We start from the raw sequence: 115,343 nt of genomic DNA on the forward strand, positions 1-115,343 counted from the left end.
GAAGCACTTTTGAGCCATTCTCTTCTAGATTGATTCATAGGATTTGATATTTTTTCAAAATCTAGCAACAATATGATTTTTATCCTAATGCTTTATGATCAGGAGGAGTATTTTGTCAATAATGACCTCTATAAAGTAATAATTGCCAAAATGGAAAATAGATAGAAAAAAACAAGGGATATATTATTAAAAACAAAATATTATTCCTAAATTTTAAGGAAACAGTATTGAGAACCATTAAATCCCTAAAAATAACCGATATGAAAAAGTTACTCATCGCCTCAATTTTATGCTTTTGGACTTTGATCCAGGTACAAGCACAGCAAGAACGGTTTATGGTCTTTGAATTCATGAAGGTAGAGTCTAACCAAACTTACGACTTTATGGAGTTTAAGGAATTTATGCAAAAAGTCTATCAAGCTGCGATCAATGACAAAAGGATTGTGGGTTGGGACCTTTGGTCACTTCAATCAGGAGCCGATGCGGGTGAGTTTCAGTATATCACCATTACCTATTACAAAGACCCGGTGACTATGATGAATGGACTGGAAGAAGAAGATATGATCAAATATGCCATGATCGCACATCCGCATTTAAATGAAAGTCAAGCTAGGAAAAGGTTTCAAGACGCCAGCTCAAACAGGGATCTTGCACAAAGGGTTTACATGAAGGAAATAGCCTCTACTAAAGATTCTTTTCAGTTTAAAAAAGGAACACTTGCTTCATTTGACATGATGAAAGCAGTAGAAGGAAGGTTTGAAGAATACGAAAAAGCAGAAAAAGAAGTCTTTATGCCTATTCACCAAAGTAGAATTGAAAAGGGTTTAATGGGGTCTTGGAGTCTATTACGAACTGCCCTTCCTTTTGGTAGTGAAGCCAAAACCACTCACTTGACCATCAATGTTTACAAAGATTATGTGCAGTTTTTTAATGCTCAGGAGTATGAGGATATGGAATCTACCCAAGAGCAAAGAGCTGCAGTGGAAAAGGGTCTAAAATCAAGAGACCAGAAATGGGTTTACTTGGCTACTTTAGAAAATGCAGTCAGGTAACCATACAAGTGCATTAATTTGGAGTCTAAATAGCCTCACCTTGACAGATTTAGGTCATATTTAAAAAAAAGCCCGGAATTTTCCGGGCTTTTTGATTACCAAGCTATTCCGTAATCCTCGCCATGGTTGCTGGAGCCTCCCCAAAAGCTATTATGCTTCCAATCAAACCAAATAGCATTTAAGGGGCCTGAAGTTCTTTCTAGAAAATTCATTTTGTAGCCTTTTTTGGCTAACTCTCTTCTGGTCCAAGTAGGAATCTCAGCGTTGAGGGTGATTGATCCAGGTTTAGACTCATGAGCACCAAATGAAGACTGCATGTGATAATTGTGGATATTGGAAGCCTCTGCTGCTTCTTGAACAGTCATATCAAACTCCACAATATTGAGAAACATCTGGAGCAAATCCTGATCTTGCGTATCACCTCCTTGCACAGCAAAAGAAAGAAATGGCTTACCATCTTTCAAAGCCATACTTGGGGTAAGTGTCACCCTTGGCCTTTTATTGGGTTCTACCAGGTTGTATGGGTTCAGGTTTTCATCCAATACAAAGCTCTGCATGCGCTGACTTAATCCCACTCCCGTGTTTCCCGCTATGACAGCCGGAATCCACCCTCCAGAAGGAGTAATAGAAACTACCCAGCCATCTTTGTCAGCTGCTTGTATAGATGTAGTACCGGATTGAAAACTTTGTAGGAAAGGATCTTCGGGTCCTTGGACAGGTAAATCAGGATTGTTGAAGGCCAAGGCATCTTTTCTTTTTTTCAATAAATTCATGTAAGGATTTGTTTCACCTTGAAAAGGATAGGGATCACCAGGGCCTATTTCAGGATCATTCTTTTCTTTGATTAATTTGGCCCTTTCTTTCGCATATTCTTTTGATAAAAGGCCTTTCATTGGGCTCTGGGGTTCAAAAGCCGGATCACCATAGTAAAAATCCCGGTCGGTAAATGCCAAGCTCATCGCTTGATAGAGAGTGTGGATATACCGTGAAGAATTATATCCCATGGATCGAATATCAAAATTCTCAAGAATATTCAAAGCCTGGAGTAGGGCAGGGCCCTGAGTCCATTCCTGAAGCTTATAAACTTCAATTCCCTTGTAATCAACACTCAGTGGCTTTTCTATTTTTACTTTCCAATTTTCCAGATCTTCTTTGGTAAATAAGCCGCCTTGCTCTCGGGTACCACGAACAATCTCCTCTGCTATATCTCCCTTGTAAAACCTGTCATAAGCTGCATAGATAGCTTCTTTTCTAGATTTACCATCTTCCAGTGCTTTTTCTTCAGTTTCTACCAGTTTTTGAAGGGTATTGTACAAATCTTCCTGTACAAATATCTCCCCGGCATGCGGGGCTTCCCTTTCTTCTCCCAAATGAGGAAGAAAAACTTTTTTGCTATAGGGCCATTCTTTGATCAAGTCCTTCCTGTTTTCTATCATATTGGCTGTTTGAGCCTCAATGGGATAGCCCTTAGCCATTTCCATGGCAGGTTTTAGCACCTCTTTTAAACTCAAGGTACCATATTCAGCTAGCAAGGTCATCAAGCCTCCTGGAGTGCCTGGAGTGGTGGCCGCCAATGCACCAAATTCAGGTGGGTATTCCATACCTTTTTCTTTAAAAAAATCCACAGTAGCACCGCTTGGGGCATATCCTAATGCATTGATGGCAATGACTTCTTTTGTATTTGGATTATAGATCAAAGCCTGGGTTTCTCCACCCCAGCTCAAAACGTCCCACATGGTACAGACACTTGCCAACATGGCACAGGAGGCATCAATTGCGTTTCCTCCTTGAGAAAAGATCATTGCGCCTGCTGTTGCTCCAAGTGGTTTGCCTGTGATAGCCATCCAATGCTTTCCATGCAGGGGTGGTTTTTGGGTACTTTGGGAAAAACCTGCCTGGCAGAGAATTCCCAAAAGAGTAATCAATAGGGTTTTTTTCATAGTTTAATCATCTAACAATTTGGGGATTAAAGGTTCATAACCTTCAAATTTGCTGTTGTATTGGGTGAAAAGAACAAACAAACCTGAAGGAGTTTTAAAGTTTACTTCATTGTCTTTGGCGAATTCTTCCATTTCTTCTGACATATCACCGAAAATATTGAAAAACTTTCTTTTGCCTTTAGGTACTTGAATGATGTTTTTATCGCTGATATAGTAATAAGTGTTTCTTTTTTTAATTTGATCGTTCCTTTCACCGACCATCAGTGCCTCATTGTAATTTGAAGCGCGTATTGAAGCTATGGTGCGCCTCACCAGAGGCAATTGCCCTTCAACCAATACCTCAAAAAATCCTGAGATTGGAGCTCCATCTTCTTTAAAATCCATTCCATTGACGAAATAACGAGGTACTTTGGCACCTGCATCTACCCAAACAATATTTTGAACCCGTAAACCCGGTAGCGTAGTAATCATATCTTCCTCATCAACTCTGAGTTCAAAAGAATTGGTACTGATATTATACCTGGCAAAATAACCCTCTATGACTTCATTGTCTCTGTAAAGAATGATAGACGCTTTGTTCCAGCTTGGATCCAGATAAAAATTTCCCTCTAAGCGCTTAGGCTCAGGGGGAATTCCAAATACTTGATTTCCTCCTATAAAATTGGGTCTATTAACAAACAATTCGGATATGTTTGTTGCTCTAATTGTCTTTTGAAGAGCATTTTCTTCTACATTTTGATAACCCACAGGAAACAATGTAATAACCCCTAGATTAACATCCTCTTTAAGATTTACTACAGATTGGTAAGATTGATATCCTGTTGCGTTGATGTTCAAAATGAACCTGTTTTGATAAACATTTTCAAGCAAAAAATTTCCTCCATTTGCAGAAACAGAGGCAAAGGACGTTTCCTTTAAGGTGATAACGGCACCGTTTATTCTACCTTCTGTAACCCCATCTTTCAGCTGGCCCTTGACTGTAAACCTTTCATCTCCAGCCTGTGCGAGAACCTGGGCACTCAAAATCCAGTGCAGAGAAAAAATCAAACCTACTGTGATAATTTTCAAATTAATTTCCATAAACTTCCATTATAAAATTATAAGCCTGGGAAATTAAAATTGTTATTCTAAATCCCCTTACTTTAGTCGTAATATAAAAATTGATTTCTAAATAATTGAAAAAAAGCATATGTACTTACTTTTTCTTTACTTGATGAGTGGCTTTTATATTTTTGCCGGAGTGATGCATTTTTTCAAACCTCGAATGTATATCAAAATAATTCCACCATATTTGCCTAAGCCTGAATTATTAAATGCTTTGGCAGGTATCTTTGAAATCATTTTCGGTTTGGGATTGTTGTTCGAAACAACCAGGTCTCTGTCCGCATATGGAATAATAATTCTTTTATTGGCTGTATTTCCTGCCAATATTTATATGTATCAAAAAGGAAACAGGGCAATTCCCAAGTGGATTTTATTAGTCAGATTGCCTTTGCAATTTGTACTTATTGCCTGGGCTTATCTTTACACTTAATTTAAAAAATTTTGGATTTTAATCAATTTAATTTTGAATCCAGTCTACAAGAGGGGCTGGATGCAATGGGTTTTGAAAAACCCACCCCTATACAAGTGCAGGCTATTCCTGCTATTCTGGAAGGAAAAGACTTAATTGCCTGTGCCCAAACCGGCACTGGAAAAACAGCTGCATTTATATTACCAATCCTTAACAAAATCGCCAAATCCGGCGAATCAGGATTGGATACCCTGATCCTGGCGCCTACAAGAGAACTTGCTATACAGATAGACCAGCAGATTCAAGGTTTCGCTTATTTTTTGGGTATCAGTTCCATCCCTGTTTATGGAGGAGGGGACGGTATAGTCTGGGAACAACAAAAAAGAGCCTTGGAATCCGGAGCTGAAATCATTGTTGCCACGCCGGGTAGGCTGATTGCATTACTGGCTGGAGGAAAAATCAAATTGGACAAACTGCAGCATCTTATTCTGGATGAGGCTGATAGGATGATGGATATGGGTTTTTCTGATGACATCATGACTATTGTCAATTACCTTCCTAAGGAAAGACAAACGGTGATGTTCTCTGCGACCATGCCACCCAAAATCAGGCAGTTTTCAAAAAGCCTTCTTAAAAACCCAGAGGAAATAAGCCTGGCATTAGGGAAAACAGCTGAGGGAGTAACCCAAAGTGCTTATTTGGTGTATGACACCCAAAAGGAGGAACTGGTCAAACATATTCTCCAGCAAAAAGATTACGAGGCAGTAATCATCTTCGCAAGTACCAAAGAAAAAGTAAAAAGCCTCTATAAAGTTCTGAAAAAGCATTTTGAAGTTGAAGCATTTCACTCTGATTTAGAACAGGTTGAGAGAGAAAAGATAATGTCTAACTTTAAGAATAGAAGTCTTAAGATTCTTATTGGTACAGACATCATTTCCAGGGGAATAGATGTAGTAGGGATAGAGTTGGTCGTCAACTTTGATACGCCAAATGATCCTGAGGATTATGTACATAGGGTAGGGCGTACGGCTCGTGCCGACAGCAAAGGAGAAGCCATCACTTTTGTCAATGACAAAGATCAATACAAATTTAAGCGCATAGAAAGTTTAATAGGATTGGATATCCAAAAACTTCCTCTACCTGAAGGTTTTGAAAAAGGTCCTGGCTACAAAGAAGGAAAAGAAGGTAAGTTTACCAGTAAAAAGAAAGGAAACTTCAAATCCAACTCCAATAAAAACTTTAAAAACAAACCCAAAAAATCTGATAATCCGGTTACAAAAGATTCATCCAAGGAATCAAAGCCTAACACACCCCAAGTCAAACCGAAATCCAATAAGCCATCTAAATATAGCAGTAGAAGGAATGTAGTGGATAAACCTTCGGGTGAATAAGTCAATCAAATACTGCACATCAATAATTAATTAAGCCTATCAATCAATTGGCGAGATTCATAGGCTTAATTTTTAATCAACTATTACCATAAAAAGGGATTTGAATAATCAGTTTCTGGGGTTAGGAAGACTCTCAAGAACCAGCTTCACCAAATCGGATTTTTTCTCATTTTTGATCCAACGGGCTACGATGACCAAATCATTTTCCTCATCTACATAGACCATATTGGTTCCAGCTCCTAAATGGAAAAATGCAGATTCAGGGGCTGCAGGAATTTCTTTTTTGTCTGTGTTCAGGAAGTAATTCATAAAACCGTAGTTGGGTTGTACTGAGGTTGGGGTTCTGGATTTCCTTATCCAATCTTCAGAAATGATCTGCTTCCCATTCCAATTTCCTTTTCTCAAGGTCAGGTATCCAAATCTTGCTTGGTCATACGTAGAAATAAACAGTCCTCCGCCCCAATGTGAACCTCCGCTTACTGATTGGACTATCTGTCCATCCAATACTATAAAGGAATTTTCATAACCTGTCCATCTCCATGTAGGGCTGGCACCTATAGGATCCATTACATGCTCTTTTAATACCTGTGGAAGGGGTTTTCTCCAAACATTTAAAGCAGCTAAAGCCAAGACATTTACTCTTGTATCATTGTATTTGTAGACTGTTCCAGGCTCATTTCTTTCACGAGTAAGCCATTCAGAAGAATTTCCCTGAGGCCTATCAGCCCAATCAGGTTTGCCCCATAATGTACCTTCCCAATCTGAAGTTTGCCTTAAGAGATGCTCCCAAGTGATTTTTCTATTGTGAGTAGTCCCAAAAAGATCAAATATATCTTCTTCTTCCAAATGATCTGATTTGTTCATCATTGCCTTTTGCGGATCATAGGGAATAATTGGACCTAAATATTTATAGGCATAATCTTTCTCACTTTTAATCAAACCTTTATCTACAGCGATTCCAACAGTGGTAGAAAGAATACTTTTGGCAACGCTGAAAGTAAGATCAACCCTTTCTGGGTCTCCCCATTTACCTATGACGTAGCCTTTGTATATGATAAGGCCCGCAGCTTCGCCCCGGTCTTTCATGGGGCCGACCGGAAATCCCAGCGGTTCACGACCAAAAGCACTTAGATAATGGGCTTTTTTGAGATTCTTGTCAGCATCGCTTTCTTCTTGAATAGCAAAATCTATGGCTGCTTTTAATTTTTCCTCTTTTACGCTCATTTCAATAGGACTTTTCTCTTCCCATTCTCCAAATTCAGGAAAGTAAACATCCTGGGCTGTGGATTGCAGGCAAAGAGCTAATGAGAGAACTAGAAGGGTGATTTTCTCTATTTTCAACATATCTGTAATATTATAAGACTGAAAGTTAATCAATCGAGGTAGCAAACTGAACAAAATTTATAAGACTATTCCATAGATAATTTAATCGGTAGGTAAATAAGCCTTAAATTGAAAAGAAAACAATTTCGCTTTTTATTGGTCTAATCTTTATACCACTTATTATGAAGAACGATTCAAACATTTACATTATCGGTGCAGGAATCTCAGGACTCATTGCTGCATATGAATTGGAAAAATCCGGTTACGCTCCCATTATTTTGGAAGCTTCTGATGGAGTAGGAGGAAGGGTAAGAACAGATGAAGTGGATGGGTTTTTATTGGACAGGGGCTTCCAGGTATTATTGACAGCCTATCCTGAAGCGCAGCGTTATCTTGACTATGATGCTCTGAAATTGAAGTATTTTGATCCAGGAGCTCTTATATTAAAGCCGGGAAATTCTTTTGCTGTGCATGATCCACTTCGCAATCCATCCAAAGCCCTAAGTATGGCATTCTCCAGTGTAGGCACCCTGAAGGATAAATTGAAAATGTATCAGCTTACCAAGACTCTTAAATCAAGGTCAGATTCAGAAATCTTCACCTCTCCCAATACCAGCACATTGTCTTTTCTGAGAGCTTTTGGTTTCTCAGAAAAAATAATTGATAACTTCTTCAAGCCATTTTTTAAAGGAATATTTCTTGAAAACAATCTGGATACATCTGCAAGAATGTTTCAGTTTGTGTTCAAGATGTTTGCACTAGGCCATGCTGCAGTTCCTGAAAATGGAATGCAGGCAATTCCAGACTATCTTAGATCTAAGTTGTTGAAAACAGAAATTCGTTTCAACCAGAACGTAAAATCCTTGAACGGAAAAAACATTGAACTTGAGTCAGGTGAAATCTTAACTTCTGATGGGCTGATTGTAGCTTGTAGACCTGATAGAATTCTACCCCAGCTATCCGGTCAGGTCAAACCCTTCAGAAAAGTTGTCAACATTTATTATTCTTTGGCGAAGTCCTTCATAGCCCAGCCCTTGATTGCACTTTTGACAGATGATCATTTTCTGACCAATAATCTTGTCTTTATGACTGATGTCAGCAAGGCTTACTCAAAAAATGACCGTGCTCTCTTATCAGTATCCATTACCAAGCCGGTTGAAGTGAATGAAAAATTGGAGAAACTAGTTGCCATAGAGTTATCAGCAGTTACAAATATCAATGCTGAATATTTTGAGCATGTCAAAACCTATGAAATATTTGACGCTCTACCAGACGTGGAAGATATGCAGGTGACTATCCCTGCTACAAACAGCAAAGCTTACGACAATGTATTTTTAGCAGGAGATTATATGCTCTATGGCAGTTTAAATGCTGCCATGACCTCAGGAAGAAAAGCAGCAGAGGCATTGATATTATCACAACAACCCGTATACTGAATTGAAAAAAACGATAGCCATAGCAGGCGCAGGAGGATATGTAGGTAGATGGTTTATCCATCATTTTAAGGATAAATACAATATTATAGCTTTAAGCCGGAGGGAAGCTGTAGATAACCATGCTCCAGAGGTGGAATGGAGAAAAGTTGAGCTTTTTTCCATCACTTCCACTACAGAGGCATTGGAAGGGACTGATTATGCCATTTATCTCATTCACTCTATGAGTTCTTCTACCAGGCTCAACCAGGGCACTTTTGAAGATACAGACCTTCTATTGGCTGATAATTTTGCCAGGGCAGCTGCAAGCAATGGAATTAAACAGATACTCTACATGGGCGGCATACTGCCCAAAGAAGTGGCGCAGGAAAAAATGTCAATTCACTTGAAAAGCAGGCTGGAAGTAGAAAAGACATTGGGCTCCTACGGAGTTCCTGTCACTGCATTAAGAGCTGGAATCATAGTAGGTCCAGGAGGCTCATCATTTGATATGATTTACAATTTGGTCAGGAAACTTCCTGCCTTAATGTGTCCTAAATGGACACTATCCAATACACAGGCTATTTCTCTCAGAGATGCACTGACAATCATGGATTCTTGTTTGGGAAATGAAGATGTATTTGACAGAGCCTATGAAATAGGTTCTCCGGAAATTCTTACTTACAAAGAAATGTTGGAAAAAACCGCGGAGGTAATGGGAAAAAGAAGATGGATATTTTCTGTTCCCATATTTTCGGTTGGTTTGTCAAAGCTGTGGGTTAGCTTTTTTGGAGAAACTCCCTATAAATTGGTTTCTCCATTGGTTCACAGTCTGAAGCATACCTTGACAGTTGCGGATGAACTCAAATTTGATCTGGTTGAAATTGATTACCTATCTTATGAAGATGCAGTCAAAGTTGCTCTTGACCCTGATGTGGACAAGCCCAAATTGCCAAAATTCAAAAAATCAACAGTAGTAAGAAACACCGTTAGAAGTATCCAAAGATTGCCCAGCACTAGGCACCAAAGTGCCATTTGGGTAGCCAACCGGTACAAAGTGTGGCTTCCTACATTTTTTAGTTTTCTGATCAATGCCAAAGAAACCAACAGGGGAGAGGTCAGCTTCTATTTGCTCAAAAGTAAGAAACCTATGTTGCAATTGACATGGATACCGGATAGAAGCGATGTGAAAAGGCAGCTTTTTTACATTTCAGGAGGCTGGCTGGTTAAAAGGTTTGATTACGGTTGGCTTGAATTCAGGGAAGTAATGGATGGAAAGCATATCATATCAGCTATTCATGAATTTGTGCCCAGATTACCTTGGTATGTCTATATTAACACGCAAGCTAGGCTTCATTTATGGGTGATGAACAGATTTAAGAAATACCTGAAAAAATTTACCTATGAAGTATGATCCCTTGAGGATATCGAAAAATATATTGATTAGTTTTATATAGACTTTAACATTATCAGCTACAGAAAATGAAATACATTACATTTAAAAATGGAGACCAGATGCCTATCGTAGGCTTAGGTACTTGGAAATCAAAGCCAGGAGAAGTCTATCAGGCAGTTTTGTGGGCTTTGGAAGCCGGATACCGGCATATTGACTGTGCTGCGATCTATGACAATGAAAAAGAGGTAGGGAGAGCCTTTGAAGAAGCTTTTAGCTCAGGCTTGGTCAAGAGGGAAGAGGTTTTTGTCACCTCAAAGCTTTGGAATAATTCTCATAGATTCGAAGATGTAATTCCCGCTCTCAAAAAAACGCTGGAAGATTTAAGGCTCGATTATTTAAACCTATATTTGGTTCATTGGCCTATAGCCTTTAAACAAGGGGTTGGTTTTGCGAGAACAAGAGAAGAGTTTTATACCTATCAGGATGTGCCCTTGGCCCAAACCTGGGCTGGTATGGAGGAAGCAAAGGCTCAAGATCTTTGCAAGCATATCGGTATGTCAAATTTCAATATTTCAAAACTTGAAGAGATTTTTAAAACTGCCAAGGAAGAACCGGAAATGAACCAAATAGAGCTTCATCCTTATTTACCGCAGGAGAAATTAGTGAACTTCTGCCAATCCAAAGGAATGTTGGTTACCGCATATTCTCCTTTAGGTTCGGGAGATAGGGCTACTTCCATCAAAAAAGACGATGAACCCAATTTACTTGAAGCAGAAAAAATCAAAGAAATTGCTTCCAAATATCAATGTACACCTGCTCAGGTTTTAATTGCTTTTTCTATTGCCAGAAACATTGCTGTAATCCCAAAATCTGTCAATCAAGGACGTATTTCTGAAAACCTAAAAGCAGCTAAAATTCAGCTTGATGGCTCAGACATGCAGGAACTATTGAATATGGATACGCATTACAGGTATATTGATGGTTCTTTTTTCACCAACCCTTATAGCCCATATAGCCTAGAAGATCTTTGGGAAAAATAAATTTAACTATGATTCAAAAAATTAAAGAATTAACCTTTTTTCAAATCTTAATAGACAGTGTCAAAGACTTTACTTCAGGTGAATCAACTGGTTTAGCTGCAGGAACTGCCTTTTACACTATTTTCAGCTTGCCGGCACTTTTGATTATTCTTTTAAATATAGGCATGACGTTCTTTTCAGAATCAGAAATTCAGGATGAAATTTTAGTTCAAGTCGAAGAGCTTGCAGGGATGGAGAGCAGGGATACGCTAGCAGAAATTCTGGAAAATTTCAGTGCTAATCAGGAGTCCGGAATACCCAATTTTGTAGCATTTTTGATCTTGGCATTCAGTGCTACTACAGTTTTTGTGAGTTTACAAAATGCTATCAATCATATTTGGCATATCAAACCAAAACCTGAAAAGGGAATAATCAAGTTTGCCATTAATCGGCTACTGAGTTTTTCTCTGGTAGCTTCCATAGGTTTTATCATGCTGATATCATTGCTATTGGATGCGATCCTTGTGGTAGCCAACAATTTTCTTCAAGATCACCTTGTGGATCTACCCATTAATCTAGTATCGATTGCTAATTTCCTTTTGGCACAAATTATCGTTGTAGTGGTATTTGCCCTTATGTATAAAATATTACCGGATGCAAGGGTAAGGTGGAGAGATACTTGGTTGGGCGCTTTTGTAACGATGGTTCTTTTTGGAGTTGGCAAATACATGATCGGGATTTATCTTGGAAATAGTGATCTTGGATCCACTTATGGAGCTGCGGGATCACTTGTAATACTTTTGATCTGGGTTTATTATTCAGTAGTGATTTTCCTTTTTGGAGCGCAGATCACCTATTACATCGCAGAAAAAGTAGGGGGAAGTATTATTCCTAAAGCACAGGCCGTAAAAGTTGAACTGAGGGAAATAGAGGACTGATTTGATAAGGTTTGCCTACCAGAAAAATAAAAAAAACCTGACAAAACTCGTTGTCAGGTTTTTTATTTCGCTATTAATGTTTAGATAGAAACTGCTATCATTTTTTTTGTAATCAATGTCCACTCTTCGTCCAAAGAAATACCAGGTCTGCTTTTATCAGCCTTTTTGTACCAATAATCTGCATTGGAAAGATCGCCTTCTTTTCTGTGCAGGTAAGCATGTATCCAGTGGGAGCTGGGATCTGTTGGCCCATCCACATAGCTATGTGCTTTATCCCAATTCCCATTGGCGTCATACCAAAGGGCCAAAAGTTGAGTTGACAATTCTTTAGGTGGTGTTTCGTTTTTCAATGAATCAAGAAATTCCTCGTACGTCTTCATAATTTAAATTAAAATGGATATCCAATACCTATATTAAATACTGTCTGACCTCTTTCTCCTAAAAATCTATTGAAGAAATTGCCAAGAATAAACCGCTCACCTTGTGGCCTTGCTGGATCAAGTGCTTTCACACCCATATCCAATCTTAGAACCAAAAACTCAAAATCCATTCTTAAGCCGAGGCCAGTACCAACCGCAATTTCATTAAAAAATCTGTTGAATTCAAAATTTGCTCCAGGTCTTGTCGGATCTTCTGCAAAGGTCCAGCTATTCCCCAGGTCAACAAAAAAGGCTCCATCAAAATAGCCATAGATCTTTGACCTTAATTCAAACATACCTTCAAATAAGATTTCACCTGGCTGCTCAAACCGGTAATCAAAGCTACCATCTTCCAACCTATCAGGCGTAAATGAACCTGGCCCAAGTCTTCTGGGCTGCCAAGCTCTGATACCAGTACTTCCACCCGCAAAGAAGTATTTTTCATAGGGAAGTACTCCATTGGAAACCCCATAGGGTCTGGCCATTCCAAGATTTAGTCTGTAGGCAAATGTATGCTCTCTGGATATCGGGATATACCTTCGAAAATCTGCCTGAAACTTCAAAAACTGAAAGTAAGCCAGGTTACGATCTTCTACAAAATCCCTCTTGACAAGATTTAGAGTAGTACCGCCACTTTCCAAAAACAATCTGAGTAATGAAGCCTTATTTCTCTGAAAAGCACCGTATTGATTGAAATTGACAATGACCTGACCTGATATACTGCTGACATAAGAAGGCAGAAAAGAATTGATCAAATTGTTACCTTGGTTTTGAAGATCTTCCAGCAACTCCCTAAAATCATTGCTCAGATTGGATCTGATAAAATTGGCATCTAAAGCATTGAAGGTGTATTGTTGCCGCAAGTTTCTCGTATTCCAGTTATAGGATAAAATTCCATTGACACTTTCCCGGATATATTCGGGTCTATCTACATAATTATAACCAATAAGTGTTCTGGTCCGAGGATTGTACCTCCCGAATGTTTGCAGGAATTTGCCTGTATAGGGTATCAAAAACTGAGGGAAAATAACAGAAGCAGATGTATTCAGCTCCCTACTTCGGAATACACCACCTTCTCCAGTTGCTGAAACAACACCTTCTAGGCCCGCTCTGAAGAAAAATTCAAAAATCTCAGCTCCTCTGAAGAGGTTTCTGTTTCTCAGGGAATGGCTAAAAAACGGACCTGGTACCTGTTCAGTAATACTGGCACCCAATTGATTGGTCACTTGATACTTTTGATTAGGTTGGGTAAATATCCTGGGCCGCAAGGTATTTCCAATCGTATCAAAAGCGATGTTTACAAACCTAAATAAATCCAGATTTGCCAGTTGTCTTTGCGTCTCGATCACATCATTTCTGCTGTAGAGGTCACCTTTGTTCAGAAAGATTCTTGAAGCAATGATCTTCTCTGAGTACCTATCATCATATAGCTCGTAATTGATATCTCTAAACCTGGTTTTAATACCCTGATCAATAAATTCATTGGAAGGAGGGTCCACGCTGAAATAGACTGAATCCAGTGTATACACTTGATGAAAATCGGCATAGACAGGTTTCCTGATGAGTTGTTCTATCTGTACTGATTTATCCACTGTGTCCTTATAGACATTGTATTCAATATAAGAGCGGGTAAAAGTGTAATACCCATTTTCCTTGAGCAGGTCTTCTACACGTTGTCTTTCTCTGGTAATTGCTCCTTGTTCGTATCTCTTGCCAGGTTGAACCAAACCGCCTTTTTCATGCTTAAGCAATAAAGCATATATTTTATCATCATCAGAACGGGTATAGAAACTATCGATTCGGTAAGGTTCATTTTCTGTAACAAAATAAGTTACTCTGGATTTCTGCTTAGATTTCTTGACTTCAAAATCTGTTTCAGCCTCAAAAAAGCCATTGTTGAATAAATAAAAGGTCAATTGTCTGGCCGACTCTTCAGATTTTGCACTATCATAAATCACCCTTGGATTGCCGGTTCGCATAAAAAAATTACCAAATTCTAACTTTTTCTCAATGCTGGAAAGGTTATCGACTATTTTGGAAAGCCGTCTTCCCTGCTTGCGGCTAATCGTTCCTGTATCCTGCAATGCCAAAAGTGTATCTCTTTCCAGAAGCAATCGCTCTTGCCTCCTGATATGCTTGGTACTATCAAAAGTCCATTCTCCAAATCTATAAATCGCTACGCCTAATGAAGCATTTAGTAGTGGAATACGTGTATTTGGAGTTTGCCTGATGAGATTTTGGAGTTCTGCCTTGTCACTTTTTTCCACACCCTCTATATCCACATCAAAAAGTAAATATTGCCCATCTTTCAGCCCTTTGGTCAAAGAACAGGAGGAAAATAAAAACAGCAGAAAAAGAAAGTTTATATATTTGGCTTTATTCACTATTTGGCAATTACCGAATGTTAAGCAAAAATACGCTTAAGTTTATTAAATCCTTACAACAGAAAAAATTCCGTAGGCTGGAGGGTTCTTTTTTTGTTGAAGGGACTAAAAATGTAACGGAACTTCTACTATCCGATTTTGTAAGTACACATTTACTGTACACCGAAAAGTTTTATTCCCAACATCAGGCTTTGGTGGACAATTTTCGAGGTGAATCATTCGCAGTAACTCAAAAGGTACTGGAATCAGCTGGGGCTTTCAAAAGCAATGACAGTGCTTTGGCTGTAGCCAAATTGAAAGATAACAAGGCCTTTGCTATCCATGACTCTGATTGGGTGATTGCTTTGGATGATGTAAGGGATCCTGGTAACCTGGGCACCATCATCCGCATTGCCGACTGGTATGGAATCGAGAAACTTGTACTTTCTGAGGAATCGGCTGAATTTTACAATCCCAAAGTACTTCAGGCCAGCATGGGAAGCTTTTCCAGAATTCAATGTTTTTATACAGATTTGAAACTTTTTCTTTGTGAGAGCAAGATTCCTATTTATGGGGCTTTTTTGGATGGTACTTCTATCTACCATACAAAATTTGAAAAAGGGGGCATATTATTGATGGGAAATGAATCCAATGGTATTTCGCCGGAAATTGAACAGATGGTAAACCAGAAAGTAACCATTCCAAGGTTTGGTCATGCTGAATCTCTCAATGTAGCAGTAGCTACTGCAATTTTTTGTGACAATATTAAAAGAAGCAAATAGGGAGAATATCCATGGGAAAACTGAAGCAAACCCTTAAAAAAGCAGGATTGAATACGTTTTTTTTGCTTTTGATATCCACGATTTTTATTGCAAAATTCTTTCCTGAATTAGGCTCTGAAAATGGTCCACTTCCTCTAAAGCAATTGACAGGAATCGGAATCTCAATCATATTCTTTTTTTATGGCGTAAAGCTTAGTCCTCAGAAATTAAAAGAAGGCTTATCCAATTGGAAATTACATATCCTGATCCAGGCATCCACATTTTTGATTTTCCCTATGGTGATTTTATCTCTCTATGGAATTTGGGGAGAAGAAGGGAGTTACCTTTGGCTAGGCACTTTCTATTTAGCTGCTTTGCCTTCTACGGTATCTTCTTCCGTGGTAATGGTATCAATTGCGGGCGGGAACCTACCTGCGGCCATTTTTAACGCCAGCATTTCTAGCATTGTCGGGATTTTTATAACACCTATCTGGATGGAAGTTTTACTACCCGAAACAGCAGTCAGCTTTGATCTTACTGAGACATTTATAAAACTCAGCTTGCAGGTGCTCTTTCCTGTAATACTCGGATTGTTTTTTCATCAATACTTAATTGGCTTTGTCAATAGGTTCCAGAATAGTTTAAAGAATTTCGACCAGACAATCATTTTATTGATAGTATTCACAGCCTTTGCAGAGTCTTTTGCAGAAAAAATGTTTGAGGGCTATAGCCTCTTGGAATTAGGCCGCTTAAGCCTATTGATGCTCCTTTTCTTTTTTGTCATGATGGGAGTCATGTACGGTTTGTCCAAAATGCTTCATTTCAGCAGACCTGATACAATAGCTTTAGTTTTTTGTGGAAGTAAAAAATCCCTCGTTCAGGGTGCTGTGATGGGGAGAGTGATGTTTCCTGATCCCACTGTTTTTGGAATTATTCTACTCCCTTTGATGATCTACCATGCACTTCAGCTTATGGCAGGTTCAGCGATTGCGCAGCGCTTGGGCGATCAGGATTTAAAAGCATGAGTTTTTTACATCAAGAAACCATTTTCCACCGGATAAGGCTTTGGAATATCTTCATGTTCCAGCATCTCCAATAAATCAATTTCAATAGCACGCGTGATGGAGGCAATAGGTACATCATTGTATGAAGCTTCAAAAGGATTTTCAGAGTAATCACCAATTCTATCCATTAGAAAAAATACCCAAATGATCAAACCTGAAAAAGGAATAGTCAACCAGACATGTAGTACTGGGGAAGCTTCAAAAATGCTGAGAAGTCCAAATGGAATCAAAGCACAAAACACATAATTCATCCAAAGTGCTGTTGATGCATATTGCCTGGGCAAGGGGAAGTTTTTGATTCTTTCGCACATGCCCTGGCTATCATAAAATTTACCGATCAATTGATGAAACCAGACTAATTTGTAATCAGAAATCAGGGCTTTATCTTCCAGTTTTTTGATTTGGGCCGTTTGGTTATTGAGCAAATGGGTGGATAGATTTGTTTTGACCTTTAGTTTTTTCAGTTCTTCTTGAGCCAGGTACTTTTGGATCTCTTGCTCATATCCATTTTTAAACTCTTCAACAAAGGCAGGTGCAAATTTTAACTTGTAAGGGTCTTCATCATGTTCCCAGGATCTTTTGGCCCTTAGACCATATTTCAGACTGATCAGCCAAGCCAGATGGCGGAAAATCAAATCCCTTTTAATCATTGCCAGTTCTTCCAATTCATTATTTTCCATAAGCCCCATCACCGCCGAAGCAAAGGTTCTGCTGTCATTGACTATTGCTCCCCATATTTTTCTGGCCTCCCAGGTCCTGTCATAGGAGCTGTTGTTTTTAAAACCAAGATAAAAAGCCACTGCAATCCCTATAACCGAAATCGGTTCCCAGGGAAGGGTAAACTGGATTTCGGTAAGTTCATAGATGACGATGATAAAAGCTGAATAAAGTAAACCAAGATAAAGTGATTTTCTTGACCATCTTAGGGTCATGAATAGGCTATAGTAGCGTTTTACATACATAGGTAAAAGAGTGAATTTTATACAATGTACAAATTCTGACCGCAAAAGCTTTAAGTATCTCTTTACAAAATATTTAAAATCAATCAATAATACATATATAGACCTAATTTGATTTAGGCTGTATATAAAGCCTTCCAAACTTCATGACATGAAAAGGCTAAATAATACTTAGGAAAGCCCCAAAATCTATCAGGTTTTAAAAGCTTACCTACAATTGACAGAGAAAGGTTGGTTAGAAACCTTTATTTTTTCAAAACTTTAAGAGATTGGTTGATATTATTGCCTTTGAGATGAACGATAATGACTCCTTTTGGAAAATTTTTGATCATTTCACTCAAGTCAATTTCTTCTTCTTTTATGATAAAATCAACATTTCTACTCATGTTTGCCGTATAGAGGCTGATGGATAATTTTTCACCTAAGTGATATCCAAATCCTTTCATGGATAAGGTCAGTTCATTCCCAATAGTAGGATTGGGGAATACAGACCAATTGACCTTAGATTCTGAAATAGGTAGGTCTACAAAAACCAGCTCTGTATAAATATCCACTTCATTATTAACCTGATATTTGACGCGGTAATATATTCTACCTCCTGTAATTGGAAGCTTATCGTCCCGATATTTGTAAAAAACAGGCTTGTCGGAATAGCCAGTGCTCTCTATTTGACTCAAGACTTTAAACTCCAGATTTATATTTTCTGCTCTTTCTACTACGAAAATCCCCGGATCTCCTTCAGTTTCTGTATTCCACTCCAATCCTACAGCCCTTTGATCACTAAATAAAGTAGCTTTAATATCTCCCATTCTATTAAATAAAATGGTGGCGATGTCAATAAAGGTGGTCACATAGCCCGGACAGCCTTGGGAATCCGTTACAAATACTTCATAGTTCCCAAATGGAAGGTTTTCTATGAGATAGCTAGTACTTATACCTGAGACAGATTCTAAATCGCCGACAGGATCGGTCCTCCTCCAGCTTACAGTATAAGGAGCCGTTCCTCCATTTGGCTGTACAAGAATAGAACCTGTGCTTTCATTGTTACGGGTAGGGGTGACTTCTATCTGGATATCAATGGCAGGGATGGTAATGGGTTTGGTCAGGGTGTTGGTAATACCATCTGCATCTGTCGCAGACAATGACACGTTGTAGGTATCTATCCCTGGAAAGGTAAAAGTTGGATTTTCTTCATTTGAAGTACCTAGTAAAGTTCCCCCATCATAGAATTCCCACAGATAAGTATAAGGTGGCTTACCTCCAAATGTCTGATTGATAAAATTAACTGTAGGATCGCAGGTTTCGGCATCAAAGTCTAAGCTGGGTTGTACAGGAATTTCGGCTATAATAGGTTCTGGTTCCGAAAAGCACTGTGCAGATTTATTTGTATCTTCAGTTATCTGACTACATGTATTTGAGCTATTACTATTTGTAAACCACCTTACCAAAAGGCCGTTTAATTGAACCAAGTCACCCCAGTTCCAAGTTAAGTTGGCTGCAAAAATAGCAGTTCCGAATGTAGGGTTTACAAGTTCTGAAAGGCAAACACTTCTTCTACCGCCAATTTGACTTCCATTAATCAAAATATTAAAAAAAGCCTTAGTGGAGTATGCGTTACCTGAATTACTTCCTCCTAATACAACATAAAGAGTTCCAGTTACTTCTTCTCCCAATTCGTAATCATCTGCAGAGCTAAAAGGGTTTCCATTAACATCTCTTAATTCAAACCTTTCAACTAAGACATTATTCTGACTACAGTTTTGAGCCACAACTGAACTAATACTCAGGAAAAATCCAAAAGCAAATAGGGTGAGACAATATAGGCATGAGATACTTTTCATCACGCTACTAGGGCTAAATCAGATCGGGAATTTGGGTGATCTTGTTTCTTATTTTAAATGTACGTAAAAATAGTAATAATGATAAAATAAATAATACAATTTAAAAGATAAATTTTCCCTCATATTTTTATCTAATACACGATATTTTATAAAATACTTTTTTGAAGGATGCTACTACAAAAATCTGGCTTTGAAAGGGTAAAAAAGCTAAAAAGCAAATTGGTGAAAAATTAAACTTATAATAGAAATAATCTGGATATCAGGTAAAAATTTCATAACATATTCTGTATAAGTCATTGAATCCCTTGATATTTTATAAACTAATCTCTAATTTTATTTAAAGTTCTAAATTTTAGTTGACATGAAGCATCTTATTTTAGTAACCCTTTTGTTTGTCAAATTTCAAACGGTTTCAGCTCAAAGTCCAATAGAGGAGTTTTTACAAAAAATAGAACCTTTAATTGTTAAGGAAGGATTCTATCATCCTGACTGGGAAATTTCAAATTACTATAAGTTCCCCAATAAGACTTCTTACACCATGCAATACACCAAAGGTCATGTTGCAATTCATCCTATTTCAGGTCTAATGACAGATTACTCTGAGGGGAAAATCTTCGACCCTGAACTGAACATAGGAATTAATGCCAAAACCGGAGTCATGGTGAATTTGACCAATGGAAAGGAATATCAGCTCAAGGATTTTATAAAAAAGGGAGATGGATTTGGCCCGAAGTTTATATTGCCATAAAGGGTGCTTCAATTTTTTGAGATAACCTGAAAAGTTATATTATGAATCAATAGTTACTGATTATCGATGCTCAGCATTAAAAGTTCATGTTTACTTTTATTTACTTATATGGCACAAAGAAAATCATTTAAGAAGCAGTAAAAAATATCATTCATTCCAATCCCAAAGTACAATACTCCACTCTTCCGGCAGTTCATCCACAAACTGATGAATGTCTTTAAAACCTATTCTCTCATGAGCTTTGATGGACCTTCTATTTCTAAGAGCGATTTCTGTGATGGCAAATTGAAAATTAGGACTATGGACCTCCTTGTAGAATGTGTAAGCTTTATCCAATAAACCCATGCCTCTATAATCTTTGTCTACACAAACTTGACCTATTACAATATACTGATATTCTGACACTTTTATTCCTTTATATAGAATTTGGTTAAATTGCTCAAACATAGGTTTCAAGACAGGAATATCCTCTTTACTTTCCGTAGTCATTGCCAAAATATAAGCAATAACTTTACTTCCATCTTTTACAATGATATGGGGAGCTATCCTATTCATTTTTTCCAAATCAGCCATGCGGTGACCTACAGTAACAAAACCGTCTTCAATGGATTGGAGGGACAGTTCGTGATTGGCTCTTTGGAGCTGTAAGATGCCCAGTAACTCTTCTGGAGTTTCTGCTGCTTTAATTATATAGTTATTTTCCATTTATTAAAAATATTATCCAAACCTAAGTGTAAAAATTGTTTTATCACCAAGTTTTGACTCCACTTCCAAACTTCCCTTGTGAAGATTCATAATTTGTCTTGAAATCGCTAAACCAATACCACTTCCTGTTTTTTTGGTCGTGAAAAAAGGTACAAAAACCCGCTCCATAGCTTCAGGAACAATTCCTTCACCATGATCAATGACATGGATAAATGGAATGGATTGACTGTCCGTTCCAGCTTCCAGAATTATTTCATTTTTAGTTGATTTGTCCATTGCTTCCTTTGCATTTTTTACCAGATTGATCAAGATCATTTGGATCAAATCATGATCAGCTAAAAGTTCCAAATCTATTGGATTAACTGATGCGATCAATTTGATATTTGATTTTTGCATTTCCTCCTTCATCAGCACACAAATATTCTCCAAAAGATCTTTGGCCAAAAACCTTTTCAGAACAGGTGCTGGGATATTGGTGTAATCACGGTAAGCATTCACAAAATCTACCAAACCTGCACTTCTTTTCGAAATTGTTTCCAAACCTTCGGACAAATCCAAAAAACTGTCCTTTTCAAGATGTAGCCTCCCATCTTCCGATTCCTCAGTATCTTCTTCCAAAATAATGCCCAATGAATTGGCCAAGCTGGCAATTGGAGTCATGGAATTCATGATTTCATGCCGTAGCACCTTTGTTAGGTTTTGCCATGCTTCCAATTCATTTTTTTGCAGTTCCGATTTGATATTTTGAAAAGAAAGTAAAGTCCAGCTATTTCCTTCCATTTTGAAAGCAGCAGATTGCACATTTAAGTGCAGCTCTGAGTTAATCCTAATAGAAAACGAGCCTCCTGGCTTCAGTGCAAGCACTCTTTTTAAAAGGTCCACAGAAAGCTTTCCCAAATCGTGAATGTCTTTGAATTGAGGAATCTGAAGTAGCTGCTTAGCCACCCCATTGATCACACCGATTTTCCCACTGCTATCAAAAGAAATTATACCGGTATTGATATGCTGAATCATAATCTGCAAAAACAGCATTTGCTCTTCTTTTTCAGCCCTTGTCTTTTTGAAAGCCTCTATAACCTCATTGAAAGACATATTCATTTCCTTAAACGAGTTGCCCAGTTTGCTATCTTGTGTAAAAGTGGAAGAAAAATCTGAATAGCGGATTGATTCTAAAAATCTTGTGATTTTTCTATTGGTGGTAGTAGCATAGGAAATCAGGTTTACGGTCAATAGGAGGATCACCCATACAAAGACTAAAATCTGTATGATAGGCAATTCCTGAAAGTAAAAATAAGCACCCAAACAGGTAAAGAATAGAATCAAAGCTACCCTTATGATTACTCCAATGGTAAAATTTCTAAAGCCCATATCTTTCCAACCTTCTGTATAAAGAGGAGCGGGTAAGTCCCAGTTCTTCTGCTGCCCGGGTAATATGTCCATTGTGCTTTTGCAATGCTTTCCTGATCAGAATTTTTTCTACATCCTCAATATTCAGGTGATCCAAACTTACCATTTCTTCTTGTTTTTCAGGAGCTAATTGTTTTTGCATAAAAAGATCCTCGGGCTGAAGTACGGAATGCGTTGTCATGATGACAGCCCTTTCTATGCTGTGTTGCAATTCTCTGATATTTCCCGGCCAATGGTATTTCTGCATTCTTTTGATTAAAGCCTCTCCGGCCTTACGAATGTCTTTGTTGTACTTTTTTGAATATAATTCAATAAAGTGATTGGCCAACAATGGTATGTCTTCCATTCTGTCTCTCAAAGGAGGAAGCGTAACCTCTATAGTATTGATTCTATAGAGTAAATCCTGTCGGAAAGAATTTTCATATACCATGTTGTGAATAGGCATATTGGTAGCTGAAATCAACCTGATATTGACTGGAGTAGCTTTATTGGCTCCAACTCTTGTGACTTCTCTATTTTGAAGCGCGGCTAAGAGTTTTGACTGGAGAGCGAGAGGAAGATTTCCAATCTCATCCAAAAATAGGGTTCCTTTATTGGCTTGTTCAAAACGACCAGCCCTATCTTCCTTGGCATCTGTAAAGGAGCCTCGCTTGTGACCAAACAATTCCGACTCAAAAAGGGTAGGAGTGATTGATCCTAAATCTACCCCCACAAAGGCCTCCTTATGTCGCTTCGAATGTCTGTGTATGGCTCTTGCGATCAATTCTTTTCCAGTACCGTTCTCTCCCAAAATCAATACATTGGCATCTGTACCCGCAACTCTTTCAATAGTTTCAAAAACCTTCACCATTGGAGCACTTTGACCGATAATATCCTTGAATTTGCTGTCTATGTCCTGATAGAGCTGCTGCTGTTGATTTTTAAGTTGGGAAATTTCTAACTTGGATTGTCTCAGCTGTAAGGCAGAATTCAATGTTGCCAAAAGCTTCTCATTTTCCCAAGGTTTGAGAACAAAATCTGTGGCTCCTTCTTTTATAGCTTTTACAGCTGTATTGACATCACCATAAGCCGTTATTAATACCACTACTGCAGAAGAATCCAATTCCAGTATTCTATCCAACCAATAAAACCCTTCCTGTCCACTGCTAACATCTTTGGTGAAATTCATATCCAATAGAATCACATCGTATTGCTCATTGACAATCAACACAGGAAGTAAACCGGGATTGGTTTCTGTGTCCACTTGTCCAAAATGTCTTTTAAGGAAAATTTTGGCAGCTCTCAATAAATCCTCGTTATCATCGACAATCAGGATCTTTCCGTTTTTTTGTTCTTTCATTGATGGATATGATATATGTTTTTAAAAAGAAGCGAAAGATTAGAAGCAAGAGGCAGAAATCCAGAACTTAGGTTCAGGATTTTCCAATATTCTTTGCTGACTGATCATTATACATTAAACCTAATTTCCAAAACCTGTACCGAAATGACACAACCGGACAAAGATTCGGTCAAAACGGGCAATGAAGTGAATTTAGCCTATTTTTAGATTGTAATGAATAGCTGAATTTTTGAGAGGCTGTGTTCCATTTCATGATTTTTGGTCGCTAGCGGACAATTTTGTACGAAAAATTTATCCTTATTTTCTTCATAAGGCCTTTTTAGCCTGTTTTGACCTGTTTTGTTCGTGGCATATAAATTGGCAAATGAGGAACATCGAATAATCGAGTTATAAAAAATGGATAGAAAAATCAAGAAAAAGACCTGGACGCCTAAGTTTATCGCAATGATAGCAGGGGGAATATTATTGGTAAGCTTTATTGTGTACCAATTGGTATTCGCCGATTCCAGATCGACCATGAATGTCAACATGGAAAGAGTAACTATTGCAACAGTCAAAGAAGGGGAGTTTACTGACTATATTCCTGTAAGCGGAAATATCGAACCTGGAGAAACATTCTTTTTGGATGCCTTGGAAGGCGGTAATATTCAAAGAATAGTAAGAGAATCTGGTTCTTTTGTGGATGCAGGCGATACAATTCTTTTGCTGAACAATTCCAAACTGCAATTGGAAGTCATGGAAAGAGAGTCGGGACTTTACTTCCAAATCAACAACCTAAGGCAAGTGAGGTTACAACTTGATCAAAATGATCTGAGCCAGCAAGCTCAATTAGCTGAAATTGATTATCAAATAAGCCTTCTAAAGCCCCAATATGAAAGGTTTAAAGAATTGCATGATAAAAAACTGGTTTCTGACAGGGAATTTGAAGAAGTCAAAGAGCAATATGAATATAATGTCAAGCGTAGAAGACTGACTTATGAAGCTTACAGGAATGATTCTATTTCCAGAGCATCTCAAAAGAAACAGCTTTCTGACTCTGAAAGAAGAATGAATCAATCTCTTGATGGCGTAGGACATATACTTGATAACTTGGCTGTAAGAGCACCGATTACCGGGCAACTGTCCACTGAACAGTTGGAAGTTGGGCAATCTATCAGCCCTGGACAACGATACGGACAGATTGATATTCTGGACAAGTTTAAAGTAAGGGTTCAGATTGATGAACTTTATCTTCCGAGGGTATATACCGGGCTTAAAGGAACTTTCAATTTTTCCGGGTCAGGTTATGAGCTTGAGATTGGGAAGATTTATCCAAATGTGACAGCAGGAAGGTTTGAAGTGGATATGTTTTTTACAGATCAGGTTCCTTCCGGTATCCGTAGGGGGCAGACAGTTAGAATCAGGCTGGAATTGGGAGAAAGTGAGCAGGCTGTATTACTTCCTACCGGAGGTTTTTATAAAGATACAGGAGGAAACTGGGTCTTTGTTGTCAATCAATCTACTGGAAAAGCTGAAAGAAGAAATATCAGGTTAGGCAGAAAAAACCCAGAATTCTATGAAGTTATAGAAGGCCTCCAAGCCGGAGAAAAAGTAATCGTCAGCGGTTATGAGAATTTTGGCAAGAATGAGGTGCTTAATTTAAAATGAGACGTTAGATATGAGATATGAGAAGCGAGAATCAAGAAGCGAGTGTTCAATTTAAAGGGGCAATCTGAAACTTTAGCTTTTCTTCTCCAAGGACAACAAAAAGAAATAAAATCTAAAAACCTACAATCTAAAATATACAATCCTTATACAACCATGGAAAACATCATCAAAACCGTAAATCTTAAGAAGCTTTACACCACAGAAGAAGTAGAAACCACAGCACTCGATGATATCAATATTGAAATCAAAAAGGGTGAATTTGTAGCCATTATGGGCCCTTCCGGATGCGGGAAATCCACCTTGCTCAATATCATAGGCCTTTTGGACAATCCTGATTCAGGACAATACCACTTTATTGACAATGAAGTAGCTCAATATTCAGAAAGGCAACGCTCTCAATTGAGAAAAGGGAATATAGGGTTTGTGTTCCAGAGCTTTAATCTGATCGATGAATTAACCTGTTACGAAAACGTGGAGCTTCCTCTATTGTATTTGAAAACTCCTGCGGATGAAAGAAAAAGAAGGGTTGAGGAAGTACTGACCAGAATGAACATCATGCATAGAAAAGATCACTTTCCGCAGCAATTGTCAGGTGGACAGCAACAGCGTGTGGCTATTGCAAGGGCAATTGTGGCCAAGCCTTCAGTCATCTTGGCTGATGAACCTACAGGAAACCTTGATTCTGCCAATGGTGAAGAAGTGATGAGGCTTTTGGAAGAGCTGAACAATGAAGGAACTACTATCGTGATGGTAACCCACTCTCCTCATGACGCCAATTATGCCCATAGAATCATCAACCTCTTTGATGGAAAAGTGGTGACTGAAAATATCAGAGAGCAATTTCATATTTGATAGAAATTCAGAGGATAGAAATAAGTTTAAAGCAATATTGATATTGAGGTTAGATTATATCCACACAGATATATGCCTTCCGTTATAAATTGATATAAGCCTCCGGCGATATAAAAACCTAGCATCAATGCGAGTTGCTTGCCTTATGAAAGTACCTGAATGAATGAAATATAGAACTTTTCGTCAACTTGAATAAATAAAACCAATTCAATTTTAATTTGACGAATACCCCAATGTTTGGGAGAGTCCAATTTCGATCTTCCTTTTTAGCATCTAATCTCTATTACCCATCTTCTTTACATCCCAGTTTCTACTCCACAACTATGTTCTCCAACTATCTCAAAATCGCGCTCAGAGGATTTGCCAAGCATAAATTGACATTTTTCATTAATTTGTTTGGATTATCATTAGGCTTATGGGCCACCTTATCCATTGGATTATGGGTAAATAGTGAAATGACCATGAACAGGTCCTTTCCTGAAATAGACCAGGTTTACAGGATAATGGAGCACCAAAGCTATGGCTCTGAAATCTTCACCACCACATCTACTCCTGGCATTCTTGCTCCTGCTTTAAAAGAGGAGTTTCCTGAAGTAGAGTTATCAGCTTGCTATTCATGGAATCAATCAGGCTTGTTTATCCATGACGAAAATAAGCTGAATCTCAATGGATTTTATGCTCAACCGGATTACTTACATATCATGCAATATGAAATTTTGCATGGAGATAGAAATCAGGCACTGACAGAAGTAAGTCATATTGTATTGAGTAAAGAAGCTGCTATTAAGCTTTTTGGGAAAACCGATGTCATCGGAGAGTCTGTTACTTTCAAAGAAACAGAAGAGGATACAGAGTTTAAGGTTATGGCCGTGTTAGAAACCCCTGCTGAAAACGTAAGCGGAAATTTCGACTTTATACTTCCATTTGATTTTTGGTTTGAGAAACCTTACAACGGCTGGCTCAAACAGTGGGGAAATAATGGCCCAAATACTCTTGTAAAACTGAATCAGAATGCCGATTGGGAGAACTTCTCTGCGAGTATAGAAAATTTTATTTCGGAGAAAAATGAAGGCAGTAATGTAAGATTATTTGCTTACCCTCAAGCTGAATTGTATCTGAGAGGGAAATTTGTAGATGGTAAACTGGCCGGTGGAAAAATTGAATACGTAAGGTTATTTGGAATAATCGGACTTTTCGTCCTTATCATTGCCTGTATCAATTTCATGAATCTTTCTACTGCGAAATCCCAAAAAAGAGCCAAAGAAGTAGGAGTAAGAAAAGTAGTAGGAGCGGACCGAAAGGGTCTTATCCAACAATTCCTTGCTGAATCAATTATCCTTACAGTATTTGCAGGGCTTTTTGCCCTCTTGTTGGTGGAATTGACATTGCCGGTTTTCAATAACCTCACCGGCAAGTCCATGAGTGTTCCTTATGGCAATGGGATAGCCTGGCTTTACCTATTAGGGATACTTCTAGTGACAGGGATAATTGCGGGAAGCTATCCTGCTTTCTACCTTTCAGCCACTAAAGTGGTTTCGGTATTCCGAAATCTGACAAGGTCCGGCAAAGGTGTTGTAATGGCAAGAAAAGGCTTGGTATTATTTCAGTTTATTCTCGCTACCATGTTGATTGTAGCCACCATTGTAGTATTCAGACAAATTGATTATACACTCAACAAAGATTTAGGTTACGATAAAGAACAGTTGCTTATTGTTAATTTGGAAGGTAGGCTATTCAATAATTTTGAAGCCTACAAAACTCAATTGGAGCTTTTGCCGGGAGTTCAGCTAGCAAGTAGGGCAACGCATACTTTATTGGGCAGAAATTCCAACACAGGCTCGGTAAGATGGGAGGGAAAAGACCCCGATTTTACAGCATTGTTTGAAATCATGAATGTGGACTATGATTTTCTGGAAACAACAGGAATCAAGTTGGTCCAGGGAGATGATTTTTCCCGTGACAGAATCAGTGATTCAAGCAATGCTGTTTTGTTGAATAAACGGGCTTATGAACTGATGTCGAAGGACAATCCCGAAATAAGCACTTTCTCTTGGAATGGTGACCAAAGAATTCTTGGGGTAGTTGAAGATTTTCACTTCCAAAGTTTACACCAAGGGATGGAACCGGCCATCATCAATCTGGACCCAAGCTTTGCATCCAGAGCCTTCATCAGGTTAAACTCGGGGAATATTCAACAAACGTTAGCCGAAATCCAAAATGTCACGGAGAATTTTGAGCCATTCTTTCCGTTTGATTATAGTTTTATGGATGAAAATTACGCTCGAATGTATGAAGAGGATGTAAGGACAAAAGAATTGGCAAAATATTTCAGCATTCTTTGTATTCTAATCTCCTGTTTGGGTTTATTGGGTCTATCAGCACATATTGCTGAACAAAAAACAAAAGAAATAGGCATCAGAAAAGTCCTTGGAGCCTCGACATTCTCTATCCTGAATGTGATCAACAGGGAATTTATTACGATTGTAGGTATATCAATTTTGATCGGATCAGCTATAGCTTATTGGTTGATGCAGGATTGGCTTTCAAGTTATGCTTACCGCATAGATTTCGAGTGGTGGTTTATAGTCCTGGCAGCTGGAATCATCCTCTTTATTGCTTACATGACTGTGACCTTGCAAGCACTCAAGGCTTCTAAAGTAAACCCTGTAAACTCATTGAAATCTGAATAATATTCAAAAACCGGAGAAAGCCGGTTTTTTATCCATATATTTTAGAATTCTCTTCAATGGCCTTAACACATAACAATTGCTGAGGATTGGTCTCAAAAAATTGCTATATTTAGTCATGATTGTGAATAAAATGAAGGATATGCGAAATATAACGCTTCAAAATTAAAATCAAAGCCACATTCAAATACTATTGAACTATCATGAACTTTGAAAATGGAATTTAAGATATATCAAATCGATGCATTTGCTGAGCAGGTGTTTGGAGGAAACCCGGCTGCAGTTGTTCCACTGACTGAATGGTTGACTGACGACTTGATGCAGAAAATCGCCATGGAAAATAACCTTTCTGAAACAGCTTTCTACATCAAAGAAAGCGATAGGGTTCTGATTCGTTGGTTCACTCCAGGTATAGAAGTCGACCTTTGTGGGCATGCTACTTTAGCAAGTGCCCACGTACTTTTTGAGCATGAAGGTTTTGAAGGAGATCAAATTTCATTTTTTTCACCTAGAAGTGGGGACTTGTCGGTTAGTAGGAGTTCAGATGGCTTTTTACAACTTGATTTTCCAAAAGATGAACTTGAAAAAATTGAACTTGCTCCTTGGTTGAGCGCACCCTTTCAGCCAGTTCCTTTGGAAGCTTATAAGGGAAAGTCGGATATTATTCTGATTTTCGATAATGAGCAACAAATCAAAACCTTACATTACGATTTGCATAAGATTTCTCAGATCAGATCCAGAGGTGTAATTGTTACTGCTCCTGGCGACGAAGTGGATTTTGTTTCCAGATTTTTTGGCCCTTTAGTAGGTGTGCCCGAAGACCCGGTTACCGGATCTGCTCATACAAGCCTTACCCCTCTATGGGCTGAAAAACTTGGAAAAAATAAGCTTTTTGCACATCAGGTATCACATAGAGGAGGAAAACTAGTCTGTGAATTGGCTGGAAATAGGGTCAAAATCAGTGGAAAGGCAATCACTTATTTGATGGGTACATTTTTTTTATAAATATTTTAACAAAAAACTACAGGATATAGGTAACAAGTCAGAAGGATAATGGATTTGGGTTTGATTTTATTTTCAACCTAATCATTATCTTTTATGAAAAACCCAACAAATTCCGAATTGAGACAGTCTATCAGTTCCCAAAAACTAAATGGAAAGGCTGTCATTTTATGTGAGTCAAATCTTGCTTCGCTCTTCCTGCGCATTGGACAGAAGGCACTACTTATTTTTATTATAGCTTCAATGTTTTCATTAAGTGCCTGTGAACAAGAGGAAAGCAATCCACCGGTAAATAATGAACCCGAGCCAAAGGGAAATATCCTAGTCAAAATGCGCTCTTAAGACTTAAAGTTCGAAATACCGGACTTTTATCAAAAAGCATTGTTTATGGCACCAAATAAACAAATGCGTTGACATTCATCCCGGCACCTACAGATGCAAAAACGATATGATCGCCTGAAGAAATCTGATGCCCACTCAGCTCATTTTTCACTATCATGTCATAGAGAATTGGGACGGTAGCGACTGAATTATTTCCCAACTTGGAAATAGTCATAGGCATGATTTCTTCTGATTTGACACCACTGATTCCGGCGAGCTTGAATACCCGTTGAATAATGGCTTCGTCCATTTTGGCATTAGCCTGATGGATCAGTACTTTCTTGATTTTTTTGAACGGAATTCCTGATTTTTCGATAGTGTCCACTACAAGTTGCGGCACGGTATTCAATGCATATTCATATAACTTTCTCCCATTCATCTTCATGAACAAGGTATTATCCTCAAAATTTGGATGGTATGACACACCCATCTTCAAATAGTGTGCTTCTGAATAAGTGTCTGACCTGGTTTTGTGTGCAAGAATTCCAACAGGCTTTTCTGAATTTTTAGCTTCCACTACAACAGCACCGGCACCATCAGAATAAATCATGCTATCTATGTCATGAGGATCTGCAATTCTCGATAGGCTTTCTGCGCCGATTACCAATACACAATTGGCATCCCCTGATTTGATAAAATAATCAGCCTGAATCACGCCCTGTACCCATCCAGGACATCCAAATGGCAAATCATAAGCAACACAATAAGGGTTTTTGATTTTGAGCAAATGTTTGATCCTTGAAGCTAATGCAGGTACCAGATCAGACTTTTTATTATCGTGAAGGATATCTCCGAAGTTGTGGGCACAGATGATGTAATCAAGTTTTTCAGGATCTATTCCAGAAGCTTTAATGGCCTGATCAGCAGCAAAGTAACCCATATCTGAGGTATTATATTCTTTGCTTAAATATCTTCTTTCCTGTATATCAGTGATTTCCTGAAGCTTATTGACAATATCTTCATTTGACTTTGGCAAATCTTCACCTTTTTCATTAACAAAGTGATTTTTTAGAAAATCTTGATTTTTGACTACTATTTCAGGAATATACTTGCCTGATCCTGTAATAACAGAATATACGCTCATAAATAAGTGGCTTGGTGATTATACTTTGAATTTGAAAAGTAATGATAAATATTTAATCATTTGAGATAAGAATTGAAAAAATAGCAATCAATAAAGGGATTTTTACCGTCCAAACGAAAATCACACCAATTAGATGAACTGAGTATGCAAATAGAAAAGCCGGCATTTCCGGTGCCGGCTTGTTCTGGTTTTACAATCAATCTCTTTTTTCAGGTCTAAAATATCTTATTGGTGCCTTTGGTTCAGGTTTTAATTCCACCCCCTGTGTTTCCAATAGTTGCAATGCCTCTTGAACCGACTTTTCAAGTTGAGGATCATGGCCATCAATCACCAATTTGGGCAATTGCTCTACCTCAATGTCAGGAGCCACCCCAACGCCTTCCACAGCCCATTCCCCATCTATATCAAAAAATCCACCGCGTGGAGCAACCATTCTTCCTCCATCTATAAAAGGAGGGGTATCCCATGTTCCTACCAAACCTCCCCATGTCTGGGTACCGATCAATGGGCCGATTTCCATTTTGCTGAAAAGGTAGGGGAGAAGGTCTCCACCAGATCCAGCCCGCTCATTGATCAGCATAACTTTTGGTCCCCAGATTCCTGCCATTGGCGTGGTGAAAGGTCTTCTGTCACTTGCTCTTGAATTGAAATAGCCATGGAGCTCCCTGGCCATGATATCTACCATATAATCTGCAGCGGAGCCGCCGCCATTATTTCGTTCATCAATGACAGCACCTTTTTTATCCTGTTGTGCAAAGTAATAGCGGTTGAAATAGGTATATCCAGGCTGTCCCGTATTAGGAATGTAAACATAAGCAAGTTTGCCTTCTGATAACTGATCCACTTTTCTTCGGTTGCCTTCCACCCAATCCATCATTCTCAAACTGTTTTCATTGGCAATTGGTACCACTGTGATCAATTTTGAGCCTTCTATTTCGGCTTTGCTATTGACCCGGAGACGAATTTGTTGATCAACTGTATTTTCAAAATACATAAAGAAGTTTTCATCAGCATTTATAGCTCTGCCATTGACCTCCAAAATGTAATCTCCCTCTTTTATTTCTAGTCCAGGCATCGCCAAAGGAGCTTTGATAGAGGGGTTCCAACTTTCACCATTATAAATTTTTGAAATTCTGTACCGTCCATTTTCCTGCTTATAATCAGCACCCAAAAGTCCAATAGGAACAGATTTGATCGAAGGGAAATCTCCTCCTGATGTGTAGCTATGTCCTACTGCTACCTCTCCTCCCAAAATATCAATTACATAATTCATGTCCGTCCTGTGTTTGACATGGTCAACCCAAGGAAGGTACCATTCATAGATCTCATCCCAAGGTGCTCCGTGCACATTGTCCACATACAAAAAATCCCTCTGGTAGCGCCAGCCTTCACGGTAAATCTGTTTCCACTCTTCTTGGGGATTGACTTTAATCTTAAAACCTGAAAGTGCTTTCAAGGAACCATCTCCAGCTTTTTTTGTCCCACCGTCGGTTTCCACTATTCCCCAATTCCCATTGGCTTGATAAAGCAATGACTTTCTGTCCTGGGAGACTGCAGCTGTGCTGATTCCTTCGAGAAATACTTCTGATTTTTTTCCCTTGAAATTGTACCTGTGAAGTTTCAGCCCTGATTCATTGGGAACATTTTCCGTATAGAAAACATGGCCCTCAGGACCTGAATACAAAGCTGTATAATTCCTCGCTGGAATATCTACGGCAACAATTCTTTGATCCAAGCCTTCTTCGTCGATGAGGACCTGAACATTCTTGTCCTCTTTTTTATCTCCTTTTTTATCCTCTTTTTCTACTTCCTCATCACTCTCCGGTAGAAATGGAGATTTCCCGTTTTTACTTAAAACCACTGCATAAAGGCTCCTATTGATAGGTCTATCGTATGAACTCATGTCCAGCCAACCTGTATTCAGTCCGAAATCAGTACTGGCCAAGAAATAGAGGTACTCCCCTTTGCTATCCCAAATTGGGGAAATTGCATCCGCCATTCCATCTGTCACTTGGATTTTCTGATTGGTCTCCACATGGTGTACAAATATCGCTTTGAATTGATTATCCAAAAGTCTGGAATAAGCGACCCATTTTCCATCTGGTGACCATTCAGGATTGAGGGAACGATTTGGGTGGGCAAAGCGATCAGTATCTAAAATCCTGGAATTACCATTGCTTACATTGACCAACCACAAATTGTAATCTGTATCTGTAAAGGAAATGTATTTGCCATCGGCAGACCATACAGGTTTGAAATAAAACGAATTGTTGGGAAGTTTGATTTCTCTGGCGGCTTTGAGACCTTCCTGATCGCTGATCATCAACTGATATTCTCCTGAAATATCTGAAAACCATGCAATTTGCTGTCCATCAGGCGACCAAACAGGCGCTCTTTCAGCAGCAGAAGAACTATTAGTAAGGTTACGGGCGTTCCCTTTTTCCTTAGGTACAGTAATGACTTCTCCTCTATATTCGAATAGCGCCCTTTGGCCACTAGGGGATAGAGATGCATTCATGAGGCTTCTTGAATTAACATCAACCCATCTTTCTCTTGCCCAATGGAAATCACCTTTGACATGAATTTCCAACTGCTTAGTTTCCCCGCTTGCAGGATTTAGAATGTGAAGAAACCCTCCTTGTTCATAGACGACTTCTTCTCCATTGGAGTCAAGATTTTTTACATCAAAATCTGTATGAAAGGTCTCCTGTCTGAGTTCTTCAGTCTGCGGATGATATGACCAGATATTATTGGCAAAATCAAGTTCTGATAAGAAAAACACCTTCTCTCCATGCCAAATTGGCTGGGTATGTCGCTCATTATCTGACCTTGGGGTCATTTTGAGAGAAAAATCTTCCAAGTCTACTATCCATATTGGTTTGGCTTGACCACCGCGGTAATTTCTCCACTCGGGATCCCAAAAAGCAATCTGCTGATAGGCAATGTATTTTGAATCATTGGAAATTCCCCCATTGACTGCACGAGGAATAGGAAGTGCTTCTTCCATTCCCCCTTCTAAAGAGATTTTATAGAATTTTGATTCTTTAGTTGGCACATTTTCTCTAGCTGACGAAAACAGAATATTTTTTCCGTCAGGAGTCCAACCGGTAACCAAATCAGGTCCTGGATGCCAGGTAAGCCGTCTGGGCTCTCCACCTTCTGTAGGAATGACGTAAACGTCTGTATTTCCATCATATTGGGCAGTAAAAGCAATGTGTTTGCCATCAGGTGAAAAATGGGGCAATTGCTCCATTCCTTCATTGGTGGTCAATCTGATGGCATCACCACCGTTTTTGTCCACTCTCCACAAGTCATTGGCATGGACAAATACGATGTATTGATCCGATATACTTGGCTCCCTGAGCAATTGTGTACCTTGACCAATTACCAAAGGACTGTAAAGGAATATTAATAATAGCTGTATAATCGATTTCATAGGGTTTATATATTTTTAGTAGGTTAATTTAATTAATTATTTTTCTTAAAATTGGTTTAAATCCAGCCCATGACTTTTCCGATACTCATTCCACCTAATAGTAAGGTGATAATCCAAACTCCAATACCGAAAAAATTTACAACTAAAGTATTACTTTGTTTATTCATCAGAGAAGATTTATTTGCCAACCATAGAATGTAGGCGCTCAGTAATGGAAGCAATAAACCATTCGCAAATTGGGCCAGATTGATCAATTGGACAGGTTTGATTCCCAAAGAGGCAAATAGCAATCCCAATCCCAATATGCCAGTGATACACCAACGCATTGGGGATTGATTCAATTCAGCAGACCAGCCAAAGATTCCGGTCACTACGAAGGCACCCGCCAAAGGAGCTGTGATGGCTGAAGTAATACCGGCCGCAAATAAACCAAAACCCATAAAATATTTGGCCAACGCACCCAATAAGGGTTCAATTCCTACTGCCAATTCTAAAGCCGAGTTGATTTGCTGAACCCCACTTCCTGCTGCAGTAATTACTATTGCTATGGAAACCAAGCCTCCCAAAACAACAGAAACAACCGTGTCTAACCTTACAGCACCCAAATCTTTTATTGTATGCCATTTCTTTGCTACCAAGGATGAATGTAAAAATAAATTGTAGGGTACTACTGTTGTCCCTATTAAAGCCACAATTTGGAGAATGTTGTTCTGGTCTATTCTTGGTATGAAACCTTGAAAAATTATCCTTATTGAAGGACGGACTAAGGCTGCATTGATCAGAAAAGCAAGACTCATCAATATCACCAAAACTGTCAAAACCTTTGTGATTTTCTGATAGGTACCCTTTATTAATAAAATCCATGCTGCAAGCCCTATCATCAGATTCATTACGTTGATTTGAAGTTTTCGATACTCAATAACAGGAACCTGAAAAAAGAGATCTAACCCCATAACTCCACCACTGATATTTCCTGCCTCATAGGCTGCATTCCCAAGAACTATTGCGGTCAAGATCAACAATAAGGAAAAATAACGGAAAGGCCCTTTTCTTAGTGTTTGGGAAATCACACCGGCAAGGCCGTTTTGACTAACCAACCCGATTCTTGCAGCCATTTCCTGTAAGGAAACCGTTGCAATTATAGAAAGCCCAAGAGCCCAAAGAAGGTCCAAACCAAAATTCACACCGGCCAAGCTACATACGGTGACTGTACCCGGTCCAATAAAAGCAGCAGCTACCAGTGGTCCCGGTCCAATATATTTGCTGATAATTCTTTTCATTGACTTTGCTGCAGGGCATAGATGGCGAAACTTCCCAGCCAATGCGTTCCTTCATAATTGTCATCTACGATAGAAGGCAATGAGTACATGACATGCTCATTGGCAATCCCCGTGAGGTGCCCATAATCTTCCGGAAAGCTCTTGATCAATCCATAAAGTACCCAAGCACGACTGAAGTTGAGGCCATCTAAATGAACCAATTTACCATCTGTGCGGTCGCTTACCTCTCCTGGAGCCAAAGAAAAATTATCATTGCTAAGCTCTGGCATAAACCCATCCAGCCAAACCAAAAAATCTTTGGCAGGCATTACTTTTCTCATAATATCCAGCTCTTGAAAACAAGGTGAAAGAAAGTCAAATCCGCTGGGTTCCCATCCTAAAGGACAATTTCTATCTTGCTCAAACCAATGATAAGCCCTTTTCCTGATCAATTCTGCCAATTGTTTGTGATTTGCGCTCAAGGCATAATCATAAGCTAGGGAAAGTCCAAAAGCTATGTTACTATGTTCACCCACGCGAATAGGATATATTAATTTAGGTAAAAAGTCCAGATACTTTTCCACCATCAAATCAGTCAAAGGCTGTAAATTTGCTTCAAGTTCTCTTGCCATAGGATCATCCCACATTAAGAGTTCTTCTGCCAATTTCAATACCCAAGCCCAGCCATAAGTTCTTTCAAAACTGCTGTTTTGGGGCATGTAAAAATAGGCGACTTCCTGCTCTATATTATCTTTGCTTAAGTTTTGAGTAAGCTTTGATTTGATTAAGTCTGAATTCTCCAAGTCAGGAAATTGTCTTAACAAGCTAACCAGCATCCAATGACCATGAACACTTGAATGCCAGTCAAAACATCCGTAAAAAGCAGGATGCAAAGCTTTTGGGCCTTTCAAAAAGGATTCATCTTCCAATGTTTGGTTCAATTTATTGGGATATTCTACCTGCATACAATGAAGTGGAAGTTTGGAAAGCCGGTTAGCTTCCTCCAAGCTGAGCTTTACAGGTTGAGGAATTGCTTGTTGTCCAAAACAAAATTGGAATTGCATCACAAGACCTAAAAAGAAAAAGGGTAGCAGGAATAGATTTTTCATGAGGGTAGATTAAGAAATTTGAAGTTAAGGGATAAATCCACTTTTTAAAAATAGAAATCCTTACTTTTGAAGTAGCACCTTCATGCTTTTAAAAACCAGTTTTTACCAATTATTGATCCTATGGACAAAATTGAAGACTTTAAGTCCCACCTTGAACAAGGTTACAATTTCAAAGGCCAATCCATTATTCTGGGAACAGGGATTTTGGATCTTGAACCTATAAAAGAAGCACAGATTAAAATTCCATTGAAAACCATGAATAGGCATGGCTTGATTGCAGGAGCCACAGGGACCGGCAAAACCAAAACCCTACAGGTAATCGCAGAACAACTTTCTCTCAATGGAGTTCCTTCGGTGTTGATGGATCTCAAAGGGGATCTTTCCGGATTAGCGCAGGCGGGTACTTTCAACAGTCAAATTGAGAAGCGTTCCCAACTAATAGGAATAGACTACGAGGGTATAGGCTTACCGGTGGAACTGATGTCTATCAGTGATGAAAAGGGGGTAAAGCTCAAAGCTACAGTTTCAGAATTTGGGCCGGTATTGATGTCCCAGATTCTTGAACTTAATGATACTCAACGTGGTGTAATGGCTCTTGTTTTTAGATACTGCGACATAAACCACCTTCCTTTATTGGACCTAAGGGATCTCAAAAAAGTGCTTCAGTTTGTGATCAATGAAGGAAAGGATGAAATAAACAAAGAGTTTGGTGCTGTTTCGTCTGCAACCGTAAACACCATCATGCGGAAAATCCTTGAATTGGAACAGCAAGGTGCAGAGAATTTTTTTGGAGAATTATCTTTCGAAGTCAACGATTTTGTCAGAAATGTCAATGGCAGGGGAGTAGTTTCCATTATAAGATTGACCGATATTCAAAACCGCCCCAAACTTTTTTCAACATTTATGTTGAGTCTGCTTTCAGAAATTTATGAAACTTTTCCAGAACAGGGGGATTCAGAAAAACCTAAGTTATGTCTATTTATTGATGAAGCACATTTGGTTTTTTCGAATGCCTCCAAAGATCTTATCGACAAAATAGAAGCCATCGTCAAACTTATCAGGTCAAAAGGAGTAGGGGTTTATTTTTGTACCCAAACCCCTACGGATGTTCCTGAAAGGATTCTTGGGCAATTGGGTCTTAAAATACAACATGCCTTGCGGGCCTTTACGGCCAAAGACAGGACAGCCATAAGAAGAACTGCAGAAAATTATCCTATTTCTGACTTTTACAAAACAGATGAAGTTTTGACATCGATGGGGATAGGGGAGGCACTTGTTACAGCTTTAAATGAAAAAGGGGTCCCGACTCCATTAGCGCATACATTATTGAGAGCACCTATTTCTAGAATGGATATTTTGACAGAACAAGAAATAGATCAGCTGGTTGGACGTTCGCATTTGGTAAACAAATACAATGTGACTATAGACCGGCAAAGCGCCTTTCACCTTCTGGATAAGAAAATTTCTGAGGCAGAAAAGTATACAGAAAGAGAGAATTCTAAGCCTCAAACTTCACAGAGAGGCCGACCCAAAAAGGAAACTACGCTTTTGGAAGACCTGAGCAAAAATACAATGATGAGACAATTGGGAAGAACAATTTTCCGAGAAGTCACAAGAGGTATAATGGGTTCTATTACTGGTAAAAAACGGAGATAAAAAAAGTGAGTAAATTAAAAATCGGTGTAATAGGCGCCGGAGCTGCCGGTTATTTTGCCGCAATCCATGCTTCTAACCCCCAAAATGAAGTTTTATTATTGGAAAAAACTTCCAAAACCCTTTCCAAGGTGAGAGTTTCAGGAGGTGGGCGATGCAATGTTACACATGATGCTTTGGAAGTTTCCAAACTTGTCAAAAACTACCCAAGAGGAGAAAAATTTCTAAAAAAGGTATTTCGACATTTTTCTGTTAAAGATACCATAGATTGGTTTGAAAGGAGAGGTGTGAAATTGAAAGTAGAGGCAGACGGCAGAATGTTCCCAGTTTCAAACAGTTCGCAATCTATAGTTGATGCTCTTGAAAGTGAAGCCATCAAAAAGGGAGTGAAGCTAATTCAAAGCTTCAATGTAAAAGAAATTCTTAAAGAGGATTCAGCATTTAGAATAAAAGATGGAAAAAGCGAGCTTATTTTTGATAAGGTAATCATCACCAGCGGAGGGAATTCCAAACTTGATGGTTTTGATTTTGTCAAAAATATGGGCCATCAAATAGTGCCTCCTGTTCCTTCGCTTTTCACCTTCAATACACCTCAAGAACCCATCAGAAAATTGATGGGGATCTCAGTGCCCAATGCCCATGTCAGGCTGGAAGGTACAAAACTGGCATACCAGGGTCCTTTATTGATTACCCATTGGGGAGTGAGCGGCCCAGCTGTATTAAAGCTATCTGCATTTGGCGCAAAATGGTTGTATGATCAGAATTATGATGCAAAAGCCCACATTCGATGGAATGCTGAACTCTCAGAAAATGAGCTGGTAGAACAATTAAAAAACTATAAAGGAAAACATCCTAAGAAGAAGATTTTTGGAAATCCTCTGTTCGGAATTCCAACCAGGCTTTGGGAACATCTGACATCACTTGCCGAAATTGATTCTGAGATGCTTTGGCTTAACATTTCAAAAAAATGTTTTAATAGATTGGTTCAGAATCTTTTTTGTTATATTGTTACCGTCAAAGGAAAAACAACATTTAAAGAGGAGTTTGTAACAGCTGGAGGCGTAGATTTAACTGAAGTAAATCCTGAAACAATGGAAAGCAGAATTGTGAAAAATCTGTTTTTTGCCGGCGAAGTATTGAATATAGATGGGATAACCGGAGGCTTTAATTTTCAAGCTGCATGGAGTACCGGATTTCTAGCTGGAAACAGTGTGAATTATTAATTTAGCATGCAACAATCACCACCTGTAAGTTTCGAAAAAATAGAAGAAATGACTGAGGGAGACGCTGAGTTCAAATCAGAGTTGATCACAGCAATATATTTTTCATTGCAGGAACTTAGAGAAAAATACATTGAAGGGGCGGAAAACCAGGACCCTGTAATAATTCAAGAAATTCGCCATAAGGTAAAACCTTCATTATCCTTATTTGATATGGTTCTCTTAAGTGATATCATACAGGATGGAAAAGAAATTATAGAATCACAAGGTTTCGATGAATCATTCATGGATCACTTTGACAAATTTTTGGATGCTGTACAAGATGCTATAGATTATGTCAGGCCCCATGTTGAAGGTATTGAAGATGGGGCCTGATTAATTTCTAGATTAATTGAATTAGGTCTACAAGCCTATTGGAATAACCTGCCTCGTTATCATACCATCCTACTATTTTCACCAGATTTCCTTTGGCAGAGGTCAACCCTGAATCAAAAATACATGAATGCGGGTTCCCAATGATATCAATGGATACAATTGGTTCATCGACATATTCCACAATCCCTTTTAATTCATTATTCGCTGCTTGGTAAAAAAGTCTATTGACTTCTTCTGTTGTTGTTTCCTTTTCCAGCTCTACAATCAAATCCGTCAAAGAACCGTCAGGCACAGGTACGCGCATAGCAGAAGCCTCGATTTTTCCTTTTAAATGCGGCAATACGATCTCCATAGCTTTGGCAGCATGGGTAGTGGTAGGGATGATGGAATAAGCCGCTGCTCTAGCTCTTCTCAAATCCCTATGAGGTGCATCATGCAGGTTTTGATCATTGGTATAGGAATGTACTGTGGAGACGAAACCTTTTACAATCCCAAAATGATCATCCAAAAGCTTTACCATAGGGGCAAGGCAATTGGTTGTACAAGATGCATTGGAAATGATATCCGATTCATTTTCCAACACTTCGTTGTTAACCCCCAACACAACTGTTGGCACATGATCATCTTTGGAAGGAGCGGTAATGATAACCTTTTTTGCTCCAGCTTTTAAATGCCCCTCTGCAAGTTCCCTTTCTGTAAATCTACCTGTTGATTCCAATACTATATCTATACCCAAATCTGCCCAAGGAATTCTTGAGGGATCTTTTTCTGCAAAAATTTTGATAGTCCTGCCCTTCGTTACAAGATTTCCATCTACTACTGATACTTTGTGCGGATACTTTCCATGAATAGAGTCATATTGTATAAGGTGGGCCAAGGTCTCAGGGTCTGTAAGGTCATTTACTGCGATCAGGTCCAGTCCATCTTTTTCCAAAATCAACTTGATGGCCAACCTGCCTATTCTGCCGCATCCATTCACGGCAATTCTTTTGTTATTCATGTGCTTATTTTGAATTTTTTATGTCTTATGAACTCCTGCAAACTGGATGAATATTTTTGTATGCCATGAATTGCTCACGTTAGATTTCATGTGATTGTGGGGACTGTTTTGTTGAACTGCGAAATTAATAAAGTTGTTAATTAATGACTAAAAATATTTTTCCGGCTAATTTTCAGAGTTTTGGAGAAGGAAACCAAATATTTTTTGGCTGTGTTTTGCATTGTAGATTTAAGCCTCTATATTTGCATCACCTTACGAAAAAGAGGTGCCCCAAAATCAAAATGGTCGATTCGTCTAGGGGTTAGGACGCATCCCTTTCACGGATGAAACACGGGTTCGATTCCCGTATCGACTACAAGAAACACTGAAATTAACTTTCAGTGTTTTCTTTTTGAATGGTCCGTTCGTCTAGGGGTTAGGACGCATCCCTTTCACGGATGAAACACGGGTTCGATTCCCGTACGGACTACGACAAATTGATGTTTTTCATCGTTCTGATTGCAGGAAAGCCATTTTTTTGGCATTGCGCATGATGAATTTGTTTTATGGTTGTTAGTGGTTAAAAGTGAGTGAAAACCCGGTCTTCTAGGCCGGGTTTTTCATTTTATACCAATACCAATCCTTCTTCCTGAAGAATTTCCCAAAGCTCAGAATCCAAAAAATCTTCAAAATCGCCAAGCTCCTGATTATCAAAAGTATCTTGAAAATCACTTAAAGTCACCTCTTTCTTTCCTAAAACAGGAACACAGATTCTGAGCATAAAAATCACCTTTTCTCCTATTTCTTTGTCTATCTGAATTTCCTTGACTTGGGACTTGCTTGTAAAAATAAGCTTCCAATTTTCCTTTTGTTTTCCTTTTCTATGGGTAAAAAACATTTCCATTTCAGGAAGGCTGCTAAGCCACAGCAATTTTGCACTCGGTTTAATTATCAAGGAAGATTCCTGCTGTATAGCTTTCCAAATGAAGTTTTTAGGAACAGTTGTTCTTGGGATTTTAAACCCAAACCATTCTTGAAGAGAGAAATCATACCCTACACCATGCATAAAATTGAAGAGTGATTTTTTCAAACCTTCGCTGAACTTTTCATGGACAGCTCCCTTTGGATCTTCATGGGCCAGATCATTATCTGCAAAAAGTCCCTTTCCAGGACCTACCCGAAGCACCTCATAAGCTTCAGGTCTCATCCCGATCGGGGCATGGGAAGTCATGGCAAATAAATGCCAGAAGCCAGATTGCAGCACATTATTCATAAACAATTGTCTGACCATCTCCAGACTATCAATGGTCTCCTGTTCTGTCTGTGTGGGAAAGCCATACATCAAATATGCATGAACCATGATGCCCGAATCTGTAAAATTATGTGCAACCCTCGCAACTTGGGATACGGTAACCCCTTTTTCCATCAAAGTAAGTAAGCGGTCAGAGGCCACTTCCAGACCTCCGGAAACCGCAATGCAGCCTGATGCTTTCAAAAGTCTGCAAAGATCTAATGTAAACCTCTCTTCAAACCGTATATTGGTCCACCAGCTAATCTTTAATTTCCTTTTGAGAATTTCAATGGCCAATTCACGCATCAAAGCAGGGGGCGCCGCCTCATCTACAAAATGAAATCCGGTCTCACCAGTTTGATCCATCAGCTCTTCAATCCTATCACAAAGAATTGAGGCATTAACAGGCTCATAGTTTTTGATATAATCCAGGGAAATATCACAAAAAGTACATTTCTTCCAATAGCAACCATGTGCCATTGTCAGCTTGTTCCAGCGTCCATCTGACCACAACCTGTGCATGGGATTGGCCATCTCGATCACTGATAAATATTTTTTCAAAGGCAAACCTGTATAATCAGGTGTACCTGTTCTGCTGAAAGATATATCAGCTTCTTTTCCTCCGTTTATATATTTCACCTCACCATCAAGGCAAACAAAAGTCCTTTTCAGTGCATTTGAAGCTCTTTTTCCTTCCAAAAACTCCAAAAGGCAAGTAAGAGGACGCTCACCATCATCGAGGGTTACAAAATCTAGATATTTAAAAACCCTAGGCTCCTTCAACGACCTCAACTCTGTATTTGGATAGCCTCCTCCCATGGCAATTTTGATTTGAGGGTATTTTTCTTTGATATATTTCCCTGCTCTCAACCCTGCATAAAGATTTCCTGGAAAAGGGACCGAAAAACAAACCAAATCGGGTAATTCCTCAGCCAAAAGCTCCTCCAAGACTTCAAATAAGAAAAGATCTGTAAAACTTGGATTTTGCTGCAATACTGTTTCTATGGGGTCAAAATGAACAGCGGATCTACCAAGCCTTTCCGCATACCTGCTAAAACCAAAATTAGGATCCAGGCATTCCTGAATCAGGTCTCCCAGATCCTCTAAATAAAGAGTTGCCAGATGCCTTGCCTTATCCTGTAAACCCAAAGTACCAAAAGCCCATTCTAAATCTTCCAAGGTCTCAAAACGCGAAGCTCTGGGCAGAAATTCTTCATCACATATATTATAGGCCAAAGTCGGATTCTTGAACTGTAAAAACCCGATTACAGGTTCAATGGTCGTCAAATACTCATACCTAAGCCGGAGAATACGTTTGGCATTTTTGGAGTATTTTCCAATATCATTGACTAAAATGGAATTGAACACCTTCTCAAGGCCAGCTTTGGAAAACATCTTTAAAATCACATTTATTCCAAGATCAGCCTGCCTGGAAGGGATTTGAATTGTATTCAAATAACCTTTGATATAAGCAGTAGAAGGGTAGGGGGTATTGAGTTGGGTAAACGGTGGAGTAAGAAGGAGTATGGATTTGGACACTTAATTTTAATTTGCTACAAATTTGGTGAATTTTTATGGACAATAGGAAAAAATAAAGGCAAAAGCGACTCGCTTTTGCCTTTATGCAGTTATCCATTAAATCTTAAATCTTATTCCCAAAGAAAATAGCGTTGAAGAAGAGCTTGTTTGTTCCAAACCAGGTTCCTCTAAAATTCGGGTTATCGATAAAATGTATAACCCTACCATTACCAACAGGACTCACCAATACACTTGCGCTCTGTTTGATTTTTTCAAGGTTGGAAGGAGAAATATAACCACCCATCAAAGGGTTTTCAGCATATCTGACAGGGGTTTGGTATTTATCCTTAGAAGGTTTGAAGAAAATTGTAGAGTTTCGGTAAACAGGAATTTCCCCACTTCTATATCCAAATCCTAAAGGATGTGTAATGTCCAATTTCCCTTTGTAAATGCTGCCGCCGATGGCTTTTGCCCCTTCAAAGTCTCTTCTGTTGCCAAAAGAAACAAAATCGGGATCTTTTACGGTTTCCAATTGAAGGTCTTCTTCTTTAACGATTTCTTGGGATTGCAACCATTGACTGGCCATTCTAAGTGAAATAATGGTTCCGCCACGGTTAAGCCAGTCTTTGATATGTGCTATCTGAGAAATAGAAAGTGCCGAAAAATTACCGGAAGGAAGGATAAGGGTATTGTAATCGTATAAATTAACCCTACCAAATAAACTGATATCCACTTTGGAAATAGGCATTCCTACTTTCGTATCCATCAAATGCCATATTTCTCCAGCTTCATATTGTGAAGTGCCTTGTCCGATGAGCATGATTACTTTTGGTACTTGAATGGCAGATACATTGTTGCTTCCCAAGTCTATGCCCTTGACGGCAAAACCTGTTGTGGTAGCAAAAACAGGCACCCCTGATTTTTCAGAAGCGGATTTAAGTATTTCATGAAGTTTGGAATCATCCAATTTTTGGAAAGCGGTAGGAATGACCAATGTTCCAGCTGGAAACTCCTTTTCGCCTGTTATGGTATTTGAAGTAAATTCCTTAGCTGAAGTCTCGACATGAATACCTGCCTCCTGTAATTGATGGAGGAGCTTTGGAGCAAAATAATCACTCCAGTCTACTAGGTATGCTACGTATTTTCCATCCTGAGGAAATTCAACAACCCGATCAGGCAAAGCTGTAATTTGTTCTCCCATAGTAACTGTTCCCTGAGCTGCATACGGAATGCCATAAGCCAGTGCCATTGTCCAGGAGGAAGCATCATAAAATACAGAATCAGCAAATTCAGTTACTTTTTCAAACATCGACCTGACCATCCTGTATTGAGGTTGTTCAGTAGGGACTACCCAGGATTTACCCTTTTGAAACTGTTGGCCCTCCAAGGATATATCTCTGGTATTTTCATAAACTTTAATTTTATGATCTAGTAATAATTTTAAGAAAAGTCTATTTCTGGATTCATCATACAAGTCTCCAAAAACATAAGATTTTGTTCGGCTGCTATTTGCTTCAGATACGGCTGTTTGGAAAAATTCTCTCAAATACCGGTGCATATATTCGCGCTCTCTGACACCTGCTTCCATGGTTGCAATAGAAGTCTTCAGCTGATTTTTGATTGTGAATTCAAAAGTGATATCTCCTCTTTGGGAGGCCTGAATATGACCTCTTGAAGAACCTTGTTCAAAAACCAGCCCAAGACCTCCCTGAATGTCTGGATAAGTAGATCCATAGCCAGGATAACTGTTATCAAATACCTCTTTGGTCCAATATAAAGAACCTATTTCATCCAAAGCTTTGGCAAAATAGCCGGCAAATTTACTATTGATTTCCTCATAGTTTTTTCTGGGAACCACTGGGTTTTCAGAGCTGAAGGCTTTGGTAGGTTCAAAGAAATAAGTGCTATTGGTACCCATTTCATGGAAATCCCCAACCACGTTTGGATACCAGCTGTGGTACCATTCGATCTTTTTCTGAAGTTCAACATGGGCCAGGGGAAGCCAGTCTCTGTTCAAATCAAACCAATAGTGATTTACCCTTCCTGAAGGCCAAATTTCGTTATGCTCCCTGTCTAAAGGATCGGCAACTGGCGGGAATCCCTTATGCATATTTGCCCAATTGGTGTGTCTGTCCCTGCCATCAGGGTTGATGGCAGGGTCGATCATCACAACAGCATTATTTCTGATTTCCCCGGCCAATTCCGACTTTGAAGCCAAAAGCCAATAAGCTGTCAATATAGAAGCTTCGCCTCCTGAGGGTTCATTGCCATGCACACTGTATGCCAAATTGATAATGGCCGGCATTCCTGAAACATCCGGCATATTTTGATTCGGGTCAACAAGTTTGATGTGATTCTGGCGGATATTTTCCAGGTTCTGTATGTTATCAGACTTACTGATCACCAATACTACGAGGGGTCTTAATTGATTGGTGTAGCCTATGGTTTTCAGTTCAGCCATAGGGGAGACCTCAGCTAATTTCTCAAAGTAGGCCACCAGTCTGTCATACCTGGTATGCCATTCTCCGATTTCGTAGCCTAAATAGGATTGTGGGCTTGGAATAGCTGAATCAAATTCTTCTCCGGGAAAATAATAATCTATCTGTGCTTGGGAAGAAATGCAAAAGCAAGCCACAGAGAGTAGGGTGAGTAAATATTTTTTCATATGCATTTAATTTATTTAAATCTAAGTTGATTATTGAATTTGGAAAACCTAAAATCCATTAACGGTTTTTGAATGCCTAAGAATTGCTTTAATTTGAGAGCGATTTAAAAAAACCAATAAACCTATGAACAAAAGTTTAAAACTTTCTTTGGCCTGCCTTGCTTTTTTGACCGTAGGTCAGGCTTTCTCCCAACAAAAAGACATCAAGCTACCGCCAGAAGCTACAGAGTTTTGGGAGCCTGTAGTCAGGCAGATCACACCAGGAGAACAAAACCACATGGCTCCGTCTGATGCAATTGTAATATTTGATGGAACGAGTTTAGATGGATTTGTATCGGCAAAGGATGGTAGCAGTCCAGCTCCATGGAAACTTGAAAACGGTGTGATGACTGTGACACCTAGAACAGGGGATGTTCAGACAAAAGAAAAGTTTGGTGACATGCAGCTGCATATTGAATGGTCTGCTCCAACAGAGATCAAAGGAGAAGGACAGGGGAGAGGTAATTCCGGTATTTTCCTCATGTCCCATTATGAAGTTCAGGTTTTGGATTCCTACGAAAGCAGGACTTACTCCAATGGACAGGCTGCAAGTATTTATAAGCAAACACCACCTTTGGTCAATGCCATGAAAAAACCTGGTGAATGGAATACATATGATATTTATTTCACTGCGCCAAGGTTCAATGCTGATGGTATGGTGGTGGCACCTGCAAGGGTTACAGTGGTTCACAACGGAGTTTTAGTTCAGAACAATGTTGAAATCAAAGGTCCCACTGAATACATTGGAATTCCGAACTATAAAGCACATGACAATGCCTTACCAATTAAGCTCCAGGATCATGGAGACTTAGTGAAATTTAGAAATATCTGGGTTAGAAAGCTGTAGGATTGTAGGTCTTAGATAGTAGATTAAAGATTGTAGATTTACGCCAACTTTGTATGCATACATGGTTGGCGTTTTTTTATTAAAATGGATATTCAGAAAGATTGATGCCCCAAATAAGTGGCAGGTAGTAAAGCGTAAACAAAGTAAGTATGAGGATTGAAATCAGATTCATCCAAAGTCCCGCACGGAACATGTCAGGAATACTTAGATATCCAGAACCAAAAACCACGGCATTGGGAGGTGTGGCAACAGGTAACATAAAGGCACAGGATGCTGCCAACGTTGCTCCAATCATCAAACCATATGGGTGGACTCCCATGGAGTAGGATACAGCTGCTAAAATGGGCAAGATCATTGATGCGGTGGCCACATTTGAAGTGATTTCTGTAAGAAAGTTTACCGCAGCAATGATGATCAACAGGAATAAACCAAACGCAATAAAGTCCAGAAATGCGAACTGATTGCCAATCCAAGAAGCAAGGCCTGAAATTTTGAAGCCTTCTGCCAAAGCTAGTCCACCTCCAAAAAGCAAAAGAATTCCCCAAGGAATCCGCTCTGCAGTTTTCCAGTCTAACAACTTAGTTGATTTCTGAGAAGCGGGGAGGACAAAGAGCAATATTACCCCTGAAATTGCTATAATAGTATCATCTAAAGCTGGAATATAGTCTTGTAAAAGCAATGAACGCATGATCCAGGTAAAACTTACAGCCCCGAAAACCCATGAAACCCTTTTTTCTTCAGTAGACATTGGACCCAAAAGTGCTAGCTGCCTTTGGATTTCTTCTTGACCGCTATCTACAGTGAATCCTTTTTCAAAACGATAGGCAAATTTGACTAAATAAACCCAACAAATTAACAAGAGAACGAATGAAATAGGCAAGCCGAAGACTATCCACTGAGCGAAACTAATATCATACCCATACATTTCCTTAATCACACCGGCTAGAATTATATTGGTAGGAGTCCCAATTAAAGTAGCTACACCTCCAATTGAAGCAGAGTAGGCTATACCCAACATCAAAGCTTGACCAATTTTATTAGGTTTGACCTCTTTTTGACCAGGAGTTAGCTGAACCACAACGGCTATCGCAATGGGAAGCATCATCAAAGCTGTAGCTGTATTGGATATCCACATAGATAAAAAAGCTGTAGCCAACATAAAACCCAATATGATCCTCTGAATGTTTGTACCAATAAATAAAATTATATTCAATGCAATTCTCTTGTGCAGATTCCATTTTTCTATGGCCATGGCGATCATAAAGCCACCCATATATAACAGTACCATGGGGTGGGAATAAGAAGAGGCCGTATTAGCCATCGGTAGTGCGCCTAAGGTTGGAAGAAGAATCAAAGGCAATAAAGAAGTTGCAGCTATAGGAATGGCTTCAGTAATCCACCAAACCGCAACCCACAGTGTAACTGCCAACATAGAAATTGCTTCCTGAGTCATTCCGTCTGGTTTCACAAAAAATAAAATAATAAGGAAAAGTAACGGACCTAAATAGAGACCTGCTCTTGCTGTACTGTTTTGGGACATAAGTAGAAATTACAAGCTTTAAGCTTGTCAAAAATTTCTAAATATTCAACAAGAAAATAAATAAGGGTAGAGGATGTTTTTTTTAAGTGGCTCTCTTGTCTATAAGGCAATTCTTTTAATTTAACATAATGTAAATTATATAACAATTATAGTAAGGTAGTGGTTGAGCCTTATTTAATTGTCTTACTAAAGAAAATGTTTGATTACAAAACTTTACTCACTCAAAACATTTTCTAAAGCTGTATAGTCTCCTTTCAAAGCCATATCCAACATTCGATTCCAACGTTCTTGGATATCCCTTTTACGGCCATGACTGGTTTGTCCGTCGTAAAGCTCCTGAAGCTTATTCATTTCCCTGTAAGCATCAAAATACGCATCATTGACCAGGGCTTCATAATTCTCAGGATTTACATCAAGGTTTTGAAGGTTATTGGTAAGTCGATCAGCAACAACCCGGACAACATCAAAATGCCGCTGTTCATGGTTTAGCGAGTAATCATTTTTATCTCTGACCCAGGATTGTCCAGGAAGCATATAAACCTTGATTATTAAAGGCATAATGATACTTCCATCTTCTACAAAAGGTCTTCCTTCCATCGCCAAGCTAGTAAAAATCATTGCATTGTAACTGGAACTAGACTTTGGCCTGTTTGTAAAATCACTCCACTTTAAAGGTCTTTTAAAATCATAAAAGACAGTGTCCTGATCACTTTCAAAAGCTTTATTTTCAATAATCAAGCGAACTGAACCAGCTAAGGCCCTGTTATTTAGCGCTTGAGAATTAATCCATTGGTTAAAATAATCAAGGCTATTGTCTAAAGCCTGTTGAATAACACGTTCTGCAAGATCTAATCTATTGATAGACCTTCTATAATTCATTCCACCCTCATAATCCATCAAATGAATGGGGTCAAAACTGCCTTTGACATAAAATCCAAACTTCAACTTTAACTCTCCACCAGCAACGGTATTAGTGCTTTTGGTCTCTTTAATTTCAAATTGTTCAACATTCACCAAAATTGCCTGTTTAGTTTCATTTTGACTCTTCACAGAAGTTTTGAAGTAATTTTTTAAAGTCTGAGCTACTCCGTCTCCTATTTGAGCAGTAGACATAACAGTGCCCTGGGTGTAAATTTTCCCTATACTTTCCCCTACTTTTCTTCCATCCTGAACTTCGATAATCTCAAAAATTGCATTTTCTATAGGCTCTTGTTTTGTCTTAAAACCAAAAGTTACATTTTGAGAATAGACCCTTCCGGAAATACTGAGCACACAAAATAAAAAAACTAGACAGGTTGATTTCATGCATTCGTAACATCAACAGAAGTGCCAAGGTTCTTGGCCAATTTCCATCATTTCTTAAAATTCTTTAACTAAGGTCTTCCAGCATCAGTTGAAAATCATATTGCAAGTCTTCATGAAGGCCTGAAATCAGCTTTTCCGCTTTTCCAATTTGAACCTTGAAAAGATTTTCTATCACCGGATGACCGTATTGCAAATAGCCATAAGCCTTCATTTGCTTGCAAAAATGTATAATCAATTCAATCTGTGCAGTTTTATCTTTTGTCAGTTTTAGGTTTTTATTGAGTTTTCTTCGGATGGTCTGTGCTGATTTTTTGGCCACATGGTAATTTCTGGTGTTTGCATTCATAAAATTCAGATCCAGATCATCTTTTACCATATCCACATAGATCCTGGGATTTTCTTTTTCAAAAAGCCTGAAAAAAAGATAAGCTTTATTTTCACGGCTGTATTTAGCCAGGTCTAAAACTACATCAATCAATTCATTTTCATTGAGAAGCTTAAGTTCTCTTTTTATTTCAGCCAAGCTTGGTATCTGCATGATATGATTGCTTTTTGATCAGACTCCAATTCTAGGAATCTTTGATGTGTTTTCAAAGCTCTTATAAACACAAATACCTTTAAATTAACCGTGAAAAAACAGTCAATTTAAAGGTAGTCAGATGTTTCTTTAAACAGTTTAATTGATCAATTTGACATCGATCGCACTCAGGCCCTTAGGTGTTTTTTCGGTTTCATAAGTAACTTTATCACCTTCCTGGATGCTGTCAAGGCATTTGTTGATGTGCACGAATACACTCTCCCCGGTTTGATCATCTCTGATAAATCCAAATCCTTTACCACCATTGAAAAAAGTCACTTTGCCTTTTCTAGTAGGATCCTCAGGCTCCAATTCAGAATCTTTTGGCACAGCGATTTCTATGCTTTCTGCATCAATTTCTTTCTTTTTCTTGGTCGGGTCAGGTGGAGTTGAAGTAATGTTGCCAAATTCATCCACATAAGCAATCATGTCTTCAAAGTCTGTTGACTTGTCATTGCCAGATTTACGGGCTTCTTTCTTGTCTAACTTTTCCTGCTTCTTTTTCTGTCTTTGTTTTTCCTTTTCTTTTTTATTAAAGGTCTCTCTCGATTTTGCCATATCTACAAAATACCGAGAATTTTCGTGAAATTCCTATTTTTCCCTAAGAAGTATTGTGAATCTTTCAAAACAAATTTTCATAATATTGGAAAGTCTCTGTTTGCATTCTGTATCTTAATTTTATTACTATTTGGATTACAGGTAGATGTAAGCTTTTTGTCGAAAAAAAATACCATTTATCAGATCAAAGTATCATCCTTAGGTGTTTTTGTTTTAGTTTGAGTAAAATTGTCAATCCATGAAAGAAATCACCCAGATCATCAGGGAATACGAAAAAAGTAAAGTAAAAGGCCTCAAAACAGCATTAGCGACTGTGGTTAAAGTTGATGGTTCGGCTTACAGGAGGCCTGGTGCGAGAATGTTGGTAACTGAGGATGGTACTCTTACAGGGGCGATTTCAGGTGGTTGTTTAGAAGGAGATGCTTTGAGGAAAGCACAGTCAGTCATTTTTCAACAAAAATCAATGGTGGTAACTTATGATACCACAGATGAAGATGATCAGAAATTCGGTGTAGGACTTGGCTGTAATGGCATTATTCAAGTTCTAATTGAACCCATAGCTTATGAAGATTCGCTCAACCCTATTGAACTTCTAAAAATTGCTGTTCAAGATAGGTCTATGGCTGTTCTGATAACTGTTTTTTCTCTTCTTAATCCAAGAGCTCCACAAATAGGCACCAAAATACTTTACAAAGAAAGTAAGTCTTTCGGTGAAGAAAATTTCCCTTTATCCAGCTTATTAAATGTAATTAGAGATGAAATATATCAATCATTTGAAAATCAAATAAATAAGGTGAAAGATTCAGATGATTATTTTATCTTTTATGAATGTATCAAGGCTCCCGTACACCTGATTTTGGTTGGAGCGGGGAATGACACCATTCCTTTGACAAAAATGGCTTCTTTGTTGGGCTGGCAACTGACACTAGCTGATGGCAGAAAAAACCAGGCAACAACAGAAAGGTTCCCATCTGCCAACCGGATCGTTGTAAGTCCAGCAGATGAACTTGTAGAAAAATTGGATTTTGATTCCGATACAGTTGTGGTATTGATGACACATAATTTTGAATATGAAGCAATTGTTCTCAAATATTTGGTCAAAAAGGATGTCCCCTATATCGGGATTTTGGGCCCTAAAAAGAAGTCTGAAAAACTATTTGAAAGGCTCATCAATGAAGGAATTGCTTTTAATAGGAGCCATATCTACGGCCCACTTGGTCTGGATATAGGAGCTGAAGGGCCAGAAGAGATAGCTCTTTCAGCTTTGGCCGAAATCAAGGCTGTTTTATCGAATAAAGATCCCCAATTCCTAAAAGATAAAAAAGGTCCAATTCATGAAGGATAGCCAAAATAGCACAGGAGTTATTATCATGGCAGCTGGTGGTTCCTTTCGTTTGGGTCAAGCAAAGCAGCTGCTTAAATTTCGGGGCAAATGCCTGTTGCAACAGATTTTGGATGAGGTACGCAAATTGGATAGTATAGAGCTGGTCACTGTTTTAGGCGGATACAAGCAGGAGATTTTGAATGAAATTGATTTTAAAAATACCAACTACATAATCAATGAAAACTGGGAAAAAGGCATGTCCATATCTATGCAGGAAGGTTTAACATTTCTCTTGAATAAAAACCCTGGTCTCTCTCAGGTCCTTTTGGTCCTTTGCGATCAACCTTTTGTGGATAATTTTTTATTGGATAAAATCATAAAGGAAAAATCCAAAAGCAAAAAAGGTATTGTTTGCTGTACCTATGGAAATACACTTGGGGTTCCAGCCCTTTTTGATCGGACTTACTTTGCAGAACTTCTTGCACTAGAATCAAAAGAGGGTGCTAAAAAAGTTATCATTCAACACCAAGAAGATCTTTCTGTCATAGATTTCCCTGAGGGTTCCTTTGATGTAGATACCCTTGAAGATTTTGAAAGGCTTTCGGAGATGGAGTAAATCAGGATCTTAAAACAGATAAGGATTCTTTTACATGGGAAATTGCAGCATCAACTTTTTCTTCCGTAGTATCCAATCCCAAGCTGAATCTTACCGATGCCCTTCCCAAATCACTATCAATGCCCATAGCCGCCAATACATGGCTGGGTTTTGGCGAAATGCTGGTACAGGCTGAACCCGAACTGACTGCAATTTTCTTGTTTAGCATCCTAAGAAACTCCTCTCCTTCCACCCCTGCAAAGGAAATATTGCTAACGTGTGTTAATCTGTTCGCTTTACTTCCGTTCAATTGTGTGCCATTAATTTCCAGAAGTCTGTTTTCAAGTCTGTCTCTTAGCAGTGCTAACCTTCTATTTTCTATTTGCATATTTTGAAGCCTGATAGCTGCCGCCTCTCCCATGCCTACAATTCCCGGTACATTCAAAGTGCCACTCCGAAAAGTTTTTTCATGCCCACCACCCCAAATCAATGGTGCTGGTTTAGGAAGTGGATGGTTGTGACGTATGTAGAGTGCCCCTACTCCTTTTGGACCGTAAAATTTATGTGCAGAAAGGGCTAGCAGATGGATTCCTTCTATGTCTAAATTAATCTTACCAACTGCCTGAACAGCATCCGTGAAAAATATAATCTGCTTTTCAGCTGCAATTTGAGCTATTTTCTGAATAGGGTGGATAATTCCTGTCTCATTGTTTGCCCACATCAGTGCTATCATTTTGGTATTAGTCTGAATACAGGCCTGAAGTTCAGAAAGATCTATTTCTCCTTTTGAATTCACCCCAAGATAAGTCACCTCAGCTCCTTTGCTTTCAAGATAAGCAAAGGTGTCCAAGACAGCCTTATGCTCCGTAGCGCAGGTAATAAAGTGCTGATTTTCATTTGTATAAGCGTTAAATATCCCCTGAATGGCCAAATTAATAGATTCTGTAGCTCCTGAGGTAAAAATAACTTCCTTGGACTTGACTCCTATCAGTTGTGCTATCTGTTCTCTTGCCTGCTCGACAGCATCTTCGGCAATCCAACCATAAGGATGATTTTTACTGGCAGCGTTACCAAAATGTTGAGAAAACCAGGGTACCATTTTTTCCAATACATCTGGATGGCAAGGTGTGGTGGCATTATAATCCAGGTAAACAGGGTATTGCATATGATTTAACAAATTCAAAATTCAATTTTTTTCTAGCTATTTCAATTATATGGCCATTGAGTCAGTCAATCAAAAGACCTATATTTGGGTATGCAGGAAAGTTGGATATTTCATATCAAAGAAAGTAATAAAGATTTATCAAAAGAAGCGCTTGTCAGAGAGATCATCAATCAGGATAATAAGGACTTTGGCATATTTCTATCTTATTATTTCCGAAAGGAAGGGGCAGTTGTAGAAAATGTAAAGTTTAAGGAATTACACTTAGATAAACATCTTACGCAGGGGAAGGTTAAGGTGAATTTCAATTTAATTCATTACAATGCTTGTCTTAATATACATGAACAAGCTCCTGAAGAGATGGAATTAGAGTTTAACATTGATAAGGCTGAAAAAACTATACTTATTACAGGGCCCTATTGGCCTGAAAGAGAAATGGATGAGCTTTAAAAAAGCCTTCCGATTGCTTCGGAAGGCTTTTGAATTTATACCCTTTTAATTTCAAGATTGAATTCTGAAAATTCTTTTTGTTCAATAAAAGGTTGTGACCTTAATCTTTTGCCGGTTGCTTTATAAATCGCATTGGCTATAGCTCCCCCTGTTGGCGGAAGTGCTGGCTCTCCCAAACCTGTAGGATCTATTCCATTGTCTATAAAGTGAACATCAACTTCAGGTACTTCTTTCATCCTGATCAATCTATAGGTGTCGAAGTTCTTTTGGGTAGGTAATCCATCCTTGAAGGTCATATTGGTGAACATGGCATGTCCCATACCATCTACTATACCTCCTCTCACTTGCTGATTTGCTCCGGTAGGATTTACCACAATTCCACAATCTGTGACAGCAGTAATTTTTTTGAGAACAGGCTGATTATTCTCCATTTCTATATTCGCTACCTGAGCTACATAAGAGCGGTGTGAGAAATAAACACTGAAACCTTGCATTACATTGGCATCTTTACCCCAATTTGACTTTTCAGCTGCAGTTTCAACAACTGTTTTCATTCTATCTACATCGTAATGAATTTCACCTACTGGATTATTTTTGGCTCTATCCAATAATTCCAACCTAAATTTTACAGGGTCCTTGTCTACTGCTAGAGCTACCTCATCAATAAAAGACTGTTCAGCGTAGGCTAGGAAATTGGTAATAGGCGCTCTCCAGGCATTGGTTGTAATTGGAGAGCTGTGGTTGACAGACTCAATAAGTAGATTATCCACCGAACCTGATGGGAAATTATTTTCTCTTGTGGTATTCCCTGCATTGATTCCGACTCCTCTGAGTTTATACCCAATCATATTTCCTTCTTCGTCCAGTGCTGCCTGAAATTTATACCTGACAGCAGGCCTGTAAGCACCCCCAGTCATGTCATCTTCCCTACTCCAAGTTACCTTTACGGGTTTGTTCAAAATTTTGGACAGCTCTGCTGCTTCCACAACAAAATCAGCTCTCAACCTCCGGCCAAATCCACCGCCAAGTCTTGTGATTTCTACACTTACGTTTTCTGTAGGAATATCCAACAGTTGAGCAGTTTCCATTCTTGCCCTATCGGGTGTTTGTGTAGGGCCGACCAATTCAACTTTGTCGCCTTTCACATGGGCAAAAAAGTTTTGAGGCTCCATAGGTGAATGGGAAAGGAAAGGACATTGATATTCCGCAGAGACCACTTTGGCAGCTTTACTAAAAGCTTGATCTACATTTCCATCTTTTCTCATCACCTGGGCTTTACCCTTATCCATAAGTTCCACGAACAGGCGATCGTGGTCTTCAGTACTTTCTACTGTTCCGTCTGGCTCATATGTTACTTTCAGTAATTTTTTGGCTTTCAAAAGCGGCCAAGTAGTATTTCCAACTATAGCGACATTATTATTGAAAGTGACTACATCGGTCACACCAGGTACTTTTTTTGCTTCAGAGTCATCTACAGATTTGATTTTCATGCCAAAAGGAGGTCTTTGGATCATTGCATTGACCATGCCTTCTCTGTAAAAATCAAGACCGAAAAGCGGTTTACCTGTAAACATGGCTTTGTTGTCCACATTTTTGACAGGAGTACCAATGATCTTAAAGTCTTTATGATGCTTTAAAGATACGTCCTCCGGGGCTTCCAGCTGAGAAGCATCAGCTACGAGGTCTCCATAAGCTATTTTTTTTCCACTCTTTTTATGAATTACTTCACCTTTTTCGGTGGCTAACTCATCCATGTCCACTTCCAGTTGGGATGCCGCAGCAACAAGGAGTAAATGACGGGCTGTAGCACCTGCTTTTCTCAGTCTTTCCCAAGAATGCGGCATGGCGCCAGATCCACCGGTAAGCTGTCTATCAAACTTGTCATTGTCCAGATTAGCCTGGAAAACTCTTACTTTTTCCCAGTCTGCATCCAATTCCTCAGCGACTACCATAGGGAAAGAGGTTTTGATATTCTGGCCCAACTCAGGATTGGGAGAATAGATCACCACATCACCTGAAGGTGAAATAGACAAAAATGCATTGAAATTATGTGCCTGAGCCAAAACTTCATCATCAGAAAGCACCTGCATTTTTGGAGAATCACACCCTGACCAATAAAAGCCAATAAATAATCCTCCAGCAGCTGTTCCTGCTATTTTGAGGAAATCCCTTCTGTTTGTTTTTATTAGATCTGCCATAATTATTTATTTTTTGCTGCCAATGCAACAGCCTCTCTGATTTTATGATAAGTTCCGCACCTACAAAGATTCTTGTTCATCGTGTCTTCAATCTCCTGCATGCTTGGAGATGGATTCTTTTTCAACAAAGCTGCTGCATTCATAATTTGACCAGCTTGACAATAGCCACATTGGGCAACATCTACTTCATTCCATGCCTTTTGGACAGGATGATCGCCTTCTTTGGAAAGACCTTCAATGGTTGTTACCTCATCAGAACCTACACTCGACACAGGTAGGGTGCAGGAAAAAGTTGCTTCACCATTTAGATGAACAGTGCAAGCGCCGCACTGGGCTATTCCGCAGGAGTACTTGGTTCCCACTAGGCCCAAATGATCTCTCAATACCCAAAGCAGCGGGGTGTCCTCTTCCACATCAACATTGAATGTCTCTCCGTTGATTTTTAGACTATAATTTGCCATTTGTTTGATTTTTAATGATTCGCAAAATAATTTAAGCAATTTAACGCTTGATGCTAAGTATTCCGGAAGGTTTTTAAAATGTATTTTGATAAGCCGTAATATTAGAACATGAATGGATTACCTTTTGAAAAAGCCTTTTGTTTTCGATTTTATTAGAAATTCTAAAGACCTATCTTTAATTTCACAGAGTAAAATCAAACCATTTAACCTAAGATGAAAAAAATTAAAGCAGCTATTGTAGGTACAGGCTTTATAGGTCCTGCACATTTGGAAGCACTCAGAAGAATTCCCTACCTGGAAGTTACAGCACTTTGTGAGGTCAACATCGAATTGGCAAAAGCTAAATCGGAATTATTGGGTATACCAAATGCCTATACATTTGAGGAAATGCTTCAGCAACCGGATATAGATGTTGTACATATCTGTACACCTAATTTTCTACACTATTCTCAATCCAAAGCGGCCTTAATGGCCGGTAAACATGTAGTATGCGAGAAACCTTTGGCTACCAAAATTGAAGAGGCTGAAGAATTGGTTGCCTTAGCGAAAGAAACCGGCCTTGTGAATGCTGTTCATTTCAACCTGCGCTATTACCCCATGGTAAGGCAAATGAAAACCATGAGAGAAAAAGGGGATTTAGGGGAAATCTACAGTATTATGGGCTCATATCTTCAGGATTGGCTATTTCTGCAAACTGATTACAATTGGAGACTAGAGCCTGATAAATCTGGGGACTCCAGAGCCATTGCTGACATTGGTTCACACTTGTTGGATCTTACAGAATATGTGACAGGATTGAAAATTACCGAAGTGATGGCTGATTTTTCAACAGTTCACAAAACGCGCCTAAAACCATTAAAGCCTATAGAAACCTATTCTGGAAAGATGTTACAGGAGTCTGATTATGAAGAAGTCCCTATCAACACTGAAGATCACGCCAGTGTGTTGCTCAGGTTTGATAATGGCAACAAAGGTTCCGTTACTGTTTCCCAAGTGAATGCCGGCCGTAAAAACAGGCTTAATATTGAAATAGCAGGTTCAAAATCAAATTATGAATGGTGTTCAGAAAAGCCAAATGAGCTTTGGATAGGTAAAAGAGAAACCGCCAATCAGCATTTGATGAAAGACCCTGCCCTGTTCACACCGGAAGCAGCAGGACTGATTAGTTTTCCAGGTGGTCACAATGAAGGCTTTCCAGACACATCCAAGCAGATGTTTAAAGAGGTATATGCGGCGGTAAGAGAAGGAAAACAACCTGAGAGCCCGTCCTTTCCAACCTTCGAAGATGGCCATCGGGAATTGTTAATCTGTGAAAGAATCATAGAAAGTCATAAAAAACAGGCTTGGGTAAAAATTTAAAGTAATTAATTTACTATATTTTAGGATACAACTAAATCCAAAATAACATGAAAAATTATTTCAAACTCTCAGCATTTGCATTTTTGATCGCAGCAATAACCTTCAACAACTCGGCCATGGCCCAAGATCAGGAAAGGGCAAGTCCTCCGAGAACTGCCTCAGGAACTGTTGCTGGATCAGAAATTACAATCAATTATTCAAGTCCTGCCGTAAATGGAAGACAGATTTGGGGAGTTTTAGTCCCTTTGGGTGAAGTCTGGAGAGCCGGTGCCAATGAAGCCACCACGTTTGAAACCAGTAAAGACATTAAAGTCCAAGGAAAAGAGCTTCCTGCTGGAAAGTACAGTTTGTTCATCATTCCCAATGAAGGTGAATCTACTTTAATCTTCAACAAGGATACTGGATTGTGGGGAACAAATAACTACGACTCAAGTAAAGATGCCTTGCGTGTGGGGATTGTTTCCGGTCAAACCAGCACTTTAGAAGAAAGATTGGTATATGATGTGAACCATGACGGTGTTGAAATGCGCTGGGAATATGGAAGAGCCTTCTTCAAAATAGATTAAAGACCACAAATAACGGATGATCAAACCGCTTCGGGAATTAACCTGAAGCGGTTTTTTTGTTAAGTTTGTAAAAAAATTAAGATTTGAAATTTTCTCCCACCGCCTCCGGTTTACCCGTTTGTGACATTCTCGCACAAACCAAATTAAATCTACAAAACAACAATACACTAATCATCACTGCCCCTCCCGGTGCAGGCAAAAGTACCATACTTCCTTTATCGCTTCTGGAAGAACCTTTTTTGCAAGGAAAAAAAATCATCATGTTGGAACCAAGAAGATTGGCTGCTAAAAGCATCGCCCACAGGATGTCAGAGTTACTAGGTGAAAAGGTAGGTGAGACAGTAGGATATAGAATACGTTTCGAAAATAATATCTCAGAAAAGACGCGTTTAGAAGTTGTCACTGAAGGAATACTTACCCGAATGCTCCACAATGACAATGCATTGGAAGGTGTAGGACTGGTAATCTTTGATGAATTCCATGAGCGAAATATCCATGCAGATCTAGCCATGGCTCTGTGTAGGGAGGCGCAGCAAGTACTCAGGACAGACTTAAGGATTTTGGTAATGTCTGCCACTTTGGATATGGAATTATTAGCTGATCTCTTGGAAGCTCCCACCCTAAGCAGTAAGGGGAAAATGTTCCCAGTCACCATCAATTATGAAGGCGATTATGATTTTTACAGCATGCCGGAAATGGTTGCTCAGACTATAAAAAAAGCTTCTAAAGAAACGGATGGTGATATTTTGGCATTTTTACCAGGCCAAGGTGAAATCAAAAAAACAGAAGCAATTTTAAAATCTTCCCTTAAGAGTTTTGTAATTCTTCCTCTTTATGGACAATTATCGCCATCATCCCAGCATCAGGCGATTATGCCAAGGAAAGACGGAAGAAGAAAAGTAGTACTTTCCACTTCCATCGCGGAAACGAGTCTTACGATTGAAGGGATCAAGGCCGTTGTGGATTGCGGCTACAGCAGAACTTCAAAATTCAACCCCAGATCCGGTTTAAGCAGGTTGGAAACCATCCCAATTTCTATAGATGCAGCAGATCAAAGAGCCGGTAGAGCAGGAAGATTAGGACCCGGTACTTGCTACAGGATGTGGTCTAAATCCACCCATTCTTATTTAAATGAATTCAGAACTGCCGAAATTTTGGAAGCAGACCTGGCTTCATTGGTTTTGGATCTGGAACAATGGGGAATAAAACAAATACAAAGTCTGACTTGGCTCACTCCCCCACCCTCTGGATCAATTTCTCAAGCTTATGATTTATTGCATCAAATAGAAGCTTTGGAAAATGGCAAACTGACTCCACATGGTAAAAAACTTCATAGTATTCCAGCACACCCACGCATAGCACATATGCTTTTGAAAGCAGAAGAATTGGACAACGTTGCTTTAGCTACAGATATAGCGGCCCTTTTAGAAGAACGTGACCCATTGAAGCCAGAGCTTGGAGTTGATATGAACTTGAGAATAGAGGCCATTAGGAGAGCCAGAAAAGAAAACCTTTCAATCAAAGGGATCAAGAAAATTGAAAAGATTGCATCTCAATATAGAAAATTGCTTAACGTGGAAGTTGACAATGGGGTATTTGACCCTTATGAAGTTGGACTTCTTATCGCCTATGCCTACCCTGAAAGAATAGCATCAGCAAGGCCAGGAAATAACGCCCAATTTCAATTGGCAAATGGAAAAATAGCCATCATGGGGCATAGGGATGATCTTGCACATGAACCTTGGATTGCGGTTTCACATGTAGATGAAAGGGACGGCATGGGAAAGATTTTTATGGCGGCAGCCATCAATCCTATAGATTTGAAACCCATGCTCAAAGAAAAAAGAATGATCAAATGGGACAAGCAATACGAAGAACTCATTGCTGCACAAACCTTGGGAATAGGGTCCATTATCCTGAGGTCAACCCCCATACATCAAATCACACCAGAAGAAAAAGTTACCGCAATTATTCCGGTCATCCAAAATGACCCCAGGCGCTACCTGAATTTCAGTCAAAATGTTGAACAGCTTAGGTTTAGATTACAGCTATTGCAAAACACTAACCCTGAACTTGAAATACCTGATTTCAGTTTGATTGCCTTGAAAGAAGAAATGCCTGATTGGTTAAGCCCTTATATTCAACCCGTTAAAAATGCTGAAGATCTTAAGAAGCTTGATCTTTACGAAATCTTAGTCAACAGGCTGGATTATACGCTTCAGCAAAAGGTTGAACAACTCGCACCTTCTAAAATCACTGTTCCCAGTGGAAGCCAAATAAAGCTGGAATACAGAGATAACGAGCAGCCAATTCTTTCAGTTAGGCTACAGGAAATATTTGGATGGATAGAGACACCCAAGATCAATAAGGGAAAGACATCCCTGCTCTTACACCTTCTATCACCAGGTTTCAAGCCTGTTCAGATTACTTCTGATTTGGAAAACTTTTGGAAAGAAACCTATTTTGAAGTTAGAAAAGATTTAAAGAGAAGGTACCCAAAGCATCAATGGCCAGATAATCCTATGGAAGCTGAAGCAGTTAGAGGCGTGAAGAGAAAATAAATCAAAGGTGTTCCAGATAATCGATCAAATTGATGAAACAAGCAAGGTTAAATGGAGTTACCTGTTTTTCATTCAGCATGTCCAAATATTTGCTCTTGATCTCTTCAAAAGAATCAGGATTGTAAAATTTTGCCAGAGTGATTCCCCTTGCGGATCTGTAAGTGAAATTTTGAGTCAATATAGGTACTGAAGTTTCTCTATTGAAGTAGGATTCCAAAACAGCACCTTCGGAGTATTTATCCAGGAAACGGAAACCTTTTTTGACAAGAAAATCCTCAGCAGTTGCTATGACAGGACCTAATTCATTGTCATTTTCAACCAAAAACCTTCTGGGCATCTCATCATGTATCCTGTCCATTGTTTCGACTAGGGTAATGCTTCTTTCTTTGTAATCTCCCAATGAAGGTAAAAATCTATGGACGATATTTTCAACCTTGTCATATCTGATGCCTAAATGATATTCAAGATAAGAGACATCCTCATGATGAGTATAATGAAAAAACACCATTTGCCTCCCTTCTTCAATGGTCTTGATGTAATGCAGGGACCGACCGTCCAGTTGAAAACCGAAATCGGCTAAAAAATCCTCATGAAGCAGTATTACATCCTTGAATTTCATATACTTATATAACTTTTATTACAATTCATTTGTTGTTGAATCCTCGGAAAATATCTCTTTTATTTCTTCAAACATTTCCTCAACTTCCATTTTTTTGATTTCAAATTCATTTGAATTTGTATCTGTATTATTTTGAAAATGATTCCAATGCTTTTCCATTTTTTTCAGTACTCTTGGTGTCAGTTCAAATTCCACAGTATCCAACATTTCTTTTGCCAATGCAGATGACTTGAAATTACCAAACAGGTATATTCTGAAGAGGTCTATGAATTTTCCAGACAAATCAAAACCTTCCAGAGACTGTACAAATACGCCGTTGCTTAGCTTATTCTCCTTTTTATGGATTACCTCCAACATTGGCTCTAGCGCAGTGAAATTGTTTTTAATTTTACTCAAAGCCATCGCTGCAAGCTGAGCATTTTCGTGATCATCTGACTTTAGTATTTCTATCAGCCTTTGAATTACTGCTTCATCACCTATCTTAGCCAACTTATCAGCAAAAATATAAGCATCCTTCTCAGTAGGATCGCACATACGGGAAATATAATCTTCGATTTTGTTCTCCATGATTTAGAATTTTAATTAACAAAAATAAGACCACAATAGATATATAGCTTAATTTTAAACCATGAAAAAAGTATTTTTAGAAAATAGTAATGCAGTTGATATTTTTAAAAAGCTAAATTCCAGTGATTTAACAATTGATTTAAATCCTAAAAAAAGAAAGGTATTTTTTAAAAATAAAGAAAATCAAACCGTTGCAAGTCTAAGATTTTCACTTAACCTCATGTTTGATTTTGACAAGGTAGAGGTTGGAAAAAATGATTTTATCAACTACACATTGGTCATGATACGTTCGGGGATGGCATCAGTAGGCTTTTTTGAAAATGGTGAATTACTTGATCACAAAGTTTTCAGAGCTTATATGGTTCGGAAAAAACAGGGTAAAAGCCAGATCAAATACCTGAAGACAAAGGGGAAGTCAAGGGCCGGATCAAGGGTTAGACTTGCTGAAACATTGGATTTTTTCGATTCTATCAATTCCAGGTTGACCCGATACTTTGAAACATACCGGGTTGACCATATAGTTTTAAGCTGTTCAAAAACACTGCTCCCCTATCTTTTTGGTGGAAAAGTCAGCAGCCCTTTTGAAAAAGATGATCACAGAATTTTCAAACTTCCAAAACATGTAAGTTCGCCTACTTTCGAATCTCTTTTGGAAATGCACAAAATCCTGAATCTTACTGAATTAGAATATAATTTTGAAGAATTATTTGAGTTGGAAAAAATGCTGAATATCAATACTTTAGGAGATTCCAGTTCAGTAGAAGATGAAGACTGGTAGGATTTACCATCTTTGGAACAGTTTTGGATGCTGTGCGCCTGAATCTTATTCCTATGAAAAAAATTATCCTTCTTCTTCTTCCTTTAGTATTTGGACTTTCCTTTTTGAGCTTTCAGGCAGAAGCACAAAGATATGGAACTGCAGCCGGTATCAGGATGGGCAGCAATGACTACAGTCGTACTTTTGGATTGAGTGCCCAACAACGTATTTTCAAGCATGTAACCATTGAGGGTATTGTACAATCGGATTTCTCCAGAAATACAACTTTCCATTTGTTATTAGAAAGGCATAGGCCAATCATCTCAAAGAGATTCAATTATTATTATGGTGCTGGAATTTCATCAGGATGGGAGGAAAGTAGGATTAAAAACCCTGAGTCCATGCAAATTATTCATACATACGGAAATCCTACAACTGGGGTCGACCTTATTGCAGGGATTGAAATGACCGTTCTCAATACTGTTATCTCTTTGGATTACAAACCTAATGTCAACCTTGTTGGAAGAGAGGAGTTTTTTAGAGGTCAGGTTGGAATATCAGCTAGAATGGTGTTAGTCAAAAGTAAAGAACAAAACAAGAGGAAAAGGCAAAGAGCAAGAGCAAAAAGGAAAAAGAACAATGAGACCTTTGGCGATAAGCTCAAAAATACTTTCAACTTTAAAAACCATTAAATCAAATTCAAATGCAGATTGCTTCCGGGATTACATACTGTTTGAATATTTTTTGACGTGCAACTGTACTATTTTTTGAGATTTTGACAACCAAATAATATTTTCCTTTATCTTAAAGTTTAAACCAGAATAAAGGAAAATGAACCTCAAAAAACTCCCCTTATTAATCTTTGCAATCCTTTTATCGGGGCTTTTGTATGCCCAGGATAAAAGTATATTAGACCAACTTCATGAAGTTGCAATAGTAGATCAAAAAGTGATGATGCCGATGCGAGATGATGTCAGGTTGGCAACTGACATATACCGGCCAAAAACAGACGATCCAGTCCCAATAGTTTTCTCAAGAACGCCCTACAATTTCAACTCTTACAACAACGGTGAGTTGGTTGAGCGGCACATGCAAACGGCCTTGGAATATGTAAAAAGAGGTTATGCATATGTAATTCAAAATGAAAGAGGAAGGTTTTTCTCTGAAGGAGAGTGGGATATTCTTGGTGTTCCGTTGACAGATGGCTATGATGCCTTTGAATGGATGTCAGGACAATCCTGGAGTAATGGAAGAATCGGAACTATCGGTTGTTCTTCTACTGCTGAATGGCAAATGGCCGTAGCTTCTTTGGATCACCCCGCACATACTGCTTTGGTAGCTCAGGGATTCGGTGCAGGAGTGGGAAGGATAGGTAATTTTTATGAGCAGGGAAATTGGTACCGAGGAGGTGCAGGTCAAATGCTTTTTACAGCATGGCTTTATAGCACTCAGCATGATCCCATGGCACCTAAGCTTTCTTCAGACATTGAGCAAGAAGACCTTCTGAGACTTCAAAAGTTTTATGATATGGCTCCAAGGTATCCAAGAGTAGATTGGGCAAAAGGCTTGGCTCATCTTCCTGTCCAGGATATTATCAAAAATGTGAATGGACCCAAAGGAATCTATGAAGAAATGATAACCAGGAAACCCAATGATCCTAAATGGTATCAGGGAGGCCTTTTTCATGATGACATGGACTTCGAAAAACCTGCCTTCTGGTTTGTCAGCTGGTATGATGTGGCTTCAAGCCCCAACCTATTTATGTACAACCATATTAGGGAACAGGCAAAAAGTCAAGCTACCAAAGACAACCAATACCTGATCATCGCCCCTACCCTTCACTGTGCCTTTCTGAGAGCAACAGATAACACTGTAGTAGGAGAAAGAAGCATGGGAGATGCTCGACTACCTAATCCTGAAATAACTTTTGCATGGTTTGACTACTGGTTAAAAGGAGAGGAAAGCAGCAGTATAAAAGAAATGCCAAAAGTGACATATTTCACGATGGGATCCAACGAATGGCAGACATCTGATACTTGGCCCCCAAAAGACGCTCAAATGGAAACATTCTACCTCAACAGTAAAGGAAATGCTAATTCCCGCTTAGGTGATGGAATCCTTTCCAAGAAAAAGGCTGGAAGAGATAATCCGGACTCTTTCAAATATGACCCTATGAAGCCTGTTCCTTCCTATGGTGGAAATGTTTGCTGTACCGGCAATGCTGTACAGGGAGGGGCATTTGACCAACAGGAAATGGAGCTCCGGGAGGATATCCTCGTTTACAGCAGTGAAGTCTTGGAAGAAGGAATAGAAGTAAGTGGGTTTATCGAAGCCAAACTCTATCTATCCTCAGATGTCAAAGACACAGATCTTACCATCAAAATCATTGATGTCTATCCTGATGGAACAGCCTACAACTTAGACGAAACTATTCAAAGGGTACGCTACAGAGAAGGCTATGAAAAAGAAGTCTTTATGGAAGAAGGGAAAGTTTATGAGGTCAACATGACACCTATGTCCACATCCAATTATTTCGAAAAGGGGCATAAAATCAGGATTGAAATTTCAAGTTCAAATTTCCCAAGATTTGATAGAAACCTAAATACAGGTGGAAATAATTATGACGAAACAGAAGGAGTAGTGGCTACTAATTCAATACATCATTCCAACAAATATCCAAGCAGTATCAGTCTTCCAATAGTTAAAAAGTAATTAACAGCACCCCTCAGAAAATTAAAATCTGAGGGGTACTATTTCCCCATTGAGCCAAATTCTTTTTAATTCATGATCACCTTGTCAAATTGGTGTAAGGCTTACTTTGAATAAAGTACATTGGTCCTATGTTAATTAATACCAACATGAATACAGCACAGAATAAATACTTGCGAACAGCAGGAATTTTGACCGCAATAGCTTCATTGATGCATATCGGAATAGTCATAGGTGGACCGGATTGGTATAGGTTTTTCGGCGCAGGTGAAATGATGGCTATGCAAGCAGAAGCTGGAATGATAGAACCTATCATCACAACTTTATTCATAGCATTCATTTTGGGAATTTGGTCTCTTTATGCTTTTTCTGGAGCTGGTATGATTTTCAAAATGCCTATTACAGCTATAGCTTTAACTGTAATAGGTTCAATTTTTCTTCTTAGAGGTTTGTTAGGAATACCTCTGATTTTAACTTTTAATCATCCTTACCTGAATGAGCTTCAGGAAAAAATGATCTTTATGGTTATCAGTTCGCTGATTTGCCTATTGCTTGGATATCTGTATCTCAAAGGAGCGTACTGCAAGAAGAAATCCATAAACGAGTGATTGACCATGCTTACAAATACACAGAGGCAAAGCTGATCCCAGAGCAAAACCCATACTTTTTATAAAACTAAAACAAACCTAGTTGATCTTTGTCGTCCTCCTCTTTTTTAACTTTGAATTCTACTGTAGAACCAACTTCCAAATCTTCATCTGTATCAGAGTCCTCTGAAGTATTTTTCGTTTTTGATTCATTGGGAGAAGAATCTTCCTTCGGTTCAGAATTAATCAAGCTGAGAGATACCACATCGTGAGAAGAAAGTTTGTTGCCAATAGCTTTCCATCCTTTGACATCGATCAACATATCCAAGTCATACTCTTGCTCCTCCTCCACTTTTCCTTTTCTAAGCAAGGCTTTGACTTGCGGTTGCTTGTCAGTAGATACAATTTTCAATTGTGAACTCTTATGATCAGAAATCACATTGAATTTCTTATTCATGGTTGTAGTTTCTATCAGGAAGCGCTTGACATAATGTGTTTTGCCTGTGCCATCATAATAAATAATTGAAATTATCTTCTGAGGATCAAACTTTTCAATCAACATAACATTACCCGCTTCATACCTATTGGTCAACTCAAAGGAGGTGAGTTCATAATCTCCATTCTTATAGAAAACAATGATTTTATCATCACCCAAAAAGTTACCAATCAATCTTCCTCTCTCATCCGTATTCAACCTACCAACTACTGAGTCATAATAAATGTCCAGTCCTCCAAGTGTGGAGACTCCTTCCATTTTCAGTTGAATTTTCCTGATTGGATACCTGGTCAGGATATTTCCTCCTGCTCCCCTACCCTTGATTTCTATGGTAGAAAAATCAAAGTCAAAAACTTTGATTCTGGCCTTTGCACCTTGAGTCAAATACACCGTTACAATCTCGGCTTCCCCATTTGGATTGGCGGTAAGATACAAAACTTTGGATCCTTTACTCCCTTTGGTAAGTTCGTATTCTCTGTCTCTTGTTACAGCTAAGACCTGAAAACGCTTCACCATCGCTCTTCCACTTCCTCCATCCAGGTAAATGAGGTTATAAACCATCCTTTCATCTCCCTTTCGGAAAATAGCCACATGCAGAATGTCCTTTCCTACAAAACCCTTCTCCTGAATTCTGGTAACTACACATTTTCCGTCCCTGCGAATTACAATGACATCATCAAGGTCAGAACAATCGCATACAAACTCATCTTTTTTTAGACCATAACCCACAAATCCATCTGCACGATTGACATAAAGCTTGGCATTGTTGGCGGCTACTACTGTGGCTTCTATGGTGTCAAAAGCCCTGATTTCGGTCTTTCTCTCTCTTCCTTTGCCGTATTTTGTAAGCAGATTTTCGTAGTATTTTATGGCATACTCAGTCAGATGCTTGAGGTTGTAGTTTACCTCTTTTAACTCTTCCTGCAATTTGCGCATCAACTCGTCTGCCTTAAAAGTATCAAACTTAGAGATTCTCTTAATACGTATTTCTGTAAGTCTGACAATGTCTTCAGTAGTAATTTCTCTATAAAAATCAGGTTTGAAAGGTTCCAGGCCTTTATCGATTGTTTCAATTACAGACTCCCAAGTGGTACATTCCTCAATATCCCTGTATATCCTGTTTTCTATAAAGATTTTTTCGAGGGAAGAAAAAAGAAGTTTTTCCATTAACTCCGCCTTTCTGATTTCCAACTCTTTTTTCAGCAATGCTCTTGTTTGCTTGGTATTGTAAGCCAAGATGTCATTGACAGTGAGGAAGACAGGCTTTTCTTCTATGATCACGCAGGCATTTGGAGAGATACTGACTTCACAGTCAGTAAATGCATACAATGCATCAATGGTCATGTCAGGAGATTGACCTGGAGCCAGTTGAATTTGTATTTCTACATCCTTGGCAGTATTATCTACAACCTTTTTAATTTTGATTTTACCCTTGTCATTGGCCTTGATAATAGAATCAATCAGCGAATTGGTGGTAGTTCCATACGGAATATCCTTGATCAACAAGGTTTTGCTATCTTCTTCTTCTATTCTGGCCCTTACTTTGATCCGTCCGCCTCTTAGCCCTTCATTGTATTCCGAAAAATCTGCCAATCCTCCGGTTGGAAAATCCGGAAGTACATTAGTCTTCTCACCCTTGAGAATTGCTATAGATCCCTGAATAAGCTCTATAAAATTGTGCGGTAATATCTTCGTGGAAAGCCCTACGGCAATACCTTCTACCCCTTGTGCTAAAAGAAGAGGGAACTTGACAGGTAAAGTGACAGGTTCGCGTTTTCTACCATCATAAGAAAGTTGCCAATCGGTAGTCTGAGGGTTAAATACAACTTCAAGCGCAAACTTAGACAAGCGAGCCTCAATGTATCTCGCCGCAGCTGCTGAATCCCCTGTTCTGATATCCCCCCAGTTTCCCTGAGTTTCTATCAGAAGTTCCTTTTGCCCGAGGTTTACGATAGCATCTCCTATGGAGGCATCACCATGGGGATGATATTGCATAGACTGACCTATGATATTGGCCACTTTATTGAATCTTCCATCATCCATCTCCTTCATGGCATGAAGAATACGTCTCTGTACAGGTTTCAGTCCATCCTCTATAGCGGGAACTGCCCGCTCCAAAATCACATAGGATGCATAATCCAAAAACCAATCTTTGTACATCCCTGTCACAGGGATGGAATCGTGTAAGCTATTGTCCTGTTCCTCAGGGTTAGTATTTTCTTGATCGCTCATGCAAACTTATAATTCATTTTAATGAATAAGAATCGGGTTGTTTCAAACTGTGTATTTAAAGATCGAAGCCTAATATGTTGAAATTTTGGATTATAGCTTAGGCTGCTTCACTTTCCTCTTTAGCTTCTTCAGCATCTTCGCTGTTTTTAGCCGGATCATCGAAAATGATATCTTTTTCGATTTTGAGATTATCAATGATGAAAGTCTGCCTGTCCGGGGTATTCTTGCCCATGTAAAAACCCAGAAGATCTGCAATCTTGGTTTCCTTGCTTAGAATAATAGGATCAAGACGAATGTCCTCACCGATAAATTTCCCAAACTCCTCCGGCGATATTTCTCCCAAGCCTTTGAAACGGGTGATTTCTGCAGTTTTACCAAGTTTGTGAATAGCCCGCTGTCTTTCCTCATCTGTATAGCAATAAAGAGTCTCCTTTTTATTTCTTACCCTAAAAAGAGGTGTATCCAAAATGAAGAGATGGCCGTTTTTTACTAAGTCAGGGAAGAACTGAAGGAAATATGTCATGATCAACAAGCGGATATGCATACCATCCACATCGGCATCAGTGGCAATGACAATTTTTCTAAACCGAAGTCCCTCTATACCATCTTCAATATTCAAAGCATGCTGCAGGAGGTTGAATTCTTCGTTTTCATAGACCACCTTTTTGGTCATACCATAGCAATTCAGAGGTTTTCCTCTCAAGGAAAACACTGCTTGTGTCTGTACATCCCGGGATTTGGTAATAGATCCTGATGCAGAATCTCCTTCAGTAATAAAAAGCATTGTACGACTTTTCTGATCTTCATCAGCTTTGGGATCATCATAATGAATCCTGCAATCTCTCAGTTTTTTATTATGAAGGTTGGCCTTTTTTGCCCTTTCATTGGCAAGTTTTTTAATACCTGAAATTTCCTTTCTTTCACGCTCTGACTGTAAAATCCTTTTCAATAAAGCATCTGCTGCTCCTGGATTTTTGTGTAAGTAATTGTCCAGCTCCGTCTTGACAAAGTCATTGACAAAAGTCCGTAAAGTAGGGCCGTCCGGCCCTATGGATTGTGAGCCCAGTTTGGTTTTAGTCTGTGATTCAAACACTGGTTCCTGTACCCTAACTGCAATAGCACCTACTATGCTTTGTCTAACATCTGATGCATCAAAGTCTTTTTTGTAAAACTCCCTGACTGTTTTAACAATCGCTTCTCTAAATGCAGCCAAATGGGTACCACCTTGGGTGGTGTATTGGCCGTTTACAAAAGAATAATATTCTTCCCCATATTGGTTGGAATGGGTAATGGCCATCTCTATGTCATTGCCTTTGAGATGAATAACAGGATACCTGATAGAGTCTTCATCTACTTTTCTCATCAAAAGGTCATACAATCCCTTTTCTGAAAAAAACTTCTTACCATTGTAATTGATTGTCAAACCCGCATTTAGAAATGCATAATTCCAGATCTGATTTTCCAGGTATTCAGGTATAAAATGATAATTCTTGAAAACTGAAGCGTCTGGGGTGAAAATGACCTTGGTACCGTTCCTATCTGAAGTCTTTTCAACCTTACGGTCTTCTTTCAAAATACCTTTTTCAAATTCCGCCACTTTGGTTTCCCCATCTCTGTATGACTGGACTTTGAAGTAGTCAGAAAGTGCATTTACTGCCTTGGTTCCTACTCCATTGAGGCCAACTGATTTTTGGAATGCTCCTGAATCATATTTACCTCCAGTGTTGATTTTAGAAACACAATCAATAACCTTTCCCAAAGGAATTCCTCTACCATAATCTCTTATCTCTACCCTATGTTCTGAGATTTTGATGTCTATGGTTCTTCCATAGCCCATCATATGCTCATCTATACTGTTGTCCAGGACTTCCTTGACGAGTACATAGATTCCATCATCCTGAGCACTGCCATCTCCTAATTTACCAATATACATTCCTGGGCGTAAGCGGATATGCTCTCTCCAATCCAGGGATTTGATACTGTCTTCTGTATATTTAACGTTTTCTGCCATTTGTCAACAAAGAGGTAATTTTTAAATTAACGCTATTGCACTTAAACTCCACGCTGTAATGTTTTGAATTTTTGAGATAAAATCCAAAACAATGCGACAACCCAAGTCACAAAAAATATAGGAACCATATAAAAGAATAAACTGTAGGAACCCGAACTGATTTCATTCTGATTGTTTATACTGTGCACAAACAACGTTAAGATGCAGAGTGATACATTGATAATCCCTACAAATGAGTAAATCCAGGTAAGCATATAATCTCTAAAAATATCTCCTGTTGGAAAAAGCCTTTTAAGGTTTGCAGTACTTTGCTTTTCTATCATTTTGGCCGGTGTAATCAAGACAATGTTCAACACAGCGAATAGGATGATTCCAAAATAAAAGAAAGTGCTCCTACTGACCCCTTTTACCAAGTAGCCATTATCGTCAATTTCATAGGCAACTGTTTCAGGTATGGCTGAATAGATATACAAAAAGACAACTAAGAAGAATAAAATTGATAAGAAATGGAAAACTTTTCCGAAACGATAATACATAAGTAATGATGATTTTGCGTGCTAATATAAAGATTAAAGCTTAGACACAACTGAAACTGTTTTGACCTTTTTGGGTTTTTATTTTCGACACTTATTGAATCGGTTTTACAAAGTCTTGATTTTAAGTCCAAATAATTCTATCGTTCTCAAACTTGGATTTGTAGAAAAAAGATAAAAAAATCAGAAGCCTTGAAATTAGCCCTAAATTTGCCAAACAAAATAACGAAAGGTCTACTTTCAGCATCAATAGCAAGCAAATCTTTTTGACAAATATTTAAAAATACAAAAGCGATATTTTCACTTCCATGTACAAAAATAAACTTACCCTCATATTAGCAGTTTTTGGTTTGTTCTCAATAAGCTACTGCTCCCCAAAAGTCGAATTAGAAAATATGGATTTGGAGAGTTGGAAAAATGACAGAAATGGATGCCTCCGACAAAGAGAAAGTCAGGTGGAGAACTTCAGGGCTATAAAAAACGAGTTGCTGGGAAAAGACAACCAAGCATTAATCAAGACCTTTGGAAGACCTGATAGGGTTGAGCTTGCAGACAGAAGTCAAAACTTTTTCATCTATTATCTGGAACCTTCGCCTTCATGTGAACAGGCAAAACCCGAAGAGGAATCTTTGAAGGTCATTTTCAGACTGAATGCAATCAGCAGAGTCTCGGAAGTTACCATTAGCCGATTGGACCCATAAAAAAGGTGAGTTTTTAGGCTCACCTTCTATTTATCATATTTAGGATAACTATTCCTCCTCCATAAAACACAAGGCCGCAGCTCCCAATGTCCCAGCATCATTTTTCAATGTAGCCTTGGTAAGAACCAGGTCTCGCACATAATAAGGCGTCAAATACTGCCTTACAGTTTTTTCCAAAGAAGGCATCATAAATTCCAAACCTGCTGAAATTCCTCCTCCGAAATAAACGTGGGTTACATCCAAAACGCGAATTACCGAGACAATCGCTTCGCCAAGAATTCTTCCAACTTCTTCAAAAACCATCAGAGAAACCTCATTTCCGGTTTTTGCTGTGTCTACTAAAAGGTGCGTTCCAAGCTCTTTATTTTCCAATTCACCAGCCAATCTTGGATATGCCTGGATAAACCTTTCCATGATTTTGAGTATGCCATTTCTTCCAATCAAAGTCTCCAAACCTTCGTTTCCTCTGGAAAGCATGTGTCCCATTTCCATAGCATTGCCCCTGGATCCTTTGAATACACTTCCATCCAATACAAAAGCGCTTCCAATACCAGTTCCCATCGTAATAAAGAGAAAATTTTTAGGAGGATTGTCTTTACCAAAGCGATATTCTCCTATTGCAGCAGCAGCAGCGTCGTTTTCCAGAAAAAAGGAAATATCTGGATATTTTTTCTTCAGTTCGCCTTTAAGATTAAAACCATTCAGTGCTGGTATGGCCGGAATCTCCAAAGTAGTAGTCCTGTCTTTAGAAATAAGTCCAGGAAGCCCTATCCCTACTTTTCTTACATCAGGATATTTTTCAAGAATTCCCTTCATTCCCTCAATAAAACAGGTATTAAATCCTTTTGGGTCATCTCTGTACGGTGCAGTATCTATTTTTTCAAATGAAACAATCTCTCCTTCCTTGCTTACAAGACCGATTTTCAAATGAGTTCCCCCAACATCAACACCTAAAAAATGGTGATCTTTCATATTCATGGTTATCTTCAATAGGTTTAAGGCACTAAAATAGTAAAGAGATTTGCTTACTTCCTAAAATCTTTACCAAAGTCTTGAAATATTTCAAAAACTGCAGGACAAACCAAAGTATTTTTCAAAGTAAGGTTTAATATGCCATGCATGTTTTTTCTATTGGTATGAGGATACTCCCTGCATGCTTTGGGCCTTTCTTCATAGACCAGGCAGGTATTGTCTGAATTCAAAAATGGGCAAGGAGCCGTTTTCAATACATAATCGCCTTCATTATCCAAATAAAGGTACATATCGATGAATTCTGAACTTTTCATTCGGAAGACTTTTGAAAGTCTCTCAATGTCTGTTTGAATAAAAATCGGACTGGTAGTCTTACAGCAATTGGCACAGCTTAAACAATCAATTTTTGAAAATTTTTCTTCGTGAGCGGCTGAAAACAAATCATCAAGTTGCTTAGGTTTTTGATTTTTTATCTTTTGGAGTAGCTTTTTGTTCTTTTGAAACTCAGTCTTACTTCTCTCTTTAAAATTTTCTAAATCCATAATGAAGATTTAATTTTAATTAGTTCTGAAAATAAATATTAAACGGTGAATTATTTGGCTTTTAGCTGATATTACACTAAATTAATTCTCCCTAAACCAATTGCATTATGAAAGCACACCCAAATGAACTATTCTTCTATTACAATCCTGCCCATCAGGTAGACAAGCAAATGAGAGCTTATGCCAAAACTGTGGCAAACCATGTGAATGAAATCAATATTGAAAAAGAACGCATCACTACCACAGGCTGGAGGGAAATTTTGGATAAATTGAACCTTAGACCAAAAGACCTTCTCAATAGGGCACATCCGGACTATCAAAGCAAGATCGCGGGAAAAACCTGGGATGAAGAAAGCTGGCTCACAATTTTGAGCAAATTTCCTCACCTGATCAAGGCACCAATAGCAATCAAGCGAAACAAAGCGGTGCTGTGTACCACGCCTAATACAATATTGGAACTAGACTAAACGAGTTTAATTCCATCACTCTCTATAAGAATTTTCTTGGCCTTATAAAGTTGACCGATTGATTGCTTAAAGTGCTTTTTACTCATCCCCAATAATTCTTTGATAGACTCAGGGGATGATTTATCGTGAAGGGGCAAAAATTTCCGGACTTTTAAAACTTCCAGGATTTTTTCAGCCCCTTCTTCATATTTCTCTCTTCCGGCAGGTAAAAGCTGCAAATCCAACTTTCCGTCTTCCCTTCTCTTTTTAATGAAAGCTCTTACAATTTCTCCTAAAGTCAAAGGTTCGAAAACTTCGTTTTTATACAATAGCCCTTCAAAATTATTTTCAATCAATACTTTATAACCTAAATCAGTCTCTTCAAATACTAAGGCCTGAACCTGCTGTCCTGCTTCAAAACCCTGAGTATCTTCCAACAAAAAGTCCTGGTATTTATTCACTCCAATAAGCCTGTCAGTTCTATAATCTATACAAACCCTTACAAGATATTTTTCTCCGACTTCCATATTTTTTCCCATTTCAGCATTGGGAACAAAAAGATCCTTGGGTAAGCCCCAGTCCATAAAAGCACCTATTTTAGTCACTTCTTTGACTTCCATAACAGCAAATTCATCCAATATAGCATTAGGTCTATTGGTAACAGCCACAGGACGGTCCTCAGAATCCGTATACACAAACACACTGATTTCCTGTCCCACCTCCTCATCTCCTTTAAGATAGCTTTTGGGCAAAAGTACTTCTCCACCATCATGAAGAGCCAGATAAGCACCGTTTTCTGTAAACCTATTGATTAAAAGGCTGTTAATAATTCCTAGTTCTTTCATGCAATAAAGGTAAGGATTTTATACTTACTTGAATTGGAATTGGCTTTGATTCAGGCTAGATTTGAGGCTGATAAATTGAAATGATTTACAGTGCAGCCTCTCCTTGAAGTCTGCATTTCTTCTTTTTATATTAAACCCAAATGATAATGAAAAATATTTCTGTGATAGGTTCCGGTACAATGGGTAACGGAATCGCGCATGTCTTTGCCCTCTTCGGTTATTCCGTCTCTTTGGTGGATATTTCAGGCCCGGCTTTGGAAAAAGCACTCAACACCATTCAAAAAAATATGGATAGGCAAGTATCCAAGGGCTTATTGACCGAAGATGAAAAATCAGCTGCCGTTGAAAATATCAAAATATACACTTCGCTGGAAGAAGGTGTTCAAAATACAGATTTGGTTGTAGAGGCAGCGACCGAAAATCTAGAAGTCAAACTTGAACTGTTTAGAAATCTTGACAAATTCACTCCAGAATCATGCGTTCTGGCAACTAATACCTCTTCCATAAGCATTACCAAAATAGCTGCAGTCACTAATCGAGCAGATAAAGTGATAGGCATGCACTTTATGAACCCAGTTCCAGTGATGAAACTGGTAGAGGTAATAAGAGGCTATGCGACTTCTGAAAAAGTGACGAAAGATATCATGGAACTTTCAAGAGGCCTGGCTAAAGTTCCTGTAGAGGTGAATGATTACCCTGGTTTCGTAGCCAACAGAATTCTAATGCCAATGATCAATGAAGCTATTTATACTTTGTATGAAGGTGTAGCGGGAATTGAGGAAATAGATACTGTAATGAAATTGGGTATGGCTCATCCAATGGGTCCATTACAATTGGCAGACTTTATAGGATTGGATGTATGTCTATCCATTTTAAGAGTTTTGCACGAAGGTTTTGGAAACCCAAAATATGCCCCATGCCCACTATTGGTCAATATGGTTGAGGCGGGTTACAAAGGTGCCAAGACAGGAGAAGGTTTTTATAAATACACCCCTGGTAGCAAAGAACTGGTAATATCAGAAAGGTTTAAGTAAAAGCTAATATAAAGTTAAAAAAGAAGGCCTGACGGGAAATGAAACTTGTCAGGCTTTCTTTTCATTATAGATTAATAAAACATCGAAATTGATTTTATGCATATAGCCGTTTCAGGAAATATTGGAAGTGGAAAAACAACCCTGACCACAAAGCTGGCAAAGCATTATGGTTGGCAGGCAGAACTGGAGGCAGTTGACAACAATCCGTATCTTGCTGATTTTTATGAGGATATGAAAAGATGGTCCTTTCACCTACAGGTATACTTTCTCAACAGCCGCTTCAATCAGATCAAGAGAATAAGAGAAAGCGGTCTTTCAGTCATTCAAGACAGGACAATTTATGAAGATGCTTACATTTTTGCAGCTAATCTTCATAAGTCCAAGTTGATCTCGGAGAGGGATTACGAAAACTATTTGTCTCTTTTCGATTCCATGATCAATTTTGTCAAGGCGCCTGATCTATTGATTTACCTCAAAGCAGATATTCCTAAGCTTGTGGGACAAATCGAAAAGCGTGGAAGGGATTACGAAAATGCCATCAGAATCGACTACTTGAAAAATCTCAATAGTCACTATGAGGAATGGATTGATTCCTATGACAAGGGTAAATTACTCATCGTAGATGTCAACGATCTTGATTTTGTAGCCAATCCAGAGGATTTTTCTCAGATAGTAGAAAAAGTAAACAGGGAAATGTACGGGCTGTTCTCATGATTATTCCAATTAAAAAGCCTCTGGAAATTAAGAATCCAGAGGCTTATTTAATTTTCAAGCTTCCTGCCGAACCAGTTAACAATTGCTTTGTGACTTTCCTCCTTTGGAACTCTAATAAGATCATCCAATTTTTTTAATGCCCCTCCTATCATCAAATTTTCGTATTGAGGTATTCTGATAAGTTTATATCCATGCAGTCTAGTCAATAAATCGTATTGGGCATCATTATAGGCATTCAATTTCCAACCTGAAGAGCCATTGCCACTCAGGTCTCCGATATCTTCACTTTTCCCAAAGACTTTTGATGCTATCGGAGGACCGTTCCAAATTCGCTCCTGAAGACCAGCTTTCAAACAATCCTTTTCATAAGTTCGGCAAAGCCTTTTGTAACTGTCTAACCAGGGGAAATTAAAGACATTATAGACTTCTGTTTTCAAAGTATTTAACCTATACCTGTTAAAATGAACTTCATCATCGTATTGGAACAATTGGCGCTTGATTTTGAAATCAAATTTTAACTTTCCCAAAACAGGAGGAACACCGGTACCGCCGATAGATTCAAAAACCTCAGTCAACAGTTCATTCCCCTTGCCATGAAGATATTTTTGATTGATATCCAAATTAAAATCTGTTTCTAGATCAGGCAATTCAGCTGAAAGTATCTGAATAAGATTTTCTATTTTGATTTGATGCATCTTAATTTATTCTCCCTGGCGAATAATCTCCCAGGTATGGTCAGCAAGCAGTTTAACTTCTGCTACAAATTTACTGAACCTTTTTTTTCTTCCCCACTCTTCGGGGGCAACCATACTCAAAAAATCACTTCCATCTTCTTTTTCATATAAAAAATACCGATGATTGATCAGTGGCTCAAAATTCATAGGAGTCTGGTAAATCCTTTCTGACACTTCTACTCTTTTTTTGATGGTTTTTGCCTGCTCGGCCAACAATTGCATCTGTTGATAAATCTGGGACATCTGCATATCCGTCTGGGAATGCATGGCTGCGACTGCCCTTCCGGTAATTTTCCCCTTATCCTCAGGCTTGATTATAGCACTCCCTGACTGATGGGCGTATGGTAGCAGACCTGGGTTTTCTGTTGTCATTTCTTTCATTTTTTCCAGGTCAATTTTTTCAATATCAATTTTTTCTTTTTTAGTCATTGGTTTTTAGACTGTCAGATGGTGCTATTCTTTCTTTTAAATTACCTTTAGATCCAGGGAATGTGGTCCTTGTGGAAATGTCGTATCCTACATACAACATTACCACAAAAAAAATTACTGCGATAATTAGAAAAACCAGCTTATTTTTATTCATATTAGTATTAGTTTAACCATTAGACTGACCAAACAGTTTTTGAACATCGAAAATAAGTGATAGGTATTCTTAAAAAAAATCAGGAGCGATAATTGTTATATTTCAGATTGAATGCTTTAGATAATTAATTTTAAAAAAAATAGCGTAACTTTCGAATCCTTAGTTGAAATGCATAAATTTGATTAGGAGATACATTATTCTTTATAAAAAAGCTTTTTATGTACCAATTGATAAGCCCACAAACCATTATCCAATATTTCGGCGATGACGATGAGGAAATGCTCAGAGAGATGATTCAGATCATCATTGACACTAACCTGCACGACTTGAAGCAGTTAAAGCAATATTACGATAATGAAGAGTATGCGGTAATCAAAAAGAAATGTCATAAAGCCAAGCCAAGTATGAGCTACGTTGGTGCTATGAAAACCAGAAAACTTCTAGAGGAAATTGAAGGGAATTTGGAAAATTCTTTTGATACCTATCAGGAATTACTTCGACAAATAGATATTATTGAGCAGGAGCTTAAAAACTTTTTAAAGAGTATTTAATTTTCTACGCTTTATTTTCCGCAGATACTTTTTTCATTACTTTTTTGACACTAAATGCACATATTTACAAAAAGTTCGAATTCCCAAATTTGGGTTTGACTTTAAAGGAAAAGCATGAAGCAAACTTCTATTTTCATCATGAACTCTGTTATACTCAATCTAAAAATCCGGAAAGAAGTATCATTCAAAGGTTTGGGCAAAAATCATTTCAATTTATTGAGCATTTAAATTAATCTAAAATATATGAAGCGCGTCAGTTTATTGGTAATAGTTACCTTACTCTCATTTCAGGGACTCTTAGCACAGGAACTATCTGTCGGGAAAATCATGCAAGATCCCAAATGGATGGGAGTCTTTCCTTCCAATATTTCTTGGGATGAAAAAGGAGAAACCATCTATTTCAATTACAATCCGGAGAACCATCCTTCAGATTCACTTTATAAAATCAATATTTCCGAACCAGATGAGATTATCAAAGTAAGTCCTGAAGAGGAAAAATCAAGAATTCCTTCTAATGCTGATAGCAATCAGGCAAAAACCAAAAAAACATTCACAAGAAATGGAGAATTGTTGATTCAAGATTTAAAAACAGGAGAAAGAAAAACACTGCTTTCCATGGGAGAAGGTATTTCAAATGCGAAATTTTTGAAAAATGAAAATAGAATATCATTTGTTTTAAATAACAATATATATGTCTATGATACAGAAAATGGGAATCTAAGGAAGGTAACCAATATCAAATCAGGTGAAAAACCTGAAGAAAAAAATGCCAGCTTATCTAAAAAAGATGAATGGCTAAAAGAAGACAATCTTGATCTTTTGGGAGTAGTTCAAGAAAGGGAGGAGAAAAAGGATAAAACAAAAGCATACGAGGAGGCAGTGAAGTCACCAGAACCTTTTACTTTTTATACAGGAAAGAAAATCGTCAATAACCTTCAACTCTCTCCTGATGAGAAATATGTGAGTTTTTCGCTGATCACACGAGTGGGCAACAAAAGAACTATAGTTCCGGATTACACAGATGCTTCTGGCTATACCACCGATATGAATACTAGAACAAAGGTAGGTGATGAGCCTATGAAAGTAGAAATGGCCATCTACAATCTCAAAAAAGATACTGTCTACCTGGTTAAAACCGATAAGTTGCCTGGTATCAAAGACCTTCCTGATTATGTCAAAGATTATCCTGAAAAAACCTGGGAAGAAAAAGAAAGAGGGTTGGTGCTTACCGGACCTTATTTTTCTGCTGATGGCAATTATGCTGTAGTCAATGCCTATTCGAATGACAATAAAGACAGATGGATTTCTCTGGTGGACATGGAAACAGGGGAATTGAAAAATCTGGACAGACAAAGGGATGAAGCATGGATAGCTGGACCAGGTATTGGCGGAAGCTGGGGCAATGCCGTTTTTGGATGGTTACCCGACAATAAAAATATTTATTTCCAGTCTGAAGCGACAGGTTACTCCCATCTTTACAGCCTTGATGTAAGAAGCGGAACGAAAAGACAACTGACAAAGGGGAATTTTGAAGTGTTCAGTCCACAGATTTCAAAAGACGGTAAATTCTGGTATTTGACTACTTCCGAAGTACATCCGGGAGAAAGACACCTCTACATGATGCCGCTAATGGGTGGGCGCATGGAAAAGTTAACCAGTATGATTGGTAATAATGACGCAAAGTTATCTCCTGATGAAAAAAACATCGCAATCTTGTATTCTTACAGTAATAAACCATGGGAATTGTTTTTACAGGCAAATGAGCCTGGAGCAGAACCATCTCAATTGACTGATGGAGAAAGTGAGGAATTTAAAGCATATGAGTGGAGAGAGCCTGAACTTGTCACTTTCACAGCCCAGGATGGAACTGAGGTACCAGCCAGGCTTTATAAACCAAGTGCAAGAGCCAGAAATGGTGCAGCAGTTATTTTTGTACATGGTGCTGGCTACCTTCAGAATGTCCACAAATGGTGGTCCAGCTATTTCAGGGAATATATGTTTCACAATCTTCTGACTGACCTGGGTTATACGGTACTTGACATTGACTATAGGGGTTCAGCAGGATATGGACGAGATTGGAGAACAGCTATTTACAGACATATGGGAGGCTTGGATCTATCTGATCAAGTGGATGGCGCCAATTATTTAGTTGCAAACCACAATGTAGAGCCAGGAAAAATCGGCATCTACGGTGGCAGCTATGGGGGTTTTATCACTTTGATGGCTTTATTTAATGCCTCGGACACTTTCACTTCAGGAGCTGCTTTGAGGTCTGTGACAGATTGGGCGCATTATAATCATGGATATACTTCAAACATTCTGAATGAACCATTCAATGATCCAATCGCATACAGAAGGTCCTCTCCCATCTATTTTGCCGATGGACTCAAAGGAAATCTACTGATTGCACATGGCATGTTAGATGTAAATGTGCACTTCCAAGACGTGGTAAGATTGGCTCAGATTCTGGTAGAATTGGGTAAAGACAATTGGGAAATGGCCGTATACCCTGTTGAAGATCATGGTTTTGTAGAACCAAGTAGCTGGACAGATGAGTATAAAAGAATTTTAAAACTATTCAATAATACTTTATTGGACTAATATGAAAATCAAGCAATATCAAAGAAGAAGTTTAAGCTTCTTCTTTCTTTTTGTCCTCCTCTTTCAATCCTGCAATCAAGAACATAGCCTCAAGCCAAGTAGAACTGGGCTTATCGCTGAGAAAGCAATAGTGGTCACAGCTAGAGAAGAAGCATCCAGGATTGGCCTGATGATGCTTGAAAAAGGAGGAAATGCCTTTGATGCCATGGTAGCTACAGAAATGGCGCTAGCAGTGGCCTTTCCATTTGCTGGAAACTTGGGTGGTGGTGGATTTATGGTGTTTAGAATGGCTGATGGCACGACAGGAAGTATTGATTACAGGGAGAAGGCACCTTCAGCAGCACATAGAGATATGTATTTGGACGAAAAAGGTGAGGTAATTCCGGAGCTGAGTACTATTGGTGCGATGGCGGTAGGAGTTCCAGGTACTATTGCCGGCGTTTTTGCAATTCACGAAAAATTTGGGAGTTTATCAATAGAAGAGATTTTCGAGCCTGTTATTGCATTAGCGGAAAAGGGTGTAGTAGTTACAAAAAACCAAGAAGGTAGATTGGCCAACAACCGAGGTAATTTTATCAAAGTAAACGGAGAACAAACTTTTTTTGCCCAAAAATTCACTGAAGGAGATACAATCAAGTACCCAGCACTTGCCAATACCTTAAAAAACATTGCCAAGAATGGAAGAGATGAATTTTACAAAGGTGAAACTGCTGAGAAAATTGCAGAGTTTATTCAGAGCAAAGGTGGAATAATTACGCTTGATGACCTGGCATCCTATGAGGCCATTTGGAGAGAGCCTATAATATTCAAATACAAAGATTATAAAATCATTTCAATGGCTCCGCCAAGCAGTGGAGGAGTGACTTTAGCTCAGGTTATGGGCATGTTGGAAGACTATGAACTACAAAGCTTGGGGCATAACAGCCCTGAGTATATTCAGCTTTTGACTGAAGCTGAAAGGAGGGCCTATGCAGATAGAAATTATTTCCTTGGAGATCCGGATTTTGTAGAGGTGCCAGTAAGTGAATTGATATCCAAAAATTACCTGAATGTTAGAATGGCTGACTTTGATCCAAATCAAGCAACAAAATCATCTGCTATCAGGGAAGGAAGCATTCAGATAATTGAAAGTGATGAAACTACTCATTATTCAATTGTTGATCAATTCGGCAATGCAGCTGCTATTACCACCACCTTAAATGGGGCTTATGGATCCAAACTTTTTTCTGATGAATTGGGCTTTTTCTTCAACAATGAAATGGATGATTTCAGTGCCAAAACCGGTGTCCCCAATATGTTTGGACTGATAGGAGCTGACGCAAATGCCATAGCCCCTGGAAAACGCATGTTGAGCTCCATGACCCCGACATTGGTTGAGAAAAACGGTGCGCTAAAAATGGTGGTTGGAACCCCGGGTGGATCTACAATCATTACTTCTGTCCTGCAGACAATCCTCAATGTCATTGAATTTGGAATGAGTATGCAAGAAGCTGTAGATGCGCCAAGATTTCATCATCAATGGTTACCGGATCACATTAATTTTGAGCCAGAAGGCTTCTCTACAGAGGTTATGGAGACACTTAAAGAAAAAGGCTATCAAATCAATGAGGGATATACGCCCATTTTGGGAAAAGTGGATGCAATTTTGGTGCTACCGGATGGAAGACTAGAGGGCGGAGCAGATTGGCGAGGCGATGACAAAGCGGTAGGTTTTTAATCTAATACTCAATTTAAAAAATTTATTCTCCAGTTGGCGTATTTCAGCACCCCCTAGCTATCAGGTTGGCATTGTGAGCACTGGCAGGTTTTTGATTTTTGGTTTAATCACAGGTAGATTTTAGATCAGCGGTTTTTAATAAAATTAAGTATATCATCCATTACTTGTTGATTGAAAGATTCCTCAATCTGTTGATATTCTGAAACGGCACCGGTTTCTGCTTTTTGAAAAAGATGATTCAAATCATCGTAAACTTTCAGCTCAAGAAGGTTCTCTCTATCTTTGAAAAGTTCTAGCAAGCGGTTCCCATTTTGTGCTGCATTTACCTGAAGGTCTTTGCCTCCAAATGCCGCAAATACAGGGATCTCAATATTTTTGATATCAGATTCAGCCTCATATTTCATGAAAAACATAAACCAAGGGTTTATACTGTTCTCAAAAGTAGCAATCATCGCTGCTCGCTGTTGTTTTTTGATTTCCTCTGACAACTCGTAACTGTTTACAATTTCATCAACCAAATCCGGTATTTGGGCTTTGACTTCTTTTTCGTCCTCACTCCTTTTGATCAATTGATAAAATCTTGTATTCAATGAAACCTGACGCTCCACCAATTCTTTGGGGTTTCCTGTGCTTCGAGAGATATCTTCCGTTTGTTTAGCCATAAGTTCAGGAATTGCTATCACAGGTCCAGCCAATGAAATCACAAAATCCAAGGGACTTTCCTGTGCTTCAGCAGCCATCATCCAGGCAATCATTCCACCTTCGCTATGTCCTAACATCCCAATTTTATCTGGATCCACTATATCTAAAGTCCGCAAGAAACTGATAGCATGTTGGGCATCATTCTTGAAATCCTCAGAAGTAGCGGCAGAAAAATCACCTTCAGACTCCCCCACTCCTCTTTCATCATAACGCAATACAAGTACTCCATTACTACTGAAAAAATCAGCCAAAACCCAAAAAGGCTCATGGTCAAATATACTTGAATTCCTATCTTGTGGCCCAGATCCAGATACAAGGATCAATGCTGGGAATGGTCCGTCTCCATGGGGAATTGTTAAAGTTCCGGAAAGGTTTATTCCAACTTCCTCATTCGAAAAGCTGACGTTTTTGGATTCATAGTCAAATGGTTCTTTTGGAGTTTGAGGGCGTGAAAATCCCATGTCATTTGATTCCGCAGTGGAATTTTTCCTTTTCAAATCCAATGGGAAGGACATTCCTGCCTGTTTGAAATTTCCCGAAACCTGCTCTCCAACCATGATTCCTTCATATATAATATTGGCAGCGCTATGCTCAAATATCAACATGTTGTCTTCAAATAAGACTTTTGAGAGCGGGATATCCTTAGCCCCTTGGCTGGGACTGTCCATAAAGCCTGACCAATTTTGATCAGCTTTTTCAAATTTAAATACCAATGGTAGTTTTGAACCCATTACATCTAAAACACCCTCCCAGGACCCTTCAAGGGATTGACCATAAGCCATAGGAAAGCAAAACATCATTGAAACAAAAAGGAAAAGAATAATTTTTCTCATAACAGTTATTAGAATACTCTTGCCAATTTATAATTATTTTGACAAATGGATAAAAAAATTTTAATCGACTTGGTGACCAAAACCATGCCCTATGGCAAATACAAAGGTCGCTTGCTCTGTGATATTCCTGAACATTATTTGGTATGGATGCACAGGCAGGGTTTTCCTGAAGGTAAATTGGGTATGTGGCTAAGTACTTTATACGAAATCAGACTCAATGGGCTTGAAGGAATTCTTTTGGATTTAAGAAAGATTTACAAAAAATAAACCGCCCACTTTATAGTAGACGGCTTATTTAGAGATATTTTTTACGATCAATTAAAATGATATCGTCACGGAATTTGAACAAACGTCGGTACCTACTTCACAAACCGTATAGGTCAAAGTTCCAGAACCTCTTAAGTTAGTCTGATCGGTGTAAGAACCTGAATTGTTCACTGTTGCAATTTTGGATCCCTCTCTATAGATATCCACTTGGCTTGAATTAGCTCCTGACCAAGATAGTGATGCTCTCCATCTACCTTGAACTTTCGTTCCTGAACCGCTCAAATCAATAGAAGCAGAAGGATCATCTCCACCATTGTCTCCGTCATCACCTCCATTGTCACCATCATCTTCCCCTGAAGATGTACCTAAGGAATAAAGTAAATGGTTGTTGGTAGTTCTGGAATTGGTAACCTTATTTTTAGTAGAGGTATCAGAAAGGAAATTGTAAACAGCCTGTGCGCTTGCAGATGGATTACTTTGTAAATACAAAGCAGCAACACCCGCAACATGAGGCGAAGCCATAGATGTACCGCTTATTGTATTTGTGGCAGTATTGCTGGTATGCCATGCTGCTGTGATAGAAGCTCCCGGAGCAAATATATCCACACAATCACCGTAATTGGACCAAGATGTTTTGGAGTCACTATTGGTGGTCGCTCCTACAGTGTATGCTCTTGCTGCTCTTGCTGGAGAATAATTACATGCATTGGCCTCTCTACCTCTAAAATCCCCATTCCCTGCAGCTACTATAACTGGCACTCCAGCATCAAACATTCTGGTTACGGCATCATCTATTGCGGCACTTCCGCCTCCGCCTAGGGACATATTGGCGACAGAGGCACCTGATGCATTGGAGGCTACCCAGTCCATGCCAGCTATTACACCACTCCAAGAACCGGAACCATTGCAATCCAATACCCTGACGCCTACAAGTGTAACACCTTTTGCTACTCCATAAACAGAGCCTCCAACTGTACCTGCTACGTGAGTCCCATGACCATTACAATCTTCAGAGTTTCCACCAAAAGCATCAAAACCTCTTTGAGCGCGGTTACCAAATTCACTGTGAGTCGTGCGCACACCGGTATCAATGATGTAAGCTGTTACTCCTGAACCTGTGGAATTGTATGTGTAAGAACCATTTAAAGGAAGATCTCTTTGATCAATCCTATCCAAACCCCAAGTTGCATTGTTTTGGGTTGTAGAAATTGCGTATGCGTACTGATCTGGCTCAACATAGGCCACCATAGGATCTTGCTCTAAAGCATGAAGCTGTTCGTCGGACAACTTAACAGAAAAACCAGGAATCAGATTTCCATATACTTTTTCCACCTTGGTGTCCTCTACTCCGTAGCGGGCCAATAAGTCTACAGAAAACTCTCTCATCATTGATTGAACAGAACTGTATTCTCCCGTTCTACTGAATGTTAGACTGTTTTCCTGCAAAATCACAATGTACTGACCGGGTATCACTCCTTGGGGAGAATCAACAGCAAATACATCAAAGTCTTCCATGGAAAGTTCGTTTTCAGCGTCCTGACAGGAACTCACTGAAATTGCCAATCCTAGAGCAAGAAGACCTATCGGCCTTCTGATCAATTGATAGAAATTTTTAAGCATAATAAATAAGGTTAGTTAGTTGATATTGTACTTTTTACATAAAAAGCACTGATCAATCTAAATAATATTTTCAACTTCTACACAATTTTAATTCGATAAAATCAAATTAAATGACATTTTATTTCTTTTTTTATAGAATATAAGGCAGTTTATAAAACATAAGATTGTATTTAAAGAATAAAAAAATATGTTTATAAAACTTTATTCATCACAAAATATAACCATTCATGTAAGCTGAAAAAAAATCAAAGCATTTACTGAATCAAAATACATTAAAAGTGAACTATTCTGGAATATTATTACTTTTGCATCTGAAACATTATTGCATTTAGTTGCGGACCATCCACACCCACATATTATCCACCTTCTTTTTGTTGCTTACTTTATCTTCAGCTTCTGCACAGCAGTCGGGCTTTAGTCTTAAAGGTGTAATCAATGATGAATCAGGAAACGGGATTATGGCAAGTATTTCAATTCATGAATTGGGAATTGGCACCTTGGCAGATTTAGATGGGAATTTTTCATTTAAAAATTTAAGGCCAGGATCCTATCATCTTCATGTAACTCATGTGGGTTTTAAATCAGAAAACAGAAACATCATTATCCGCGAAAATGACTCTGAAGTAAGTATAAAGCTTAAAGAGTCAGCTATTGAGTTGGAAAGTCTGACCATAGAGGCAAACCCTTTCAAAAATGGCCCTTTAGAGCAATCCCAAACTATTCTGGTCTTGGACAGAGATTTTTTGGAAAGAAATAATGGAGGAACTTTTGCCAACGCACTGGAAAAGCTTCCAGGAATAAGCACCATCAATACAGGGGTTGGAATTGCGAAGCCTGTGATCAGGGGTATGAGCTTTAATAGAATCATGATCAATGACAGGGGGATCAAGCAGGAAGGCCAACAATGGGGTGCCGACCATGGGCTTGAAATAGACCCTTTTGATGTGGATCGTGTGGAGGTGGTAAAAGGACCTGCATCGCTCCTTTATGGCTCAGATGGAATGGCAGGGGTTATCAATATCTCTCCCCCTGCATTCAAGCAGGATAATGAAATCGAAGCCTCATTTACAAGCATGTATAGGACTAACAATGACATGCTTTCCAACTCGTTGGCCATAGACGGTAATGAAGGAGATATCTTGTTTGGTGGAAGATTCACCGCTCAGGATTTCGCAGATTACAGGGTTCCGGCTACTCAGTTTAATTATGCTGGATTTATTCTTCCGATCAATGAAAACAGGCTTAAAAATACAGCAGGTAGAGAAAGGCACTTTTCAGCCATGGCAGGAGTCAAAAAAGCCTGGGGATATTCTACCCTTACCGTTAGTAGGTTTGATCAAGAAGCTGGAATATTCGCTGGAGCAGTAGGAGTTCCCAATTCTTATAACCTTAGGCACGATGGAGATCATAGAAATATTGATGTTCCCAGGCAAAGCAATCAGCACTTGAAAGTGCTTTGGAATAATAGCATTCTTTTGGGAAGTCACTGGCTAGAATTGGATTTGGGTTATCAAAAAAACGAAAGAAGGGAGTTTTCCAGACCACATACGCAAGAAGTTGGTCCTGACAATCCATTTGGTAATTTAGCGCTTTCCCTTACTTTGGATGTATTTACAGCCAATGCTAGAATTAATAAACAGCACGGAGATAAAGGACAATCAATTATTGGGTTTAATACGCAATATTCAGAAAACCAGCAAAGTGGTTTTGAATTCCTTTTACCTAACTTCCAGTCCTTTCAAGGAGGAGCATTTTATTTTAGAGAGTACCGGTATTCTGACAAACTGATTTTCAATGCCGGAGCAAGATTAGACGGGGCTTATCATGATATTCAAGAGCATTTGCAGCCCATATTCGAAAGACTGCGCCCAACAGGTGACATGGACCAAAGAAACCCTGATATTCAAAGGCAATTTTTCAATGCTAGTGCTTCTACCGGGTTGTCTTGGGTCTTCAAAGAAAATTTCAATCTGAAATTAAATCTTGGCTCGGCCTATAGAATCCCCACCCCTATTGAATTATCCTCCAATGGTGTGCACCATGGCAACTTTAGACATGAGGTGGGCAATGCAAATCTGGATAGAGAGCGAAGCTATCAGGCAGATATGAATTTTGCCTACTCCAAGAAAAACTTTCTGATTACAGTAAGTCCTTTCTTTGGGTATTATGATAGTTATATTTATTTGTCACCTGCTGCCAGATTCTCACCGCTTCCGGGGTCGAGTATTATTTGGGAATATAGACAAAACAACGCCATTTTTACTGGAGGAGAACTTCGAACTACGTTTCATCCAATCAAAAGTCTTTCTTTATCCTTGGGCACCGAATATGTTTACAACCGAAATCTAGATACTGGCCTCCCACTGCCACTCACTCCTCCTTTCAGTATTCTTTCAGGTCTGGAATACAAAGTTCCCCAAATCACTCAGGTGATTGAAAACCTCTACCTTTTCGTAGAAATCAGAAAGGCAGCTGACCAAAACAGAGTGGACAGAAATGAAAGAATAACCGAGGGTTATACCCTTCTGGAAGCAGGTCTTGGGGGAGATTTCCAAATCGCTAAACAGGAAGTGAAATTTCAGGTTTCCGGGCAAAACCTTACCAATGCTGTATATTTCAACCATTTGAGTAGATATAGACTACTTAACTTGCCTGAACAAGGCCGGAACATCAGCTTTTCTCTTAAGATCCCTCTTCAAGTTAGGAATAGAAATTAAACCTATTTATTTTTTTATTAAATCAGCTAGACTATATTTGCAACAGAATTGCAAGTACAATTAAGTTTCATTAACATCTAAACCAATGAAAAAATTATCATTATCCTTTTTATCAGCCTTACTTATTCCGTTCCTATTTTCATGCTCTGATGAAAATGACAATCCACCTGCAGCAGACTTAAACGCTCCGGAAATTGGATTTGCAGAAGGAAGAGATAGCTTCCGACCCATGGAAGGCGAAGTTAGATCTGCATCAACTGATCACATGCATGTAAGGTTCAGCGTTTCGGATGATTCCGGAATCGGACAAGTGCTTGTCGATATTCACAACTCCTTTGATGGCCATACCCACGGAAGACTCAACAATACTTTCACTGCTCTAAATGTTAAAGATATCTATAGCCCCGATGCTTCACAGCCTTTCTTAAGGTTTCCTGAAGGTGCTACCTTCTTAAATGTTGACGGTTCTGCTACAGATATTTATTGGGAAGGACCAACTTCCAGAGTTGAAAACAATGTCCTAGCAGGTCCTTATGATATTATCATTTCTGCAGTGGATGTCAACGGGAATCAAACCAGTTTTGGAGACGATAGCAATTACCTTGCTACATTCTATATCGAAAGGCCCTATGCGCCAATGATTTCTGTGACCAATCTTCATGATGGTGAAATTGAAGGTGATGCAGGAGAAGCACTGGAAGTCGTGGGAAGTGTAGCAAAAGCCGGACACGAATTGAGTTCTGAAATCACATTCCTTTGGGTAAGACTTGTTGAAGAAGATCATGACCACGACCACAATCACCGAGTTTCGGGTGAAGAGTTTTACGAAAAAGTATGGGGTACGTCTGCTTGGAGAGATGGAATGAGTGGGCCAGATCTTCCAAACGGAGAAGAATTGAAATTTGAGGATATTTTCACAGGTGATAATGCAATCATTTTACCGGAAGGTGAAGATCATCTTGACCTGATTATTTGGGCGGAAGATGCAAATGGCAACATTACCAGAAAAGTATATGAAGTACATATTGATTAATCATTAATCTATAACTATTTTGGAGGGAAAATCTTTAGAGGTTTTCCCTCTTTTTCATTTAAACCAACCAAATAAATTATGAGAAAAGTTTTGTTTTCTTTGCTCACAGGCTTCATTGCCCTGTCAGTTGTAAGTTGTTCCCAACAAAAAGAACAGGAAGGTGATCCAGCTATTTATGCTGAAGCCAATGAAATCCACCAATCCTCTTTGGATATCAGAGAAGAGTTGATGGAAATGGAAAAAACCTTAAAAGAAAGTGGTATTACACATGATGAAATCAAAGAATTATTGAAAGCCTGGGACAAAGACATCATAGAAGTTCCTGGTTATGAGCATTCTCATGATGATGAGCACCAAAGAAAATACCATGTTCACAATCCTATGAAACCCTTCAATGATGAAGAACATCTAGAATATCAAAAAATAATGCATCAGGAAATTGTTGATATACGAGAAAAAATCAATGAAATCCTTGCAGAAAAAGTAAATGAGGAAGAAGACCCTTCTGTATTGGAAGAAGCTACTGATCCTGCATAACTCTTTTCAAAGAATAAACAAAGGTCATCGCAATGATGACCTTTCTTATGTTTGTTTTCTTTCAAAAGTAAGGAGAACAAAGTGTCATTTTCGACCTGTCAAAATTAACAGGACTGTTATCATTACTCCCTACATTACCGGCAACAATAATCACTTGATATTCTGGACCTGAGTCTGCAAGGTGTACTTTTATATGTCCATCAAAGCTTTTGAAATCCTCAAAGCTCAAATCTTTTTGATTTGATAATCTTCCCAAAACCGTTGTACTCCGCAATAATCTGATATCAATAGGCTCTAGCATATGGGCCATCGGTGCATCCACATCGTCATATGCACCAAAATGCAAATGAGCAGGAAAGAAATAGGCATCATCTCCTTTTTCGCCTTGCAATTCAATTTCGAGTTCCAACTCCCCACCCATCAACTCTCTGACGGTCAAAAGCCCAGTATAATCAAAATCTGAAGCCTGGTAAAGAGTGTACTCAATTTCAGATCCTGTATAAAGGACGTCTTCGCTGCTATTCTCTTGACAGGAACTAAGAGCCAGAAATGAAATGAGCAATACAGCTAACTTTTTCATATATTCAAGGTTTTACTATTTGAAAACGGTGATACCCTTTTTCATGTTTTGTTTCAGAATGAAATATAAATATTAAATTGAATAAAGAATGTGAATTTTGTCACTTAAGCCTTTAAACTTCCCATGCAGCAATTTGCCTCACTTTTTTCAAAACTTGATCAAAGCAATAAAACAACAGACAAACTTGCAGCTTTAAAAGACTACTTTCTATCTGCACCAATGCAAGATCGGCTTTGGACACTGGCATTATTTACACATAAAAGACCAAAAAGACAGGTCAATACCCGCCTGTTAAGAGAATGGTGTTGTGAAATAAGTGGCATTCCAGATTGGCTTTTTGAAGAGTCTTATCAGACTGTTGGTGATTTGGCCGAAACATTGGCTTTGCTTCTACCAGAAAATTCTGAAAAGCAGGATAATACATTATCTTTTTGGATTCAATATTTGACAGGATTGAAAGATTTGGATGATTTAACAAAAAAAGAGAAAATTCTGTATGCATGGTCAGTTCTTGAAAAAGATGAAAGGTTCATTTTCACTAAAATCATTACAGGTGGATTTCGTGTTGGAGTAAGTCAAAATTTAGTGACCCAAGCAATAGCAGATGCTTTTGACATGGAAAAAACAGAAGTTGCCCATCGAATTATGGGAGACTGGAGTCCTGATGAAATTAATTTTGACACTTTGATACTATCCAAAAACCAGCTCGATGACCTTTCAAGACCCTTTCCGTTTTTTCTAGCTCATCCTTTGGAAAAAGAGCTTGAAGAACTCGGAACTATTGCAGACTGGCAAGTCGAGTGGAAATGGGATGGAATCCGCGGTCAGTTGATCTATAGAAAATCAGAGGTTTTTCTATGGTCCAGAGGGGAAGAATTGGTTACGGAAAAATTTCCTGAAATTCAGCGGATGGCTGAAAAATTGCCCCAAAATATTGTATTAGATGGAGAAATAGTAGCTTTTGAAAATGGTTCCCCTCTCCCCTTTGGCTTATTACAAACAAGAATTGGAAGAAAAAATCTGAGCAAGAAGATCCTCAAAGAAGCTCCTGTCAGCTTTATTGCCTATGACATGCTTGAGTATGAAGGAAAAGACATTAGGAACCTCCCTCTTCAAGAAAGACGGTTTCTGTTGGAAAAAACGCTTTCAGAGACTTCTGAATCCAACTTGTTACTATCTCAAAGCATCCATTGTGAAAATTGGAATGAATTAAAATCACTCCATAAGGAATCCAGAGAAATGATGGCTGAAGGATTTATGCTTAAGCAAAAGAACTCCCCATATGAAGCGGGAAGAAAAAGGGGGACTTGGTGGAAATGGAAAATTGAACCACTGACTATTGATGGAGTCATGATTTATGCCCAAAAAGGACACGGGAGAAGAGCCAATCTTTACTCAGATTATACTTTAGCCGTTTGGAATGGCGAGAGCCTTGTTCCTTTTGCAAAAGCTTATTCCGGACTTACTGATTCAGAAATCAGAGAAGTGGATAAATATGTCAAACAAAATACCATGGAAAGGTTTGGGCCAGTGCGCACGGTAAAGGCAGGTTTGGTTTTTGAAATTGCTTTTGAAGGAATCCAAAAAAGTAGCAGGCATAAATCCGGTATAGCACTTCGGTTTCCCAGAATACAAAGATGGAGAAAAGATAAGCCAATTGAAGAAGCAAATACCCTGGACGACTTAAAAGGACTTTTGGAGATTTATGGAGTATAAGAATTTAAAGATTGCATTGGATTACTTTCGGCAAAAGGGATGGACGCCTTTTGATTTTCAGATTCAGGCATGGAAAGATTTTTTAGATGGTAAATCAGGTATTCTCAATGCACCTACAGGCAGTGGAAAGACCTTTGCGCTTTGGTTTCCGATTATACTATCCTATATTCTTTCACATCCTGATTCCTGGAAGAAGCCCCGAAAAAATGGCTTGAAAATTATCTGGGTAACGCCCCTCAGGGCACTTGCAGTGGATATTCAGCATGCCATGCAGGAAGTGTGTAACATTATAGGTCTGCCATGGAAAATAGCGGTAAGAAATGGGGATACTGACACCAAAGAAAGGAGCGCTCAAAAAAGAAACCCTCCTGAATGTCTGATTACCACACCGGAAACTCTCCATATTTTGCTTGCCCAAAAGAACAATAAAAAGTTATTCGAAAACTTAGAAGCGATTGTCATCGATGAATGGCATGAACTCATGGGAAATAAGCGTGGCGTTCAGGTCCAACTGGCATTGGCTTATCTAAGAAATATCCACATGAAAGAAATCAAGACATGGGGGATATCTGCAACCATAGGAAACCTGGAAGAGGCATTCAGGGTTCTTTTAGGCCCAAACCTTCCCATGCATATTGTCAAAGCTGAGGTTGATAAAAAAATCAAAATCAATACTATCTATCCGGATGAATTGGAAAAGTACCCTTGGTCCGGACATTTGGGTATCAAATTAATAGATAAGGTCATACCGGTAATTGAAAAACACAGGTCTATCTTACTTTTTACCAACACCCGGGCTCAAACTGAAATATGGTACCAACAACTTTTAGAGCACAGGCCTGATTTGGCTGGAATTGCAGCGGTTCATCATGGCTCATTGGATCAGAAAGTTCGAACTTGGGTGGAAGAAGCTTTGCATTTAGGCAAGTTAAAAGTGGTCGTTTGTACTTCTTCACTGGATCTGGGGGTAGATTTCAGACCTGTGGATGCGGTAATCCAAGTTGGAAGCCCTAAAGGAGTCGCAAGGTTTGTTCAGAGAGCAGGAAGATCCGGTCATCAACCAGGTCTTCCCAGCGAAATTTATTTCGTGCCTACCCATTCTTTGGAATTACTCGAAGCTGCCGCTTTGAGGGCTGCAGTAGATCAGGGAGAAATGGAATCCATACACTGCCCTAGACTCCCTTATGATGTCTTAATTCAGTTTATGGTCACATTAGCTGTAGCTGATGGCTTTTACCCTGATCAATTATTCGAGACAATCAAAACCTCATTTTCATTTAATGATCTGAATAGAGAAGAATTTGATTGGATGCTTGCATTTATTACTAAAGGTGGAGAATCTCTCAGCGGATATGAAGAGTTTGCAAAAGTAGAGATTGAGGAAGATGGAAAGTATATAGTCAACAATAGAAAAACAGCTATGCGCCATCGTCTGAGTATGGGAACTATTGTCAGTGACCCTATGCTCAAAGTTAAATTCCAAAATGGTACATTTTTAGGAATGGTGGAGGAGTATTTTTTTTCGAAAATGAAGCCAGGTGACAGATTTTTCTTTTCTGGGAGAAACCTGGAGTTTGTTAGAATCAAAGAGCTGAGTGCTATTGTTAAGCTTTCAACTAAAAAAAGTAAAAATACACCCTCATACATGGGGGGGAGAATTTCCCTGACTTCAAAGCTATCCGGAAAAATCAGAGAAATCCTGGAAGAAAGTACTAATTCACAGTACAACTCAGAAGAGATCAAATATCTGGAACCTTTACTAAACTTACAGAAAAATCTTTCCCTGATCCCAGACAGTAAGACTTTTTTGATCGAAAAACATATTTCCAAAGAAGGCTATCATGTCTTTTTCTTTCCTTTTGAAGGGAGGATGGTACACGAAGTTCTCGGCGCATTGATTGCCTACAGGCTATCGGTAAGTTACCCCTTAAGCTTTAGCATTGCAATGAATGACTATGGTTTTGAACTTCATTCAGATCAGCACATTCCAATTGAAGATGCTCTGGAAGTAGACTTATTTACTGAAAATAATCTTGGGGATGATATATTGGCCTGTATCAATGAGAGTGAAATGGCCAAAAGAAAATTTCGTGATGTGGCTACCATTTCGGGATTGATTTTTCAGGGCTATCCTGGAAAACCCATGAAATTAAAACACTTGCAATCCAATTCAGGAATTCTTTACGGTGTGTTTGAAGATTATGATCCCCACAACCTGCTCTTAAAACAAGCCCATAGGGAAGTATTAGATATGCAAATGGAAAAAGACAAAGTTTTACAAGCTATTAGAAAAATAAACCAACAGAAAATTGTCCTGAAGAACCCCGGACAGTTTACACCATTCTCTTTTCCCATCATGGTAGATAGGTTAAGGGCATCCTTAAGTTCAGAAACAATAGAAGATCGGATAGCAAAAATGAGAGCTGAAATGATTTCCTAATATACACAATCCCGGAAGCCCTACTTACCAAACTAACGCATTCAAAATATTTTCTCATAAATAGGTTTTCAGCCCAAAAACATTTTTAATAATGGGAAATATTTTTTTTTCTTGGCTTTAGGCAGATAAAGATTTAATTTCGAATGAAATTTTAAATTCAGATTTGGTGGAGACAGATACTTATCATTATAAGATTTTTAGCTTTCATTTTCTGGTTATCTTATTTATTTTTCTAAATCAGTTTAGCTTTGCTCAGTCAACACAATACATAGACCATATTAGCAAAGCGGATAGTATTTACTCCAAGTTACAGCTTGCAAATACCCAAAGAGAAAAATTGGAATTACTCTCTGAACTTGTTTGGGAAATTCATTACTCGGATTCCGCCCAACCTTATTATTTGCAGGCAATCGAACTTTCCAAAACTCTCAATGACCCTAACCTGGCTGCTCAAAATCTAAATAGGCTGGGGGTTTATTACAGAAACAACAACCTCCAAGAAGAAGCGCTCCTATTGTATGAAGAGGCTTTGCAAATATCCAGAAAAGCTAATAACAATACCCAGATCGGCCATTCCCTGAACAGTATAGGTCAGATCTACTTTTACAGAGGACTATTCGAGGAAGCCCTGGAATATTATCTAGAGGCTGCTGATTTTTTCCTCGCAGAAAATGATGAGGAGGGACTTGCGTATAATTACACAGGATTGAGTTTGGTGCTTGGTGAGCTGGGGAGGTATTTTGAATCTATAGAAACCATCAACAAAGCCATTGCAATACGCGAAAACCTTGGAAACGAAAGACAGCTGACCGTTTCAAGGTTCAACAGAGCAAATCTCCTCATGGATATGGGGGATTATAGCAGTGCAGAAAAGGACATGCTCAATCTCTATGAATATGGCCTACAATACGATTTGGTCAGAGCAATCAATGCCTTAGAGAAGCTTGTAGAACTGAAGATTAAACAAGGGGATACTGACATGGCATTTGAGTATGCCAATAAAGCCATTGACTTGCACCAACAAAGACCTAACTCCGAATCAATGGTCGCCATATTGCAGCAGATGAATCAATTGAGTTTTCAAATTGGCAACCAAGAGCAAGCCAATTATTATAATGAATTGCTTCAAGCAGAAAAAAATATCCTGAATGCGGAGAAAACCAAAAATCACCTTTCCTCGATAACCATCAAAAAACAAAAGGATGAAATTGAAGCACTCAGCAGAGAAAATGAGCTGATAGAAAAAAACCGCCGGTTCAGGCTCTACTTGGCTCTTGCCCTTTTGGTAATTATTGCTGGTCTGGTTTTCATTTTGTTCAATTATTATAAATTTCTTTTAAGGGAAAAAGCTAAGAATAAAGAGCTCAATCAACAAAAAGAAAAAATTGAAAACCAAGCCAAGGAATTGGATGAGCTTAATAGAGTAAAAGATAAGATATTTTCCATCATTTCCCATGACCTGAGAGGCCCCTTACACTCATTATTGGGTATGGTACAACTCTTCAATGAAGAAAGCCTGAGTAAAGAAGATTTCAAGGAATACTTACCCAAAGTAGCCCAGAGCTTAGGAGAAAACGAACAGTTGTTGGAAAACCTTTTGATTTGGTCCAGAAATCAAATGAAGGGAATAAAAGTCTCTAAGAAGTTGATTTCAGTCAGTAAACTGGTGGATAAAAACATCCAAATCTTGTCAAAGACCAATTATTTTAAAAACCAGGAAATCCAAAACCTAATTCCCCTTGAAATAAAGCTGATAACAGATCCTGATATGTTGGAAATCGTGCTCAGAAACCTTTTGACAAATGCGCTGAAATTCACCCATGCCGGAAGCGAAATCATTTTCAGTGCAACTGAAAAATCTGACAGTTACGTTTTCAGCATCAGGGACAATGGAATAGGCATTCATGAGGAAGTTTTGGAAAAGCTGTTTAGAAACACATTTTTTTCATCTCCAGGAACCAAAAAGGAAAAAGGTACAGGCATAGGGTTACTGCTCTCAAGAGAATTGATTCAATTGAATAAGGGCGATATTTGGGTAAAAAGCCAACCAGGTGAAGGTGCTGAATTTTTCTTCAGTTTACCTAAAAATTAATTTGCTCTCCAAAAATAAGGGGTAAATAAAACCAATATTGTAAATAGTTCCAACCTTCCCAACAGCATGAGGAAGCTGAGAAATATTTTGGAAAAAGGGTCAAAAAAAGCAAAGTTATCAACCGGGCCTACCCTGCCTATAGCTGGCCCTACATTCCCAAGGCTGGTAGCTACAGCTCCAAATGAGGTCAGTATATCATAACCCATCAGGGAAATGATAATAGAGCCAATCACAAAAATCATCAGATAGATCAGGAGAAAATTCATGATATGAGTAATGATTTTCCCGGTTACTCTATCACCATTGATTTTCAGCGGCACCACAGCTCTGGGATGAACAATCCTTTTAAACTCTAACCATGAATTTTTGAAGAAAGTCAGGTGCCTGACAAACTTAATTCCTCCAGAGGTAGATCCCGCAGAAGCTCCCAGAAATAAGAACATGAAAAAAACCAAAGTCAAGCCTGAGTGATATGCAGTGTAGTCTGCAGTGACATATCCTGTAGTAGTAATCAATGAAACCACTTGAAAAAGGGTATCCCTAAAGGCATTTTCAACCCCATCTCCAGAATAAAAAAGCACAGGTCCAAACAATAGAACGGTAAAGGTAAAAACACCTATTAGATATGCCTTAAACTCATCCGACCGCCACACTTTATTAAACTTTCCTTTTAACCCAAAATAGATGATGGTAAAGTTGGTTCCCGCCAAAAACATAAAAAAGATAGCGGTATATTGGATAATGGGTGGAAAATAAGCCATGCTGTCATTTTTTGTTGAAAAACCACCTGTTGCCATTGTAGTGAGGGCATGGTTGACTGCATCATAGAAACTCATTCCCTCTAGAAAATAAATAATTCCAACAGAGATAGTAAGGCCAATATATACAAACCAAAGTCTTTTGGCTGTCTCCCGAATACGAGGATGCAGCTTATCAGAAGTCGGCCCGGGTGACTCTGCAACAAAAAGCTCAATCCCACCAATCCCCAGAAGTGGGAAAATTGCTACTGTCAATACGATGATACCTAAGCCCCCTATCCATTGGGTCATTGATCTCCAGAATAAAATTCCTTTTGGTGTAGCCTCAATATCAGTCAGAATAGTAGCTCCTGTGGTGGTTAGACCAGAAACAGTTTCAAAAATGGCATCGGGAAGGTTGTCCACTACTCCACTCAAAATATATGGAAGCATCCCAAAAATGCTCATAAATAGCCAACTCATTGAAACGATAAGATATCCTTCTCTTTTTCGGATATTCTGATCCTGCTTGGAAAAGGAGAAAAACAAAATAGATCCAAAGAGAAATGAAGTTAATGCTGAGTAGATTATAGGATAATGATCCCCACTTTCGAAGTATAAACTAAAAACAACCCCAGGTATCATAAGTAAAGACAAGAGCATCAATAAAGCTCCCATGATTTTACCTATTGCTTTGAAATGGATCATAAGCTTAATGGAAAAGTTTTTCTAAAGCTGCCTTTGCAGTGGGTAATGCCAATACTATAGCCTTGTCATCCATTTGCAAAGTAAACTCCCCATCAGGAATAAATACTTGATCCTCTCCCCTTATAACTCCTGCAACAATTGCAGTATCGGGAAAATGAAGATTTTTTAAGGGATTTTTGGTTACCCTATTGTTCTTGTTGACCACGTATTGAATAATTTCAGCATCTACACCATAAATACCGGATACGGCCTCTACTTTACCCTTTCTCAAAAACCGGGTAATCTGGTTGGCCGCCACAAGCTTTTTGTTGATTAATGAATCTACACCAATGCTATGAGAAATATGAATGTACTCTCTGGTATCCACATGTGCTATGGTTTTGTAAACTCCATGGTTTTTGGCACTCAGGGAAGTAATGATGTTGGTTTCTGAGGATTCTGTCAGAGAAATAAAGGCTTCCATTTCCTCCAAACCCTCTTCAATCAATAATTCAATATTTTTGTAATCTCCATTGATTACCAAGGTTTTATTCAGTCTTTCGGAAAGCCATTTACATCTTTCCTTGTCTTTGTGAACCAAAGTCACCCTGTAATCATGTTCCAATGTAAGGGCTGTGGTATAGGCCATATCATCACCTCCTATGATCATGACATTTTTGATAGCTACCCTCTTTTGCTCCAAAAGGTCAACTATGGAGGTTACAGCTTTTTTATTGGATATGAAAAATACATGGTCATTGTTCCTGATTACTGTATTGCCTCTGGGGATTATTGTAATCTGATCTCTGACAATAGCAATGATTTTGACATCTTCAAAAATCGGGTTATTGCGTGTATCGGAGATTTTTTTATTTACCAAGCTGCTGTATTGGTCAAGGGTAATACCGACCACATTGAGTTTGCCTCCCTCAAATTCAAAAACATCGGAAAAAACTGAATTTTTGATCATTCTGGAAATTTCACCACTACATAACATGGTGGGCGAAATGATATTGTCTATTCCGATATTTTTGAAGTATTTATCATGCTCAGGTTCAAGGTAGTCATGATTTCTCACCCTTGCAATCACCCGCTTAGCTCCAAGTTGCTTAGCCAATACTGCAGCCAGTATATTGGTCTTTTCTGAAGTAGTGACTGCCATAAACATGCTTGAGTTGCTGACATTGGCATTTTTAAGAATTTCCAGTGATGTGGCATCACCCCAAACAGTCAATACATCCAAATGGGCAGAAGCATAATCCAAAGCATCTTTGTCCAAGTCAATAAGGGTAATGTCCTTATTTTCAAAACTTAGTCTTTCCGCTAAATGGTAGCCCATATCGCCGGCTCCGGCAATGACTATATTCATAAAAAACTGATTTATATACTCGGATCAGAATCAATTCTCCTCCAGTGCCCGAAAGGTAAAGGCTTTTACTACTTTACACAAAAAATCGAAAAGAATTTATTTACAGTAATTATCCAAGTACTTCTGTGTCACCTTACTGCCCAGTTTTAATGCTTCCTGCCAGTCTTCACAGGCCTTTTCATTCTGATTTACTTTATAATAACTATAACCTCTATTTGTCAATATATCATAATTGTCCGGACTTAGCTGTAGCGCATAGTCATAGTCATGAATTGCTTTGTGATATTCCCCTGTTTTGAGGTAACAATTTCCCCTATTAAAATGGTAAGCCCAAACCAAAGGAAAATCTTCTCCATTGATTTTACTGTAATTGATAGCATCTGTGTAAGCATCAATCGCTTCTTCAAACCTCTCTTCTCTCTGGAGCAGATTTCCCAGGTAGTAAGCCATTTCGTCATCTTCTTCAAAAATCTCTAAGCCTTTCCTTAAGACACCGACAACTTTCTCCTTTTTCTCATCTACTTGACTTCCTGCACGGTAAAAATTAAGATATGCCGGATGAAAAGAAGGATCATTTTCAATGACGGATTCCAAAATTCTTGCAGCGGAGGCATATTTTTCTTCCTCTATCATTTCCACAGCTGTGTTATTGATAACAAATGAATTTTCCCTTACATCCAATTCTATATCATAGATTTTCTGGCTAAATCCCTCCAGACCAATAAATAACAGAAATATTACAGGTAAGTATTTTAAAGGCTGTCTCTTCATTTTTTTTAACCCTTAGTTCAATATTTTATAATATGATTACGATAAATGAATAACTTCCAAAATTCCGACTGAGTTTTTACTTTTTCCAAAATAAGAAATTTTTGAAAACTTTAGACAGTGCTTTTGTGTCACAAATTTGACCATTACTGTCCTAAAGAAAAATTAAACCAACTCATACTATGAAAATCAACGGGGAAAAACATTGCTATCTATCTTATTTTTTTATATTTGCAACATTGTTGCAATAAATAAAAAATCAATGACATTGAAAGAAAATAAAAAATTGCCAGTAACTGTTCTCAGCGGATTTTTAGGAGCTGGAAAAACCACTCTTTTAAACCATATTTTACATAACAAAGAGGGTTTGAAAGTAGCTGTCATCGTCAATGACATGAGTGAAGTCAATGTAGATGCAAGATTGGTGGATAATGAAAATACACTTTCAAGAACTGAAGAAAAGCTCGTGGAAATGAGCAATGGTTGTATCTGTTGTACCCTACGGGAAGATCTGATGGTGGAAGTTGAGAAACTAGCAAAAGAAGGCCGGTTTGATTACCTCTTGATAGAGAGCACAGGAATCAGTGAACCTGTCCCTGTAGCACAAACATTCTCATTTGTCGATGAGGAAAACGGCATAGACCTCTCCAGGTTCAGCTATGTTGACACTATGGTGACTGTGGTTGATTGTTTTAATTTTTTCAAAGATTTCAATACTGATGAACTTTTAAAAGACAGAGAGTTGACGGATATAGAAAATGACTTTAGAACCATCGTCAACCTACTTACAGACCAGATTGAATTTGCCAATGTAATTATCCTTAATAAAACCGACCTTGTCGATGAGGATACAGTAGGTCTTTTAAAGGCCTCTATCAAGAAATTAAATCCATTAGCAAAAATCCTAACTTCTAATTTTGGGAAAATTGCTCCAAAAGAAATCCTGAATACTGGACTTTTTGATTTTGAGGAAGCCCAGTCTTCAGCAGGTTGGCAAAAGGAACTGCAATCAGAGGGGCACACTCCTGAAACAGAGGAATACGGTATCAGCTCATTTGTGTTCAGAGATCAAAGGCCTTTCCATCCACAGCGCCTTTGGGATTTTTTAAGTGACAACTATCCCATTGGTGTGATCCGCGCAAAAGGACTTTTTTGGATGGCTTCAAGGCCTGAAGAAGCACTGAATTTTTCTCAGGCTGGAGGTTCATTCAGAATGGAAAAAGCAGGGGTTTGGTGGTGTAGCATGCCTTACTCACAAAGAATCCGATATGAGTCCTACGTATACCATCAAGAGTTTATTGAATCCAAATGGAGTAAAAAATGGGGAGATAGGATGAACGAGCTGGTATTTATTGGCCAGGATTTGGACAAAGGAGAAATCCTCGAAACTTTGGAAAGCTGCCTATTGGATAGCCAGGAGATTTTGCAATTTGAAAACAATGGGATTTTTTATGATCCTTTTCCTGAAGAGATTTGATTTTTTGGGTAATTTGCTTTTTGGGGGAAATTCCTGTTTCCCCCCATTTCTTATCCATCCAATAACTTGGTACTATCCTCCTCAGGAAGTTCCTCAACTTCTTTCAGTTTTCTTTGAATCACTCTGGTTCTTGTTCCTACCAAATGGTCCAGGTCCGTGGAAGCATCATTGATTTTCTTTTGTGCTTTGGTGATCAGCTCTCCAAATTTGGAGAATTCGGATTTAACGGCACCTAGTACCTTCCATACTTCAGAGCTTCTTTGTTGAATGGCCAGCGTCCTGAATCCCATTTGAAGGCTGTTCAGCATGGCAGCTAAAGTTGTTGGTCCTGTCACCACAATTTTATACTCCTTTTGCAACACCTGAGCCAGATGACCATCTCTGACTACTTCGGCATAGAGGCTTTCCATGGGAAGAAAAAGCAGGGCGAAATCTGTTGTGTAAGGCGGATGTAGATATTTATGGGCAATATCCTGTGCAGCTTTTTTTATTGCCTTAAACAATTCATTCCGTGAGGATTCTATAAGTGCTTTATCACCAGTATCATAAGCGTCTAAAAGTCTGTAATAGGTTTCTTGTGGGAATTTGGCATCTATAGGCAAAAAGACCGGCTCATTTTCAGTTGTACCTGGCATTTTAACCGCATATTCCACTCTTTCGGAATTCCCCTTTTTCACGCTGACATTGTAAGCATACTGATCCGGTGATAGAATGTTTTCCAATATACCCTGCAACTGATATTCTCCCAAAACTCCCCTACTTTTCACATTGCTCAAGACACGCTTCAAGTCCCCAACCCCTGTAGCCAAAGTCTGCATCTCTCCCAAACCTTTTTGCACTGCCAAAAGTTGTTTACTGACCATTTCAAATGATTGTCCAAGTCTGATTTCAAGCGTTTTTTGTAGTTTTTCGTCTACGGTCTCCCGCATTTTCTCGAGCCTATCTTCAGTAGATGCCAACATCCTTTCCTGTTTTTGGACTAATTCCTGAAATTTCTCCTTCTGTAAATTATTAAAAGCCTCCACATTGTCGCGGAAAAGAACTCCAAAGTCTTTGAGGACTACCGATTGTTCTTTGGAATTGCTTCTGAGGCTTTCAAATACCAATGAAAACTGTTGAACCAATCCTTGTTGGATTTCACTTCTATTGGCCTGCATCTGTTGATTGAGCTCTATTTTAATTTCACTCAATTGCTCTTTCAGGTTATCATGCTGTTGATATTTTCCCTTGAAGGCAAAAAATAAGAACCCTGTAAGTACAATCTGGATAATGATCAAAATAATCAATATGATATCAATTGGCATAGCTGTAGATTTTCGGACTGGAAAAATAGTCTGAATCTACCTGAATGCCCAAGAAAGCCAAATATTCCCTGACAGTATCTGTCGGTCTTTCTTCCATAGGAACATGACCTGTTTTTTCGAAAACCTTAAGTTTGGAGCCTTTTATCGTTTCGTTAAGCCTGACACCATTTGCTAAAGGAATCCACTGATCTTCCTCTCCCCACATTATCAAAACCGGCATATTCAGCTTATTAAAATCAATCTCGTATGGTTTATATGTAGTCAACCTGTCCAAAGTGGCCTTTCTGTTACCTTCTCTTCTGAGCAACTCATAATACCTTGTGATCAAATCATCCTCAATTTTTGTCTTGTCATAAAACACCTCTTCCATGGTAACTTTGAATATAGCTTTAGGTGTGAATTTGAGAAGGAAGTTGTTGAAAAGAGGGTTTCTGGCAATTTTAAAAATTGTAGCTCCTGAGTCATATGGCTTAGAATTGGGGGTATCTCCCTGACTTTTGGAGGTTTTGGAAGCACCGGAAGCATCGATAAGGTTTAAAGACAAAACTCTTTCCGGGTGGTCAGAGGCCATTTTTAATGCTACTGCGCCCCCCATACTGTTGCCTGCGACATGAAATTCCTCCATGGCTAATTGCTCTGCTATTTGAAAAACCAAATCCGCATAATCTGAAACTCCGTAAGCTTTTGAATCCACCGGCCCTGTCAAACCATGCCCCGGAAGATCCATTGAAATGGTAGTGAAAAAATTACTTAATTCCTTTTCCCAAGGTTCCCATGTATGCAAAGAAGAAAAACTTCCGTGTATCAAAAAGATTGGCTCTCCCCTGCCCTTTACCCTTACATGAATATTGTCCTCTCCGACTTTAAGAAAATAAGAATTGCTGTCCGTGTATTTGGCCAGGAGTTTTTCAGGGGCAATATCTGAACGATACATTGAAATGATGATCAAAGCCAAAACTGCAGCAATGACACCGATTACTTTTAAAAATAAGAGGAGTGCTTTTTTCATAATTTCAAGACATAGCTGCTAAAATTAAGAAACCTGATTGAAATCATCCTCATCCAAATAGATTTAAGAATTTTCCATGCATTGGTATTTTTATGGCTTTCTGATTACTTTCGAAGATCAATTCCCAAAAGTACCCTAAAAGCATGGCATTTTCCCGGCGAGTATATTTCCGTTTCATTTACACCTTCATTTGTCTTTTAATGCTTGCTTCAAGCCATGATTTGATGGGTCAGGCAAAACCTAATTTAGGAGGGTCAACACGGCTTTTCAATTATGCATTGGAAGAAATGGAAAAAGGCGATTACGAAAGAGCCAATACCTATTTCAGACAAATCATTGAAAATAATCTGCCTCTTTCTCCAGAAATGCCCTATTATTTTGCAGTTACGCTTTATGAATTGGGGCAATATGATAACAGTATGAATTTTGTCAACAGGTATCTCCAGATAAATGGAAGAAATGCCGAGAAGTTTGAGGAAGCAAAGTCCCTTGAAGCAAAATTGAAAGAACCCCTTGATGCCATCAGGGCTTGCGATTTTTGTAACAAACAAGGCTACAGGTTAATGACTTGCACCACTTGTGAGGGTGCTAAGGAACTTGAGCAGGATTGCAGCCTGTGCAAGCAAAGAGGAGTTGTGGGTTGCAACAAATGTTTTGGTAATGGCATATTGACCAAAAGAAATGTTTTTAACTTAATAGAATACCATGAGTGTGATCAATGTAGCGGGGAAGGCAAACATACCTGTCCAAATTGTGATGGTAACTTAAAGGAATTTTCCACTTGTAGAATATGCGAAGGTGCTGGAATCCTTAATTCAGAGGAAATCTGTAATCATGAAGAAAAACCAAGGCACATGTCTATGATGTTTAGAAAAATGCAGGAAATGCATCATTGATCCATGAATTACAGGTAATAGATGAAAACCCGGTCTATGGTGGAAAATTAGACTCTTTTTTCATGTTTCATTTTAGGATTTGGGGATTAAATAAAAACAGCATATCCGGAAAAAATAAGCATATAAAAGCCTTCCCATGAGAAAACTTTCATTTCCCCACCCTATGATCATCATGCTGGCATTTGTTATGCTCGCCACTTTGCTGACTTATCTTATCCCTGCTGGACAATTTGAACGTATGTTTGATGATAATACCGGACGGGAAGTAGTAATCCAAGGAAGTTACAGAACAATAGAAAGTAATCCTGTGGGGCTTGAAAAAACGGCTTTAAGCATTCCTGAGGGTATCATTGAAGGTGTTGAAGTTGTTGTTCTGATTTTGATCATTGGGGGTGCATTTTATGTTGTGGAAAAGACCGGAGCTTTCCAGTCTGGGTTGGAAGCATTGATTCATAAATTTTCTAATGCAAGAGGTTTTCTATTAAGCATGGTAGGTATTCTTTTTGCCACCGCAGGAACACTCAATGGCCTTCAGGAAGAAATCATCGCCATGGTTCCGCTCTTATTGATTCTTAGTGCCAAAATCGGTTTTAGCAAAAAAAGTATTGTAGGTCTTTGTTTAGGCTCAGCACTTATAGGAGGGGCATTCGGCCCGACCAATCCATTTTCAGTGATTATTGCTCAAAAAGTGGCTGAAGTTCCTGTTTTTTCCGGAGGGATTTACAGAATGGTATTTTTTATCATTTCCCTTGCTTTTTGGATTTTTTACATGATCCGACATGGCAAAGCAAAAGAAGAAACTTCAGGCCTTGAGGTAAAAGAAAGCATCCCCCAAAAGATCTCCAAACCCCATGTTGTCATACTTTGGCTCGTAGCAATTACATTCGGAATCATGATTTATGGCTTGAGCAATTGGAACTGGGATTACAATGAAATGTCCGCCATATTTTTTGTAATGGGCTTGGCTGCCGGCATTATCGGTAGTCTGGGAATCAACGGTACAGCCAAAGCCTATTCAGAGGGTTTTGCAGAATTGGTTTTTGCAGGTATAATCGTAGGATTGGCCAGGAGTATTTATTTGGTACTGGAAGAAGGACAGATCATTGACACAATCATCTATGGCCTATTTACACCATTGGAAGACTTACCCCTTGCATTATCAGCTCTGGGTATGATGCTTTCCCAAGCATTACTTCACATACCAGTCCCAAGTACTTCAGGTCAGGCAGTGCTTACTATGCCCCTATTGACTCCTATAGCAGATCTGATCGGAATGTCACGACAAGTTGTGGTCTTGGCCTACCAGTATGGTGCTGGTATCATGGACATGGTAACACCTAGCAATGGAGGCCTAATGGCCATCCTTGCCGCAGCAGGAGTCTCATACAAAGAATGGATTGCCTTTGCCTGGAGACCGATTCTGGTAGTTTTTGGGATTGCTGGACTGTCTGTGGTTGCGGGGATATTTATTCTTTAAAACCAATGGATTTTTAACCTCTCACTACTTTTATTTTAAAGATATATATACTTGATTATTCGGCTTTTGAATCTGATTTCTTTACATTTAACTCTATGTAGCTAAATTTTGTAAACCTTAATTTTTAAAGCCATGAAGCAAGTTGCCATTTTATCCATAGATGGTGGTGGTATTAGAGGAATTATACCAGGCACCATCCTACAATTGATCGAAGAAAAAATTCAAGAAAAGACTGCCAATCCTCAAGCTCGGCTGGTGGACTATTTTGATTTCGTAGCCGGTACGAGTACAGGTGGTATATTAGGCTGTGGGATGCTGATGCCTGATCCGGCTATGGAAGGCAGGCCTAAATTTTCCATGGAAGAAGTTGTTAACCTTTATCATGAAAACGGAGGAGATATTTTCAAAAAACCCCTGGGACATAAGCTTCGAACTTTGTTTGGAGTCAGGGAGGAAAAGTATCCAAACGACAATCTAAAGAAGGCCCTTCATGAGTATTTTGGAGATACTTATCTGAGCGAAATGCTCAAACCTTGTCTATTTACTGCATATGACATTGAAAGCAGGAAGTCTACCTTTTTCAAGTGGGGAAAAGCCTGTGATGATATTTCCCATGACTTCTATATTCGGGATGTAGCTCAGGCCACAGCTGCTGCACCGACCTATTTTGAAGCAGCCTTGATCAAATCAAGGTTTGGCTCCAGCTATCCCTTAATTGACGGGGGTGTTTTTGCCAACAACCCGGCCATGTGCGCCTATGCAGAGGTAAGAAAATGTGACTTTGATGAAATAAAAAAACCAACCTCCAAAGACATGCTGATGATTTCCCTTGGCACAGGCTCAGTTAAAGAACCATTTCCTTATGAACGTGCCAAAAAATTCGGATTGGTTCAGTGGATCAAACCACTGATAGATATCATGATGTCAGGCAACTCAGAAACGGTCTCTCACCAATTGGAATGGCTTTTTGATGCAGGAAATAATCAGGAAGGTTTTATCAGAGTAGAGCCCGAACTTCATGAAGCCAGTCCAAGTATGGATGATGCAAGTACCAAGAATATGAACGCACTTCGGGATGCAGCCATCAAATTTGTGAAGGATAATCCGGAAAAAATCAATAATGTTGTCGATAAACTTATAGCCAATAAAGAAGAAATATGAAGATTAACGATCACGAACCTTTAAAAACCTATTTACCAAAAGAAGAGCGGTATGATAAAATGCCTTTTAGAAGGTGCGGCAATAGCGGTATTCTTTTACCTCAGATTTCTTTAGGACTATGGCATAACTTTGGCCATGACGCAGATTTCAAAAATGCCAGAACAATTCTTAGGTCAGCTTTTGATTTTGGAATCACCCATTTTGACTTAGCCAATAACTATGGTCCTCCTTATGGATCTGCAGAAGAAAATTTTGGCAGAATCATGCAAAAGGATTTTAGTAATCTTAGAGATGAACTGATTATTTCCACCAAGGCAGGTTGGGATATGTGGCCGGGGCCTTATGGCAATCATGGTTCAAAAAAATACCTGATCGCTTCTCTTGACCAAAGTCTGAAAAGAATGGAACTGGATTATGTTGATATTTTTTATCACCACAGACCAGACCCCAATACTCCTATGGAAGAGACTATGGCTGCCTTGGACCAAATCGTCAGACAGGGAAAAGCACTGTATGTTGGTATTTCCCAATATTCAGCTAAAGAAACTGCTAAGGCTGTTCGCATTCTCAAAAACCTTGGGACTCCCTTATTGATACATCAACCTAGATATAGCATGATGGACAGGTGGGTCGAAGATGGGCTTTTGGATGTTTTGGAACAAGAAGGTGTAGGAGCTATTGCTTTTTCTCCTCTTGAGCAAGGCATACTTACTGACAAATACCTAAAAGGAATTCCTGAAGACAGTAGAATAGCCAAAGATGGAAGATATCTCAAAGAAGATCAGGTTACAGAAAAAGTCATTTCCAAAGTAAAAGCTTTGAATGAGATCGCCCAAAAGAGAAATCAAAGCATGGCACAGATGGCAATTTCATGGCTACTGAAGGATGAGAGAATCACCACAGTTTTGGTTGGCGTGAGCAAGGCCTCCCAACTTGCTGACAACGTGAAAGCCACTGCCAAAACTAAATTTTCATCCGAAGAGCTGGAAGCTATTGAAAAAATACTCAAAGGCTAAATGGATCAAATCAAATCAGAGTTTGAACCACAAAAGCAACTTCTAAAATCTCTTTCCTTTCCTACTCTAGGCTAAAAAACTATATTTGCAGCTTCAAAAAATCAACGTATCAAAATGAATAATTTTATAGAAGAACTGCGATGGAGAGGAATGCTTCAGGATATGACTCCTGAAATTGAGGAACACCTGAATCAAGGAACAGCCTCTGCCTATCTGGGATTTGATCCTACTGCAGACTCTTTACATATAGGTCACTTGGTAGGTGTGATGACATTGCTTCATTTCCAAAGAGCTGGTCACAAGCCATTTGCTTTGGTCGGTGGAGCTACGGGAATGATTGGGGATCCATCATTCAAATCCGCTGAGAGAAATCTATTGGACAAGCCTACCTTAGATCATAATGTTTCCTGCTTACAAAAACAACTTGCCAAATTTCTGGATTTCACAGAAGGGGCAGCCAATAAAGCCGAATTGGTAAACAACCATGATTGGATGTCCCAATTTAGCTTCCTGGAATTTATCAGAGACGTAGGCAAGCACATCACCGTCAACTACATGATGGCCAAGGATTCTGTCAAAAGAAGGTTAGAAGATGGAAATGGACTTTCCTTTACAGAGTTTTCCTACCAGCTTATCCAGGGCTATGATTTTTTCCATTTGTGGAAGAATGAGGGCGTAAGTATTCAGCTAGGAGGTTCTGATCAATGGGGCAATATTGTCACAGGTACAGAAATGATTCGAAAAATGGCAGGTGGATCTGCTTATGCGCTCACCGTTCCTTTGATCACCAAAGCTGATGGATCCAAATTTGGAAAAACTGAAGGGGGGTCTGTATGGCTTGATCCTGAAAAAACCTCTCCTTATGCATTTTACCAGTTTTGGCTAAATGTATCTGATGAGGATGCTGCAAAATACATCAGGATCTTCACCACATTGGGCAGAGAAACCATTGAATCAATTGAAAAAGAACATGCTGAAGCGCCTCACATGCGCTTGCTTCAGAAGGAAATTGCTAAACAGGTTACCCTTATGGTTCATGGTGAAAAGGAATATGAGATGGCGGTAAAAGCCTCTTCTATTCTTTTCGGAAAATCCTCAACAGAGGATTTGGCAGCATTGGATGAAAGAACATTTCTACAAGTTTTTGATGGAGTACCACAAGCGAAGCTTTCAAAGTCAGACTTTGAAGCTACACCTAACGTGGTTGATCTACTTTCCGAGAAGGCTTCCGGAATCATTTTCACTTCTAAGGGAGAAGCGCGCAAAATGATTCAGGGAGGTGGGGTTTCTATCAATAAAGAAAAACTTGCTGACCCAAATGGCGAAATCAAATTTGACCTTTTGCAAGGGAAATACCTCCTGGTGCAGAAAGGAAAGAAAAATTACTACATAATGGAAATCCAATAAATTCAGCCCACTTCGGTGGGCATTTTTATACCTAAGAATATTTATAAATTTTCGATTATTAAGCTTACATTTTTTATATATTTGAAACTCATCATTTTCTTTTGCTATGAAAAGCCGATTTTTTATTCTTTCTATCATGGTCATGTTTATTGCATGCCAAATGGATCGTGAGTTTGATTCCGATCTGGAAGAGGAAGACGATGAAAATGTATCTATAACCGATGTTGATGAAGTCACAGATTCCCTACATGAAACATTTTTCGAATTTGAAGTAGAAGGCGGCGATCAAAATAGCGCTTTTCAAGACCAAAATGAAGGTTTACATGGGATTTATGGCGTATCACGAACAGATGCCAATAATCTGGAAGGCAATCAACTCAATATTTTTAACTGTTTTCAGTCAATCAATCTCAGTCTGCCACAGTTGAATCAAATCAGGGCCGCAACAAACAGTTTCAGTGCCTGCAGAAATTCTGAAGCCAGAATTTACAAACAAGAATTTAACGCATTGCTCAATCAGTTTGAAACTGAAAGAAAAAGGCTTGTTGATGGTCACCAGGGAAGTCCGGCAAGTTTACAAGCCGAACTTCAGGATTTGAGACAACAGTTCAGAGAGGCCCTATTGAATTTGAAAAAAGATTATTCTGATGATCTTAAATCCTGTCTTAGGGATTATGTCAGCAATATTAAAAGAAGGTTGAATGATTCTCAATGGGAATCCTTTAAAAACTGCGTTGTTGATTAAATAGATCAAAAATTTCCTGCCTGTTTACCAAGCAATTATTTTTTATTCATTCAGGCTTTTCGCTTAATTGAACCTCGTTTAATATCTTTGACTCAAGTTCATATTTTATAAATCATTATGCCAACTTCAGCGAGAGAAAAGAAAAGCAAACTTATATTAGACGTAGCCATAAAGCTTTTTACAACCAAAGGCTTCGATGCTACTAAAATGGAAGATGTAGCCAAAATGGCGGGTATATCTAAAGGGCTGACCTACTTTTATTTTAAAAATAAAGAAGACCTCTACATGGCAGTAACCAAAAAGGCATATGATGAACTGAAATCAATTTTTAGGGAAATATTCAAATCTAAAGGCAAAAATGGGCTCCAAATGATTACTGACCTGGTGACTGCATACATAGATTTTACACAAGAAAACAGAATGTACAATGCTGCCATCCTCAACTTTATGGGGATAATGCAACAATACAATGATGAGGTTTTAAAAGAAGGGATTGATCCTTTGATTCTCGAAAGTGAACATTTCCAGAAATTATTGGAAATTCACCATGACTGTGGAAAAATTGGAATACAGATGGTCACATTAGGAATGAGAGACGGGAGCATCAGACCAGAATTGCAAGCAGAGCTTACATTCTACACTATTTGGGCCATGGTCATAGGATACGAACGCCTGATGGGGCCGGTTGGCTATGAGGGCAAAGAAATAAAAATTCATCTGGAAAATTGGAAACCTGGTTTTATAAAACTGATGCAGGATATGCTTAAGGGCACTATTCAGGCAACAAAACCGCAGGTAGTTCAAGCATCTCTATTTTAAAAGAGTAAAAAAAAGCCCGATAAAGGGCTTTTTCATTTATTTGAGGATAATTTTTCCGTTTCTTCCCGGTTTTTGGTAAGCTTCCAAGGCTTCCTTGAAAGAATCTAATGGGAATGTGGCTTCAATATCTACTTTTACATCCTGTTGCATCAAATGACCCAGAACTATTTTAAAAGCTTTTCTTCTTTCATCATTACTTAAAGATTCAATCCATGTTGTTAACCAGAAACCTTCGATTTTCAAATTATTGAAAATCATTAACCCTGAATTGACAGGCATATTTTCAAGGCTTAAGGCACCAAAAGCCATCAATTTACCGCCTGATTTCAAACTCGCAAGTGCTCTAGCTCCCATCATCCCTCCTACTGCATCGAAGACCACTGCAACACCTTCTCCTGTTTTTTCCATAATTACTTTCTGAAGCTTTTCTTTTTCAGTATTGACCACAAGATCAGCCCCTAAATTGGTAAGCAGCTCCTTTTGTTCCTCTCTTCTTACAGTACATGCTATTTTGATTCCTTTACTTTTGGCCATTTGGATTACCAACTTGCCATAAGCTGATGCTCCAGCAGTCACTAATACCCAATCCCCCTTTTTCAATCCTGAGGATTCCAACATCCCAAAAGCAGTCATCGGATTGATAAATGCCTGACAGGCAATTTCATCAGGCATCTGCTCGGGTACAGGGATAACTGTGTTGGCAGCCACACAAACGTACTCCTTCCATGTTCCTATCGCTGTAAAAATCACTTTGCTCCCTTCTGGAACAGTACCTGATTCATCACTTTTATCTACAATCCCCACAGCCTCAAAACCTGCACTTGAAGGCAGTTTTGGCGTAATCCCATACATACCTTGAATAAACATGATATCAGAAGGATTTATATTTCTGGCACTTACTTTTATTCTAAGTTCATGTGCTTTGGGTTCGGGAATGGCAGATTCTTCCAGTTTCAAAACATTCTCTGGAAGACCAGTTTCATGAAAAATCACTTGCTTCATCATTACACTTTCATTATTTGGTTAAAATTTATGATGAAAGTTAAACAAAAATAGTCGGTATGCATAATATTTTTCTCGACTTACTACACAATCAAAGCCATAATTCTTATCTTGAAACTTGACTTTAACCAAACAAAAAATATGGATTTATCGGGACTATTTTCATTAATGGGCAAGGTTGCCCTTATCACAGGAGCGAGCAAAGGTATCGGGTTTAGCATTGCTGAAATATTTGCGGCTGCCGGTGCCAAAGTAGTAATCAGCAGTCGAAAACAAGATGCACTGGACGAAATGTCAGCCAAACTCCGAAGTAAAGGATACGAAGTTACCGGTATTGCCTGTAATGTCGGGAATAGTGAGGATTTGGAGAAACTGGTTAAAAAAACAATTGATACTTATGGACAAATAGATGTTTTGGTAAATAATGCAGCTACCAACCCAGTTTTTGGACCGGTGCATGAAACAAGCCTAGACGCTTATGATAAAATTATGGATGTGAATCTCAAAGCCCCTTTTCATCTGATGAAGCTTTGTTTTCCATATTTAAGGGCTAGCTCCAACGCATCTGTTATTAATATATCCTCCATAGGAGGAATTACTCCCGAGCAAGGCCTGGGCATCTATTCAGTAAGTAAAGCTGGTTTGATATCGCTGACAAAGGTATTTGCAAAAGAATGGGGAGATCACAAAA

97 protein-coding genes and 2 tRNA genes (2 of these 99 only partly in view) are annotated in these 115,343 nt (G+C 38.8%); 54 read left to right on the plus strand and 45 right to left on the minus strand.

Features of this window, described 5'->3' with window-relative positions:
* On the minus strand, positions 1-38 hold the start of the coding sequence (locus A33Q_RS05475; RefSeq protein WP_016254725.1) for a pyridoxal phosphate-dependent aminotransferase. 1,087 nt of this gene lie to the left of the window's left edge; 38 of the gene's 1,125 nt are visible here — the first part of the coding sequence; it begins with the start codon at positions 36-38; its stop codon lies beyond the left edge, outside the window.
* Positions 39-260: 222 nt separating this feature from the next.
* Here A33Q_RS05475 and A33Q_RS05480 point away from each other — a divergent pair, with 222 nt between their 5' ends.
* On the plus strand, positions 261-1,052 hold the full coding sequence (locus tag A33Q_RS05480; protein WP_009032509.1) for a hypothetical protein: 792 nt from the start codon (positions 261-263) through the stop codon (positions 1,050-1,052).
* Between the two features lie 95 nt (positions 1,053-1,147).
* Here A33Q_RS05480 and A33Q_RS05485 read toward each other — a convergent pair whose 3' ends face one another.
* Positions 1,148-2,992: a gamma-glutamyltransferase family protein gene (locus tag A33Q_RS05485; RefSeq protein ID WP_009032510.1), complete on the minus strand. Its 1,845-nt coding sequence runs from the start codon at positions 2,990-2,992 to the stop codon at positions 1,148-1,150.
* Between the two features lie 3 nt (positions 2,993-2,995).
* Positions 2,996-4,072, minus strand: a complete 1,077-nt coding sequence (locus A33Q_RS05490) for a carboxypeptidase-like regulatory domain-containing protein (RefSeq protein ID WP_009032511.1) — start codon at positions 4,070-4,072, stop codon at positions 2,996-2,998.
* Between the two features lie 109 nt (positions 4,073-4,181).
* Between A33Q_RS05490 and A33Q_RS05495 the strand changes: the two genes are divergently transcribed.
* Together A33Q_RS05495 and A33Q_RS05500 are read left to right on the plus strand one after the other, a co-directional pair.
* Complete coding sequence (locus A33Q_RS05495) at positions 4,182-4,526, plus strand: DoxX family protein (RefSeq protein WP_009032512.1); 345 nt, start codon at positions 4,182-4,184, stop codon at positions 4,524-4,526.
* Between the two features lie 11 nt (positions 4,527-4,537).
* Complete coding sequence (locus A33Q_RS05500; RefSeq protein WP_009032513.1) at positions 4,538-5,896, plus strand: DEAD/DEAH box helicase; 1,359 nt, start codon at positions 4,538-4,540, stop codon at positions 5,894-5,896.
* A gap of 108 nt (positions 5,897-6,004) precedes the next feature.
* Here the strand turns inward: A33Q_RS05500 and A33Q_RS05505 are convergent, their stop codons facing one another.
* Positions 6,005-7,240, minus strand: a complete 1,236-nt coding sequence (locus A33Q_RS05505) for a serine hydrolase domain-containing protein (protein WP_009032514.1) — start codon at positions 7,238-7,240, stop codon at positions 6,005-6,007.
* Positions 7,241-7,401: 161 nt separating this feature from the next.
* On the opposite strand from A33Q_RS05505, the gene A33Q_RS05510 reads away from it, so the two are divergent.
* The 4 genes from A33Q_RS05510 (at position 7,402) to A33Q_RS05525 (ending at position 11,984) form a co-directional block, all read left to right on the plus strand.
* Entirely contained in the window at positions 7,402-8,655 is a 1,254-nt protein-coding gene (locus A33Q_RS05510) for an NAD(P)/FAD-dependent oxidoreductase (protein WP_009032515.1), read from the plus strand.
* 1 nt (position 8,656) lies between these two features.
* The gene (locus A33Q_RS05515) at positions 8,657-10,045 is read left to right on the plus strand and encodes an NmrA family NAD(P)-binding protein (protein ID WP_009032516.1); all 1,389 of its coding nucleotides are present in this window, start codon (positions 8,657-8,659) and stop codon (positions 10,043-10,045) included.
* Between the two features lie 68 nt (positions 10,046-10,113).
* Positions 10,114-11,067 (plus strand): aldo/keto reductase, encoded by a 954-nt coding sequence (locus A33Q_RS05520; RefSeq protein WP_009032517.1) that lies wholly within the window; start codon positions 10,114-10,116, stop codon positions 11,065-11,067.
* 8 nt (positions 11,068-11,075) lie between these two features.
* Entirely contained in the window at positions 11,076-11,984 is a 909-nt protein-coding gene (locus tag A33Q_RS05525) for a YihY/virulence factor BrkB family protein (RefSeq protein ID WP_009032518.1), read from the plus strand.
* 80 nt (positions 11,985-12,064) lie between these two features.
* Here A33Q_RS05525 and A33Q_RS05530 read toward each other — a convergent pair whose 3' ends face one another.
* Complete coding sequence (locus tag A33Q_RS05530) at positions 12,065-12,364, minus strand: tetratricopeptide repeat protein (protein WP_009032519.1); 300 nt, start codon at positions 12,362-12,364, stop codon at positions 12,065-12,067.
* A gap of 8 nt (positions 12,365-12,372) precedes the next feature.
* Entirely contained in the window at positions 12,373-14,787 is a 2,415-nt protein-coding gene (gene tamL / locus A33Q_RS05535; protein WP_009032520.1) for a translocation and assembly module lipoprotein TamL, read from the minus strand.
* Between the two features lie 17 nt (positions 14,788-14,804).
* Between tamL and A33Q_RS05540 the strand changes: the two genes are divergently transcribed.
* Together A33Q_RS05540 and A33Q_RS05545 are read left to right on the plus strand one after the other, a co-directional pair.
* Positions 14,805-15,548, plus strand: a complete 744-nt coding sequence (locus tag A33Q_RS05540; RefSeq protein WP_009032521.1) for an RNA methyltransferase — start codon at positions 14,805-14,807, stop codon at positions 15,546-15,548.
* 11 nt (positions 15,549-15,559) lie between these two features.
* Positions 15,560-16,552, plus strand: a complete 993-nt coding sequence (locus tag A33Q_RS05545; RefSeq protein ID WP_009032522.1) for a bile acid:sodium symporter family protein — start codon at positions 15,560-15,562, stop codon at positions 16,550-16,552.
* 5 nt (positions 16,553-16,557) lie between these two features.
* Here the strand turns inward: A33Q_RS05545 and A33Q_RS05550 are convergent, their stop codons facing one another.
* Positions 16,558-17,523, minus strand: a complete 966-nt coding sequence (locus A33Q_RS05550; protein ID WP_009032523.1) for a bestrophin family protein — start codon at positions 17,521-17,523, stop codon at positions 16,558-16,560.
* 272 nt (positions 17,524-17,795) lie between these two features.
* Complete coding sequence (locus A33Q_RS05555; protein ID WP_009032524.1) at positions 17,796-19,391, minus strand: PKD domain-containing protein; 1,596 nt, start codon at positions 19,389-19,391, stop codon at positions 17,796-17,798.
* 361 nt (positions 19,392-19,752) lie between these two features.
* Between A33Q_RS05555 and A33Q_RS05560 the strand changes: the two genes are divergently transcribed.
* On the plus strand, positions 19,753-20,139 hold the full coding sequence (locus A33Q_RS05560) for a hypothetical protein (RefSeq protein WP_009032525.1): 387 nt from the start codon (positions 19,753-19,755) through the stop codon (positions 20,137-20,139).
* A 147-nt stretch (positions 20,140-20,286) separates the two neighbouring features.
* On the opposite strand, the gene A33Q_RS05565 is transcribed toward A33Q_RS05560, so the two are convergent.
* From A33Q_RS05565 to A33Q_RS05575, 3 genes are read right to left on the minus strand one after another with little or no spacing between them, the layout of a single operon-like run.
* A complete protein-coding gene (locus tag A33Q_RS05565; RefSeq protein ID WP_009032526.1) occupies positions 20,287-20,844 on the minus strand; it encodes a GNAT family N-acetyltransferase in 558 nt (185 codons plus the stop codon).
* Between the two features lie 12 nt (positions 20,845-20,856).
* The gene (locus tag A33Q_RS05570) at positions 20,857-22,284 is read right to left on the minus strand and encodes a sensor histidine kinase (protein ID WP_235062775.1); all 1,428 of its coding nucleotides are present in this window, start codon (positions 22,282-22,284) and stop codon (positions 20,857-20,859) included.
* Positions 22,202-23,590, minus strand: coding sequence for a sigma-54-dependent transcriptional regulator (locus A33Q_RS05575; protein WP_009032528.1), 1,389 nt, complete (start codon positions 23,588-23,590; stop codon positions 22,202-22,204). Before A33Q_RS05575 ends, A33Q_RS05570 begins: the two co-directional genes overlap by 83 nt.
* A 396-nt stretch (positions 23,591-23,986) precedes the next feature.
* On the opposite strand from A33Q_RS05575, the gene A33Q_RS05585 reads away from it, so the two are divergent.
* The 5 genes from A33Q_RS05585 (at position 23,987) to A33Q_RS05605 (ending at position 30,120) form a co-directional block, all read left to right on the plus strand.
* Positions 23,987-25,237 (plus strand): efflux RND transporter periplasmic adaptor subunit, encoded by a 1,251-nt coding sequence (locus A33Q_RS05585; RefSeq protein ID WP_009032530.1) that lies wholly within the window; start codon positions 23,987-23,989, stop codon positions 25,235-25,237.
* A 153-nt stretch (positions 25,238-25,390) separates the two neighbouring features.
* Positions 25,391-26,089: an ABC transporter ATP-binding protein gene (locus tag A33Q_RS05590; RefSeq protein WP_040490083.1), complete on the plus strand. Its 699-nt coding sequence runs from the start codon at positions 25,391-25,393 to the stop codon at positions 26,087-26,089.
* A 323-nt stretch (positions 26,090-26,412) separates the two neighbouring features.
* On the plus strand, positions 26,413-28,779 hold the full coding sequence (locus A33Q_RS05595) for an ABC transporter permease (protein WP_009032532.1): 2,367 nt from the start codon (positions 26,413-26,415) through the stop codon (positions 28,777-28,779).
* A gap of 213 nt (positions 28,780-28,992) precedes the next feature.
* Positions 28,993-29,781 (plus strand): PhzF family phenazine biosynthesis protein, encoded by a 789-nt coding sequence (locus A33Q_RS05600; RefSeq protein WP_009032533.1) that lies wholly within the window; start codon positions 28,993-28,995, stop codon positions 29,779-29,781.
* 93 nt (positions 29,782-29,874) lie between these two features.
* The gene (locus A33Q_RS05605) at positions 29,875-30,120 is read left to right on the plus strand and encodes a hypothetical protein (protein ID WP_009032534.1); all 246 of its coding nucleotides are present in this window, start codon (positions 29,875-29,877) and stop codon (positions 30,118-30,120) included.
* 43 nt (positions 30,121-30,163) lie between these two features.
* Here A33Q_RS05605 and A33Q_RS05610 read toward each other — a convergent pair whose 3' ends face one another.
* The 4 genes from A33Q_RS05610 to A33Q_RS05625 all read right to left on the minus strand — a co-directional run bounded on the left by A33Q_RS05610 (position 30,164) and on the right by A33Q_RS05625 (position 37,047).
* Positions 30,164-31,243 carry a 3-oxoacyl-ACP synthase III family protein gene (locus A33Q_RS05610; protein ID WP_009032535.1) on the minus strand — a complete coding sequence of 360 codons (1,080 nt, stop codon included), beginning with the start codon at positions 31,241-31,243 and terminating at the stop codon, positions 30,164-30,166.
* A gap of 196 nt (positions 31,244-31,439) precedes the next feature.
* Positions 31,440-34,679 (minus strand): S41 family peptidase, encoded by a 3,240-nt coding sequence (locus tag A33Q_RS05615; RefSeq protein WP_009032536.1) that lies wholly within the window; start codon positions 34,677-34,679, stop codon positions 31,440-31,442.
* A gap of 56 nt (positions 34,680-34,735) precedes the next feature.
* Entirely contained in the window at positions 34,736-35,959 is a 1,224-nt protein-coding gene (locus tag A33Q_RS05620; protein WP_009032537.1) for an NRAMP family divalent metal transporter, read from the minus strand.
* Positions 35,956-37,047, minus strand: coding sequence for a DUF2891 domain-containing protein (locus A33Q_RS05625; protein ID WP_009032538.1), 1,092 nt, complete (start codon positions 37,045-37,047; stop codon positions 35,956-35,958). Before A33Q_RS05625 ends, A33Q_RS05620 begins: the two co-directional genes overlap by 4 nt.
* A 120-nt stretch (positions 37,048-37,167) precedes the next feature.
* On the opposite strand from A33Q_RS05625, the gene A33Q_RS05630 reads away from it, so the two are divergent.
* Genes A33Q_RS05630 through A33Q_RS05640 form a run of 3 tightly spaced genes read left to right on the plus strand, consistent with a single transcriptional unit; the run spans position 37,168 to position 40,295 of the window.
* Entirely contained in the window at positions 37,168-38,703 is a 1,536-nt protein-coding gene (locus A33Q_RS05630) for a helicase HerA-like domain-containing protein (protein ID WP_009032539.1), read from the plus strand.
* A 5-nt stretch (positions 38,704-38,708) separates the two neighbouring features.
* Entirely contained in the window at positions 38,709-39,923 is a 1,215-nt protein-coding gene (locus tag A33Q_RS05635) for a BaiN/RdsA family NAD(P)/FAD-dependent oxidoreductase (RefSeq protein ID WP_009032540.1), read from the plus strand.
* Between the two features lie 6 nt (positions 39,924-39,929).
* On the plus strand, positions 39,930-40,295 hold the full coding sequence (locus A33Q_RS05640) for a hypothetical protein (RefSeq protein ID WP_009032541.1): 366 nt from the start codon (positions 39,930-39,932) through the stop codon (positions 40,293-40,295).
* A gap of 7 nt (positions 40,296-40,302) precedes the next feature.
* Here A33Q_RS05640 and gap read toward each other — a convergent pair whose 3' ends face one another.
* Positions 40,303-41,295: a type I glyceraldehyde-3-phosphate dehydrogenase gene (gene gap / locus A33Q_RS05645; RefSeq protein WP_009032542.1), complete on the minus strand. Its 993-nt coding sequence runs from the start codon at positions 41,293-41,295 to the stop codon at positions 40,303-40,305.
* A gap of 283 nt (positions 41,296-41,578) precedes the next feature.
* On the opposite strand from gap, the gene A33Q_RS05650 reads away from it, so the two are divergent.
* Both A33Q_RS05650 and A33Q_RS05655 read left to right on the plus strand, forming a co-directional pair.
* A tRNA-Glu gene (locus A33Q_RS05650) sits at positions 41,579-41,650 on the plus strand.
* 42 nt (positions 41,651-41,692) lie between these two features.
* Positions 41,693-41,764, plus strand: a tRNA-Glu gene (locus A33Q_RS05655).
* Between the two features lie 135 nt (positions 41,765-41,899).
* Here the strand turns inward: A33Q_RS05655 and A33Q_RS05660 are convergent.
* Both A33Q_RS05660 and A33Q_RS05665 read right to left on the minus strand, forming a co-directional pair.
* Positions 41,900-44,104, minus strand: a complete 2,205-nt coding sequence (locus A33Q_RS05660) for a B12-binding domain-containing radical SAM protein (protein WP_009032543.1) — start codon at positions 44,102-44,104, stop codon at positions 41,900-41,902.
* Between the two features lie 103 nt (positions 44,105-44,207).
* Entirely contained in the window at positions 44,208-46,748 is a 2,541-nt protein-coding gene (locus tag A33Q_RS05665; RefSeq protein WP_040489983.1) for a M14 family zinc carboxypeptidase, read from the minus strand.
* A gap of 124 nt (positions 46,749-46,872) precedes the next feature.
* On the opposite strand from A33Q_RS05665, the gene A33Q_RS05670 reads away from it, so the two are divergent.
* Positions 46,873-47,634 (plus strand): 3-keto-disaccharide hydrolase, encoded by a 762-nt coding sequence (locus A33Q_RS05670; RefSeq protein WP_009032545.1) that lies wholly within the window; start codon positions 46,873-46,875, stop codon positions 47,632-47,634.
* A 79-nt stretch (positions 47,635-47,713) separates the two neighbouring features.
* Here the strand turns inward: A33Q_RS05670 and A33Q_RS05675 are convergent, their stop codons facing one another.
* The 4 genes from A33Q_RS05675 to A33Q_RS05690 form a co-directional block, all read right to left on the minus strand.
* Positions 47,714-49,174 carry an SLC13 family permease gene (locus tag A33Q_RS05675; protein WP_009032546.1) on the minus strand — a complete coding sequence of 487 codons (1,461 nt, stop codon included), beginning with the start codon at positions 49,172-49,174 and terminating at the stop codon, positions 47,714-47,716.
* A 213-nt stretch (positions 49,175-49,387) separates the two neighbouring features.
* Positions 49,388-50,479, minus strand: coding sequence for a hypothetical protein (locus A33Q_RS05680; RefSeq protein WP_040489985.1), 1,092 nt, complete (start codon positions 50,477-50,479; stop codon positions 49,388-49,390).
* 64 nt (positions 50,480-50,543) lie between these two features.
* The gene (locus tag A33Q_RS05685; protein ID WP_009032548.1) at positions 50,544-51,017 is read right to left on the minus strand and encodes a hypothetical protein; all 474 of its coding nucleotides are present in this window, start codon (positions 51,015-51,017) and stop codon (positions 50,544-50,546) included.
* Positions 51,018-51,155: 138 nt separating this feature from the next.
* Positions 51,156-51,614, minus strand: a complete 459-nt coding sequence (locus A33Q_RS05690) for a cold-shock protein (protein WP_009032549.1) — start codon at positions 51,612-51,614, stop codon at positions 51,156-51,158.
* Positions 51,615-51,852: 238 nt separating this feature from the next.
* Between A33Q_RS05690 and A33Q_RS05695 the strand changes: the two genes are divergently transcribed.
* The gene (locus A33Q_RS05695; protein WP_009032550.1) at positions 51,853-52,959 is read left to right on the plus strand and encodes an XdhC family protein; all 1,107 of its coding nucleotides are present in this window, start codon (positions 51,853-51,855) and stop codon (positions 52,957-52,959) included.
* The gene (locus tag A33Q_RS05700; protein WP_009032551.1) at positions 52,949-53,554 is read left to right on the plus strand and encodes a nucleotidyltransferase family protein; all 606 of its coding nucleotides are present in this window, start codon (positions 52,949-52,951) and stop codon (positions 53,552-53,554) included. The genes A33Q_RS05695 and A33Q_RS05700 overlap by 11 nt, the downstream gene beginning before the upstream one ends.
* Before the next feature lies 1 nt (position 53,555).
* On the opposite strand, the gene A33Q_RS05705 is transcribed toward A33Q_RS05700, so the two are convergent.
* Positions 53,556-54,698: a cysteine desulfurase family protein gene (locus A33Q_RS05705; RefSeq protein ID WP_009032552.1), complete on the minus strand. Its 1,143-nt coding sequence runs from the start codon at positions 54,696-54,698 to the stop codon at positions 53,556-53,558.
* 90 nt (positions 54,699-54,788) lie between these two features.
* Between A33Q_RS05705 and A33Q_RS05710 the strand changes: the two genes are divergently transcribed.
* On the plus strand, positions 54,789-55,145 hold the full coding sequence (locus tag A33Q_RS05710) for a hypothetical protein (RefSeq protein WP_009032553.1): 357 nt from the start codon (positions 54,789-54,791) through the stop codon (positions 55,143-55,145).
* Between the two features lie 35 nt (positions 55,146-55,180).
* Here the strand turns inward: A33Q_RS05710 and A33Q_RS05715 are convergent, their stop codons facing one another.
* Both A33Q_RS05715 and A33Q_RS05720 read right to left on the minus strand, forming a co-directional pair.
* A complete protein-coding gene (locus A33Q_RS05715) occupies positions 55,181-57,343 on the minus strand; it encodes a xanthine dehydrogenase family protein molybdopterin-binding subunit (protein WP_009032554.1) in 2,163 nt (720 codons plus the stop codon).
* Positions 57,344-57,345: 2 nt separating this feature from the next.
* Positions 57,346-57,804 carry a (2Fe-2S)-binding protein gene (locus A33Q_RS05720; protein ID WP_009032555.1) on the minus strand — a complete coding sequence of 153 codons (459 nt, stop codon included), beginning with the start codon at positions 57,802-57,804 and terminating at the stop codon, positions 57,346-57,348.
* Between the two features lie 213 nt (positions 57,805-58,017).
* On the opposite strand from A33Q_RS05720, the gene A33Q_RS05725 reads away from it, so the two are divergent.
* The 3 genes from A33Q_RS05725 (at position 58,018) to hrpB (ending at position 62,290) form a co-directional block, all read left to right on the plus strand.
* Positions 58,018-59,163: a Gfo/Idh/MocA family protein gene (locus A33Q_RS05725; RefSeq protein ID WP_009032556.1), complete on the plus strand. Its 1,146-nt coding sequence runs from the start codon at positions 58,018-58,020 to the stop codon at positions 59,161-59,163.
* A 47-nt stretch (positions 59,164-59,210) separates the two neighbouring features.
* Positions 59,211-59,729, plus strand: coding sequence for a DUF2911 domain-containing protein (locus A33Q_RS05730; protein ID WP_009032557.1), 519 nt, complete (start codon positions 59,211-59,213; stop codon positions 59,727-59,729).
* A gap of 83 nt (positions 59,730-59,812) precedes the next feature.
* Positions 59,813-62,290 carry an ATP-dependent helicase HrpB gene (gene hrpB, locus A33Q_RS05735; protein WP_040489989.1) on the plus strand — a complete coding sequence of 826 codons (2,478 nt, stop codon included), beginning with the start codon at positions 59,813-59,815 and terminating at the stop codon, positions 62,288-62,290.
* A gap of 1 nt (position 62,291) precedes the next feature.
* Here hrpB and A33Q_RS05740 read toward each other — a convergent pair whose 3' ends face one another.
* Complete coding sequence (locus A33Q_RS05740; protein ID WP_009032560.1) at positions 62,292-62,909, minus strand: hypothetical protein; 618 nt, start codon at positions 62,907-62,909, stop codon at positions 62,292-62,294.
* A gap of 18 nt (positions 62,910-62,927) precedes the next feature.
* Complete coding sequence (locus tag A33Q_RS05745) at positions 62,928-63,476, minus strand: HEAT repeat domain-containing protein (RefSeq protein WP_009032561.1); 549 nt, start codon at positions 63,474-63,476, stop codon at positions 62,928-62,930.
* 61 nt (positions 63,477-63,537) lie between these two features.
* Between A33Q_RS05745 and A33Q_RS05750 the strand changes: the two genes are divergently transcribed.
* The 4 genes from A33Q_RS05750 (at position 63,538) to A33Q_RS05765 (ending at position 67,550) form a co-directional block, all read left to right on the plus strand.
* Positions 63,538-64,254 carry a hypothetical protein gene (locus A33Q_RS05750; protein ID WP_009032562.1) on the plus strand — a complete coding sequence of 239 codons (717 nt, stop codon included), beginning with the start codon at positions 63,538-63,540 and terminating at the stop codon, positions 64,252-64,254.
* Positions 64,255-64,307: 53 nt separating this feature from the next.
* Positions 64,308-64,925 (plus strand): hypothetical protein, encoded by a 618-nt coding sequence (locus A33Q_RS05755; protein ID WP_009032563.1) that lies wholly within the window; start codon positions 64,308-64,310, stop codon positions 64,923-64,925.
* Between the two features lie 139 nt (positions 64,926-65,064).
* Entirely contained in the window at positions 65,065-66,945 is a 1,881-nt protein-coding gene (locus A33Q_RS05760) for a CocE/NonD family hydrolase (RefSeq protein ID WP_009032564.1), read from the plus strand.
* 146 nt (positions 66,946-67,091) lie between these two features.
* Positions 67,092-67,550: a hypothetical protein gene (locus tag A33Q_RS05765; protein ID WP_016254739.1), complete on the plus strand. Its 459-nt coding sequence runs from the start codon at positions 67,092-67,094 to the stop codon at positions 67,548-67,550.
* A 67-nt stretch (positions 67,551-67,617) separates the two neighbouring features.
* Here A33Q_RS05765 and A33Q_RS05770 read toward each other — a convergent pair whose 3' ends face one another.
* The 3 genes from A33Q_RS05770 to A33Q_RS05780 all read right to left on the minus strand — a co-directional run bounded on the left by A33Q_RS05770 (position 67,618) and on the right by A33Q_RS05780 (position 72,804).
* On the minus strand, positions 67,618-70,257 hold the full coding sequence (locus A33Q_RS05770) for a DNA gyrase/topoisomerase IV subunit A (RefSeq protein ID WP_009032566.1): 2,640 nt from the start codon (positions 70,255-70,257) through the stop codon (positions 67,618-67,620).
* Positions 70,258-70,354: 97 nt separating this feature from the next.
* Positions 70,355-72,268 carry a DNA topoisomerase IV subunit B gene (locus tag A33Q_RS05775; RefSeq protein WP_009032567.1) on the minus strand — a complete coding sequence of 638 codons (1,914 nt, stop codon included), beginning with the start codon at positions 72,266-72,268 and terminating at the stop codon, positions 70,355-70,357.
* Positions 72,269-72,309: 41 nt separating this feature from the next.
* Positions 72,310-72,804 (minus strand): hypothetical protein, encoded by a 495-nt coding sequence (locus A33Q_RS05780; RefSeq protein WP_009032568.1) that lies wholly within the window; start codon positions 72,802-72,804, stop codon positions 72,310-72,312.
* A 392-nt stretch (positions 72,805-73,196) separates the two neighbouring features.
* Here A33Q_RS05780 and A33Q_RS05785 point away from each other — a divergent pair, with 392 nt between their 5' ends.
* Positions 73,197-73,502, plus strand: a complete 306-nt coding sequence (locus tag A33Q_RS05785; protein WP_016254741.1) for a hypothetical protein — start codon at positions 73,197-73,199, stop codon at positions 73,500-73,502.
* A gap of 48 nt (positions 73,503-73,550) precedes the next feature.
* Here A33Q_RS05785 and A33Q_RS05790 read toward each other — a convergent pair whose 3' ends face one another.
* Positions 73,551-74,480, minus strand: coding sequence for an ROK family protein (locus A33Q_RS05790; RefSeq protein ID WP_009032570.1), 930 nt, complete (start codon positions 74,478-74,480; stop codon positions 73,551-73,553).
* Between the two features lie 47 nt (positions 74,481-74,527).
* Positions 74,528-75,016, minus strand: a complete 489-nt coding sequence (locus A33Q_RS05795; protein ID WP_009032571.1) for a YkgJ family cysteine cluster protein — start codon at positions 75,014-75,016, stop codon at positions 74,528-74,530.
* Between the two features lie 107 nt (positions 75,017-75,123).
* On the opposite strand from A33Q_RS05795, the gene A33Q_RS05800 reads away from it, so the two are divergent.
* Positions 75,124-75,483, plus strand: coding sequence for an arsenate reductase family protein (locus tag A33Q_RS05800; RefSeq protein WP_009032572.1), 360 nt, complete (start codon positions 75,124-75,126; stop codon positions 75,481-75,483).
* Here A33Q_RS05800 and A33Q_RS05805 read toward each other — a convergent pair.
* Positions 75,480-76,307 carry a CvfB family protein gene (locus A33Q_RS05805; protein ID WP_009032573.1) on the minus strand — a complete coding sequence of 276 codons (828 nt, stop codon included), beginning with the start codon at positions 76,305-76,307 and terminating at the stop codon, positions 75,480-75,482. The two genes, A33Q_RS05800 and A33Q_RS05805, sit on opposite strands and share 4 nt — an antisense overlap.
* 146 nt (positions 76,308-76,453) lie before the next feature.
* On the opposite strand from A33Q_RS05805, the gene A33Q_RS05810 reads away from it, so the two are divergent.
* Both A33Q_RS05810 and A33Q_RS05815 read left to right on the plus strand, forming a co-directional pair.
* On the plus strand, positions 76,454-77,341 hold the full coding sequence (locus tag A33Q_RS05810) for a 3-hydroxyacyl-CoA dehydrogenase family protein (RefSeq protein WP_009032574.1): 888 nt from the start codon (positions 76,454-76,456) through the stop codon (positions 77,339-77,341).
* 96 nt (positions 77,342-77,437) lie between these two features.
* On the plus strand, positions 77,438-78,055 hold the full coding sequence (locus tag A33Q_RS05815; protein ID WP_009032575.1) for a deoxynucleoside kinase: 618 nt from the start codon (positions 77,438-77,440) through the stop codon (positions 78,053-78,055).
* A gap of 47 nt (positions 78,056-78,102) precedes the next feature.
* Here the strand turns inward: A33Q_RS05815 and A33Q_RS05820 are convergent, their stop codons facing one another.
* Genes A33Q_RS05820 through A33Q_RS22295 form a run of 3 tightly spaced genes read right to left on the minus strand, consistent with a single transcriptional unit; the run spans position 78,103 to position 79,372 of the window.
* Complete coding sequence (locus A33Q_RS05820; RefSeq protein ID WP_009032576.1) at positions 78,103-78,750, minus strand: DUF7255 family protein; 648 nt, start codon at positions 78,748-78,750, stop codon at positions 78,103-78,105.
* A gap of 6 nt (positions 78,751-78,756) precedes the next feature.
* Positions 78,757-79,218, minus strand: coding sequence for a DUF2452 domain-containing protein (locus A33Q_RS05825; RefSeq protein WP_009032577.1), 462 nt, complete (start codon positions 79,216-79,218; stop codon positions 78,757-78,759).
* Positions 79,211-79,372: a hypothetical protein gene (locus tag A33Q_RS22295; RefSeq protein WP_009032578.1), complete on the minus strand. Its 162-nt coding sequence runs from the start codon at positions 79,370-79,372 to the stop codon at positions 79,211-79,213. Before A33Q_RS22295 ends, A33Q_RS05825 begins: the two co-directional genes overlap by 8 nt.
* A gap of 218 nt (positions 79,373-79,590) precedes the next feature.
* Between A33Q_RS22295 and A33Q_RS05830 the strand changes: the two genes are divergently transcribed.
* The 3 genes from A33Q_RS05830 to ggt all read left to right on the plus strand — a co-directional run bounded on the left by A33Q_RS05830 (position 79,591) and on the right by ggt (position 84,241).
* Entirely contained in the window at positions 79,591-79,923 is a 333-nt protein-coding gene (locus A33Q_RS05830; RefSeq protein WP_009032579.1) for an Hpt domain-containing protein, read from the plus strand.
* A 243-nt stretch (positions 79,924-80,166) separates the two neighbouring features.
* Entirely contained in the window at positions 80,167-82,524 is a 2,358-nt protein-coding gene (locus A33Q_RS05840; protein ID WP_016254744.1) for a S9 family peptidase, read from the plus strand.
* Between the two features lies 1 nt (position 82,525).
* A complete protein-coding gene (ggt, locus tag A33Q_RS05845; RefSeq protein WP_009032581.1) occupies positions 82,526-84,241 on the plus strand; it encodes a gamma-glutamyltransferase in 1,716 nt (571 codons plus the stop codon).
* A gap of 125 nt (positions 84,242-84,366) precedes the next feature.
* On the opposite strand, the gene A33Q_RS05850 is transcribed toward ggt, so the two are convergent.
* Entirely contained in the window at positions 84,367-85,776 is a 1,410-nt protein-coding gene (locus tag A33Q_RS05850; RefSeq protein ID WP_009032582.1) for an alpha/beta hydrolase family protein, read from the minus strand.
* Positions 85,777-85,821: 45 nt separating this feature from the next.
* Between A33Q_RS05850 and A33Q_RS05855 the strand changes: the two genes are divergently transcribed.
* Positions 85,822-86,043, plus strand: a complete 222-nt coding sequence (locus A33Q_RS05855) for a DUF3820 family protein (RefSeq protein ID WP_009032583.1) — start codon at positions 85,822-85,824, stop codon at positions 86,041-86,043.
* Between the two features lie 51 nt (positions 86,044-86,094).
* On the opposite strand, the gene A33Q_RS05860 is transcribed toward A33Q_RS05855, so the two are convergent.
* Positions 86,095-87,663, minus strand: coding sequence for a S8 family peptidase (locus A33Q_RS05860; protein WP_009032584.1), 1,569 nt, complete (start codon positions 87,661-87,663; stop codon positions 86,095-86,097).
* Between the two features lie 371 nt (positions 87,664-88,034).
* On the opposite strand from A33Q_RS05860, the gene A33Q_RS05865 reads away from it, so the two are divergent.
* From A33Q_RS05865 to A33Q_RS05875, 3 genes are all read left to right on the plus strand, one after another.
* Complete coding sequence (locus A33Q_RS05865; protein ID WP_009032585.1) at positions 88,035-90,380, plus strand: TonB-dependent receptor; 2,346 nt, start codon at positions 88,035-88,037, stop codon at positions 90,378-90,380.
* An 85-nt stretch (positions 90,381-90,465) separates the two neighbouring features.
* The gene (locus A33Q_RS05870) at positions 90,466-91,413 is read left to right on the plus strand and encodes a DUF4625 domain-containing protein (RefSeq protein WP_009032586.1); all 948 of its coding nucleotides are present in this window, start codon (positions 90,466-90,468) and stop codon (positions 91,411-91,413) included.
* 78 nt (positions 91,414-91,491) lie between these two features.
* Positions 91,492-91,950: a hypothetical protein gene (locus A33Q_RS05875; RefSeq protein WP_009032587.1), complete on the plus strand. Its 459-nt coding sequence runs from the start codon at positions 91,492-91,494 to the stop codon at positions 91,948-91,950.
* A 61-nt stretch (positions 91,951-92,011) separates the two neighbouring features.
* On the opposite strand, the gene A33Q_RS05880 is transcribed toward A33Q_RS05875, so the two are convergent.
* Positions 92,012-92,530 carry a hypothetical protein gene (locus A33Q_RS05880; RefSeq protein WP_009032588.1) on the minus strand — a complete coding sequence of 173 codons (519 nt, stop codon included), beginning with the start codon at positions 92,528-92,530 and terminating at the stop codon, positions 92,012-92,014.
* Between the two features lie 123 nt (positions 92,531-92,653).
* Between A33Q_RS05880 and A33Q_RS05885 the strand changes: the two genes are divergently transcribed.
* The 3 genes from A33Q_RS05885 to A33Q_RS05895 all read left to right on the plus strand — a co-directional run bounded on the left by A33Q_RS05885 (position 92,654) and on the right by A33Q_RS05895 (position 98,778).
* Positions 92,654-94,246 (plus strand): ATP-dependent DNA ligase, encoded by a 1,593-nt coding sequence (locus tag A33Q_RS05885; protein WP_009032589.1) that lies wholly within the window; start codon positions 92,654-92,656, stop codon positions 94,244-94,246.
* The gene (locus A33Q_RS05890) at positions 94,236-96,686 is read left to right on the plus strand and encodes a ligase-associated DNA damage response DEXH box helicase (RefSeq protein WP_009032590.1); all 2,451 of its coding nucleotides are present in this window, start codon (positions 94,236-94,238) and stop codon (positions 96,684-96,686) included. Before A33Q_RS05885 ends, A33Q_RS05890 begins: the two co-directional genes overlap by 11 nt.
* Before the next feature lie 166 nt (positions 96,687-96,852).
* Complete coding sequence (locus A33Q_RS05895; protein ID WP_016254746.1) at positions 96,853-98,778, plus strand: ATP-binding protein; 1,926 nt, start codon at positions 96,853-96,855, stop codon at positions 98,776-98,778.
* Here the strand turns inward: A33Q_RS05895 and A33Q_RS05900 are convergent.
* The 3 genes from A33Q_RS05900 to A33Q_RS05910 form a co-directional block, all read right to left on the minus strand.
* Positions 98,775-100,223 carry a TrkH family potassium uptake protein gene (locus A33Q_RS05900; protein WP_009032592.1) on the minus strand — a complete coding sequence of 483 codons (1,449 nt, stop codon included), beginning with the start codon at positions 100,221-100,223 and terminating at the stop codon, positions 98,775-98,777. The two genes, A33Q_RS05895 and A33Q_RS05900, sit on opposite strands and share 4 nt — an antisense overlap.
* Before the next feature lie 4 nt (positions 100,224-100,227).
* Positions 100,228-101,571, minus strand: coding sequence for a Trk system potassium transporter TrkA (gene trkA, locus A33Q_RS05905; protein WP_009032593.1), 1,344 nt, complete (start codon positions 101,569-101,571; stop codon positions 100,228-100,230).
* Between the two features lie 96 nt (positions 101,572-101,667).
* Complete coding sequence (locus A33Q_RS05910) at positions 101,668-102,342, minus strand: tetratricopeptide repeat protein (protein WP_009032594.1); 675 nt, start codon at positions 102,340-102,342, stop codon at positions 101,668-101,670.
* Between the two features lie 259 nt (positions 102,343-102,601).
* Here A33Q_RS05910 and A33Q_RS05915 point away from each other — a divergent pair, with 259 nt between their 5' ends.
* Positions 102,602-103,816: a GTP-binding protein gene (locus tag A33Q_RS05915; RefSeq protein WP_009032595.1), complete on the plus strand. Its 1,215-nt coding sequence runs from the start codon at positions 102,602-102,604 to the stop codon at positions 103,814-103,816.
* Positions 103,817-103,866: 50 nt separating this feature from the next.
* On the opposite strand, the gene A33Q_RS05920 is transcribed toward A33Q_RS05915, so the two are convergent.
* Together A33Q_RS05920 and A33Q_RS05925 are read right to left on the minus strand one after the other, a co-directional pair.
* Entirely contained in the window at positions 103,867-105,120 is a 1,254-nt protein-coding gene (locus A33Q_RS05920; protein ID WP_009032596.1) for a DNA recombination protein RmuC, read from the minus strand.
* Complete coding sequence (locus A33Q_RS05925) at positions 105,110-106,129, minus strand: alpha/beta fold hydrolase (RefSeq protein ID WP_009032597.1); 1,020 nt, start codon at positions 106,127-106,129, stop codon at positions 105,110-105,112. The genes A33Q_RS05920 and A33Q_RS05925 overlap by 11 nt, the downstream gene beginning before the upstream one ends.
* A 200-nt stretch (positions 106,130-106,329) precedes the next feature.
* Here A33Q_RS05925 and A33Q_RS05930 point away from each other — a divergent pair, with 200 nt between their 5' ends.
* The 7 genes from A33Q_RS05930 (at position 106,330) to A33Q_RS05960 (ending at position 113,650) form a co-directional block, all read left to right on the plus strand.
* Positions 106,330-107,025, plus strand: a complete 696-nt coding sequence (locus A33Q_RS05930) for an outer membrane protein assembly factor BamD (protein WP_009032598.1) — start codon at positions 106,330-106,332, stop codon at positions 107,023-107,025.
* Positions 107,026-107,161: 136 nt separating this feature from the next.
* On the plus strand, positions 107,162-108,502 hold the full coding sequence (locus tag A33Q_RS05935) for a YfcC family protein (RefSeq protein WP_009032599.1): 1,341 nt from the start codon (positions 107,162-107,164) through the stop codon (positions 108,500-108,502).
* Between the two features lie 132 nt (positions 108,503-108,634).
* Positions 108,635-109,663 carry a patatin-like phospholipase family protein gene (locus tag A33Q_RS05940; protein WP_009032600.1) on the plus strand — a complete coding sequence of 343 codons (1,029 nt, stop codon included), beginning with the start codon at positions 108,635-108,637 and terminating at the stop codon, positions 109,661-109,663.
* Positions 109,660-110,679: an L-glyceraldehyde 3-phosphate reductase gene (gene mgrA, locus A33Q_RS05945; RefSeq protein ID WP_009032601.1), complete on the plus strand. Its 1,020-nt coding sequence runs from the start codon at positions 109,660-109,662 to the stop codon at positions 110,677-110,679. Before A33Q_RS05940 ends, mgrA begins: the two co-directional genes overlap by 4 nt.
* Positions 110,680-110,793: 114 nt before the next feature.
* Complete coding sequence (gene tyrS / locus A33Q_RS05950) at positions 110,794-112,086, plus strand: tyrosine--tRNA ligase (RefSeq protein ID WP_009032602.1); 1,293 nt, start codon at positions 110,794-110,796, stop codon at positions 112,084-112,086.
* Between the two features lie 106 nt (positions 112,087-112,192).
* Positions 112,193-112,831, plus strand: coding sequence for a hypothetical protein (locus tag A33Q_RS05955; RefSeq protein ID WP_009032603.1), 639 nt, complete (start codon positions 112,193-112,195; stop codon positions 112,829-112,831).
* A 117-nt stretch (positions 112,832-112,948) separates the two neighbouring features.
* Complete coding sequence (locus A33Q_RS05960; protein ID WP_009032604.1) at positions 112,949-113,650, plus strand: TetR/AcrR family transcriptional regulator; 702 nt, start codon at positions 112,949-112,951, stop codon at positions 113,648-113,650.
* A 36-nt stretch (positions 113,651-113,686) separates the two neighbouring features.
* Here the strand turns inward: A33Q_RS05960 and A33Q_RS05965 are convergent, their stop codons facing one another.
* Positions 113,687-114,652 (minus strand): zinc-dependent alcohol dehydrogenase family protein, encoded by a 966-nt coding sequence (locus A33Q_RS05965; RefSeq protein WP_040490095.1) that lies wholly within the window; start codon positions 114,650-114,652, stop codon positions 113,687-113,689.
* 141 nt (positions 114,653-114,793) lie between these two features.
* Between A33Q_RS05965 and A33Q_RS05970 the strand changes: the two genes are divergently transcribed.
* Positions 114,794-115,343 carry the 5' portion of an SDR family NAD(P)-dependent oxidoreductase gene (locus tag A33Q_RS05970; RefSeq protein WP_016254750.1) on the plus strand. 218 nt of this gene lie beyond the right edge of the window, so the window shows 550 of its 768 coding nt (coding positions 1-550); the start codon lies at positions 114,794-114,796; the stop codon falls past the right edge of the window.

The sequence above is a fragment of the Indibacter alkaliphilus LW1 genome (genome assembly GCF_000295935.2).
Taxonomy (GTDB): Bacteria; Bacteroidota; Bacteroidia; order Cytophagales; family Cyclobacteriaceae; genus Indibacter; species Indibacter alkaliphilus.

Excerpts from the sequence above, each read along its gene's own strand:
- A33Q_RS05480 (WP_009032509.1), top strand. The coding sequence starts at position 261 with ATGAAAAAGTTACTCATCGCCTCAATTTTATGCTTTTGGACTTTGATC.
- A33Q_RS05485 (WP_009032510.1), bottom strand. The coding sequence starts at position 2,992 with ATGAAAAAAACCCTATTGATTACTCTTTTGGGAATTCTCTGCCAGGCA.
- A33Q_RS05490 (WP_009032511.1), bottom strand. The coding sequence starts at position 4,072 with ATGGAAATTAATTTGAAAATTATCACAGTAGGTTTGATTTTTTCTCTG.
- A33Q_RS05495 (WP_009032512.1), top strand. The coding sequence starts at position 4,182 with ATGTACTTACTTTTTCTTTACTTGATGAGTGGCTTTTATATTTTTGCC.
- A33Q_RS05505 (WP_009032514.1), bottom strand. The coding sequence starts at position 7,240 with ATGTTGAAAATAGAGAAAATCACCCTTCTAGTTCTCTCATTAGCTCTT.
- A33Q_RS05510 (WP_009032515.1), top strand. The coding sequence starts at position 7,402 with ATGAAGAACGATTCAAACATTTACATTATCGGTGCAGGAATCTCAGGA.
- A33Q_RS05520 (WP_009032517.1), top strand. The coding sequence starts at position 10,114 with ATGAAATACATTACATTTAAAAATGGAGACCAGATGCCTATCGTAGGC.
- A33Q_RS05525 (WP_009032518.1), top strand. The coding sequence starts at position 11,076 with ATGATTCAAAAAATTAAAGAATTAACCTTTTTTCAAATCTTAATAGAC.
- A33Q_RS05530 (WP_009032519.1), bottom strand. The coding sequence starts at position 12,364 with ATGAAGACGTACGAGGAATTTCTTGATTCATTGAAAAACGAAACACCA.
- A33Q_RS05540 (WP_009032521.1), top strand. The coding sequence starts at position 14,805 with ATGTTAAGCAAAAATACGCTTAAGTTTATTAAATCCTTACAACAGAAA.
- A33Q_RS05545 (WP_009032522.1), top strand. The coding sequence starts at position 15,560 with ATGGGAAAACTGAAGCAAACCCTTAAAAAAGCAGGATTGAATACGTTT.
- A33Q_RS05550 (WP_009032523.1), bottom strand. The coding sequence starts at position 17,523 with ATGACCCTAAGATGGTCAAGAAAATCACTTTATCTTGGTTTACTTTAT.
- A33Q_RS05555 (WP_009032524.1), bottom strand. The coding sequence starts at position 19,391 with ATGAAAAGTATCTCATGCCTATATTGTCTCACCCTATTTGCTTTTGGA.
- A33Q_RS05560 (WP_009032525.1), top strand. The coding sequence starts at position 19,753 with ATGAAGCATCTTATTTTAGTAACCCTTTTGTTTGTCAAATTTCAAACG.
- A33Q_RS05565 (WP_009032526.1), bottom strand. The coding sequence starts at position 20,844 with ATGGAAAATAACTATATAATTAAAGCAGCAGAAACTCCAGAAGAGTTA.
- A33Q_RS05570 (WP_235062775.1), bottom strand. The coding sequence starts at position 22,284 with ATGGACATATTACCCGGGCAGCAGAAGAACTGGGACTTACCCGCTCCT.
- A33Q_RS05575 (WP_009032528.1), bottom strand. The coding sequence starts at position 23,590 with ATGAAAGAACAAAAAAACGGAAAGATCCTGATTGTCGATGATAACGAG.
- A33Q_RS05585 (WP_009032530.1), top strand. The coding sequence starts at position 23,987 with ATGGATAGAAAAATCAAGAAAAAGACCTGGACGCCTAAGTTTATCGCA.
- A33Q_RS05590 (WP_040490083.1), top strand. The coding sequence starts at position 25,391 with ATGGAAAACATCATCAAAACCGTAAATCTTAAGAAGCTTTACACCACA.
- A33Q_RS05595 (WP_009032532.1), top strand. The coding sequence starts at position 26,413 with ATGTTCTCCAACTATCTCAAAATCGCGCTCAGAGGATTTGCCAAGCAT.
- A33Q_RS05600 (WP_009032533.1), top strand. The coding sequence starts at position 28,993 with ATGGAATTTAAGATATATCAAATCGATGCATTTGCTGAGCAGGTGTTT.
- A33Q_RS05605 (WP_009032534.1), top strand. The coding sequence starts at position 29,875 with ATGAAAAACCCAACAAATTCCGAATTGAGACAGTCTATCAGTTCCCAA.
- A33Q_RS05610 (WP_009032535.1), bottom strand. The coding sequence starts at position 31,243 with ATGAGCGTATATTCTGTTATTACAGGATCAGGCAAGTATATTCCTGAA.
- A33Q_RS05615 (WP_009032536.1), bottom strand. The coding sequence starts at position 34,679 with ATGAAATCGATTATACAGCTATTATTAATATTCCTTTACAGTCCTTTG.
- A33Q_RS05620 (WP_009032537.1), bottom strand. The coding sequence starts at position 35,959 with ATGAAAAGAATTATCAGCAAATATATTGGACCGGGACCACTGGTAGCT.
- A33Q_RS05625 (WP_009032538.1), bottom strand. The coding sequence starts at position 37,047 with ATGAAAAATCTATTCCTGCTACCCTTTTTCTTTTTAGGTCTTGTGATG.
- A33Q_RS05630 (WP_009032539.1), top strand. The coding sequence starts at position 37,168 with ATGGACAAAATTGAAGACTTTAAGTCCCACCTTGAACAAGGTTACAAT.
- A33Q_RS05640 (WP_009032541.1), top strand. The coding sequence starts at position 39,930 with ATGCAACAATCACCACCTGTAAGTTTCGAAAAAATAGAAGAAATGACT.
- gap (WP_009032542.1), bottom strand. The coding sequence starts at position 41,295 with ATGAATAACAAAAGAATTGCCGTGAATGGATGCGGCAGAATAGGCAGG.
- A33Q_RS05665 (WP_040489983.1), bottom strand. The coding sequence starts at position 46,748 with ATGAAAAAATATTTACTCACCCTACTCTCTGTGGCTTGCTTTTGCATT.
- A33Q_RS05670 (WP_009032545.1), top strand. The coding sequence starts at position 46,873 with ATGAACAAAAGTTTAAAACTTTCTTTGGCCTGCCTTGCTTTTTTGACC.
- A33Q_RS05675 (WP_009032546.1), bottom strand. The coding sequence starts at position 49,174 with ATGTCCCAAAACAGTACAGCAAGAGCAGGTCTCTATTTAGGTCCGTTA.
- A33Q_RS05680 (WP_040489985.1), bottom strand. The coding sequence starts at position 50,479 with ATGAAATCAACCTGTCTAGTTTTTTTATTTTGTGTGCTCAGTATTTCC.
- A33Q_RS05685 (WP_009032548.1), bottom strand. The coding sequence starts at position 51,017 with ATGCAGATACCAAGCTTGGCTGAAATAAAAAGAGAACTTAAGCTTCTC.
- A33Q_RS05690 (WP_009032549.1), bottom strand. The coding sequence starts at position 51,614 with ATGGCAAAATCGAGAGAGACCTTTAATAAAAAAGAAAAGGAAAAACAA.
- A33Q_RS05695 (WP_009032550.1), top strand. The coding sequence starts at position 51,853 with ATGAAAGAAATCACCCAGATCATCAGGGAATACGAAAAAAGTAAAGTA.
- A33Q_RS05700 (WP_009032551.1), top strand. The coding sequence starts at position 52,949 with ATGAAGGATAGCCAAAATAGCACAGGAGTTATTATCATGGCAGCTGGT.
- A33Q_RS05705 (WP_009032552.1), bottom strand. The coding sequence starts at position 54,698 with ATGCAATACCCTGTTTACCTGGATTATAATGCCACCACACCTTGCCAT.
- A33Q_RS05710 (WP_009032553.1), top strand. The coding sequence starts at position 54,789 with ATGCAGGAAAGTTGGATATTTCATATCAAAGAAAGTAATAAAGATTTA.
- A33Q_RS05715 (WP_009032554.1), bottom strand. The coding sequence starts at position 57,343 with ATGGCAGATCTAATAAAAACAAACAGAAGGGATTTCCTCAAAATAGCA.
- A33Q_RS05720 (WP_009032555.1), bottom strand. The coding sequence starts at position 57,804 with ATGGCAAATTATAGTCTAAAAATCAACGGAGAGACATTCAATGTTGAT.
- A33Q_RS05725 (WP_009032556.1), top strand. The coding sequence starts at position 58,018 with ATGAAAAAAATTAAAGCAGCTATTGTAGGTACAGGCTTTATAGGTCCT.
- A33Q_RS05730 (WP_009032557.1), top strand. The coding sequence starts at position 59,211 with ATGAAAAATTATTTCAAACTCTCAGCATTTGCATTTTTGATCGCAGCA.
- A33Q_RS05740 (WP_009032560.1), bottom strand. The coding sequence starts at position 62,909 with ATGAAATTCAAGGATGTAATACTGCTTCATGAGGATTTTTTAGCCGAT.
- A33Q_RS05745 (WP_009032561.1), bottom strand. The coding sequence starts at position 63,476 with ATGGAGAACAAAATCGAAGATTATATTTCCCGTATGTGCGATCCTACT.
- A33Q_RS05750 (WP_009032562.1), top strand. The coding sequence starts at position 63,538 with ATGAAAAAAGTATTTTTAGAAAATAGTAATGCAGTTGATATTTTTAAA.
- A33Q_RS05755 (WP_009032563.1), top strand. The coding sequence starts at position 64,308 with ATGAAAAAAATTATCCTTCTTCTTCTTCCTTTAGTATTTGGACTTTCC.
- A33Q_RS05760 (WP_009032564.1), top strand. The coding sequence starts at position 65,065 with ATGAACCTCAAAAAACTCCCCTTATTAATCTTTGCAATCCTTTTATCG.
- A33Q_RS05765 (WP_016254739.1), top strand. The coding sequence starts at position 67,092 with ATGAATACAGCACAGAATAAATACTTGCGAACAGCAGGAATTTTGACC.
- A33Q_RS05770 (WP_009032566.1), bottom strand. The coding sequence starts at position 70,257 with ATGAGCGATCAAGAAAATACTAACCCTGAGGAACAGGACAATAGCTTA.
- A33Q_RS05775 (WP_009032567.1), bottom strand. The coding sequence starts at position 72,268 with ATGGCAGAAAACGTTAAATATACAGAAGACAGTATCAAATCCCTGGAT.
- A33Q_RS05780 (WP_009032568.1), bottom strand. The coding sequence starts at position 72,804 with ATGTATTATCGTTTCGGAAAAGTTTTCCATTTCTTATCAATTTTATTC.
- A33Q_RS05785 (WP_016254741.1), top strand. The coding sequence starts at position 73,197 with ATGGATTTGGAGAGTTGGAAAAATGACAGAAATGGATGCCTCCGACAA.
- A33Q_RS05790 (WP_009032570.1), bottom strand. The coding sequence starts at position 74,480 with ATGAATATGAAAGATCACCATTTTTTAGGTGTTGATGTTGGGGGAACT.
- A33Q_RS05795 (WP_009032571.1), bottom strand. The coding sequence starts at position 75,016 with ATGGATTTAGAAAATTTTAAAGAGAGAAGTAAGACTGAGTTTCAAAAG.
- A33Q_RS05800 (WP_009032572.1), top strand. The coding sequence starts at position 75,124 with ATGAAAGCACACCCAAATGAACTATTCTTCTATTACAATCCTGCCCAT.
- A33Q_RS05805 (WP_009032573.1), bottom strand. The coding sequence starts at position 76,307 with ATGAAAGAACTAGGAATTATTAACAGCCTTTTAATCAATAGGTTTACA.
- A33Q_RS05810 (WP_009032574.1), top strand. The coding sequence starts at position 76,454 with ATGAAAAATATTTCTGTGATAGGTTCCGGTACAATGGGTAACGGAATC.
- A33Q_RS05815 (WP_009032575.1), top strand. The coding sequence starts at position 77,438 with ATGCATATAGCCGTTTCAGGAAATATTGGAAGTGGAAAAACAACCCTG.
- A33Q_RS05820 (WP_009032576.1), bottom strand. The coding sequence starts at position 78,750 with ATGCATCAAATCAAAATAGAAAATCTTATTCAGATACTTTCAGCTGAA.
- A33Q_RS05825 (WP_009032577.1), bottom strand. The coding sequence starts at position 79,218 with ATGACTAAAAAAGAAAAAATTGATATTGAAAAAATTGACCTGGAAAAA.
- A33Q_RS22295 (WP_009032578.1), bottom strand. The coding sequence starts at position 79,372 with ATGAATAAAAATAAGCTGGTTTTTCTAATTATCGCAGTAATTTTTTTT.
- A33Q_RS05830 (WP_009032579.1), top strand. The coding sequence starts at position 79,591 with ATGTACCAATTGATAAGCCCACAAACCATTATCCAATATTTCGGCGAT.
- A33Q_RS05840 (WP_016254744.1), top strand. The coding sequence starts at position 80,167 with ATGAAGCGCGTCAGTTTATTGGTAATAGTTACCTTACTCTCATTTCAG.
- ggt (WP_009032581.1), top strand. The coding sequence starts at position 82,526 with ATGAAAATCAAGCAATATCAAAGAAGAAGTTTAAGCTTCTTCTTTCTT.
- A33Q_RS05850 (WP_009032582.1), bottom strand. The coding sequence starts at position 85,776 with ATGAGAAAAATTATTCTTTTCCTTTTTGTTTCAATGATGTTTTGCTTT.
- A33Q_RS05855 (WP_009032583.1), top strand. The coding sequence starts at position 85,822 with ATGGATAAAAAAATTTTAATCGACTTGGTGACCAAAACCATGCCCTAT.
- A33Q_RS05860 (WP_009032584.1), bottom strand. The coding sequence starts at position 87,663 with ATGCTTAAAAATTTCTATCAATTGATCAGAAGGCCGATAGGTCTTCTT.
- A33Q_RS05870 (WP_009032586.1), top strand. The coding sequence starts at position 90,466 with ATGAAAAAATTATCATTATCCTTTTTATCAGCCTTACTTATTCCGTTC.
- A33Q_RS05875 (WP_009032587.1), top strand. The coding sequence starts at position 91,492 with ATGAGAAAAGTTTTGTTTTCTTTGCTCACAGGCTTCATTGCCCTGTCA.
- A33Q_RS05880 (WP_009032588.1), bottom strand. The coding sequence starts at position 92,530 with ATGAAAAAGTTAGCTGTATTGCTCATTTCATTTCTGGCTCTTAGTTCC.
- A33Q_RS05885 (WP_009032589.1), top strand. The coding sequence starts at position 92,654 with ATGCAGCAATTTGCCTCACTTTTTTCAAAACTTGATCAAAGCAATAAA.
- A33Q_RS05890 (WP_009032590.1), top strand. The coding sequence starts at position 94,236 with ATGGAGTATAAGAATTTAAAGATTGCATTGGATTACTTTCGGCAAAAG.
- A33Q_RS05900 (WP_009032592.1), bottom strand. The coding sequence starts at position 100,223 with ATGATCCATTTCAAAGCAATAGGTAAAATCATGGGAGCTTTATTGATG.
- trkA (WP_009032593.1), bottom strand. The coding sequence starts at position 101,571 with ATGAATATAGTCATTGCCGGAGCCGGCGATATGGGCTACCATTTAGCG.
- A33Q_RS05910 (WP_009032594.1), bottom strand. The coding sequence starts at position 102,342 with ATGAAGAGACAGCCTTTAAAATACTTACCTGTAATATTTCTGTTATTT.
- A33Q_RS05915 (WP_009032595.1), top strand. The coding sequence starts at position 102,602 with ATGACATTGAAAGAAAATAAAAAATTGCCAGTAACTGTTCTCAGCGGA.
- A33Q_RS05920 (WP_009032596.1), bottom strand. The coding sequence starts at position 105,120 with ATGCCAATTGATATCATATTGATTATTTTGATCATTATCCAGATTGTA.
- A33Q_RS05925 (WP_009032597.1), bottom strand. The coding sequence starts at position 106,129 with ATGAAAAAAGCACTCCTCTTATTTTTAAAAGTAATCGGTGTCATTGCT.
- A33Q_RS05930 (WP_009032598.1), top strand. The coding sequence starts at position 106,330 with ATGCTTGCTTCAAGCCATGATTTGATGGGTCAGGCAAAACCTAATTTA.
- A33Q_RS05935 (WP_009032599.1), top strand. The coding sequence starts at position 107,162 with ATGAGAAAACTTTCATTTCCCCACCCTATGATCATCATGCTGGCATTT.
- A33Q_RS05940 (WP_009032600.1), top strand. The coding sequence starts at position 108,635 with ATGAAGCAAGTTGCCATTTTATCCATAGATGGTGGTGGTATTAGAGGA.
- mgrA (WP_009032601.1), top strand. The coding sequence starts at position 109,660 with ATGAAGATTAACGATCACGAACCTTTAAAAACCTATTTACCAAAAGAA.
- tyrS (WP_009032602.1), top strand. The coding sequence starts at position 110,794 with ATGAATAATTTTATAGAAGAACTGCGATGGAGAGGAATGCTTCAGGAT.
- A33Q_RS05955 (WP_009032603.1), top strand. The coding sequence starts at position 112,193 with ATGAAAAGCCGATTTTTTATTCTTTCTATCATGGTCATGTTTATTGCA.
- A33Q_RS05960 (WP_009032604.1), top strand. The coding sequence starts at position 112,949 with ATGCCAACTTCAGCGAGAGAAAAGAAAAGCAAACTTATATTAGACGTA.
- A33Q_RS05965 (WP_040490095.1), bottom strand. The coding sequence starts at position 114,652 with ATGAAGCAAGTGATTTTTCATGAAACTGGTCTTCCAGAGAATGTTTTG.